Source organism: Alphaproteobacteria bacterium, assembly GCA_041396705.1.
Lineage (GTDB): Bacteria > Pseudomonadota > Alphaproteobacteria > CALKHQ01 > CALKHQ01 > CALKHQ01.
The window spans coordinates 1-113,502 of record JAWKYB010000002.1; the positions used below are offsets into that span (position 1 = coordinate 1).

Genomic DNA, 113,502 nt, shown 5'->3' on the forward strand with positions numbered 1-113,502 from the left:
CCGATGGCACGCCCTGACGTTCCTCATCCTGAGGAGCGCGCCGCAGGCGCGCGTCTCGAAGGACGCACCCGGCCCGGTCCCGGGCAGATCGCGTCGCGGATCGACCGCGCGCACCGCGGCCCGTGCGTCCTTCGAGACGGCGCCCTCCGGGCGCCTCCTCAGGATGAGGGGCGCCGGTGCGGTGGCGGACGGACATCACGGCGATGCGGGGGTTGCGTGCGGTGCGTCCGGGCGCCGGTGCAAGGGCCGCAGGCGATGCGGCGGGGCGTGGCGCGCTGTGCCGATCGACGCTGGGGGAATCCGGCTGGGCGATCCGATGCGGGACTCCATCCCAGGCCGCCGATGGCACACCCTGCCGCCCCTCATCCTGAGGAGCGCGCCGCAGGCGCGCGTCTCGAAGGCCGCTCTTCAGCCGATGTCAGACGTGGAAGCTCTCGCCGCAGCCGCAGGTGCCCTTGGCGTTGGGGTTCTTGAAGACGAAGCCGCTTTCGAAGGCGTCGTCCCTGTAGTCCATGGTCGAGCCGAGCAGGAACATCACCGCGGCCGGGTCGATGATCACCGTGACGCCCTTGTCCTCGACCACCTCGTCGTGGGGCGCGACCTCGCGGACGAAGCTCATGTCGTATTTCAGGCCGGAACAGCCGCGCGCCTTCACGCCGAGCTTGACGCCGATGACGCCGTCGTCGGCGTCGGCCAGCATCTGCTTCACCCGCGCCGCCGCCGCGTCGCTGATCTGAATTGCCGCGCCCAGTGCCATGTCTCTTGCCGCTCCGTCCTCTTGCCGCGATCGCCGCCGGCGATCACATGAAGCCCAGTTCCAGCCGCGCCGCCTCGCTCATCATGTCGGCGGTCCAGGGCGGGTCCCAGGTGATGTCGACCTGTACGGAGGTGACCTTGTCGACCTGGGCCACCGCCGCCTCCACATAGCCCGGCATTTCGACCGCAACGGGGCAGCCGGGCGAGGTCAGCGTCATCAGCACCTCGACCTTGCCGTCGTCGTGCACGGTCACGTCATAGACCAGTCCCAGTTCATAGATGTTTACCGGGATCTCCGGGTCGTAGACCGTGCACAGCGCCTGGATGACGTCGGCCTCGCTGGGCCGGGTCGCCGGTACCTCGCCGCCGTCGTCGGGCGACCATGGCCGATAGCCCGGCCGCGCCGGCTCTGCCGTGGCGTTGCTCACATCGCTTTCCATCGCGGGCGCTCCCTGCCGCTCCGTCTCGGTCTCAGGCATCGGCGGCCACCCTGCGGGCGCCGGCCAGCTTCTGCATGTGCTTCAGCATCGCCATCATCCCGACCTGGCGCTGGGTGGTCAGCGCGCCCAGGTTCAGCCGCCGGACGTGATCCAGTGAGATGCTGGCCAGTTCCGCGGCGGTCAAGCCGCTGAACGAACGGGTCATCATGTGGACCAGGCCCTCGACGATCAGCGCGTCGCTGTGGCCGTGGAACCAGTGGCGGCCGTCGCGCACCTCGTGGACGATCCACACCTTGGACATGCAGCCGTGCATCAGGTTGGCGTCCACCATCGCCGCCGCCGGAAACGGGTCCTGGCGCGCGTCCTTGGCCAGGTCGATGATGTACTGGAACCGCATATCGTCATCGAGCCGCCTCCAGCGAGGCGGCGAATTCCTCATAGGCGGCCATGCCGGCGCTCATCGCAGGCGCCCCACCGCATGGGCGACGGCGTCGGCCAGCACGTCGACCTCGGCCAGAAGGTTGTAGGCGGCGAAGGACGCGCGCACGGTCGAATCGACGCCAAGCCGGGTCATCAGCGGCTCGGCGCAGTGATGGCCGACGCGCACGGCGACGCCGGCGCGGTCCAGCATCATCGCCAGGTCCATCGAATGGACGCCGTCGACGACGAAGGAGACGATCGCCGCCTTGTCCGGGGCGGTGCCGAGGATGCGCAGCCCGTCGACGGCGGCAAGCCGGGTGGAGGCGGCCGCCAGCAGGCCCTGCTCGTGCGCCTGGATCGCGTCCCAGCCCAGCCGGCCGACGAAGTCGATGGCAAGCCCGAGGCCCACCGCCTCGACGATCGGCGGCGTGCCGGCCTCGAACTGGTGCGGCGGCGGTCGCTGGAGCCGGCGAAGCCGACCCGGTCGATCATCCGGCCGCCGCCCTGCCAAGGCGGCATCGCCTCCAGCAGCGCGCGCTGTCGTAGAGCACGCCGACCGCGGTCGGCCCGTAGAGCTTGTGGCCGGTAGCTGTAGAAATCGACGTCGAGCGCGCGCACGTCGACCGGCCCGTGCACCGCGGCCTGGGCGCCGTCGAGCAGCACCGGCACACCGCGGTCGTGCGCGATGCGCACGATCTCCGCCACCGGGCTGACGGTGCCGAGAACGCGGATACGGGTCACCGCGACCATGGGCGCGGGCCGAGCATGGCGGCCAGAGCGTCGAGCCGCAGCTCGCCCGCGTCGGTGATCGGGATCGCGCGGACCCGGGCGCCGACCTGCTCGGCCAGCAGCTGCCAGGGCACGATGTTGGCGTGGTGCTCCATCTCGGAGACCAGGATCTCGTCGCCGGCGCCGACCGTGCGGCGGCCATGGCTGAAGGCGACCAGGTTGATCGCCTCGGTCACGCTGCGGGTGATGACGATCTCGTCGTCCTCGGCGGCGTTGAGGAAGCGGGCGATGCGGCCGCGCGCCGCCTCGAAGTCGTCGGTCGCCTCCTGGCTCAGCGTGTGCACGCCGCGGTGCACGTTGGCATAGCGGGTGCGCATCATCTCAGCCATGCCGTCGATCACCGCGCGCGGCTTCTGCGCCGAGGCGCCGCTGTCGAGGAACACCAGCGGCTTGCCGTGGACCTGCCGCGACAGGATCGGGAACTCGGCGCGCAGCGCGGCGACGTCGAACGGCGGCAGGTTGTCCGCCGGCTGCAGCCTGCTGACCTCGCTCATGCCGCGCGCTCCCCGGCCAGCCAGGCATGGGCCAGGCTTGCAAGCGCGGCGCGCACCGGCTCCACCGGCACCCGCGCGACCACCTCGCCGACGAAGGCCTCGACCAGCATGGCGCGCGCGGTCGTCGCGTCGATGCCGCGGGCGCGCAGATAGAACAGTTGGTCGGCGTCCAGGGCGCCGATGGCGGCGCCATGGGCGCACTGCACGTCGTCGGCCTCGATCCGGAGTTCCGGCTTGGTGTCGACCTCGGCCTCGCGCGACAGCAGCAGCGCGCGGCCGTACTGGCGCGCCTCGGTGCGCTGGGCGTGCGGTTCGACCGCGATCGCGCCCTGGAAGATGCCGCGGGCGCGGCCGTCGACCACGCCCTTGACCAGCTGGGCGCTGGAGCCGTGCGGCGCGGCGTGGCGCACGCGGGTGGTCAGGTCGGCCTGCTGGCTGCCGCGCGCCAGATAGGCCGCGGCGAGGTCGAACGACGCCCGCTCCTCGGCCAGCACGACGTCGAGATCGACCCGCGCCGCCGCGGCGCCGAGGCCGAAACAGCTGCCGCGATAGGCCGCGCCATGGGCCAGCCGCACGTCGTTCGCGGCGATGTGCAGCGTGGCGGCGGCCTCGTCCTGCAACCGCACGTGATCGAGGATCGCGCCGCGGGCGAGAGCGACGGCGCAGCCGTGGTTGGCCAGCACCGGCGCGCCGGCCGCACCGGCGAAGCGCTCGACCACGGTCAGCCGCGCCCCGGCGTCGAGCAGCATGGCATGGCGCGCGTGATATTCGGTCGGCGCCGGCGCGGCGGTCGACCAGTGCAGGATCTCGACCGGGCGCGCGATCTGGGCGTCCTCGGCGACGGCAATGACGAGGCCGTCGGCCGCCAGCGCGGTGTTGAGCGCGATCATCGGGCCCGACCGCCCCCAGGCCGCAGGACCGAACGCCCGCTCGGCCGACGCGTCGCCACGGGCCAGCACCTCGGCCATGCCGGTCACCGCGACGCCCGGCTCCGGGCGGTCGGACAGATCGGGGCGATAGCGGCCGTCGACCGTGACCAGCCGCACCGCGTCGGCACACAGCGGCGCCGACAGATCGACGGCGCCGGCGGGCGCAGCAAGCTGCCACTCCGTCTCCGCAATGGCACGCAAGTCTATGTATTTCCAGGATTCCATGCGCCGGTTCGGCAGGCCGGTCGCGGCGAAGGCGTCCATGGCGGCGTCGCGCAGCGCGTCGAGCCAGGGCGTGCCAGCACCGGGCAATGCCGCGCGGTGCGCCGCATAGGCGCGGGCACGGCCCGCCTCGGCCGCCTCGATCGTCGCGTTCAGGTCGGTCGTGCCGCTCATGCCGCCGCCGCCGCGGTGATCTCGGCATAGCCCTTGCGCTCCAGCTCGAGCGCCAGCTCCTTGCCGCCGGACCGCACGATGCGGCCGTCGGCCAGCACGTGCACCCGGTCCGGCACGATGTAGTCGAGCAGCCGCTGGTAGTGGGTGATGACCAGCATGGCGTTGTCGGGCCCGCGCTGGGCGTTGACCCCGTCGGCCACCGTCTTTAGCGCGTCGATGTCGAGGCCGGAGTCGGTCTCGTCCAGGATCGCCAGCCGCGGCTCCAGCAGCGCCATCTGCAGCGCCTCGTTGCGCTTCTTCTCGCCGCCGGAGAAGCCGACGTTGACCGCGCGCTTCAGCATCTCGTCCGAGATGTTCAGCCTGGCCGCCTTCGCCCGGACCAGCTTGAGGAAGTCGACCGCGTTCAGCTCCGGCTCGCCGCGCATCACCCGCACCGCGTTCAGCGACGAGCGCAGGAACGTCATGGTGGTGACGCCGGGGATCTCCACCGGATACTGGAAGGCCAGGAAGATGCCGGCGCCGGCTCGCTGCTCCGGCGCCAGCGCCAGCAGGTCCCGGCCCTGGAACGCCACGGTCCCCTTTGTGACGTCGTAGCCTTCGCGGCCGGCGAGCACATAGCTGAGCGTGCTCTTGCCTGAGCCGTTCGGGCCCATGATCGCGTGCACCTCGCCGGGCGCGATCGCCAGCGACAGGCCCTTGAGGATCTCGCGGTCATCGACCGCGACGTGAAGATCGTCGATTTGCAGCATGGTCTCTCGTTCGCCGGTCAACGGTCGGCGCTCCGCGAGCGCCAGCGCCACGCGCCCCTGGTCTTGACCCGGGCGACCACGACCAGTGCGACGGTGGCGACCAGGGTGCCGGCCACGAACACCGCAACGTCGGTGCCGGTCGGCACGCCCGCGGCGAAGCAGACGATCGCCAGCACCGCGACCACGGCGATGAACACCAACAGGGCCGCCCATCCCTTCCAGTTGGCCGGTCGGGCGCCATAGCCGACCGGCTTCGGCTCGAACCAGTGGTCTCCGGACATGTCTAGCCCACGCTCCCTTCCAGGCTGATGCCGATCAGCTTCTGCGCCTCGACCGCGAATTCCATCGGCAGGTGCTTCATCACCTCCTTGCAGAAGCCGTTGACGATCAGCGACACGGCATCCTCGGGGCTCAGCCCGCGCTGCCGGCAGTAGAACAGTTGCTCGTCGCTGATCTTCGAGGTGGTCGCCTCATGCTCGACCTGGGCGGTGGCGTTGCGCGTCTCGATATAGGGCACGGTGTGGGCGCCGCAGCGGTCGCCGATCAGCAGGCTGTCGCACTGGGTGTAGTTGCGCGCGTTGTCGGCGCGGGCGGAGACCCGCACCAGGCCGCGATAGGTGTTCTGGGCGCGCCCGGCCGATATCCCTTTTGAAACAATGGTTGAGCGCGTATTCCTGCCAAGATGGATCATCTTGGTGCCGGTATCGGCCTGCTGGCGGTTGTTGGTGATCGCCACCGAGTAGAACTCGCCGACCGAGCCGTCGCCCTGCAGGATGCAACTCGGGTATTTCCAGGTGATGGCCGAGCCGGTCTCGACCTGGGTCCAGGCGATCTTGGCGTTGCGGCCGCGGCAGGCGCCGCGCTTGGTGACGAAGTTGTAGATGCCGCCCCGGCCCTCGGCATCGCCCGGGTACCAGTTCTGCACAGTGGAATACTTGATCTCGGCGTCGTCGAGCGCGACCAGCTCGACCACGGCGGCGTGCAGCTGGTTCTCGTCGCGCATCGGCGCGGTGCAGCCTTCCAGATAGCTGACATAGCTGCCGGCGTCGGCGACGATCAGGGTGCGCTCGAACTGGCCGGTCTTCTCCGCGTTGATGCGGAAATAGGTCGACAGCTCCATCGGGCAGCGCACACCCTGCGGCACGTAGACGAAGGTGCCGTCGGTGAATACGGCCGAGTTCAGGCAGGCGTGCTTGTTGTCGCCCGGCGGCACCACGCTGCCCAGATACTTGCGCACCAGGTCGGCATGGTCGCGCACCGCCTCGGAGATCGAGCAGAAGATGACGCCGGCCTTCTCCAGCTCCTTGCGGAAGGTGGTCGCCACCGACACGCTGTCGAACACGGCGTCGACCGCGACCCGGGGCGCACCCTGGACGCCGGCCAGAACCTCCTGCTCCTTCAACGAGATGCCGAGCTTCTCGTAAGTGCGCAGCAGCTCCGGGTCGACCTCGTCCAGGCTCTTCGGACCGTCCTTGGCCTTGGGTGCGGCGAAATAGTAGGAGTCCTGGTAGTCGATCGGCGGGTAGTCCAGCAGCGCCCAGTCCGGCTCCGGCATGTCGAGCCAGCGGCGATAGGCCTTCAGCCGCCATTCCAGCAGCCACGCCGGCTCCGCCTTCTTCGCCGAGATGAAGCGGATGATGTCCTCGTTCAGGCCCTTCGGCGCCCGATCCATGTCGATGTCGGTGACGAAGCCGTACTTATAGGCGTCGCCGGTCGCCTCGCGGACCTTGGCATAGGTCTCGGCGCGCGCCTTCTGCAGCTCGGCGTCCTGCAGCCCGGTCTCGCTGGTGCCGTCAGGCATGGGGATCCCGTCTCTCCGTTGCGTCTCAGGCGCTTGCGCGGGCGCGCTCGTCCGGTTGCAGGAAGGACGGCGGCGCGGTCAGCTCGGCCAGCGAGATGCCGTCGAGCGCGCCGCGGATGGCGGCGTTGACCTTGTCCCACCGCCCGCGCACCGGGCAGATCAGCTCGACATTGCACTGGCCCGCCGCCGCATCCACGCACGCGGTCAGCGCCACCGGCCCGTCGATCGCCGTGATGATCTCGGTCAGCGCGATGTCGTCCGCGGCGCGGTCGGCGACATAGCCGCCGGCGACACCGCGCTGCGAGCGGACCAGCCGCTGCCGCACCAGCGCCTTCAGCACCTTCGACGTGGTCGGCGCCGGCAGCCCGACCTGCTCGGCGAGCTCGGTCGCGGTGACAACGGTGCCGGGCACGCGCGTCAGCTGCGCCATCACCACCACCGCATAGTCGGTCATTCGGCTGAGCCTGAACACGCACGCTCCGGATAACTGCGCCTTGCGGCGAATAGCGGACTCAACTGGTCCGGTTTTGCCTTACTTAGCAGCCGCGCCCGCGGAGGCAAGCCGAATCTGACACGGAATCCATGCTTCGCTGCGGCAGAATGGCAGGCCGCAGGCGGCGGCGGCGCGCGGGGACGCGCAGGCCATTGCCTGGAGCCGGCGCGCCGCCACTATACTGCTGCGGGACCGAACGCGGGGAGCGAGGGATGAGCGACGCCAAGCATGCCGACGCCGGGGCCGCCCGCCCCGGCCACAACATCGCGCCGCCGCTGAGCGCCGAGGAACTGGAGACCCTGCGCGCGCTGGAACGCAAGATCCTGTGGCTGGCCTCGTGGACCATCCACAATGCCAACCACCTGCGGCCGAGTCCGGACGGACTCAAGGTCGGCGGGCACCAGGCGTCGAGCGCGTCGCTGGCCACGCTGATGACCGCGCTCTACCTGCACGTGCTGCGCCCGGAGGACCGGGTGGCGGTGAAGCCGCACGCCAGCCCGGTGTTCCACGCCATCCAGTATCTGCTGGGCAACCAGGACCGCGCGACGCTGGAGCGCTTCCGCGCCTATGGCGGCGCCCAGTCCTATCCGTCGCGGACCAAGGACCGCGACGACGTCGATTTCTCCACCGGCTCGGTCGGCCTCGGCGTCGCGGTCACGCTGTTCGCCGCGCTGATCCAGGACTACGTGCGGCTGAAGGGCATGGGGCTGGAGGCGGCGACCGGCGGGCGCATGGTCGCGCTGGTCGGCGACGCAGAGCTCGACGAGGGCAACGTCTACGAGGCGATGCTGGAGGGCTGGAAGCACGACGTCCGCAACGTCTGGTGGGTGATCGACTACAATCGGCAAAGCCTGGACGCCGTGGTCAGCGACCGGCTGTTCACCCAGATCGACAAGCTGTTCGAGGCGGTCGGCTGGCGGGTGGTGACGCTGAAATACGGCCGCCGGCTGGAGGCTGCGTTCACGCGGCCCGGCGGCGCCGCGCTGCGCCGCTGGATCGACGGCTGCCCGAACTCGCTCTATGCGGCGCTGTGCTACAAGGGCGGCGCCGCCTGGCGCGAGCACCTGCTGCGCGACCTGGGCGACGAGCCAGGGGTCGCCGCGCTGATCGCCGCGCACGACGATGCCGCGCTGCACGCGCTGATGACCAACCTGGCCGGCCACGACCTCGAGACGGTGCTGGAGGCGTTCTCGGCCGCCGCCGGCGACGACGTGCCGACCTGCTTCATCTGCTACACCATCAAGGGCCACGGCCTGCCGTTTGCCGGCCACAAGGACAACCACGCCGGCCTGATGAATCCGGACCAGATGGCTGCGTTCAAGCGGTCGATGGACGTGGCCGACGGCGCCGAGTGGGAGCGTTTCGCCGGCCTCACCCTCGGCGAGCAGCGGCTGCAGGCCTTCCTCGACCGCGTGCCGTTCAACGCGCGCGGCACCCGCCGGCACCCGGCGCCGCGGCTGGCGATCGAGCCGCTGCCCGCGGTCGGCCGGCCGGGCGAGACCGCCTCGACCCAGGAGGGCTTCGGCCGGGTGATGAACGAGCTCGGCCGCACGACCGCCGCCTTCGCCGACCACATCGTCTCCACCTCGCCCGACGTCACCGTGTCGACCAACCTCGGCCCGTGGGTGAACCGGCGCGGCGTGTTCAGCCGCCACGACATGAAGGACGTGTTCCGCGAGGAGAAGGTGGTGTCGGCGCAGAGCTGGGCGATGTCGCCGAAGGGCCAGCACGTCGAGCTGGGCATCGCCGAAAACAACCTGTTCCTGGCGCTGGCGGCGATGGGGCTGTCGCACAGCCTGTTCGGCGCGCGGCTGCTGCCGATCGGCACCCTGTACGACCCGTTCATCATGCGCGGGCTCGATGCCCTGAACTATGCCTGCTACCAGGACGCACGCTTCCTGCTGGTCGCGACGCCGTCCGGTGTCAGCCTGGCGCCGGAAGGCGGTGCCCACCAGTCGATCTCGACCCCGCTGATCGGCATGGCCCAGGACGGACTCGCCTATTTCGAGCCGGCCTTCATCGACGAGGTGCAGGCTGTGATGACCTGGGCGTTCGACTACATGCAGCGCGACGCCCATGACGAAACCGGGGGCGAAGGCCGGCCCGGCTGGCTGCGCGACAACGCCGGCGGCTCGGTCTATCTGCGGCTGAGCACCCGGCCGGTCGCCCAGCCCGAGCGCACGATGGACGAGGCGCTGGTCCGCCAGGTCATCGACGGCGGCTATTGGCTGCGCGAACCGGCGCCGGGGGCCGAGCTCGCCATCGTCTGCACCGGCGCGGTGACGCCGGAGGCCCTCGCCGCCTATGACCAGATCCTGGAGGACGTGCCCGGAGCCGGCCTGCTGGTGGTGACCTCGGCCGACCGGCTCAACGCCGCGTGGCATGCGGCAGAGCGCGCGCGCGAGGGCGCCGACGCCCGCGGCGCCGTGCCGTGCCACGTCGAGACCCTGCTCGCCCCGCTGGCGGCCGATGCCGCGCTGGTCACCGTGATCGACGGGCACCCGGCGACGCTGGCCTGGATCGGCGCGGTGCGCGGGCACCACGTCCAGGCGCTCGGCGTCGAGCATTTCGGTCAGTCGGGCAGCATCCCCGACCTCTACCGTCACCACCGCCTCGACGCCGACGCCATTCTCGACGCGGCGGCGCGGGCACTGCTCGACCGGTAGCCGAACGGCCAAGGCTGCGGGCGGGCGCATCGCCATCGCCCGGCGCGATGGCAGCCATGCCGAACCGGCTATACCCGCCGCGGCGCCCGCGCCCTAGGTTGCCGGCCTGAGGAAAACGGGACGGCATCCATGCGGCCAGCGCCGATCGAGACAGCCCGCCGCGGCCGCGCCGCAGGCGCGACCGTGGCGCAGGCGCACCGCGCCGCCTGGGCCGGCATGGCCGCCATGGCCGCCGCGCTGGGCATCGGCCGATTCGTCTACACACCGATCCTGCCCGAGATGATGGACCAGCTCGGCCTCTCGTCCGGCGCCGCCGGGCTGATCGCCTCGGCCAACTTCCTCGGCTACCTGGTCGGCGCACTGGCAGCCGCCCTGCCCGCCCTGCCGGGCAGCCGCCGCACCTGGCTGCTGGCGGCGCTGTGGGCCAACGCGGCGCTGCTGGCCGCCACGGCCGCCAGCGGCTGGCTGCCGACCCTGCTGGCGCTGCGCTTCGCCGGCGGCGCGGCCAGTGCCTTCGTGCTGGTCTATGCCTCGGCGGCTGTGCTCGAGATCGCCGCCGGGTCGCGGGCGGCGGTCGCCATCCATTTCGCCGGAGTCGGCACCGGCATCGTCGTGGGCGCGGCCGTGGTCGGCGTCGTCGCCGCGCTCGGTGGCGACTGGCGCGCGGCCTGGCTGGCCGCCGCCTTGCCCGCCGTCGCCGCCGCCGTCGCCGTGCCCCGCCTGCTGCCGCCGGAGCCCGCCGCCGCGCCGGGCCCGGCGCCGGCGCTGCCCCGGCGCGGCGCCACCGGATTCGGCCGCGTCGTCCTGGCCTACGGCCTGTTCGGCTTCGGCTACGTCATCACCGCGACCTTCCTGGTGGCAATGGTGCGCAGCCAGCTGCAGCAGCCGCTGCTGGAAACGCTGGCCTGGGTCGCGTTCGGCGCGGCGGCGATCCCGTCGGTGGCGCTGTGGGGGCGCGTCGCCGGCCGGTTCGGCGTGCTCGTCGCCACTGCGATCGCCTGCGTGGCCGAGGCGGCCGGGGTCGCGATCGGGGCCGTCGGCGACGGCGCCGTGGCGCTGGCCGCCAGTGCGCTGCTGCTCGGCGGCACCTTCATGGGGATCACCGCCCTCGGCCTGCAGGCCGCCCGCACCCTGGCGGGCGGCGATCCGCGCCGCGCGCTCGCCGCCATGACGGCCGCCTTCGGCGTCGGCCAGATCGTCGGGCCGACCGCCGCGGGCATGGTCCGCGACGCCGCCGGCACCCTGGCGCCGGCACTGTACGGCGCCGCGGCGGCGCTGGTCGCGGCCGCCCTGCTCGCCTGGTCGGCCGGTCGCCGCTAGCGGTTGCGCTGCTCGATCACGCTCGCCGGGTCGTGGCTGTGGGCCGAGACGGTGCGCGCCAGCGCCCGCCGGTAGGACTGCTTGCCGCGCCAGTGCAGCACGCCGACGATACCCAGCACCAGCAGCAGCATGCCGAGCATGATGTAGCCGAAGTCGATCGAGCCGAGCGCGCTGGCGGCGAAATAGCCGAGCGCGTAGCCGCCCCAGGCGAAGCTGTTCGCCCAGATGAACGCCGCGATGAAGTTCAGCGCCGCGAAGCGGGCCCAGGTCAGCTCGCTCATGCCCATGCCCAGGCTGGCGAAGTTGCGTACGCCGTACATGAAGCGGTAGGTCAGGATGAACAGCGTGTGGTGGCGATGCAGCAGGTCGATGGCCAGCTGCACGCCGCCCTGGATGCGCGGAAAGCGGTGCAGGATGCGATTGCCGTAGCGGCGGCCGAGCAGAAAGTAGACCTGGTCGCCGCAGAAGCTGCCGGTCCACGCCGCGACGATCAGCCAGTAGATGTTGACCGGCGGCGGCGCCGGCGGCTGGCCGAGGCCTGCGACCGCGAGGGCGCCGGCGAAGATCACGAAGGTCTCGCCCTCCAGGAACGTCCAGATGAAGGTGATCCCGTAGAACAGAAAGCCGTACTCGGCGATGAGCTGCGCGATCTCCTCCAAGGGCGTCTCCTCCTGGCGTCCCTTCGGTCCGGGTGCTAGATGGCGATGGAACCGCGCCTTAGTGGGGCGGAACGATTACAGTAGCGTGACCGATACGGGTTGACGAGACGTTTCGCCCCCCGAGCGGGCAGCGGCTTGCGGCACACCGATGCTTGCGATGCGGCTGGGCGATGGACCGGCCGCGCATTTGGCGCGACAGTGCGGCACGGTGCGCCGCCCGGCGCGCGCCGTGCCGACGCCACTTCCCGCGGACAGGTCCGATGCTTTCGCCGCAGGCCGCCATCATGGTCGTGTTCTTCGTCCAGGCCTTCGCCGGCGGCGGCCTGTTCCCGCGCATTCCCGACATCCAGGTGGCGCTGGACCTGACCGAGGGCGAGCTCGGCCTGGTGATGATGGGCCAGCCGATCGGCGCGCTGACCAGCTTCGTCTTCGCCAGCTTCATCATCGAGCGGATCGGCCCGAAACCGCTGCTCGCCGCCTGCATTCCGCTGATCGCTGTGGCGACCGTGCTGCTCGCGCTGAGCGACAGCGGCGCCGTCGCCTTCGTGGTGATGCTCGGCTACGGCCTCAGTTTCGCGCTGGCCAACGTCGCCATGAACGTCGAGGCCGACCGGGTCGAGGCGGCGACCGGCCGCCGCGTGATGAGCCGCTGCCACGGCATGTGGAGCCTCGGCTTTCTCGCCGCCTCGCTGCTGGGCGCGGCGGCCCGCGGCATCCCGGCGCCGCCATTGCTGCACTTCGCCCTGGTCGCACCGGCGGTGCTGGCTATCGCCGCCGCGGTGATCTGGCCGATGCGCGCCTCGCCGCCGCGCGCCCATACCGGCACGGCGCGCAAGAAGGTGTTCGTGCTGCCGCGGCGGGCGACGTTCCTGCTGGTCGGCGTCATCCTGTCCGGCATCATGGTCGACGCCACCGTGCGCACCTGGTCGGTGATCTTCATGCGCGACACCTTCGCCGCGGCCGACTGGGTCGACGCGCTCACCCTGCCCGCCTTCCTGCTGACCCTGTCGGCGGGCCGCATGGTCGGCGACCGCCTCGCCGACCGCTTCGGCCCGGTCCGGCTGGCGGCCGGCCTGCTGGCCGTCGCCCTGGCCGGGCTGGCGCTGGTGCTCGCGTCGCAGAACCTGGCCGTCGCGCTGGCCGGTTTCGCGGCGCTCGGCATCGGCGTCAGCGTGGTCTACCCGCTGACCATCTCGGCGGCGGCCCGCCTCGGCGACCGGCCGGCGTCGGAAAACGTGACCTCGATCACCATGGTCTCCAGCCTGATCATGCTCGGCGTGCCGACGCTGATGGGCTTCGTGGCAGAATCGTTCGGCATCCGCATGACCTTCGCCGTGCTGCTGCCGATCCTGCTGCTGGCCCTGGCGCTGACGCGGCAGCTGAGCCCGCGGCCGGTCTCCGCGTCCGGGGCGGCCGACACGGCCGTCGGGCGCTGACGCGAAGCGGTCAGGCCAACCGGCGCTTCAGCGCCGTCAGCTGCGCCTGCCACCATTCGCCGTGGCGCTGCAGGAAGATCGCGTCGGGAAAGCGGTGCCTGGCGACGTGCTCCTGCGGGACGCCGTCCCAGCCCAAATGCTCGACACTGACCCGGGTCTCCGCGCCGACCGCCTCGAAGCGCACCTCGACCTGCGTGTCCTGGCCCGGCCCGAAGCTCGCCTGGCGCCAGCTGAAGGCCAACCGCTCGCCCGGCTCCCACGCGGTGATCCGGCCGATCACGAATACGCTGCCGTCCGCCTTGGTCTCGATCAGCCGCCCCGTTCCGTCGGCGGATCGCTCGAACGACAGGCGGCCCGGCTCTCCCCTGGTGAAGGCGAACATGGCGTTCGGCCGCCACCACTGCCCGATCTCGTCGGTGAAGGCCGCGAACGCGCGGGCCGGCGACGCGGCGACCCGCAGCGCGACCAGGATGCGCGCACTCACGCTTCGCCCTCCACATGCGCCTTGAACGCGGCAAGCTGGTCGGCCCACATCGTCTCGGTCCGTTCCAGCCAGCGCTTGAGGTCGGCCATCGGCGCCGGCTGCAGGCTGTAGATGCGCACCCGCGCGTCGAAGGCGGGGTGGCTATCGACGATCAGCCCGCTTTCGCGCAGGGTCCGCAGGTGACGGCTCATCGCCGGGGCGGTCACGCCGACGGCGGCCGCGAGCTCGCCGGCGCGATGCGGCCGCGCGCCGAGCAGCTCGACGATGCGCCGCCGCTGCGGGTCGGCCAGCGCCGCCAGCGTGTCGTCGACCGTCCGGGTCGCGGGCTTCAAACCCAGCCTTCGATCTTCAGACCGCTCGCCCGCTCCGCGTCCTCGCGCGAGACGTAGCGCTTCGACTGGGCGAAGGTCCAGACGTGGCCCTCGCAGTCGCGTGCGCGATAGGTGCGGTCGCCGTAGAACTGGTCCCCGGGCTCCTGCAGGATCTCGGCGCCCGCGGTCCGGGCCCGCGCGCAATGGCCGTCGATGTCGTCGCGCAGATGCACGTGCACCGACTGGGTGTTGCGCCCGCCGACCGAGGCGGGGCTGGCGGTATGATCGGCCCATTCGCCGCCCAGCATCAGATAACCGTCGCCGAACCGCATCTCGGCATGCCCCAGGTTGCCGGCCTGGTCGGTGATCACCATCGTGCGCTCGAAGCCGAACGCACGTTCCAGCCAGTCCAGCGCGGCATGCGGATCGCGGTAGAACAGCGCGGACCCCATCGTCGGCCGGCCAAACGGATCGTCCATGCCTCGCTCCTTCCTCATAGCCTCAAGCGCCTGGGGATCATGCATTTAATTATCATTTTCGGCAACTATTATCTCGAATGGAAATTAAATGGCGTCGACAGGGAGCGAAAGAAGCGCCGGCGCGTTAGGCTCACGATCATATTCGCGACACATTATGCGGCCAGCTTCGGTCGGCTAGGATGCCAGGGTTGTCGGATCGCGACGAGATGCACGGATTGAGAGTTCTGGGGCGCATGACGGCGGTGGCTGCGATGGCCGCCCTGCCGCTGCTTGCCCTGCCGGGCGCGCCGGCCCGCGCGGAGGTGACGGCCAGCGAGGTGCTGACCTGGTGTGACGGCGCCAGCCAGCCGGGCCAACTGGGCGCGATCAACGCCTTCCGCTGCGTCAACTACCTGCAGGGCGCGGCCGACATGGTCCAGGCGCTCGGCCGGGCCGACCTCGGCGCCTGCCTGGGCGGCGGCCAGTCCGCCGGCGCGCAGCTGATGGCCCGCTTCGTGCCCAGTCTGCGCGGCCGGCCGGGCAACGACATCGACGCCGTGCCGGTCGCCACCCATGTGGCGGACTGGCTGGCGCAGGAATGCGGCGTGGCGCTGGCCTTTGCCGACGGTCCCGTCCCCGCGCCGGTCCCGGCCGACATCGTCGCGCGCGCCGCCACGCCGCCGGAGGGAGAGCCGCAGCCGTCCGCGGCGGCCACCGACCCGGCCACGGCCGAGGCGCTGCGCGCCGCCGAGGCGCGGATCGCCGAGCTTGAGGCCGCGCTGGCGGAAACCCAGGGCGACGCCGCCGCCGCCACCGGCCAGCTGGTCGACATGCAGGCTGCGCTCGAGCTTGCCATGACCATGCGCGCCGACGACCAGGCCGCCTGTTCCGCCGATCGCGACGCGCTCAATGCGGCCGTCGCTGCGGCCGAGGCCGAGGCGGTCGACAGCGGCATGCGCGTGTCCGAGCTTGAGCTCGAACTTGAGGCGGTCGACGCCGAGGCGATCGCCCGCCGGCAGGAGATCGCGGCGGCTGAGACCCGGGTCGCGATGCTGACCGACGAGCTGGATGCCGCCGTCGCCGAACGCGACGAAGCGCTGGCCGATCTCACCGAGGCCAAGCGCGACGCCACCGCCTTGGCAGCGATCGTCGACGAGGCGCGCACCGCCGCCGATGCGGCGCGCGAAGCCGCCGACGCCGCCGCCACCCGCGGCGACCTCGCCGACGAGCGGGCGGCGCAGGCGGAATCGCGGCTGGCCGAGCTGGAGCAGCGGGCCGCCGATGCCGAGGCGCGGGCCAATATCCTGCAGGCGACCCTGGCCAATGCGCAGGACGCGCGCGACCGGCTGCAGGCGGACCTGCAGACCCTGACCGCGACGACGGCCGACCAGAACGGGCGCATCGCCTCGCTGGCCGACGAACTGCAGAGCTGCCAGAGCACGGTCGCGAGCGTGGATATCCCGCGCGTGCAGCCGCCCGCCTTCACGCCGGCGCGGGCCGGTCCCCCGCCGGTCGTCGTCCCGACACCGCCCAGCGTGGTCACCAGCCCGCGCAACAGCACCATCGTGCAGGGGCCGCAGACCAATGCCGTGCCGCTGCCCTCGCCGAGCCAGCCGCGCCCGCTCGATGCGCTCGGCCTGCAGGCGTTGCGTCAGACCCAGCAGCAGGCGCTGCACCAGGCCGGCGTCGGCCAGCGCCGGCCCTGGACCAGCCCCGACGGACGCTACGAAGGCTATGTCGAGGTGCTGCAGGAGGGTTATGCCGGCCCGGACTACTGCCGCGAGATCTATTCGCTGGCCCGCTCCGGCGGCAGCATCGTGCACCAGAGCGCAGACCTGTACTGCCAGGCCGGCAACCTGTGGGTGTTCCGCCCCTTCGGCGGCTGATCAACCGCTCGCCAGCGGCAACGGCCATGCGCTAGTCTCGCTGCGTTGCCGCCGACTCCCCGGTTGGCGGCAAATTGCAGCTGGCGAACGCCCGGAGCCCCGCATGCGTGTGCTCATCGCGATGATGAAGCACGAAACCAACACCTTCTCGCCGGTGCCGACCGATCTGGCACGGTTCGACGACTGGGGCCTGTTCTTCGGTGCCGACGCGGTCGCCGCATATCGCGGCACCGGCATGCCGCTGTCAGCCTATCTGGACCTCGCCGAGGCGGCCGGCGCCGAGGTCGTGACGCCGGTGGCGGCGGAGGCGATGCCCTCCGGACCGGTCCATCGCGATGCCTACGAACGGCTGGCGGGCGCGATCCTCGACGCGCTCGACAACGATATCGACGTGGCGCTGCTCGACCTGCACGGCGCCATGGTCGCCGAGCACCTCGACGACGGCGAGGGCGAGCTGCTGCGGCGGATGCGGGCCCGGCGCCCAGGCCTGCCGATCGCGGTGACCTGCGACCTGCACTGCAACCTGACCGCCGCGATGGTCGACAACTGCACGGCGCTGATCGGCTACAAGACCTATCCGCACACCGACATGCATGCGGTCGCCGCGCAGGTTGGCCGCATCGTCTTGGAGTCCGTCGCCGGCCGCTGCCGGCCGGTGATGGCCTGGGGCCGGCCGCCGTTGCTGAGCCAGACCCTGATGCAGGGCACCGACGACGCGCCGATGCGCGATCTCGTCGCCCTGGCGCGCGCGCAGGAGGCGCGGCCCGGCGTTCTCGCCGCGACCGTTTTCGGCGGCTTTCCCCATGCCGACATCGCCGATGCCGGCAACTCCGCCATCGTCGTCGCCGACGGCGATCCTGCCTTGGCAGAGGCCGCGGCCGAGGAACTGGTGCAAGCCACCTGGGCGCGGCGCGCGGATTTCGTCTACCGGGCGCGCCCGCTCGCACCTGCCGTCGCCGCGGCCAAGGTGGTGGCCGACGGGCCGGTGGCGCTGCTCGACCACGCCGACAATTGCGGCTCGGGCGGCACCCAGGACGACATGACCGTGATCGGGGAAGTGCTGCGCCAGGGCCTGGAGGACGTCGCCGTCGCCGCGGTCTGGGATCCGCAGGCCGTGGAAATCCTGCGTTCGGTCGGCGAAGGCGCGCGGGTGGCGCTCGACCTGGGCGGACGGACCGACATGCCGTCGATCGGCCGTGCAGGCCGGCCGCTGCGGGTCGAGGGCGTCGTCTCGCGCATCACCGACGGCAGCTATCGGGTCGAAGGTCCGATGTACACCGGGGTGACGGTGCACATGGGTCCGACGGCGGTGCTGGACGTGGCCGCGAACGGCGGCTCGATGCGCATCGTCATCGTGTCGCGGCACCACGAGCCCTGGGATGCCGGTCTGTTCCACAGCGTCGGCATCGAGCCGTCGACGACGCGATACCTGCTGCTGAAATCGCGGATCCATTACCGGGCCGGCATGGGCCCGCTGGTGCGCCACACCTTCACCTGCGACGGCAACGGGGTGACCACCTCCGACAACGCGCAGCTGCACTATCGCAAGCTGCGCCGGCCGATCTTTCCGCTCGACCCGGATACTGCGCGCTGATGCGACCCGGCCCCACCAACGGGCTGTGCGACGTCGCCGGCATCCGGCTCGGCCACGCCCACGATGCCGCGGTGCGTACCGGCGTCACGGTGCTGCTGCCAGACCGGCCGGTGCTGGCGGCCGTCGACGTGCGCGGCGGCGGGCCCGGCACCCGCGAATCCGATGCGCTCGACCCGGTGGCGACCGTCGACCGCATCGACGCGCTGGTGCTGGCCGGCGGCTCGGTCTACGGGCTGGACGCGGCCTCGGCGGTCACGGCGGCGCTGGGCGCGCGCGGCCGCGGCTTCATGCATCGCGGCGCCTGCGTGCCGATCGTGCCCGCGGCGATCTGCTTCGACCTGCACAACGGCGGCGACAAGGCGTGGGGCGAGACGCCGCCCTATGCCCGGCTCGGGCGGGCGGCGCTGGAGAATGTGGGGGAGACCGCGGCGGTGGGCAGCGTCGGCGCCGGCCATGGCGCGCACGCCGGGCCGTTGCAGGGCGGGCTCGGCATGGCCTCGCTGGCGACCGAAGGCCTGGTCGTGGCGGCGCTGGCCGTGGTCAACGCGGCCGGTTCGGTGACCATGCCCGGCCTGCCGCAGTTCTGGGCATGGCCGTTCGAGCGCGGCAACGAATTTGGCGGTCTCGGCCCGCCGGCCGCCATGCCCGGCACCGACCTCGACCTGCCGCGGCCGGCGGAGCGGGAGAACACCACGCTGGTCGTCGTCGCCACCGACGCCCGGCTGACCAAGGCCGCCGCCAAACGGGTCGCCGTCATGGCCCAGGACGGGCTGGCGCGGGCGATCCGTCCGGTCCACACGCCGTTCGACGGCGACATGGTCTTCACGCTGGCGACCGCTGCGCGTGCCGAGCCGGCATCGGTGGCCGAAACGGCCAGGATCGGCGCGATGGCGGCCGATTGTGTGGCCCGCGCCGTCGCCCGCGGGGTCTACGCCGCGGTTTCCAACGGGCCCTGGCCCAGCTATCGTGACCGCCACCCGGGTTGAGAAGGGAGCCAGTCCGATGCCGCAACGCCCTGTTCTCGCACGTTTTTCTCTGGCTGCACTGACCATCGTCGGCAGCATCGGCGCGGCCCAGGCCCAGCGCGACGACGTCGTCGTCGGCGTCGCCCTGGAGCCGCCGATGCTCGACCCGACCGGCGGCGCCGCGGCGGCGATCGACGAGGTGGTCTACGCCAACGTGTTCGAAGGGCTGACCCGGATCGACCAGACCGGTGCCGTACAGCCGGCGCTGGCCGCCTCTTGGGAGGTCTCCGCCGACGGGTTGGTCTACACCTTCCGCCTGCACGACGGCGTCACCTTCCACGACGGCAGCGCCTTCGATGCCGACGACGTCGTCTTCTCGCTCGACCGCGCCCGTGCCGAGGACAGCACCAACGCGCAGAAGGGCCTGTTCGAGCCGATCGACAGCGTCAAGGCGGTCGACGCGCAGACGGTGGCGGTCACGCTCAAGCGTCCGACGGCGCAGTTCCCGTGGAACATGGGCTGGGGCGACGCGGTGATCGTCGCACCGGAAACGGCGGCCGGCAACGAGCACAACCCGGTCGGCACCGGGCCGTTCCGCTTCGACCGCTGGGTGCCGGGCGACCGCATCCGTGCTGACCCGCTACGACGGCTACTGGGGCGCGGCCCCGGCCCTGCGCCAGGTCACCTTCCAGGTGATCACCGACGCCGCCGCCCAGGTCCAGGCGCTGCTCGCCGGCGATGTCGACGCCTTCCCCAACATGGGCGCGCCGGAGACGCTGGCGCAGTTCGAAAGCGACCCCGCCTTCACCGTCGCGGTCGGCACCACCGAGGGCGAGACCATCCTCGCGCTCAACAACGCGCGCGCACCGTTCGACGACATCCGCGTGCGCCGGGCGCTGGCCCACGCCATCAACCGCCAGGACATCGTCGATGGCGCCATGTTCGGCTACGGCACGCCGATCGGCAGCCATTTCGCGCCGCACCAGCCGGCCTATCTCGACCTCACCGGGATGTACCCCTACGACCCGGATCTGGCCCGGTCGATGCTGGCCGAGGCCGGCTACGCCGACGGGTTCAGCGCCAGGCTCACCCTGCCGCCGCCGTCCTATGCCCGGCGCGGCGGCGAGATCATCGCCGCCCAGCTGGCCCAGGTCGGCGTCACCGTCGAGATCGAGCCGGTCGAATGGGCACAGTGGCTCGACACGGTGTTCAAGAACACCAACTACGACATGACGATCGTCTCGCACACCGAGCCGCTCGACATCGGCATCTACGGCCGCGACCAGTACTACTTCAACTACCACAGCGACGCGCTGAACGCGCTGCTGGCCGAGATCGCCGACACGCCGGACGTGGCCCAGCAGAATGCGCTCTACGGCCAGGCCCAGGAGATCATCGCGGAGGACTCGCCCAACGTGTTCCTGTTCCAGCTTGCCAAGCTCGGCGTGTGGAGCAGCAGGCTGCAGGGCATGTGGGTGAACAGCCCGATCCAGGCCAACGACATGACCGGAGTGTCTTGGGCGGAGTGACCGCGGGCGCAGCGTCCGCCGGGGGACGGCACCGGCCGGCGGCCGTGCGATGCTGAGCCAGCTGGTCCGCCGGCTGATCGGCTTGTGCGCGACCCTGTTCGCGGCCAGCGTCATCGTTTTCGTGCTGGTCGACCTGCTGCCGGGCGACGCAGCGTCGCTGATCCTCGGCGTCGACGCGCGGCCCGACACCCTGGCGGCGCTGCGGGCGGAGCTCGGCACCGACCGGCCGCCGCTCGAGCGCTACCTCGGCTGGGTCGGCGGCATCGCGGTCGGCGACTTCGGCACCTCGTACACCTACGGCCAGCCGGTCAGCGGCCTGATCGCTGAACGGCTGGAACTCAGCCTGCCGCTGGCCTGCGGCGCCATCGTGCTGTCGACGCTGCTGGCGATCCCGCTCGGCGTCGTCGCCGCCGCCAACCACCGGCGCGCCGGCGACTATGGCATCATGGCCATCACCCAGGTCGGAGTGGCGATTCCCAATTTCTGGCTCGGCCTGATGCTGATCATGCTGTTCGCCACCGGCCTCGGCCTGCTGCCGGCCGGCCGGTTTCCCGGCTGGGCCGCCGGATTCTGGCCCGGTATCGAGGCGCTGGTGCTTCCGGTAGTCGCGCTGGCCCTGCCGCAGGCGGCCATCCTGGCCCGCGTCGTACGCAGCGCGGTGCTGGAAGTTCTCGGCGAAATGTACGTGCGTACGGCGCGAGCCAAGGGCCTGCCCTGGCCGCGGGTGCTGCTCGGCCATGCGTTGCGCAACGCCATGATCCCGATCGTCACCATCATCGGGCTGCAGCTCTCGTTCCTGGTAGCCAGCGCCATCGTCATCGAGGGCGTCTTCAACCTGCCCGGCCTCGGCGGGCTGATCCTCGGCGCGATCCGCAATCGCGACCTGATCGTCGTACAGGGTGCGGTGCTGCTCCTGGCCGCGATGGTGATCCTGGTCAACTTCCTGGTCGACGCCGCCTATCTGCTGCTCGACCCGCGCATCCGTGCGGCCGGTCATGGACACTGAGCTGGCCGGCCTGCTGCGCCGCCTGCGCGGCCACCCGAATCTGCAGATCGGGGCTGCGATCACCGTGGTCGTGGTGCTGCTCGCCCTGGTGTCGCTGGTCTGGACGCCCTATCGGATCGAGGACCAGTTGATCGCCAACCGGTTCGCGACGCCCAGCTTCGCCCACCCGCTGGGCACCGACCAGTACGGCCGCGACACGCTGACCCGGATCATGCTCGGCGCCGGCAACGCGCTGATGGTCGGCATCGTCGCCGTTGCCATCGGTGCGATCGTCGGCGTCGCCGTCGGCCTGTTCGCGGCGATCGAGGGCGGCGTGGTCGAGGCCGTGCTGATGCGCTGCTCCGACTTCGTCTTCGCCTTCCCCGCCATCCTGTCGGCGATGCTGTTCACGGCGTGGCAGGGACCGGGCGCGATCAACGCCATCGTCGCCATCGGCATCTTCAACATTCCGGTGTTCGCGCGGCTCGCCCGCGGCAGCGCCAAAGCGGTGCTGGCCCGCGAGTTCGTCCGTGCCGCCCAGGCGATGGGCCAGACCATGCCGATGATCGCGATCCGCCACGTGCTGCCCAACATCGCCGGCGTGCTGGTAGTGCAGGCCACGACCCAGTTCGCCATCGCCATCCTGGCCGACGCCGGCCTCAGCTATCTCGGCCTCGGCATCCAGCCGCCGCACCCGAGCTGGGGCAAGATGCTGTTCGACATGCAGACCATGACCGGGATGGCACCGATGCAGGCGGTCTACCCCGGCCTCGCCATCGTGCTGTCCGTGCTCGGCTTCAACCTGCTCGGCGACGGCCTGCGCGACCTGCTCGACACGCGCACCGTGGGTCGACCGCAGATGCTTGCCTGAACCTCGCCGGCCGGCGATACCGTCCCGCTTGAATCCAGCAGCGCAGACATTAGCTCTAGGCGGCGCAGGCGATGCGCCGCCGCCTCTGGTCGCAGTCAGCAATTTTGGAGTTGATCATGCCGGACACGGCACCGGCGTCGCCGGGTCTGCGCGCCCGGATCGGCGCCTTCGTCGACAGCCGCGGTTTCCAGGGCTTCATCATCGGGCTGATCGTTGCCAACGCGATCACCCTCGGCCTGGAGACATCGGCCAGCGTTGTGGCCGCGGTCGGGCCCCTGCTGGCGGCGTTCGACCTGCTGGTGATCGTCGTCTTCTGCATCGAGATCGGATTGAAGCTGTTCGCCTACCGCTGGCGGTTCTTCCGGAGCGGTTGGAACCTGTTCGACACGGCGGTCGTGGCGTTCGCGCTGATGCCCGCCTCGGGCGAAATGGCCGTCCTGCGCGCACTCAGGATCGTCCGCGTGCTTCGGCTGATGTCGGTGGTGCCGCAGATCCGCCGCGTGGTGGCGGCGTTGCTGACCTCTGTGCCCGGCATGCTCGGCATCGTCCTGCTGCTCGGCCTCGTGTTCTACATGTTCGCGGTGATCGCGACCGCGCTGTTCGCACAGACCTTCCCGCAGTGGTTCGGCACAATCGGCGAGTCGATGTACTCGCTGTTCCAGATCATGACCCTGGAAAGCTGGTCGATGGGCATTGTCCGGCCGGTCATGGAGGTCCATCCGCAGGCCTGGATGTTGTTCGTGCCGTTCATCCTGCTGACCACCTTTGCGGTGCTCAACCTCGTCATCGCCCTGATCGTGAACTCGATGAACATGCTGCACGAGGCCGAGATGCGCGGCGATGCCGGCGCCTCGCGCACCGCGACCCTGGAGGAACCGGCGCTGGCCGACGAAGTCCGCGCGCTGCGCCGCGAGATCGCGGCGCTGCGGGCCTCGATTGGCGGCGACCGATCGACCTAGCCCGGCGCAGGCGGCTCAGAAGCGGAAGCGGATGCCGCGGCCGAGATAATCGGAGCCGCCGACGATGCCGTTGATCAGGCCGAAGATGCCGGAGCGGTGGTGGACGCGCTCCACCGTCTGGACCTCGGCGCCCTCCGGCATCGGGTCCAGATATTCCAGCATCAGCTGGTTGAGCACGTGGCTGATCCGCCCGCGGTCGGATTCCAGCGGCGGAATCGCGGTGGTCACGCTCGGCCCGACGCCGATCGAGAAGCCGTCGAGGATCTTCATGCCGCCGAGCCAGTCCGGCAGCTCGACGCCGTCGAAGCGGGCGACCAGGGTGGCGCCAAGTTCGCCGAAATTGCCGCGGCCATAGTGATAGACGGCCTGGGTCTCGGCCTCGATGCTCAGGCTGTCGCCGAGCCAGCCCAACGCGTGGCTGGCGGCCAGCCCGATGATCCGGTCCTCGGTCGGCGTCACTGCCGCGTCGCCCAGGGCGTATTCGGTGATGTCCTCGAGAACGCCGATGCCGTCGAACAGCGTGATGGTCGTGTCGCCCGGCTCGCCGGCTTGCGCACCGGGTGCCACCGCGAGTGCAAGCGCCAGGCAGCACGCTGCCGTGGCCGACCGGATCCCGCGCCTCGAAGTGCAGATCGGCTGAGTCCTCATGGCCGCCACCCGTCTTTTCGCGCCGACCTTGCCATCGCACGACCGGCCATCGCTGCCAGCCTGGGCGGCAATCGTGGCGGCAATGCGGCACCGGCCGCAGATCGTTGCCATGCGGTTTGACTGTTCTGATTCCGGCAACGCAACCTGCGAAAAATAGCACTTTTTTTGCTCACCCCGCGATGGGACCATCCGCTGCGAGGGGACAAGACGGCGCGATTGGGGAGGAGCCCGCAAGACGCTCGGTCCGGTCCCCGGGGTGCGGCGTTTCCGCCGCGCGATGTCCGTCCGCACGCTGCCGCCTGCGCCCGCAGCCAGCGACTCAGTACCAAGGAGACGGTGCGATGATCCCTTCGACCTGGACCAGCCTCAGCCGCAGGGCGTTCCTGCGCAGCACCGCCGCCGCCGGCGCGGCCGGTGCCTCCGCCAGCCTGATCACCGTCGGCGCCCGCGCTGCCGACGAGGCCACGGTCAACATGCAGCTCGGCTGGCTCGCCTCCAACGGCATCCTCGGTGAGGTGGTGGCCAACGCCAAGGGCTTCTACAAGGACCTCGGCATCGCCTTCGAGGTCACGCCCGGCGGCCCCGGCGTCGACGGCGTCGCCTCGGTCGCCGCCGGCCAGGCCGAGGTCGGCCAGCTGTCGTCGAGCCCGTCGCTGATGCTGGCGCGTTCCAACGCGATCCCGGTCAAGGCGATCGCTGCCGGCTACCAGAAGCACCCGTTCACCTATTTCTCGCTGGCCTCCGAGCCGATCCGCACACCCGCCGACCTGGTCGGCCGGACCGTCGCCACCCAGCCGACCGCGGTGATCCTGCTGCGCGCGCTGCTGGCCAAGAACGGCATCGCCGAGGACCAGGTCGAGGTGGTCACGATGGGCTCGGACATGAGCCAGCTGCTGACCGGCCAGGCCCAGGCCGTGACCGGCTGGCTGACCAACACCGCCGCCCTGTCGGTGCTCGGCGACGACCGCGTCGACCTGATGCTGTGGGACACCGGCATCCAGCTCTACGCCAACGTCTACTATACCACCGACGAGATGCTGGCCGATCACGCCGACGTCCTCGCCCGCTACCTCACCGGCTCGGCCCAGGGCTGGGGCTATGCCCGGCAGAATCCGGAGGAAGCGGTCGACATGCTGGTCGAGGCCTATCCGAACCTCGACCGCGATTCCGAGCTGGCCGCGGTCGGCCCGGTGCTGGACTTCAGCTTCGGCGACACCACCGCCGCCGAAGGCTGGGCGACGATGAACCGCGACAACTGGCAGGCGCAGATCGACACCTATGCCGAGCTCGACCAGTTCGAAGGTACCGTACCGACGGTCGACGAGGTCATGACCCTCGACGTGCTGGCCGCCACCGAGGCCGTCCGCAAAGAGGTCGGCTGATGCTCGAGACCGCGATTGCCGCCGACGCCGCGTCGGCCAGCGCGCCGGCGCAGGCGGCGGCGATCGCGGTCGACGACGTCACCGTGACCTTCGGCGGCGAGGCTGGCATCGTCACCGCGCTGCAGGGGGTGTCGCTGGACATCCCCGCCGGCGGGCTGGTCACCATGCTCGGCCCGTCCGGCTGCGGCAAGTCCACCCTGCTCCGCGCCATCGCCGATCTGGTCCCGGTCGCCGACGGCAGCATCGCCGTGCTGGGCAAGACCCCGCAGCAGGCGCGTGCCGGGCGCGAGTTCGCCTTCGTGTTCCAGGAGGCGACGCTGCTGCCCTGGCGCTCCGCGATCGACAATGTGCGCCTGCCGCTTCAGGTCGGCCATGGCCGCGACGCCGCCCATGCCGCCGACCCTGCAGCCCTGCTCGCGCTGGTCGGCCTCGCCGGGTGGGAGGATGCGCTGCCGCACGAGCTGTCCGGCGGCATGCGCCAGCGCGTCGCCATCGCCCGCGCCCTGGTCTGCCGCCCGCGCATCCTGCTGATGGACGAGCCGTTCGGCGCACTCGACGAGATCACCCGCGACAAGCTGAACGAGGAGCTGCTGCGCATCTGGCAGGAAACCGGCACCACCATCGTCTTCGTCACCCATTCGATCCCCGAGGCGGCCTTCCTCGGCCAGAAGGTGCTGGTCCTCGCCTCGCATCCGGGCCGGGTGCGCGAGTACATGGACGTGCCGCTGCCGTTTCCGCGGCGGCTGGCGGTCCGCGACACGGTGGAGTTCATCCGCATCACCGCCCACCTGCGCTCGCTGCTGGAGAGCTGCTGATGGCCGCCGCCACCGAAGACGTCGCCGCTCCGGCTGCGGCCGCCGCCCGGCGCCGCCGCGCGCCGCTGCCGCGCCGCGGCTGGCGCGACCGCGTCCCGGCCGTGCTCGCCGCCGTCGGCGCGCTGCTGCTCTGGCAGGCGGTGATCATGATCTTCGACGTGCCCGGCTTCATCGCCCCGTCGCCGCTGGAGGTGGTCGAGACGCTGGTGACCAAGGCGGACCTGTTCTGGCGCAACCTGATCCCGACCTTCTTCGAGGCCGTCGCCGGCTTCGTCTGCGGCAACGGCGTCGCCATCCTGCTCGCGGTCTGGTTCGTGCACAGCCGCACCGCAGAGCGCTCGCTCTATCCGATCATGGTGTTCATCAACACCATCCCGATCCTGGCGCTGGCGCCGATCCTGGTGCTGCTGTTCGGCAACGGCTACACGCCGAAGGTGATCATCGCCGCGCTGATCTGTTTCTTCCCGACCCTGGTCAACATGGTCCGCGGGCTGAAGGCGGTGAATCCGGCGACGCTGGACCTGATGCGCATCCTCTCCGCCAGCCCGACCGAGATCCTGTGGCGCGTCCGCCTGCCCTGCTCGCTGCCGTTCCTGTTCGCCGCACTGAAGATCGCCTCGACCACCTGCGTGATCGGCGCCGTCGTCGGCGAATGGGTCGGCTCCAACGAAGGCCTCGGCGCGGTCATCCTGCAGGCGATGTACGACTACCGCACGCCGACCCTCTACGCGACCGTGACGCTTGCCGCCGGCATGGCCGTCGCCTTCTTCGCTCTGTTCAGCCACCTGGAGCGCCGCCTGATCCGCTGGAAGGCCGCCGATGTGCATTGAACGCGCGAAGCCTTGCACCCGCGTCGCACCGCCGTCCGAGGCGCGTCGGGGGCCCGCCGCGGTATGGCCCAGCCCATGAGGAAACGTCATGACTGACAAGCGCACCATCGACCTCGCCGCCCGCCAGGCGCCGGTCGTCGCCGAATGCGACGTGCTGGTGGTCGGTGGCGGACCGGCCGGCATCGCCGCCGCCGTCTCGGCCGCGCGGGGCGGCGCCGACGTGGTGCTGGCTGAACGCTATCCCTATCTCGGCGGGCTCGCCTCCGGCGGCATGGTGTTGGTGCTCGACGACATGCACTGCGGCACCGAGATCACCGTGCGCGGCATAGGGCTCGAGATCATCGACCGGATGGCGAAGTGGAACCTCGCCGTCTATCCGCCCGAGGCGGACCGCGACCCTGCGGTGGCGGCCAGCTGGGAGATGTGGCGCAAGTGGTCGCGCTGGGGCCTCTACGACTTCCGCGCCCAGCAGCGGCCCAACCCGGTCTGCTTCTCCGCCGCCTTCGACCCCGATGGCTTCAAGCGCGCAGCCTACGACATGTGCGCCGAAGCCGGCGTCCGCCTGCGGCTGCAGTCCTGGTTCACCGAGGCCGTGGTAGAGGGCGATCGCATCGTCGGCGTGATCGCCGAATCCAAGGCCGGCCCCCAGGCGCTGCTCGGCCGCATCGTGGTCGACGCCAGCGGCGATCTCGACGTCGCCGCCAGCGCCGGCGCGGCCCATATCGCCGGCTCCTACATGGTCACCACCGTCTGCCGCATCGGCGGCGTCGATACCGAGGCCGCGATCCGCTTCCAGTTCGAGGAGCCCGACGCCTTCGCCACGGCCGACGCCGGCGCGCGCAAGATCATCGGCAGCTGCTGGGAGCACTGGTGGCTGAAGACGCCGCTGCCCGGCGTGGTCTGGTGCAACTGCCCGCACATGACCGGCTTCGACGCGCTGACGCCGGAAGGCCTGACCGGCGCCGAGCTGGAAGGCCGCCGCCGCATTTACGACCTCGTCGACTATGCCCGCGCCCACATGCCCGGCTTCGGGCAGTGCTACGTCGTCGACGTGGCGCCGCAGACCGGCGTGCGCCAGACCCGCCTGCTGGAGGGCGAGTACGTCGTCACCAAGGACGACGTCGGCAAGCGGCGCCACTTCGCCGACACCGTCTGCCGCGGGCGCGACTACTACACGCCCTATCGCGCGCTGCTGCCCAAGCGCATCGACCAGCTGCTGGTCGCCGGCCGCCACTATTCGGCGACGCCGTCGGCACAGAAGGCCAGCCGCGAGATCCCGCCCTGCATGGCCATGGGCGAGGCCGCCGGCGTCGCCGCCCTGGTCGCGCTCGATGCCGGCGTCGCCGTGCGCGACGCCGCGGTGCCGGAGATCCAGCGCCGCATGCGCGCCCAGGGCGCCGACCCGGGCGACCGCCCGTCCGCCAACGCCCAGTTCCCGGAGGCCGCCGAATGACCGCGCCCGTTGCCCCCCTGCCGCTCGACGGCATCCGCGTCGTCGATTTCACCCAGGTCATGCTGGGTCCGTGCTGCACCCAGATGCTGGGCGACTACGGCGCCGAGGTGATCAAGATCGAGAAGGGCGGCAGCGGCGACCTGTCGCGCTGGAGCGTCGGCGAGGACCCGGACGGCCTGCGCAACCCTGTGTTCTGCAGCCTCAACCGCAACAAGCGCAGCGTGACGGTTGACGTGCGCGCGCCCGAAGGCCGCGACGCCGTGCTGCGCCTGATCGACACCGCCGACGTGGTGGTCAACAACTTCCGCCCGGGCGTGATGGACCGGCTCGGCTTCGGCTATGACGCGCTCAGCCAGCGCAACCCGCGGCTGGTCTACGCCGTCGGCACCGGTTTCGGCCTGCAGGGGCCGAACGTCCACAAGGGCGGCCAGGACATCCTCGCCCAGGCGGTCACCGGCGTCATGCAGCGCAAGGCCGACCCGGCGCTGCCGCTGTCGATCTACCCGACCGCGCTGGCCGACTATTCCGCCGGCATGCACCTGGTCCAGGGGATCCTGCTCGCGCTGATGCAGCGGGCGAAGACCGGCAAGGGCCAGCAGGTCAGCGTCTCGCTCTACGATTCGATGCTGGCCATGCAGATGCAGGAGGCCGCGATGTGGATGATGCGCGGCCGCGACCTGAACTGGGCGGCGATGCCGCTGACCGGCGTGTTCGAGACCACCGACGGCGCCATCGTGCTGGTCGGCGCCTTCAAGCAGAACCCGCTGCGCGACATCTGCGCCGCGCTGGGCTTCGACGACCTGTCGCTGGAGCAGCGCTTTGCCACGCTGGAGCGGCAGAAGGAGAACCGGGCCGAGATCCAGGCCCGCCTGCGCGCCCGCTTCGCCGAGAACAGCACCGCCCACTGGCTGGCCAGGCTCGAGGAGCAGGACCTGCTCTGCGCCGAGGTCAAGACCCTGGCCGCCGCGCTCGACGACCCGCAGACCGCCGCCAATGCCATGGTGATCGAGGCGCCGGCCACCGCCGCCGGCCCGACCCGGCTGGTCGGCTCGCCGATCACGATGTCGGCGGCGCCGGTCGGCGTACGCATTCCGCCGCCCGCGCTCGGCGCCGACACCGCGGATGTCTTCGCCGCCCTCGGTCTCGACCCGGAAACGCTGGCGCCGCGCCAGCCGGCGGACGCCGTCGCGTGAGCGTCCGCTTCGAGGTCGCCGACCGCATCGCCCGGGTCACCCTCGACCGGCCGGAGCGGATGAACGCGGTCGATGCCGCCACCGACCGCCGCCTCAACGCGATCTGGAGCGAGATCGAGGCCGACCGCGACATCCGCTGCGTCGTGCTGACCGGCGCCGGCGACCGCGCCTTTTGCGCCGGCGCCGACATGAAGGCCGCGGTCGAGGACGGCACCGAGAAGTCGGGGCTGGAATACTGGGCCGAGCACCGCCCGAACGGCTTCGGCGGCATCTCGCTGCGCAGCTCGCTCGACGTCCCGGTGATCGCCCGGGTCAACGGCGTCGCGCTCGGCGGCGGTTTCGAGATGGTGCTCGGCTGCGACATCGTCGTCGCCGCCGATCATGCCCGGCTCGGCCTGCCCGAGGCGGCGGTCGGCCGGCTGCCGCTCGACGGCGGCATGGTGCTGCTGCCGCGCCTGATCCCGCGTGCCAAGGCGATGGGGATGATGCTGACCGCGGCCCGGATCACGGCCGCCGAGGCAGAGCGCTATGGCCTGGTCAACGAGGTGGTGCCGCTGGCCGAGCTCGACGCCGCCGTCGGGCGATGGACCGAGGCCATTCTCGCCTGCGCGCCGCTATCGTTGAAGGCGATCAAGCAGTCGGTGCGCCGCACCGCCCACCTGACCCCGCAGGAGGCCCACGCCACCCGCCTGCCCGCCCTCATCGCCGCCCTGACCAGCCCCGACGCCGACGAAGGCGTCCGCGCCTTCGTCGAGAAACGCAAACCGGTCTGGCAGGGGCGGTAGCAACCGCACTTGCATCGCAGGATCCCCCCCCCCGGTGCGCCTGGGGACGTCCATTGCGAGCCGCCGCAGGCGGCGGCAATCCGGACGGCACCACGCGTGTTACCAGACTCTCACGGAACCGCAGAGACGCATGTCACCCGCGGTCCCCACGGGATGATGGCCAGCCGCCGCCGATGTGCGATGCTGGCGCCAGCAGCGCCACCGCCGAGACAACCCGCGTCCCATGCACGCCGCCGTCCTCCGCTATCTCGACGCCGTCGCCCGGCACGGGTCGATCCGCCGCGCGTCCGAGCACCTCAACATCGCGGCGTCGGCGGTCAACCGGCAGATCCTGAAGCTGGAGCAGGAACTCGGTACGCCGCTGTTCGAGCGGTTGCCCGGCGGGCTGCGCCTCACCGAGGCCGGCACCATCGCGCTGCGCCATGCCCGCGCCACCCTGTTCGACTACGAGCGGCTGCGCGGCGAGATCGGCACGCTGCAGGGCGTCTACCGCGGCCTGGTCCGCATCGCCTCGCTCGACAGCCTGCTGGTCCACCTGCTGCCCGGCGTGGTCGAGGCGGTGCATGCCGCCCACCCCGGCGTCCGCTTCCAGGTCGAGGCGCGCGGGCCGGGCGAGATCGTCGACCTGGTCGCCGACGGCGACGTCGACATCGGGCTGTCGTTCAACCTCGAGCTGCGCAAGAACGTGGTGCAGGCGCACGACATCCCGGTACCGATCATGGCGATCGTCGCCGCCGGCCATCCTTTGGCCGGGCGCGCCCGCGTCACGCTGGCCGACTGCTCCGCCTATCCGTTCATCTTCCAGCAGGACAACAGGCCGCTGCATCGGCTGACCCAGGCGCAGATGATCGCGGAGCGCATCACCGCGCGGCCCTTCGTCACCTCCAACAGCCAACCGTTCAACAAGCGGCTGATCGTGCGCGGGCTGGGCGTCGGCTTCTACACCAAGATCGGCTTTCTGCAGGAGCTGGCCGCCGGCGAGGTGGTGGCGATCCCGCTGTCCAACGACGCCTATGCCGAGCTGCGCCTCGGCCTGGTGCTGCCACAGCGCCAGCCGAAGCCCGCCGTCACCGTGGTGATCAGGGCGCTCACCGACGCGCTCGACGCACTGCTGGTCCAGACGGCCTGACCGATGGCCGGTGCAGGGCGGCAAATGGTTGAAGAGGGACTGAGCGGGCCCGGAGATGGGTGAAGAACGTACCGGACACATGGGTGACATGTTTCCCCAGGCGCGCCTGGGGAGAGATGTCGATGCCGTGGAAGGAGTGTTCGGTTGTGGAAGAACGCCTGAGGTTCGTCGCTCGTCTGCTCGAGGGGAGTCGATGAGCGATGTCTGCCGGGAGTTCGGCATCTCGCGGAAGACCGGCTACAAGTCTACGATCGCTATAGGGAACATGGCCCTGGAGGCGCTGAGCGACCGCTCGCGCCGGCGTGCGCTACGCCAACCAACTGCCGGCGCCGATCGAGGCGATGATTGTCGCCTTCAAGCAGGAGAAGCCCCACTGGGGGCGCGCAAGATCCGCGAGCTGGCTGGTCCGGCGGCTGGCGGGCGACGTCCGCGTCCCCGCCAGGAGCACGATCCACGCCGTCCTGCACCGGCACGGGCCTGGTCAAGGTCCCCGGACGGCCCCGCCACAGGGCAAAGGGCACGCCGCTGTCCGCCGGCGCCGAACCCAACGACCTCTGGTGCGCCGACTTCAAGGGCGAGTTCAAGCTGGGGAACAGCCGATACTGCTACCCGCTGACCGTAACCGATCAGGCGTCGCGCTACCTGCTGATGTGCGAACGCGCTGGAGTCCACCCGCGAGGACCTGGCCATCACCGCCTTCGAGCAGCTGTTCCACGAGCGCGGCCTGCCCGGCGCGATCCGGTCCGACAACGGCGTTCCTTCGCCAGTCCCAACGGGCTACGGCCTCTCCAGGCTCGCCGTCTGGTGGCTGAGGTTGGGGATCGCGATCGAACGCATCAAGCCCGGCCGCCCCCAGCAGAACGGGCGCCACGAGCGCATGCATCTCACCCTGAAGAAGGAGGCGACCCGGCCGGCCGGCATGAACAGCCTCCAGCAACAAGCTCGATCGACGCCTTCGTCCGCGAGTTCAACACCGAGCGACCTTTGCACGAAGCCTTGCAGATGAAGACGCCGAGGCCTACGCCCTCCACCAGGCCCTATCGCGGTCTGCCCGACATCAGTTATCCCAATGCACGACCGCGACATCGGGTCACCGCCTGCGGACGCATCTGCATGCACGCAAGAAGATCAACATTTCAACCGTGCTCGCCGGACAGCGTCTCGGCATCAAGGAAGTCGACCAGGCCATCTGGCTGGTCAGCTTCATGCACTACGACCCTGGGATACGTCGACCTGGAACAGAAGACCCTGGACTCTCGACAACCCGTTCGGCCCGTGGTTGTCACCCATGTCTTAGGTACAATCCGTTACCCATCTCTCCGGGCCGGACAGACAAGAAATGGTCGGAGCGGCGGGATTTGAACCCACGACCCCTTGACCCCCAGTCAAGTGCGCTACCGGACTGCGCTACGCTCCGACGCCCGGTTTTCTAGGGGCATTTGCGTCTCCGGGCAAGCCTCGAAGGCGCCATGAACCCGGCGAACGACCGCAGGGCGCGCGCCGCCTTGCGGCTGGGCCGTCACCAGCAGCCCAGCGCGCGCCCCTTGTCGTCATGGGCGACCAGCTGCCGCGCCAGCTCGATGCTGATCGCGTCGGCGTCGGCCGGCGTCGGGTGGATCGGTCCGAACGCGTCACAGGCGCCCGTCGCGGTCTCGACGGGCGAGCGCGCGCAGCCGGTCGCGAACTTCAGCGTCAGACAGACCAGCAGCACGATGCTCCACTTCACGGGCGGCCTCCATGGTCTCGATCCGGCGGGCCTGCGTTGCCGCCGCGATCCGGTTGCGCTCGTCGCTGCGGGCGTCGCGGCGGATCAGCACGATCGCCGCCAGCACGGCGCCGACCGCGGCTGCCGCGCCGGCCAGCTTCGCCCACAGGCCCGACAGCCAGCTCACGCCTCGATTCTCCGCCGCGCGATCACACCGCGCAGGACCGCCGCGCCGAGCGCAAGCAGCAGCACGCCGCCTGCGATCCACGGCCAGGTCGGATACAGCGACGCCGCCACCGGCTGCGCCTCCTTCACCGCGGCGACGATCTCCGGTCCGGCCAGCGCGATGCCGCCCAGCGCGGTGCCGACGGCGCCGATCACGCCGCCGTCCTTCACCGCCGCCGGTTGCGGTGGCAGCACGCCGGCCATGCGCAGCCCCTCGTCCACCTCCGCGTCGGCCCAGGGAAACGCGCCGCCGCTCTCCACCCGGGCGATCGCCTCGACCAGCGGCCGCATCACGCGATACTGGTGCACGTCAACGGGGCCGTCGGCCGTGGTGCCCAGCTTCTCGGCCACGCGGGCGATGTAGCCGGCGGTGTCGTTGTTGTCCTCGGGCGGCGCCCAGCGGTCGATCATGCCGCGGATCGTGTGCAGGCTGTGCCGGTCCTGATAGGCGATCAGCACGATCGCCATGGCGCGGAAGCCCCACTTCGGCGCCTGGAACACGCAGAACGCCGTCTCGCCGCGCTGCGCCGCCGTCCTCTGCGCCGCGTCGGCCAGGCCCTGCCACGGGTCGCCGACACGGATGTTGCCCGGGTTGTTGTTGCGCACGCTGCGCGGTTCGCGATCGGACATGTCTGCCTCGCGTTGCTGTGGTCGGATTGTCGGAAACGGTTGGAAAGCACGGGCGCCGTGGCCCGGGGGGCGCTCAGCCCTGCGACAGCAATGCGCCCAGCATGACGATCAACACGGAACCGAAGCCGCCGGCCACGGTCCACAACAGCTGGCTCAACGTCCGCTCGACTGTCACCAGCCTGCGCTCCAGCGCCTCATAGCGCTGCTGACACAGGATGACATGGGTCTCCAGGTCCGATGCCTCTTTTGCAGCCGTTACAGAAGCAAGTTGACCCATTGCCGTTCCCCTCGGGCATATGCACCTGGACAGATTGTGCATCAGGCTCGCTAGCCGATCAGTTGCAACCTCGCTCAACCTCGGCTTGAAGGATGGCCGCCTGAATTTTGTCAATCTGATCGTGAATATCCGCGTTGGCGGATTGACTATCTTCTGAGGTCCAATTCGCTACGTTTCTGAGTTGCCAGCGAAGCCATTCATTATCCATTTCAATCAGCCAGTCATTAACATTAGCTCTGCTATTTTCGCACCGAATTCGCTAGAAATTTCGGGCTGGTTCTGCCCTGCTAGGGAACTAACCATGAGAGACCCGAATTTTGGGCTGAAGTGACCCGTATTGATCCAAATATCAGTCATTTGGCAGATATCTGGCCAAGCCAAACTTGGGTAATTCGAAAAATCTCGCACTTCGGCAATATTAGCCGTTGCAATTCGAATTTCCTTCTCCATTTCAAGCCTATTCATCGCTTGAATTAAAATTAGCTCAAACGGATGCGTCGGCACTGAATAAAATATACACTCCACGTGTACCATCGAACAACGCTTCACGATTCCCTCGACTGGGGACATCAATGTACTAATGTCTTGCGGATAATTCAGTTCGGCAGAGAAAAAGCCGGCGCTTGCCGCTCCATTTACCAACCCATTGAACGCCGCTACGTCATTCATCATAGGAGCAGATGCGTCACGCACCCGCCACATACCATCCTGGGAAAAATAGCTTATTCGCCTCGACCCAGTTTCCTCAAGATAGTCATTCTCACGCAGCGTTGCCAGGGCGTCGCGGATTGCAGAAAAGGAAAGAAAGTAGCGAGATACTAACGATCCGACACTCTGAGGCGTCATGCGCACCCCAGAACCAAGCAAGTGTCTAGGAAACAGTTCTATGTAGATCTTTTGTATCCTTCGGTCATTTTTCAAAATATAATCAACTATGTATTCGTATTCGGACATACGTCCGTCATCAATTCCTGCGTTATAGACCGTCAATCCAAATACGATCGACGCAAACTCTGGATCAATTGCCTGATTGGTTTTTGACGAACCTATGAATACAACCTCAGGCTGCTGACGCAATATGTCAATTTGCTTAAATGCACGCATATCCGCATTTTGGCGCGCCACCCGATCGATATTTATTCCTCTCATGTTTATTGCCAAAGGGGAGATGCCATACGGGTCGACAAACGCAACCACTCCCCCCAGACTCAAGAGCGACAGCAATACCATTGCCAAAGTTGTAGCAACGTACCGATGGAATCGCCGGCATCGCCGTACGAGCGCGCCGTCTCGCGGACAGACGACTAATGAAAGATCCGGCCTGTCGCTTTTGCTTTCTTTTCGCAATACTAATTACAGTCGTGCATCAACATTGATGTGCGTTGCGGCCGACAATCCACTGCTTAGAAAACATGCGTCACCAGCGGTCAACCCGGCTGCGACAGTGATTGCCATCTGGGTCCGATCGAAATCGTTCAAAGCAAACGACACGTTGGTGGAATTGGTGTTTGTAACCCCGCGATGACGCACGAGAAAACCTGACGCGCTACTCACACTCAAACTCGGAACCGTCCTCTTGCGCTGGAACGGCAGGACGCCCAGTGCGACCGTGCTGGAGTCGCAGAATCCGGCGCAGTAGCGGCCCGAAGCGACCGCGCCGATCCGCTCGAAATGGCGCTGGCACAGGCGCAGTTGCGTGTCGTAGGGGCGCGGCACGAACGGGCGCGCGGTGGGGCTGGCGACCAGGTTCACGGCGGAAAGATACAGCAAATCGTCGAGGGCGGCATCGCCGTTCTCGATCATCAGCAGCACGGCGATGTTGCTGGCCCCGACGGCATCGATGGCGACGTCCTCCAGGGCGCAGGCGGCGAACGCGTCGCTCAGCGCGAAGGTGGCGGTGCCCTCCAGCGTCCAGCCGGCGGCCAGGGTCGGCGCGCCGCCCTCGCCGTTCCACGCCGCCACGATGTCGCGGGTCACGCTGTCGGCGGTGCCGGTCCAGCTGGCGATCACGGCGCGCAGCGTGTCGACCGCGACGTTGGCCGCCTTCTTGCGGGCAAGGAACGACAGGCTGACGCGCGCGCCCAGCGCCGGCGCAGCCTCGCGCGCCTCGACGATCTGGCACACGCCCGCGCGCCGCGCCGCGGTGGTCAAATCGATGAGGAGGCCGGTAGCGACGCCGGCCAGGCCGTCCGCCGCAGTGGCCCGGCCGAGTTCGACCGCGCCGTCGCCGTCGCTGAGCAGGATCCACTGGTCGAAGCCATAGGTGGCGTCGGCATTGGCCGGGGTCGTCGCGGCGGTGAATGCGGTGCCCTGCTGGGCCACCGCGAAGTCGCCGTTCAACAACAGGTTGGGCGGGTTGTCGGTGACGATCCCGCTCAGCTGCGAGCCGTCGCCGTCCGGCGCCAGCACGTCCGACCCCGGCACCAGGCCCAGGGTCGCCTGTGCCGCCGTCCGGTCGACGTCGTCGAGCAGCGTGGCGGCGAAGGCGGTCACCGGAACCAGCCCGACGTCGGCGGCGAGCACGTTGTGCAGCCCGTCGCCGGCCCCGTTCCAGCCGATCAGCGCGCCCGCGGCCGGACCCGGCAGCTCCAGCGCGGCCAGCGGCGACGAGACCGGCAGCGTCGCCGCCCGGCCCATCGCCTCGTCCAGCTCCTGCGCGATCATGGTCAGCCGGTCGAGCGCGCGCTCGTGCGATTCGGCCGGGAACGGATCGTTGGCGGTGTAGTCGGTCTCCTGGCTGCGGGCGGTGCGGCGATGGATCACCCAGTCCACCCCGGCCGCCGGCGCCGCCAGCGCATGCACCGTGCCGGGCGCGCCCTGTCCGCCGTCGACCGTGTAGTCGGTGGCCAGCGACAGCGCCGTCGCAGTCCCGTCGGCCGCATGGGCGCTCACCGCCAGGTCGGTCGCATCCAGGAAGGCGAACGGCACGGCGAAGTCGGTGGTGACGCCGTCGCCGGCATAGATCACCCGCGACAGCGTGGTGCTGACGGTCATGGCCATCTCCGCGATTGGTGGTATGTCGGTGGGCGCGGTGCCCCGGCGCGCGGTCGGCCCGAGCCGGGCGCACGCGCAGGCGCCAGCGCGAGTCTCGGCCCGCGACGGCCCATTCGTTCGGATCTCGGGCGTTCGGCGCTGCGGCCTTCGCCGCGCCGCAGCCGGGCGGCTCAGCCCCGGTTCGGCGGTCCCAGCTCCGCCAGCAGGCGGCGCAGCTCGTCCTCGCCATAGAGCCGGCGCAGCGCCGCGGCGGCGGCGGCCGGGTCGCGCGGCAGCACCACGTCGAAGCTCGACGCCGGGCGCGGCGGCGGCGGTGCCGGTTGCGCCGGCTGCGCCTGCGGGCGCAGCCCGACCGGCAGCGGCGGCACGCCGTCCTCGTCGACGCCGGGCTGCAGCCGCGGCTCCATCCGCTCGCTGCGCCGGGCCGCCGGTGCCGCCGGGGCCGCCATCGCCGGCTCCACCCGCAGCTGGCCGCTGGAGCGCGTGGTGCCGACCTCGGGCTCGTCCACCGGTCGGGTCTCGCGGCGCCGCTCGCGTTTGCGCGACGGCCGGAAGCTGCCGATGATCAGGCTCATGCACACCCACGAGGCGAAGCTGATCGCCACCGCGATGCCGGCCCGCAACGGCGCATCCGCCTTCACCTGTTCCCAGTCCACCGCCTGCGGCAGCTCCTGGAACGGCACGCCGAGCTGGTCCTGGAGGTGGATGGCATAGGCCACGGCGGCCCAGATCAGCGCCAGCAGCAGCACCAGCCACAGGCGCCGCGACAGCAGGCCGATGACGATGAAGCCCAGGGATGACAGCAGGTCGCCGAAGGTAACGATGACCTGCGCCAGGAATTCTTGCACGATTGCCGCACTCCGTTCCGCCTGCCGGGCTGCCGCACCTGCCGCGTCGGGCCGGCCGGCCGCTGGCGCGGCCGACCTCGGACGGGCCCGCTCCGGTGCCGGGGGCCGCAGTTGCCCGCCGGAACATGGCCAAAATCGTGTCACCGTCAAGCATAACCTCGGTCAGCCGGCGATAGGCCGGGTGGCCGGCCAGGCCGCGGGTGCCGGTCATGAAATCCAGCATGCCGTCCAGATAGAAGCAGAAGCGGTCGCGGAAGCGGTTGAGCTCGGCCAGCACCGGCCCCGGCGCCAGCCCCTCGCTGACCATCGTGTCCTGGACCGCGACCATGCGCCGGCACAGCGCGGCAAGCACCGCGACCTGCTGCTCGATCTCCGTTGCGATCACGTTTCGTTCCGCACACAACGCGGCCAGCCGGCGCGCCCGGCCGTCGGCGGGCACCGCTTCCGGCCGCGCCGCCGGCGCGGTGTGGCGGTGGCGCGGACGCAGGCCGGCCAGGTCGCAGGCCACATCCAGGTCGGCGGCGAGCACGGTCTGGCCGGTCAGCTGCCGGCGCAGGCCGGCCAGCTCGCGCCGCGCCCCGGCGTCGCCGTCGCGGGCCAGCGGCGCCAGCGCGCGCGACTGCGCCTCCAGCGCCACCAGCCTGGCGAACGCCTCGTCCCGGGCCGCCACCGGCGGCGCGGACGGGCGCGCGACGGTCCGTCCCCCGCTCATTGCCAGCCATGCCGCCGCGCGGCCCCCGCCAGCGTCCGCAGCACGAACGGGTCGAATCGCAGCCCGCTTTCCTTCAGGAACAGGTCCAGTTCGGCGCCGCCCAGCCGCTCGATCGCGCTGTCGGCCTGGGCCATGTTGCGGTCGAAATCGCCGCCCCACCGCGCCCGCAGATAGGATTCGCCGGCGCCGGACAGCGTGTCCTGCGCGGCCAGCGGCGGCGCATAGGGGTCGACCACCTCGTTGAACCGGTCGACCAGCAGCTTGGCCTCGGCCGCGTCCAGGCCGGCCGCCCGGAACCAGGACTGCACCACGGCCAGCGCCTGCCGGTGGTCCTCCAGCGGCACCTCCGGGTCGAGATAGGCTGCCGAGAGGTCGTAGGTGTCTTCGCGGAAATAGTCCGGCGTCGCGCCCGCCGACCGGTCGACCGGCGCGACGGCGTGCACTTGGTTTGCCTGTGCCTGCATGGGTGCCTCCCCTGCTCCCGCTGCGCGGGCCCGCGGCCCGCGGATGCGTTTCCAGTCCCGTCCGTCGCGGCCGGCCGGCCGCGGCGTCTATCGCTACTCCGCCGTGCGCAGCGCGCGATTGGCCTGCGCCAGGTCGCCGACAAGGCCGTCGACGCCCTGCAACAGCGCATGGCCGGCCTGGCTTCGCGCCTGCCCGGCGCGGTGCAGATGGCCCCGCGCTGCCGCCGCGCCTTCGCTCTCGATGCGCCGCGCCTCCAGTTCGCCCTCGGCCGCCAGGTCGGTCAGCACCTCCACCGGCGAGCCCTCGATCGTGACGCCGGCCGCTCCGAGCCGCGCCCGGGCCCGGCCCAGGTCGCGCCGGATTGCCCGCCGCTTCTCGAAGGCGTCCGCCGCCGCCTGCGCAACCGCCGCATCGGCCTGCTGCCGGCTGGCGGCGGCATCGTCGCGGCTGGCCGCCACCGACTGGATCGCCTGCAGCGCGCCCAACCCGGCGGAAATCAGGAATTCGGTACCCCCCATGGCCTCAGTCCCTCGTCCGTGCATAAAGGTGCGCATCGCGGCCGTCCGGCCCGTAGGCCCGCATCAGGCCCTCGCATTCGAACCCCAGCATCCGGGCCCAGCGGTGTCCCGCCGCGAACTCGGCGTCGACAGCAGTCTCGATCCGGCGCATTCGTTGGTGTGCGAGGAATCCCACAACGGCACGGTGAATCGCCGTCAGGCTGTGTCCGGCGTCACAGGCCAGCAGCGCCCAGGCGTGGCCGCGCTGCGCCGTCAGCCGCACCACGCCGGCGCAGCCCACCACCCGATCGCCGCACAGGCCGGCGAAGGCCGGGCCCGCCTCGGCCAGCATCGCGCCATAGCCCGGCTCGGCCACCAGCGGCGCCAGCACCGCCTGCGCCGGCTGCAGCCGCAGCCGCGTCAGGTGGCCGGCCGTCATCGGCACCACGACCATCGGCGCCGCCTTCGTCGGTCCGACGCTCATCGGTCCTGCGTCACCAGCTGCGGCATGATCGCGACGATGGTCGCCGGCAGCGGGTCGCGGCAGGCGACGACGACGCGCCCGCCGGTCTCGTAGCCGCCCGGCCAGGCGATGTCGGCGTCGCCGCTGAACAGTGCCGGCGGCGCCCCCATCGGTGCCGACGGCGGCCGGAACCGGGCCTGCGGCACCGGGTCGAGCGCGTCGTCGGCGGCGCCGGCTTCCAGCCCCAGCGTGCGATGGCAGTGGATGACGCAGCGGTGCAGGCGCTTGATCTTGCCCTGGGCGGTGCCGGTGGCGGAGCCGGCCTCCAGGTTCAGCGTCTCCAGCAGCGAGACGAAGCCGAGGCCGACATGCACGGTCGAGGCCGCCCGCTCCAGCGCGATCGCGCCGCCGACGACGATCCGGTCCGGGTGGGTCGCGCCGTCGGCCAGCACCGCCACGGTCTCGCCCTCCAGATGATCGAGGCCGGCGATCGCCGTCGCCGGCGCGCCCTGGTAGCTCAGCCCGGCATCGACGTAGTAGGCGTCGGCGGCCTCGGCGCCGTCGCCCAGCGTCGCCTCCATCCGCTCGATCGTCCGCACCGTGGCGCCGTCGATCCGGCGGCGGACCGCCAGCCACAGCTCGTCGCGCGCACCGTCGGGTGCCGGAATGCAGGCGACGCTTTCCACCGCCGCCGGTTGCGTGCGCGCCGCGTCCGACCAGCCGCCCAGCGTATGCAGGTGCCAGGCCACCACGTCCTGCTCGCGGGCATAGCTCAGGCCCAGCAGCCGCCCGTCGTCGCGAACCAGCCACAGCACGCTGTCGGGCTCCTGCTGGAACGCCATCTCGACGATGCCGGGCTCGGCCAGGTGGGTCGCCAGCAGGCTGACGTCCGGCGAGCGGAAGCCGTCGTCCTCGAACACGAAGGCATGCTCGCGCAGCCGTCGCCGTGCCCGCTGCACGTAGAGGATGGCCTTGCCGATCCGCTCCGGCGCCACGTCGGCGCTGCCGAAGTTGGTCGAGCGGCTGGCCTGCACATTGGCCGGCGTCAGCGCCTCGCCCAGCGACGACGGCCGGATCAGCCACTCGCCGCCGACCGTGCCGGCGATCAGCCCCTTCTCGTCGTCGGCCAGCCAGCGCACCACGTTGACGTCGTTGGCGTTCAGCGTGATCGCAACCGCGTGGTCGTCCACCACGGTGCCGTCGGGCTCCGACGGCGTGAAGCTCTCGTAGTCGCCGCTGCGCGACATGTCGATGCGCTGCGGCGTGCCGGTCGCCCCGGCGAAGCACAGCCGGTCCTGGAAGAAGGTGCACACCGCCGGCCAGCCGGTGGTCGCCGACCACGCGCCCAGCCGCCAGTGGGTGGAGGCCGCGGCACCGCCGCCGGCGGCCTGCTGCCAGTCGACGCTGACCTGGGTCGCGCCGGCGTAGGCCGCGATGCGCGCCCAGCCCCAGTTCGCCGATGCCGACCCGCGCCAGCGCAGCAGCCGGCCGACATCGCTGGCCGCGAACAGCGCGGCGCTGGCGGTCAGCGTCACGCCGGCGCCGGAAGCCGCCGCCGGGGTCAGCGTCACCGCGCCGATGTTCTGCGGCAGATAGGGGCCGTCCTTGAACGCATAGTCGGCCAGCGTCCAGTCGACGTGGCTGGTCCGGCTCAGCGTGCGCGGCGGGTGCGCCGGATGCACCAGGTACAGCACGTCGGCGGACTGGGCGAAGCGCAACCGCGCCAGATCGGCCGCGCCATAGGGCGTCGCCACCTCCACCGGCACGCCGGGGCTGGCCTCGACCTGGCCGTGGTCGCGATAGACCCGCAGCGATCCGTCGCCGAACTCCAGCACATAGGCCTGGGCCACCGAGAATTCGAACGGGATCAGCCGGCACGGCATCGCCGCGGACTTCGCCGCCGCCACGTGCCGGGTGCCGCCGCGCCGGACCGCCGGACCGTGCAGCAGCGGGAACATGTTGCGCATCCGGCGGCAGGCGTTGGCGTATTTGGCGATATCGACCCGCCCTTCCAGCGTCGGCGCGAATTCGCCGGCCGTGAAATTGGTCTGGATCGGCGAGGCTTTCGGCATCGGCGCGGTCCTTCGGCAATGGCTTGTTTCGGGCACGCCGACCGCCCGGCGCCCCATCGGGGCGGGGCAAGGCCTGCGGCGCGTCGGGTGGTGGAAGGGTGAGAGACAGTGCGCTAGCGTCGCGCCAGCACCCAGGGCGATTCCGCCGGAGCCGGCGGCACGCCTTCCTGGCCGTCGGCCGCACGGGCGCGGGCCAGCACGGCGTCATTGTCGTCCGCCAGCAACTGGCGCTTGGTGTTGGACTGGGTCAGCGCCTCGCACAGCTCCAGCGCCAGCCGCGCCGCCAGCGCCTCGGCCAGCAGCGGGTCGAACAGGTTGGGGTCGGCGATGCGGCGGAGATAGCGGATCGCCAGCGGCGCCGGCGCGTCGGTCAGCACGGCGCGCCCCTCGACCGTCCAGCGCGGTTCCGGCCCACCGTCGTCCGGCGCCACCGCCAGCACGCGCAGGCAGTCGACCGGCAGCGGGAACGCGCGGGCGAAGCCCCAGGCCGGCGCCTGCGCCTCCGCCGGCAGCAGCGCGCGGGCGATGGCGCAGTTCCAAGGGTGGTCGCGCAGCACCGCGTCGCGCACCGCCGCGAACAGGCGCGCACAGGCCCGGCTCGCCTTGACGTCGTCGTCCAGCGAGACGATGGGCGGCTCGCCCAGCTTGTCGAGCGCGCGGTTGCAGATCTCGACCACGGATGCCATGGCGACGCCTCCCGTCCGGTGGGTTCGGCCATGCGCCGGCACCCGGCGCCCCGCCGCGCGGCGGGTGCGCCCGGCCGCCGTCCGGCCCCGGTTGAACAGAAAGTGGTTGAATGGAAACTGCCGGCCGACCCGCGCAAAGCCGCCGCGCCGGCTTCACCCGCACCCGTGCGCGCCCGACCACCCGTTGCCAAAGCAACTCCCGGCCGCAGCCGCCGGCCGCGGATGCCCCCACCCGTCGCGCCGAAGGGCTGGAAAGGTACCCGCTTCCCTATGCCGTCATTGCGAGCCGCCGCAGGCACCGTCTGGCGGCGGAACGGTCGCGTCTCGGATGCCGCGCGCCGCCACAGGGACTGCCAGGCCAGCGCTGGAACGGCCCGCGTTCGGATGCCGTCATTGCGCGCCGCCACAGGCGGCGCGGCAGTCCGGGCCACCCGCCAGCCAGCCTGGCCCCGGGGGCCAGCTCCGAGCCCACCACCGTGCCACGCGTCTGCATATCCATTTCGCGCAATCGATTTCCGGCCGCAGCCGCCGACCGCGAATGCAGCCGACCGTCAGGCCGACGGCTGAAGGCCCACTTTCCATGCCGTCATTGCGAGCCGCGCGGCGGCGGCAGTCCAGGCCAGCCGCCAGCCAACTTGGCCGGACCACCTCTGAGACCACACCGCGTCGCGCGTCCGCATTGCCATTTCGCGCAATCGATTGCGCAGCCGCCGACCGCGGATGCAGCCAACCGTCAGGCCGACGGCTGGAAGGCCCACTTTCCCATGCCGTCATTGCGAGCCGCCGCAGGCGGCGCGGCAGTCCCGGCCACCCGCCAGCCAGCCTGGCCCCGGGGAAAAGCTCCGGAGCCCACCACCGTGCCACGGGTCTGTATCGCCATTTCGCGCAATCGATTTCCGGCCGCAGCCGCCGACCGCGAATGCAGCCGACCGTCAGGCCGACACTGCAAGGCGCGCCTTCTCATGCCGTCATTGCGAGCCGCCGCAGGCGGCGCGGCAATCCAGAACGGCTGCACGGGGCGCCACCACCGTCCTGCTCTCCCGATCTGCCACGCTGCACAGCCAAAGCCCGGGCCGGTCCATACCCGCCCATGCGTGCCGCGCCAGGGCCCGGCGCGATTGATCCATCCGCTGCGGACAAGCGAAATCGCCTCGTCGCCGATCGGACACCGTAGCCTAGCGGTGCTCGGGCTCGGTCTCTGCCTGCTCCGAGCCGCAGCAAGTCCGGTCTCGAATGCGAATGGATGCCCGCCTGTGTCTCGCGCGTCGAATTCACGCAGCCTGCGGAACCGGTCGGCTCAGGCGCCCGCCCCGGTCGTCCCGGCCGGCAGGTCCGCGCCGAAGGCAAGCAGGTGTCCGTCCGGGTCGCGCACGTCGAAGTCGCGGAGCCCGTAGAACATGTCTTCCGGTCCGCGCACGATCTCGACGCCGGCGTCGCGGTACCGCGCGCACAGCGCATCGACGTCGTCGTCGACGTACAGATAGGCGGCCCAATACTGGTTCACCGGCACCCCGCCTTCGCGCGACCGGTCGAGCGCGATCGTCACCCGCCCGCAGCGCACGATTGCGAAGTCCGGCCCGTCGCCCCACAGCCCCTCCTCGGCGAAGCCGAGGCGGTCCCGATAGAAGGCGACGCTGCGCGCCACATCGGCGACCTGCAGCACCGGCATCGCGCGCGTCAACGCAGGACCATTCGTCCGGTCGCCAGTTCCGATCATGCCGGAGTTGTACCAGACAACCCGGGGGCAGTCAAGAAGATATTCCTGTTTTGTTCACGCTTCGGCGCACGCCGCCGGCCCCGCGCATGGAGGGGCCGGCGGACGTGCGTGACCGGTCAGTCCACGACGTAGACGAACCAGCCGTTCAGCGTCGCCCCGTCGGGGACGGTGCCGCCGCCGATCCGCGCGGTCAGCGTCAGCCCGGCCTGGGCCCCGAACAGCACGGTCTCGCCGGCACCGACGGTGCCGGACGGGTTGACCGCGCCGGCCGACGACACCGCCACCGCCGCGTCGAGGCCGTCCGGGTCGGCCGCCACCGGCGTGCCGTCATGGCCGGCATGGGCCGCCCAGCCCACGTCCATGGTCCGCGACGCGCCCATCGCCGAGAAGGCGATGCGCGACAGCGGCAGGATCAGGCGGACGTGGCCGGCCGGCAGCTTCACCAGCTCGGCCAGCGAGCCGGCGTCGCCGACGCCCGCTTGGGCGAAGTCGAACAGCGCGATCCGCATGCGGCCGCCCCAGTCGTGCACCGGGTTCGGCCGGGCCGGTTCGCCGGCCAGCAGCGCCAGCTGCGCACTCTGTTGGGTCGTGATAGCCATCGCTGCCCTCCTAGCTCTCGTCGCACTTGATCTCGACGACCTTGCCTTCCTCGGTGCGGGTCGCGCCGAAGGTGCCGCGCACATAGACCTGCGTGGCGTAGGACTTGTCGTCGCGCTCGGTCACCTTGCCCTCGATCTCGTCCCACAGGCCCAGGTGCATGCCCGACTTCGCCCACACCGGCACCCGCCGCAGGGCGGACCCGTCGACGCCGATGCGCTCGATGTGGATGAAGTTGAAGCCCATGAAGGCGGTGATCTTGCCGTCGACCAGCACCGGCCTGGTGTTGAAGTCCAGGCTCACCGCCTGGGTTTCGCTCAGCAGGTCGTCGTGCTGGCGTGCGGTGATGGCGCAGAACAGCGGGTCGTAGTCGACGTCGACCTCGTTGGCCATCAGGATGCGCTTGGCCGCCCGCAGCTTGGCCACGTTCAGCCCGGTCGACCCGCCTGCGCCGACATCCGCCGCCACCGTCTGGCCGGCGGCGTCGAACGGCGTGCTCTCGTCGCCGTTCTCGCCGGTCCGGGCCGGACCGAAGAAGGCGGCGATCACCTCGTCGTCGATCGCCCGGCCCAGCGCGTTCGAGCCGTTCTCGACATAGGCGTTGGTCGGCTCGGCGATGGTCCGCAGCTTGTCCTGGTGGTCGATCAGGTCCGCCCATTCGTAGTCGGTGGGATAGATCCACCGCGCCGAATGCGGGGTCGAGATCAGCGGGGTGTCGGCATGCCGGCTGGTGCGCTTCTGCGCCGTCACCGGCCCGACCTGGTCGACCGCCTTGGCCGCCTTGCCCTGGAACTTGGATTCCATCACCGCCCGGCGCAGCTTCGAGCCCCGCTGCTGCAGGCGCATCGAAACCACACCGGCGAAGTCGATGGTGTAGTTGGCAGACACGTCGAATGACACGCGTCTCTCCTTTCACGCGAACGCGGCCGCACGCGGCCGCCCTCGCCCTTGCGGGGCGCGGGCGGTCGCCGCTTGCGGCCTCAGGTGGAAGAACGCGGACGCGGTTGTCCGGGCCGGCCGGTTTCCCGGTGCGGCCAGGGCCATGCCCTCGGCGGCAAACGCCCGCCGTCGCGGCGGTCTTTCCCGCCGTCAGCCGGGACCGCGGCCAGCGCACATGCACCGCCGGCGGCTTGTCCGAAAAAGCGCGGCGCACGGGAGATGCGCCCAAAACTGTGCCGATGGCTGGAAGACTGCCCCCCGTAGCCGTCATTGCGAGCCGCCATAGGCGGCGTGGCAATCCAGACCTCCCGTATTGCTCAAGAGAGACAGGCAACCTTGCTGCCCAGGTACCTCCGCGCGACCTCTTAGGCACCCGTGAACCGACTTTTCCGGCAATGCGGTGCGACGCGCACCTGCGTTGCAATTCGTCGGCTCAGATCGAGAAGCCGCTATCCGGCAGCCTTGAGCGAAAATCAATTGTCGCCGTCGTTGCCGTTTTGTAATGTCAAGCAATGATTCCTGCGCCCTCAACTCCAGGCCAACGAAGAAATCGAACAACAGCATGTCATTGCGATGCCCCCTGTAGTAGTCTACGATAGCGTCGGCAATCATCTGTTTGTCGCGGCTCGTGATGGCTGCGCGTATCTGGGATTGTCGAGAAACCGCATGGCCGACTGTATGCAATTTGCGGATCGATATTCCAAACCTGCTCCGCAGATAGTGTGCTCCATCAACGATATTCTCCCTAATAAGAATGTTGTCGACTTTGGCCTGGCGGTCGTTGAACTGCCGTTCACCTTCATTTCAACAATTGTGCCCAATGGTGTCTGTGGCGGCAGGCCGCGGCCAAACACGATGTTCATCAAATCTCCCGACAGGGTGATCAATGCATCAGGTCGGCGAGGCGGTGTGACAACGCCAGACGGCGCAACCGTTCCCGGTATGTTTGGTTGCGCGATGATGATTCCATTCGGAAGATCTGCAGATTCGGAAGATCGGCAGCATTGACAACGGTGAACCCAATATCTTCAAAGACTTTTTCTAGGTGCAGTTCGCCTGCGTGACCCAAGAATGGCCGGTATATTCCGCGCAAGATGGCCTGCACGTCGGAGTTGAACATGGGCCAGTAGTCTCCGAAGTACACTTCAATCGGAACGGACTGGCCACTGTGCCTACCCCTGCTCCTGCATGAACCGCACAGAGCTTCTGCCCTGGTGTCTGCGGAATGCCGCCGAGCGCCGCGCGGCGCGGAGGAAGACGTTCTTGATCGGGCGGAAGATGAACCCCAGCCCTGGGATGGCGCCGGCGAGGTCGAGCGCCGCCAGCAGTGAGAAGCCGGCGGCGCCCCACCAGTCTTCGTCATCGATCGCGAGGCCGACGGCTTCGATGTCGTCGACAGCCTCCGCACTGCGGATGTTGCCGATGATCGGCAGCGTATCGAGGACGAGGTCCTCGACGAATTCGACCGGCAGGTCGGCGCCGGGGTACAGTGCCGGGAGCAACAGCGTCGCCGCCTGACTGCGTTCGATCGATCCGTCTGCGATTGCCTGCTCGAGCGCAAAGATAGCGCTTTCGATCTCTGCCGCAGCGTCCGGATCGGCGGTCTCGTCACCCGATGGCAGGGCGCCTCAGCCGCTCGCAGCGCACCGATCTCGCCCAGCCTGCCACGCGGCCAGCGTCGCGAATACTGCGCACCCCGCGGGTCGACCATGATTTCCGCCACAAGACTAGGCGGCATGTGAACGACAGTATTGCCGTCGCCATCTTGGACGATGAGCGAGCCCCCATCTTCGCCAGACCGGACCAGCGAATATCCCGTCGCGGATTCGAACCGGGCTGTCAGTGTCGCGAAATCGAGTGTGCCGCGGGCCAGTTGGGCGACGACCGTGAACTCGACGAGTTCGGGGTCAAGGAGCAGGCCCAGCCCTGCTCCGAGCCGCAGCGCCTGTTCGTCGCGACCGTCGCCGTCTACACCCGACGCGGCAGGGTCGATTAGGCCGAAATAGTCGGTGATGAATCGGCGTACCGGCTCACCGAGATGGTGAAATGCATGGTTCTCATCTTCCATCTCGGCCAGCATCGCCTTCACGGCTTCGAGCGCCTGTGAGCGTTGCTTGTTTGTTCCGGAAGCGCCATGGCGAAAACATTTGCGGCCAGGCGATGTGCGAAGTCGATGTCGGCATCAGGGTCCCAGCCGGCCGCGGCTGCCCCGCTCGGACTCCGTCGGATCGGTCACGAACGCGCCGCTTAGCATGTCGAAGATTGCCGTCGCGCCAGTCTCGGAGTCGGTAACGACGGCATAGCGACCGCCATCGTCCCAAACGCGACCGATCAGCGAACCGCCTGTGCCGCTGCGCCCCAGCTCGTCGTTGGTGTCATCCCAAGGATGAAGCTGCCATCGTCCTGGCGGCGATAGCCGACAGTTGGCATAAGGTTGCCGAAGATGTGTCGCCGATGATCGGGCTCTCGCTACGAACCACTTCCTCCGACGTGGAGTACAGGCGCCCCAGCCCCGCCGGCCGCCCTGCCGCACCACCGTCGCTCCGCGGGTCCGCCCGGCTGCGGTCCGGCGTGGGTGCCGGCCGCGCGCCCCATGCGGACTGCGCCGCCTGCGGGTCGTGCAGCGTGTTGCCCAGCACGCCTGCGACCTGCGTCGCCAGGTCGGTCGCATCGCGGCGGTTCTGCCGGTTCGACCAGTAGGCCCCCGAGTAGGCCCGCTTCCAGATCTCCGGCAGCGAGCGGTCGAGCAGCGGCAGGAACGGGTGCAGCGGGTGCTTCGGGTCCTTGCCGTCGCCGAGCAGCGCCTGCGCCGCCGCGCGCGTGCCGTCGGCCGCCTCCAGCGGCATGCCGGCGAGCGCGCCGAGCTCGACCATCGCCGCCAGCACGCTGGCGACGTTGCCGGGCTCGAGCGTGCCGTGCGCCAGCAGCGCCGGGTCGACCGGCACCGGCGCGCCGTCGCGGTCGGGCCAGTAGGCGCCGTCCTCGACCGCCCACAGCACGTGGTCGCCGGTCGCACGGTCGCGCGCGATGCCGGCCCGCCCGAACACCGGGTCGACCGCCACCACATCGTGACCGGCCGGTACCGCGGTCGCCGGTCGCACTGCAACGGGCTCGCCGGCGGCCTCACGTCCCGGCAGGCCCGGCCGGTACGGCGTTTGCGGTCGGCGCAGGCCTGGCACGCGCGGTGTCTCGGCGGCCGGGACCGGTGCGCCCCGGGCGGGCGCCGCCGCTTCCTCCCGCGCTTCCCTTCGGTCGGCACCGCCGGCCGCGTCGACCGACCGGTCGTCCGGGGGGCGACGGTTCTGCAGGGCGGTCGGCGCGGTCCGTTCCGGAATACCGGGCGCGTCCGTCGCCGCGCGTCGGGAGTCGGGGCGGTTCAGCGGCGTCGCGGTGCCGGGGCGGCTACGTCGAAGCACTTTCATCTGCAAAACTCCGGAACAGGGGATCGGGTATGGGCAAGCCGCCGCGATGCGGCCGGCGCGCATGGAAAGCAGTGCATTTGCCGTTGCCAAATGGATCGGACTGATCGATTGATTGCGCCTGATCGATAGAAGATTGGCGCTCATGACCCTGCGCGAGCTGCAGTATCTCGTCGCCGTCGCCGACCTCGGTCATTTCGGCCGGGCGGCGGAGGCGTGCCACGTCAGCCAGCCGACGCTCAGCGCCCAGCTGCGCAAGCTGGAGGAGACGCTGGGCTTCGCGCTGGTCGAGCGCACCAGCCGCGCGGTCCATGTCACGCCGCTCGGCGCCCAGGTGGTGGCGCGCGCCCGGCGCATGCTGGCCGAGGCCGAGGCGATCCGCGGGCTCGCCCGCCGCGCCGCCGCGCCGCTCAGCCAGCCGCTCACCCTCGGCGTGATCCCGACCCTCGGCCCCTATCTGCTGCCCTGGCTGACCGCCGCGGTCGCGGCCGCCTACCCCGACCTGCGTCTGGTCGTGCACGAGGATCAGACCGACCGGCTGCTGCGGGCGCTGGCCGACTATCGCATCGACGTCGGGCTGATGGCGCTGCCGGTGGCAGCGCCGGCCGGCGGCGGCGACGGCCTCGCCACCCTGCCGCTGTTCGACGAGCCGTTCCTTGTCGCCGCCCCGCCCGGCCATCCCTTTGCCCGCCTGCGCCGGGTCGAGCCCGAGCGGCTCGCCGCCGAACGCCTGCTGCTGCTCACCGACGGCCATTGCCTGCGCGACCAGGCGCTGGCGGTCTGCCGTCTCGCCGCCGAACCGCAGGCATCCGCCGACTTCCGCGCCGCCGGGCTGGAAACGCTGCGCCAGATGGTGGCCGCCGGCATGGGTTGCACGCTGTTGCCGGCGATGGCGGCCGACGCCGCGGGGCCGTCGAGCGTCGTCGTGCGCCCGCTCGCCGGCGACGCCGGCCGGCGCATCGGCATGGTCTGGCGCAACGGCTACGACCGCGCCGGCGACCTGCACCTGCTCGCCGCGTTGATCCGTGCCAGCGCGCCGCCGACGGTCACGCCGGTCGCCGCCTGACACATCAGATAGATTCTCTCTATCCGATCCATCGAAACAATCGATTTCCTATTTAGATTGATTCCAATCAAGGTGACGCACGTCGCCGGGACGACGATAGCCTTGCCAAGTCGCCGCCCGTTGCCGACGCCCGGATCGCCGACCGCGCACCCCTTGACCAAGGAGCCAGCAATGAACGCACCAGTGACCGGCAAGTGTCCCGTGATGCACGGGGGCAACACGTCCCTCGGCCGCAACGTCATGGCGTGGTGGCCGAACGCCCTCAACCTCGACATCCTGCACCAGCACGACACCAAGACCGATCCGCTCGGCCCCGGCTTCGACTATCGCGCGGAACTGAGGAAGCTCGACGTCGCCGCGCTGAAGCGCGACCTGCATGCGCTGATGACCGACAGCCAGGACTGGTGGCCGGCCGACTGGGGCAACTACGCCGGCCTGATGATCCGCATGGCCTGGCACGCCGCCGGCTCCTACCGCATCGCCGACGGCCGCGGCGGCGGCGGCACCGGCAACCAGCGCTTCGCGCCGCTGAACTCATGGCCCGACAATGTCAGCCTCGACAAGGCGCGCCGCCTGCTGTGGCCGATCAAGCGGAAGTACGGCAACGCGGTCAGCTGGGCCGACCTGATCATCCTCGCCGGCACCGTCGCCTACGAGGCGGCCGGGCTGAAGACCTTCGGCTTCGGCTTCGGCCGCCAGGACATCTGGCACCCCGAGACCGACACCTACTGGGGCTCGGAGAAGGAATGGCTGGCTCGCGGCCGCTATGACAGCGACGACGATCCGAGGTCGCTGGAGAACCCGCTGGCGGCGGTGCAGATGGGCCTGATCTACGTCAACCCCGAGGGCGTCGGCGGCAAGCCCGACCCGCAGAAGACTGCGCTGGAGATCCGCGAGACCTTCGCCCGCATGGCAATGAACGACGAGGAGACGGCGGCGCTCACTGCCGGCGGCCACACCATCGGCAAGTGCCACGGCAACGGCGACGCCAGCCTGCTCGGGCCCGACCCCGAGGCGGCGGACGTCGACGGCCAGGGTCTGGGCTGGCGCAACCCGACCGGCAAGGGCATGGGCCGCGACACCGTCACCAGCGGCATCGAGGGCGCCTGGACCACCCATCCGACGCGGTGGGACATGGGCTGGTTCGAGATGCTGTTCAACCATGAATGGGCGCTGCAGAAGAGCCCGGCCGGCGCCTGGCAATGGCAGCCCGTCTCCATCGACGAGGCCGACATGCCGGCGGACGTCGAGGATCCGTCGCTCCGCCGCATGCCGATCATGACCGACGCCGACATGGCGATGAAGGTCGACCCGATCTACAACGCAATCTGCCGCAAATTCATGGCCGACCCGGCCTATTTCGCCGATACCTTCGCCCGTGCGTGGTTCAAGCTCACCCACCGCGACATGGGCCCGAAGGCGCGCTATTTCGGTCCCGACGTGCCGGCCGAGGACCTGATCTGGCAGGACCCGGTGCCCGCCGGCCGCACCGACTACGACGTCGATGCCGTCAAGGCGAAGATCGCCGCGACCGGCCTGTCCACCGGCGAGCTGGTCGCCACCGCCTGGGACAGCGCCCGCACCTTCCGCCGTTCCGACATGCGCGGCGGCGCCAACGGCGCACGCATCCGGCTGGCCCCGCAGAAGGACTGGGCGGGCAACGAGCCGGCGCGGCTGGCCCGGGTGCTGGCGGTGCTCGAGCCGATCGCGGCCGCGACCGGCGCCAGCGTCGCCGACGTCATCGTGCTGGCCGGCAATGTCGGCATCGAGCGCGCGGTCAAGGCCGCCGGCTTCGACATCGCGGTGCCGTTTGCGCCGGGCCGCGGCGACGCCACCGATGCGATGACCGACGCGGATTCCTTCGCGCCGCTGGAGCCGCTGGCCGACGGCTACCGCAACTGGCTGAAGCAGGACTACGCGGTCAGCGCCGAGGAGCTGATGCTCGACCGCACCCAGCTGATGGGCCTGACCGCGCCGGAGATGACCGTGCTGGTCGGCGGCATGCGCATGCTCGGCACCAACCACGGCGGCACCGGCCACGGCGTGTTCACCGACCGTGCGGGCGTGCTGACCAACGACTTCTTCGTCGCCCTCACCGACATGCGCTACGTATGGGCGCCGGCCGGGCCGAACCTCTACGAGCTGCGCGACCGCAAGACCGGCGCGGTCCGCTGGACCGCCACCCGGATGGACCTGGTGTTCGGCTCCAACTCGGTGCTCCGCGCCTATGCCGAGTTCTACGCCCAGGACGACAACCGCGAACGCTTCGTCCGCGATTTCGTCAAGGCTTGGACCAAGGTCATGAACGCCGACCGCTTCGACCGCGACTGACCGCGCAAGACGCGCCGGGGTCGGGCCGTTCTAACGGTCCGGCCCCGTTCGTTGCATCCGCTCAGTGCCGGCCCGGCTTCACTGCCGCCAGCACCGCCGCACGCAGGTCGCCGTCGACCGCCTTGTCGTTCAGGATCCGGGCCACCGCGGCATTGCCCGACCACTTGATCTTGGTGGCGTGCGCCGGGTCGTCGTTGTCGAACGACAGGGTCAGCGACCGGCCGTCGCCGGCCTCCGCCGGCCGGCGCAACGACCGGAACTCGAACGAGCCGGTGACCGGGCAGCTCGAGCCCGAGATCTTGACGGTGCCCTTGAACGTCTTGTCGCGCAGGTTGAGGTCGCCGTTGACGACGATGGTGCACCCGCCCGGTGTCGTGAGTGTGAAATTCTCCAGCTTCATGGCGAGACGGTCCCCTGGGGTTGAAGAGCCTCGATCCGCAGTCGTCGATGCGCGCCCGACGCGGGGTGGCGCCTTTGCCGGCTACTGCGGCGCCGCGTCGATCACCTCCACCACGTCGCCGCCGTCGCACGCGGTCAGGGTCGCATGCCAGCGCGACGGGAAGGCGCGGTCGAGGAAGGTGATCTTCAGCCGCCCCCACGACTGGCTGTCGATGCCGTAGGCGTCGGTCAGCGGCTGGTCGCACGCCAGTGTGCCGCCGCCCTGGTCGGTCCAGGTGCCGGCATAGGTGCCGCGGTCGTCGTAGTTGCCGCCCAGCCCGTCAATCAGCAGCAGGCGGGGGCCCGCCTGCAGCACGGCGGTCGCGCCCAGGTCGTCCCTGTAGACCACCTCGCCGACGTTGCTGGTCCACACCTCGTCGGCCGCGGCCGGTCCGGCCAGGCCGGCGGCAAGCACGGCAGCCAACGGCCACGCACGCGGTCCGGCGCACGAAGCGATCATGCCTCTCACTCCCTCGAAGGCCCGCGCCCGTCGCCGGGTCCGTGCCCAATGCCGGACCGGGGCAACCGCGGGCGCGTCGACGATAGCACGGCACCTCGACACCGGTCGCGTGGCGCGTGCGGAAGGCGCCTGTCACATCGGCCGGCGCTGTCCCGTCTTGTCGTCGGAAGCGGCCGCGCACACGCCGCCGCAACTGCAACCGGAGCCATCGCCATGCGCAAATACCTCGCCCGCCGTGCCATCCGCGCCTTCGGCGCCCGCTACGGCTATGATGTCGCCTACATGCACCACATGCTCGAAACCGCCCCGGCCGCCTTCTTCCGCTTCGCCCAGGCCGCCCGGCTGGCCCGCCATCGCGACGCCGCGTCGCGCGACGCCGCCTTCGCCGCCAAGCTGGTCGGCGCGCTGGCCGAGGATTGCGGCCCCTGCGTCCAGCTCGTCGTCGACATGGCGCGCGAGGCCGGCATGGCGCCCGACCAGGTCCAGGCGGTGCTGACCCGCGACATCGCCCGGATGGGTATCGACACCGCCCTCGGTTTCCGCTTCGCCGACGCGGTCGCCCGGCGCGACCCCGCCGCCGACGCCGCCCGCGACGCGGTCCGCGCCCGCTGGGGCGAGGCCGGGGTGCTCGACCTCACCCTGTCGGTGCAGATCGGCCGCCTGTTCCCGATGGTGAAGATGGGCCTCGGCTATGCCCATTCCTGCCAGCGCGTCCGGGTCGACGACCGTCCGGTCGACGTGATCGGCGCCGCAGCGGTCCCGCAGGCGGCATGACCGCCGACGCCGCAGCCTTCGCCGCGCTGCGGCCGCGCCTGCACGGGCTGGCCTATCGCATGCTCGGCAGCGCCAGCGACGCCGACGACGTGCTGCAGGACGCCTGGCTGCGACTCGGCCGCGCCGACCCGGCCGAGGTCCGCAGCCTCGAGGCCTACCTCGTCACCGTCGTCACCCGGCTCTGTCTCGACCACCTGCGCAGCGCGCGCGCCCGGCGCGAGACCTATGTCGGGCCGTGGCTGCCGGAGCCGCTGCTCGGGCCCGACCCGGCGGCGTCGCCCGAGGCCGCGCGGGCGCTGGCCGACGACCTCTCCTTCGCCCTGCTGCTGACGCTGCAGCGGCTCAGCGGGCCGGAGCGTGCCGCCTTCCTGCTGCACGACGTGTTCGACGCCTCCTTCGCCGAGATCGCCGCCGTGCTCGGCCGCAGCGAGGCGGCCTGCCGCCAGCTTGCCACCCGCGCCCGGCGGGCGGTGCGTGCCGCGCGCCCGGCCCCGCCGCCGCCGCCCGAGGCGCACCGCGCCCTGCTCGCCCGCTTCGTCGACGCCGTCGCCTCCGGCGATATCGCGCGGCTGCAGGCGCTGCTCGCCGCCGATGCCGTCGCCTATTCCGACGGCGGCGGCGTGCGCATCGCCGCGCTGCGGCCGATCCGCGGCGCCGCGCGCGTCGCCCGTTTCTTCCTCGGCCTCGCCCGCAAGGCCCGCCGCCGCGGCCAGGACGTCGCCTTCCGCCCGGTCACGCTCAACGGCGCGCCGGGCCTCGTCGCCTTTGTCGACGGCGCCCTCGACCAGACCTTCGCCATCGACGTCGCCGACGGCCGCATCGCCGCCGTCTACGTGGTCCGCAATCCCGACAAGCTGGCCGCCGTCACCGCCGGCCTCGCCCGCGCCGCCGCGCGGCCTTGACCCCGGCCGCCGCGCCCCTAGGCTGGGCCGCCGCGGCAGTCCGCCGCCGGATCCTGGGGAGGGGAACGCGATGCGCAAGATCGAACGGGTCGGCTATATCGGCGTCGGCCTGATGGGCCACGGCGCCGCCGCCAACATCCTGGCCAAGAGCGGCTGCCGGCTCACCGTGATGGGCCATCGCAACCGCGCCCCGGTCGACGACCTCGTCGCCCGCGGCGCCGCCGAGGCGAAGACGCCGGCCGAGGTCGCCCGCGCCAGCGACGCCGTCTTCCTCTGCGTGCCCTCGGCGGTGGAGGTCGAGGCCACCGTCTACGGCCCCGACGGCATCCTCGCCGGCTGCAGCGACGGCATGGTCCTGGTCGATTCCACCACCAGCGATCCGGTGATGACCCGCCGGGTCGGCGCCGATCTCGCCGCGCGCGGCTGCGCCATGGTCGACGCGGCACTCGGCCGCAGCCCGAAGGAGGCCGAGGCCGGCACGCTCAGCACCTATGTCGGCGGCGACCCGGCGGCCGTCGCCCATGTGCGCCCGCTGCTCGAATGCTATGCCGACACCATCGTCGTCTGCGGGCCGCTCGGCGCCGGCACCACCGCCAAGCTGATCAACAACTGCATCTCCATCGGCACCTGCGCCATCGTCGCCGAGGCCTTCGCCACTGCCGCCAAGATGGGCGTCGACCTGGAACGGCAGTGCGAGGTGATCGAGGCCGGCGGCGCCAACGGCCGCATGTTCCAGGTGATGAAGCCCTGGCTGCTGCACGGCGACGACAGCGCGCTGAAGGGCCCGCTGCGCATCGCCTGGAAGGACATGCGCACCTACAACGCCATGGCCGAGGCCGCCCCCGCCACTGCCGTGGTCGCCGCCGCGATCAGCCAGCTCTACCGCCTGGTCAACATGGCCGGCCACGGCGAACGCTTCATGCCGGTCCTCCCCGGCATCCTCGCCGAGATGGCCGGCGCCAAGATCGGCGACGGCATCTGACTTCGCCGCCCACCCCACTCGCGTCATGCCCGGGCTCGACCCGGGCATCACCCGCTGCCCGCTCCGATCTCGAAAGACGGCCGGGACAAGCCCGGCCATGACGCAAGGGCGAGCGACTGCCCAAGGACCGGCACCGCGGGCCGCCCGTTCAGGCCGCCTCGCCCGCGATCGTCTGCGCCGCCGCCTCGCCGAACAGATAGGCCGTCAGGTTCAGGTTGTGCATGATCGTGTCCGGGAAGGCGCTGGCGTCGGCCACCATCAGGCCGTCGATCCCGTGCACCTTCAGGTCCGGCCCGACCACGCTGGTCGCCGGGTCGCGGCCCATGCGGCAGGTGCCGCTCTGGTGATGGGCGGTGCCGATCGTCGCCGGCACATGGTCGCGGATGGCGCCGGCCGGCTCGATCCATCGGGCGTTGTGGCGGGCGAACGGCGCGCTGGCCAGCAGCGCCCGGTTCGCCTCCCAGGCGTCGGCGAACTTGTCGACGTCGCCCGTGTCCGACAGCAGGCCCAGGTCGATGACCGGCGCCTGCGCCGGGTCGGTGCCGGCGATCTCCACCGTGCCGCGCGAGCCCTGCCGGCACAGATAGGTCCACAGCCCGCACACCCCCTCGTCCTCGTCGACCGGGAACGGGTGGGTCTGCCACCACGGCTCCGGCCCGTCCATCGCCGCGCCGCGCCAGTTGGCGGCGAAGAAGCGCCCGGTGGTGCCCGCCGCCCGCTCGATGCGGAACAGGAACGGCACGCCGGGATGGTCGGTCAGGTTGCGCCCCACCGGCAGGTCGGCCGCCACCGCGATGCCGTGGCGGGCCAGCAGCGCCGCCGGCCCGATGCCGGAGCGCTGCAGGATCGCCGGGCTCATGAACACGCCGGCCGCGATCAGCACGGTCGCCGCACGTGCCAGCCCGCGCGAGCCGTCGGCGCCGGCCCAGTGCACGCCCACCGCCCGCCCGCGCTCGATCGCCACCCGGTCGGCCAGGCAGTTGGCGCGGATGGTCAGGTTGGGCCGGCCGCGCGCCGCGCGCAGATAGGTCACCAGCGTGCCCTGGCGCACCTCCTTCCAGCGGTTGTGCGGCATCGGGCCGAACACGCCGGCCGAGGCGTCGGGCGCGTTCAGGTCGGCCGCCTCGCGGATGCCGAGCGCGGCGCAGCCCTCGGCGAATACCCGGTTGACCGGCGCCCAGCTTTCCGGCCGGTAGCGCTGGATGGTGATCGGCCCGTCGCTGCCGTGATAGGGCGCGTCGGAAGTCCAGGTCGCGCTCGATCCGCATCAGATCCGGCAGCCGGCGCTCCCAGCCCCAGGCCGGCCCGGCCACGTCGGCGAAGCGGTCGAGGTCGAACGGTGCCGGCCGCGCGGCAATGGTCGAGTTGACCATCGACGTGCCGCCGACCAGCCGGCCGCGCGGCAGCCACAGCCGGCGCCCGCCGCGCCGCCCGCCGATGTCGTTGTCGTAGAGGCGCCAGTCGAACTCCGGCACCGCCGGCACCCGCCAGTGGTTCTCGCCGCTGACCGCGAACAGCGGCAGCTGCTCGGCCTCGTCCGGGAAGTCCGGCCCCGCCTCGATCAGCAGCACCCGCCGCCCGGCATCCGCGCTCAGCCGCGCCGCCGCCACCCCGCCGGCCGAGCCGGCCCCGACGACGACGACATCGAATTCATCCGCCATCCGCCCCTCCACCATGCCGGGTCCCGCGATCGCCTTGCCGACGATGGGGTTTCGCGACCACGGCCCATGATGATGCACAGCCGGGCCGGTGGCCGGGCAAGCGGAATCGTCCGAGGCCAGCCGGGACCGCGGAAACGGCCGGGCCCCAACGCCGTTTGATCAAATCAGAATACCTGATACACAGGCGCGACGGCCATGCCGGCCGTCGTTCCGCCGCGCAAGGACTGCCATGAGCCGCAACTTTCTGGTCATCGACCCCGAGGACAACCCGCAGGTGCTGAAGGGCCTGGCGTCGAGCGCCCGGGTCCGGATGCTGAAGATCCTGCACGACAACGGCGGCCTCAACGTCAACGAGATCGCCGAGCGGCTCGACCTGCCGCAGTCCACGGTCTCGTCGAACGTCCAGATCCTCGAGGATGCCGGCCTGGTCCGGACCGAGATCCGCAAGGCGCGCAAGGGCAACCAGAAGATCTGCTATTCGACCTTCGACGAGGTCCTCGTCGTCTTCAAGGACAACGTCAAGGCGCTGAGCGCCAGCGCGATCGAGGTGGCGATGCCGCTCGGGCTCTACACCGGCTTCGAGGTGACCGCCCCCTGCGGCCTGTGCTCGCCCGAAGGCATCATCGGCCTGCTCGACGTGCCCGACACCTTCCTCGAGCCCGACCGCATGAAGGCGGCGCTGGTCTGGTTCACCCGCGGCTACGTCGAATACCAGTTCCCCAACAACGCGCGGAAGGTCAACGCCGCCATCGAGGCGATCGAGTTCGTGATGGAGCTGAGCTCGGAGGTGCCCGGCACCAATGCCAACTGGCCGTCCGACATCTCGCTCGCCGTCAACGGCGCCCCGGTCGGCACCTGGCTGTCGCCCGGCGATTTCGGCGACAAGCGCGGCGCCTACACCCCGGACTGGTGGAAGCTGAAAGGCTCGCAATACGGCAAGCTGAAGAGCTGGCGCATCGCCGCCGACGGCAGCTATGTCGACGGCGTCCGCATCTCCGACGTCGCGCTCGGCGATCTCGACATCGACCGCCATCATTCCATCCGCATGCGCATCGGCGTGCGCGACGACGCCGCCCATCCCGGCGGCATCAACCTGTTCGGGCGCGGTTTCGGCAACTACGACCAGGACATCCTGATGCGGCTGCACACCCGCCGCCGCCCGGCCGACCCGGCGAGCTGAGCGCATCGACGCCCTGCGCGGCGCCTCCGGAGGCGAGTTGTGCCTTGACGGCCCGCCCCCTGTTCCGGTCCAATGAACCGTGATATTCGATATAAATCAAAAAACCGGGAAAGTTGACGGGGAGGCTGACCATGAAGGCGACGGTGACCGCGCACAGCGACTATGCGATCGCGCGGATCGACGATCGGGTCTACGGCGCCTTCCTGGAGCATCTCGGGCGCGCGGTCTACAGCGGCATCTATGAGCCCGGCCATCCCACCGCCGATGCCGACGGCATGCGCGGCGACGTCGCCGAGCTGGTCCGCGCGCTCAGGATCCCGATGGTGCGCTACCCCGGCGGCAATTTCGTCTCGGCCTACAACTGGGAGGACGGCATCGGGCCGAAGGACCAGCGCCCGACCCGGCTCGACCTCGCCTGGCACACCGCGGAATCCAACCACGTCGGCATCCACGAGTTCGCGTCGTGGTGCGACACCGTCGGCACCGACATGATGCTGGCGGTCAACCTCGGCTCGCGCGGGCTCGACGCGGCGCGCGCCTTCGTCGAATACGTCAATCATCCCGGCGGCAGCTACTGGAGCGACCTCCGCCGCAAGAACGGTCGGGCCGCGCCCTGGAACTGCCGGCTGTGGTGCCTGGGCAACGAGATGGACGGCCCCTGGCAGATCGGCCACAAGACCGCCGACGAATACGGCCACCTCGCCAACGAGACCGCCAAGGCGCTGCGCGCCTTCGACCGGTCGCTGGAGCTGGTCGTGTGCGGGTCGTCGCACTCGCAGATGCCGACCTACCCGCAGTGGGAGGCGACCGTGCTCGAGCACACCTACGAGACGGTCGACCACATCTCGCTGCACATGTATTTCACCAACTACGAGAAGAACACGGCCAACTATCTGGCGCTGAGCCACGTGCTCGACGACTATATCGGTACGGTCGCCGGCATCATCGACTTCATCAAGGCGAAGAAGCGGTCCAAGAAGCGGGTGACGATCTCCTTCGACGAATGGAACGTCTGGTATCACACCCGCAAGCAGGACCGCGCGTTCCTCGAGGGCCGCGACTGGCCGCATGCGCCGGCCCTGCTCGAGGACATCTACAACTTCGAGGACGTCCTCCAGGTCGGCTGCATCCTCAACACCTTCATCCGCCGGGCCGACGTGGTGAAGATCGCCTGCATCGCCCAGCTGGTGAACGTCATCGCGCCGATCATGACCGAGACCGGCGGCCGGGCCTGGCGGCAGACGATCTACTATCCCTACCTGTTCGCCTCGCTGTACGGGCGCGGCACCGCCCTCAACCTCGCCGTCGACTGCCCGGCCTACGATGCCGACACCGCCGACAAGGTGCGCTTCGTCGACATCGCCGGCGTGCAGAACGACGACGGCATGCTGACCTTCTTCGCGGTCAACCGCCATGGCAGCGAATCCGCGACGCTCGACATCGGCCTGCATGGGTTCGCCACGCCGCGGCTCGCCCTGCACAAGACCATCCGCCACGACGACCTCGAGGCGGTGAACACGGCGGACGCACCCGACAATGTCGCGCCGGTCGATGCCGCCGGCGCCGCGGTCGAGGACGGCCGCGTCAAGGCCGTGCTGGCGCCGCACTCCTACCACGTGATCCGGGTCGCGTTCGGCCGGCCGTAGCGGCGAACGCCCCGCCTTCCATCGCTCTCTCTCCCTGACTTGTCATCCCCGGGGCCCGACCCGGGGATTCTTTCTTCGCGTCCCGTCCGCGGTCAGCCCTTGATCCCGGCGCTCAGCGTGATCGCCTGAGTGACCCGGCGCTGGAAGATCAGGTAGATGATCGCCACCGGCAGTGCCGCCATCACCGCCGCGGCAAGGTCGCGGGCGTAGTACACGCCGAAGGCATCGTTGACCTGGGTGATGCCGACCGTGATCGTCATCTGGTCCTCGTGGTTGACGGCAAGGAACGGCCACAGGAAGGCGTTCCACGCCCCGATGAAGGTGATCACCGCCAGCGCCGTCGTCACACCCCAGTTCATCGGCAGGAAGATGCGGAACAGCATCTGGAAGTGGCTGGCGCCGTCGATGACGGCGGCCTCGCGGTATTCGGGCGGCACGGAATCGAAGAACTGCTTGTAGACGATCACCACCACCGGGTGGATCAGCTGCGGCACGACGATGCCGGCCCAGCTGTCGAGGAAGCCCGCGTCGGCCATCAGGATGTAGTGGTTCACGATCAGCGCCGGGATCGGCACCATGAAGCTGGCCAGGATCATCCACCACAGCAGCCGCCGGCCGGGGAAGCGCAGCTGGGAGATCGCATAGCCCGCCATCACCCCCATCAGGATCACGCCCAGGGTGACCGCCGCCGACGTCACCAGCGAGTTCAGGTACCAGATGCCCATGTTGGTCTGGGTGATGACGTGGACATAGGCTTCCAGCGTGAAGGTGTCGGGCCACAGCTCCACATAGGGCCGCACCACCTCCTGCTCCGGCTTCAGCGTCGTCACCGCCGACCAGTAGAGCGGGAACGCCCAGATCACCGCGCAGACCATCGTCAGCAGGGTCAGCGCCAGGCCGGCCTTGTCGAAATAGCGCACGCGCCGCGCCTGGATCTCGGTCATCGCGCCGGCGGCGCCGGAGGGGGCGTGCGCCGTCATCGCCCGCCCCGCGCCCGCAGCGATTGGTACTGCAGCACCGACACCACGACGATCAGCACGAACAGCGCCAGCGCGACCGTGGCGGCATAGCCGCCGCGGTTGTGCACGAACGCCTGCTCGTAGATGTACTGCACCAGCACCATCGTGGTGTTGGTCCGGCCGCCCTGGGCGAACAGATAGACCTGGTCGAAGATCTTCAGCTGCAGGATCAGCTGGATGGTCATCACCAGCGCCGTCACCGGCCAGATCAGCGGCCAGGTGATGCGGCGGAAGTTGACCCAGCGGTCGGCACCGTCCAGCGACGCCGCCTCGTACAGCTCCTTCGGGATGTTCCGCAGCCCGGCCAGGAACAGCAGGATCGAGAAGCCGCAGGTCCACCAGATCGTGACCAGGCCGACCGCGGGCATGAACCATTCGTAGCGCCGCCACACCGCCACCGGCTCGCCGACGATGGGCTCCAGCACATACTGCGCGATCCCGAACTGCAGGTCGAACACCCATTGCCAGATGCGGTAGACCACCGAGACCGGCAGGATGTAGGGCAGGAAGAACGCGGCCAGGATGCCGCTCTGCAGCCAGCCCTTGAGCCGGCTGACCATCAGCGCGATACCCAGCGCGGTCAGCGTGCCGGGGATGACCGTCAGCAGCACGAAATACAGCGTGTTCCAGATCGCCGTGCCGAAGGTGCGGTCGCCGGTCAGCCGGTCGTAGTTCTTGAAGTCGTTCCACTCGCCGGCGCCGATCAGCGGCGCGTCGGTGAAGCTCAGCCAGGCCATCTGCAGCGACGGATAGATGAACATCCAGCCGTACACGCACACGAACGGCCCGACCAGCAGCAGGGCCACCCAGCCCTCGCTTCGCCGCGTATTCGCCATACCTCGTCCCGGCGCCATCGCGGATACCGGGCCGGCCCCGTGTCGCAGGGCCGGCCCGGACGGTCCCGTCCTGCCTATTCGAGGAAGTCCAGCTCGTCCTTCATCAGGCCGACCGCTTCCTCGGCGTCCATCTCACCGTTGACGCTGGCGGTGAAACTGTTGCCCGCGGCGTCGAACATCGGCGAGGCGACGCCGGCATAGATCGACTTCGGGTCGTAGATCAGGTTCTGGGTCACCACGGCATAGGTCGCGTTCGGCTCCATCGCCTGGTACTCGGCCGAGTCCGTCACCGCCTTCAGCGCCGGGATGTGGCCGGCGGTCGCCCAGAACAGACCGTGGTTCAGCATCCACGAGATCACCGTCAGCACGGCCTCGCGCTTCTCCGGCGCCATCTCCTTGCCCTGGTTGTGCGGAATGGCGAAGGCATGGGAGTCGGCGTAGGTCGACGGGTGGTCGAAGAACACCGGCAGCTCGATCGCGCCCCACTCGAACAGCTCGCCCTTGTCGTACAGGTCGGCCATCGTCGGCACTTCCCAGACGCCGTTGATGTGCATCGCCGCCTCGCCCGAGGTGAACAGCGCGATCGCCGCCGGATATTCGGTATAGGCCGGCACATAGCCGTCGCCGCACCAGTCGGAGACGACGCGCAGCGCGTCCACCAGCTTCTCGTAGTTGTCGCCGGCCAGCCACTCGCCGTCGGTCAGCATCTCGCCGTCCTGCTGGCCCAGCAGCGAATAGATCGTGCGGAACTGGAAGTTGCCGCCGGCGGTGAAGGTCGACATGCCCCAGGTGGTGCCGCCGTCCTGCAGCGCCTTCAGCGCCGCGGTGAAATTCTCGATGCCGTCCAGGCCCTGCGGCAGGCCGTCGTCGCCGATCAGCCCGGCCGCCGCCAGCTTCTCCCGGTTGTAGTACAGCACGATCGGGTGCGTATCGAACGGCACGGCATACTGCTTGCCGTCCAAGTGCACGGCGTCCCAGGTTGCCGCGGCGAAGTCGCCCTCGCCGAGGCCCATCGCCGCCATGTCCTCGGGGGTGATCTCCTCGAGAATGTCGTTCGACACCGCCAGCGGGATGCGCGAGGTGTGATAGGTCATCATGTCGGGGCCTTCGCCCACCGCGGTCGCGGTCTGTACCTTCGAATAGTACGGCACGCCCCATTCCAGCGTGGTCGCCTCGATGGTGATCTCGCCGGCATGTTCCTGGTTGAACTGGTCGATCAGCGTCTTCATCCGTACGCCGTCGCCGCCGCCCAGGAAGTCCCACCAGATCACCGTCTGCTCGGCATTGGCATAGGCCGTCCCGGCAAGCAGCGTCGCAGCCGCCAATGCCGTCGTCTTCAAGAGACCGCTCATCATGATCCTCCCGTCGAGTTTGCATCCGCCAGCTTGCGCCGGTCTGCGCGTTGAACGCCCAGCAGCCGCGGCAACGGCCGCGATGCAGCGCCGTCGAAACCTAGCGCGGAACTCGGAAAGGGATCAATCCCTGCGATCTATATCGACTTTCTTGGTATTGAAGAAGGCGCGGGCGCCGCTGCGGCACCAGCCTCAGTCCGGCTCCAGTCCCGCCGCCAGCCGGTTCAGCCGACGGGCGCGCTGCACCTGGCGCGCATGGTCGGGATGGTTGGCGTCCAGGAACGCGGCCATGAACCCCTTGTCGCGCTGCAGCGTCTCCAGCTCGCGCCGCGCCTCGTCGGCCGACATCGCGAAGCCGCCGTCGTGGCCGCCGCCGGCGAAGCCGTCCTCGCCCAGCGCGGCCCCGACGTCGGCCATCATCGCCAGTGCCGCCGGCCGCCCGGCCAGTCCCTCCAGCTCCGCCATCCCGTCCGCGCCCTCCAACCCGCGGGCGAAGCGGGCCAGCGCGCGCGCCGCGTCGGCCCGTCGCCGGTCATAGTCGCCGCCCCAGCGCGCCCGCAGCGCCGTCTCCGCGTCGCGGTCGGCCGTCTGCCGCGCGCCGGCATGGGCGGCCAGCGCCGCGTCCAGCCGCCCCCGCCACCAGCCGGTCAGCCGCTGCGCCTGCGCCTGGCTCAGCCCGGCGTCGTGCGCCAGCGCCCGGAACTCCGCCACCGCGTCGTCCGTCCCCATGTCGTCGGGCATGTCCAGCGCATAGCCGTCCGGGCTCTCCGGACAGCCGAGCCGCGCATGCACCGCCCGCCAGCCGTCGGCATCGTCGTCGCGCGCCGGCAGCACCAGCGCGCGGCCGGCCCGGTCTGCACCCATCAGCCGCTCGAGCTGGCGATAGCTCTCCAGCGCCGCCGCCGGCCCGTCCCAGCGCTTCGCCGCCGCCAGTGCGCGCAGCTCCTCCGGCAGCCCGTCCAGCCAGCCGTTCTCGGTCATGTCGTCCTCCAGCTTTTCCGTCGGGTCCGCCTCACCCGCCCGCGCCCACGCGGTGCAAGGGCGAGGGCCGCCCTATTCCTCCTCGCGCAGCAGGCGCGCCATCAGCCGGGCATAGCCGTCCTCGTCCAGCGCGATCAGCGCGGCGATGCGGTTGAACACCTCGCGCCGGCCCTCGCCCAGCGCGCTCGCATGCGGGTCGCCGCGCACGAAGGTGGTGGCGAAGGCGCGGCAGAAGCGGGCGAGGTCGGCCAGCACCGCCTCGCCGTCGGGCCCGTCGAACACCCGGCGATACAGCGCCTGGCGCCGTTTCAGCTCACTTCGGGTCAGCCACATGCGTCCCTCCCGTCATCGCCGACTGCACCTGCCGCGCCACGGCCGCGGTCGCGGCCGGCACCGGCGGCGGCGCCGCGCCCGGCATCGCCGCGCCCGCCAGCGCCTGGCCCAGCGCCTGCCCCAGGGCGGTGCCCTGCGCCGCGGCGGTGCCCTGCGCCGCGGCCGGCGCCGCCGGCACCTGCGGGTCCGGCACGACGCCGGCGGCCTGCGCCGCCGCCCGCGCCTCTGGCCGTTTCAGCACGCGCTGCGGCACGCCGTGCGCCTCCAGCGCCAGCTCGGCGACCGCGTCCACGTCGAACGCCTCGATCAGTTCCGGCCGCGCCCGCAGGAACGGCGCGATCGTCTCCATCGCCCGCGCCAGCCCGGTCATGTCCTCGGCCCGCTGCGCCCGCATCAGCGGGCTGTCGTAGACGATGGCGATCTCCGCCTCCGCTACCGCCGGCGGCGCCGGCGGCAGCGCGCCGCGGCGGCTCAGGATGTCGATCTCGCGGGCGATCATCGGGCCCAGCAGCTCGGTCTGCTGCCGGCCCACCGCCGGCGCGATCATCTGGCCCTTCTCCTGCAGCCGGATCAGCGCCTCGGTCGCCGTCATGTTCGGCGCCTCGGTCAGCACCTGGAACAGCGTCACCAGGAAGGCGTCGTTGATGGTGCCGCGCCAGCGCTCCAGCATGTCCAGCCCGATGTCGACCCGGGCGCCGGCGTTGAACGGGATCGCCAGCGGCCGGCCGTCCTTCGACACCGCGCCGACGTTGATCGCGTTGGGCAGCACGCTGAACCGGCCGAGCGCGCCGTCGTCGTGCACCAGGATCGGCGGGTCGACCTGGCGGTGCGCGGCGCGGATGATGGTCTTCGCCGCCTCGTTCAGCATCTTGATGTCCGGCAGCACCGCCATCGCCGGCGACCGGCCGTAGACCTCGCCCGGCGCGGTGACGTAGCGGCCGACCAGATAGGGCATGGTGCGGAAGCCGCCCTCGCGCAGGATGTGGTCGCCCTCCAGCGTCATCGTCACCGCGGCATAGGGCATGTGGCGCCAGCCCTCGCGCGCCGGGTCGCGGTCGCGCCGCGGGAACACCGCGTGCAGCAGGTCCACCTTCGCGCCCGCCTCGTCGTCGGCCCGCCGGCGCATCGCCTCGGGCAGCGCCGCCCGGCCATAGGCCTGCACCGCCTGGCGCGGGCTCAGCGCGAACTTGCGGAACACGGTGTCGATGCGGCCGAAGGCATCCTCGGCAACATAGAGCTCGCCCAGGTGGATGGCGCGGTAGCGCAGGCCCCCGCCGCCCTCCGCGGTGGCCGGATCCTCGCCGACGAACAGGGCGCCTGTGCCGAACGCGCCCAGCGCCATGTAGACCTCGTGCTGCTGGCTGGCATAGTTGGCGCGCGGCAGGTAGCGGGCGGCGAACAGCGCGCGCTCCACCGCTTCCAGCCAGGTGCGTACCGCCGGCCGGCGGTCGAGCTCCTCGTCGGCCACGCGCAGCCGGTGCCAGCGCTGGCCGCGCGGCGTCAGCATCGATTCCATCGCGGCGGCGAAGCGCTCCAGCGCCAGCGGCGCGGTCGAATCGAAGATCTTGTCGCTGCGCTTGGCGCCCGGCGTGCGGCTGCCGACGAAATCGGCCTGGCGCGGCAGCACCCGCTCGGCGATTTCCTGCCAGTGCGCCTCCCAGCCGCGCCGCGCCGCCGCCAGCGCCTCGAACCGCCGCCGGATATCCTTCGGATCCATCGGTTCCGCCTTTCGCTGCATGGTGAACGACCGGGCATCGCGCCGCCGCCGCGCGCGGCCCGGCCAGCCGGGCTTCTCCCGCCGGCGCCGCGCTTGCGGTCTCATTTGTTCTGGACAGCCGCGACGAGACCACTTACGATTACTCGTATCGTCCAAACTTCTACTTATACGTGTATTTCATTACAGGGAGGCCAGGATGGTGTTCGGGCTGTTCAAATCGAAACAGAAGCGCCGCGAACCGCCGGTGCAGGACGCGATCAAAGCGGCAACCGACGCGCTGCGCCGCCTCGATGAGCGCCAGCTGGCCGCCGTCGCGCTGCAAATCGCGGCCACCCGCCTCGCCCAATTGGAGCTCATGCACAATGCCGTTGCCGAGCATCCGGACCTCGCCGGGATCGAAGCCGCGATCGCCGGCTCCGATGCGCACGTGCGCGCCGTCTGGTACGCACCGCTGACCGCACCGGTGGAAAGCGTGGCGATTGCGGCCGCGCGCTACGCCAACATCGCCCAGGATGCCGAGATCGCACTTGCGACCGCGCCGGCGGCCGACCCGCAGGGCGTGGCCGACGTCACCGCCTTGATTGCTGCATACCGGTTGCTTGCCGCGACCTGGCTGGCCGCCCTGTTCCCGGAGCATCACAGGGAGGCGCTGGACCTCTGGCGCATGCTCTCCAGCGGCTTCCCGCATGTCGAGCCACTGGTCGACGAGTTGCTGGCCCGCACCGACCGGCCGCCGCGACCCGAATGGTGCGAACGCTACCGGCAAACGACCGCCGACGGCCCGGACGGCCCCGAATACCGGCGCATCCCGGACGGCTTCAAACCGTCGCTGTTCTGACTCCGCCGGCGCACGCCCGCCGACGCAAGCTGCCACCCGCCTTTGTGCTGTCACGCCCGGCCCCGACCCGGGCAACGCCCGCCGCACGACGCCGCTGCCCGACAGGATGGCCGGGACAAGTCCAGCATGACTGCACGGTGAACAGGCGCGGTGTGGTCCCCTACTCCCCCAGCAGCGCCTTCTTCTTCACCGGTGCCGGCGCGGTCACGCCCTCGGCGCCGGTGCGGATGGTCGAGGCGCGGCCGGCGGCGAGCCGGCGCCGCTGCCGTTCCTCATAGGCCGCCTGCCGCACCGCCGCATCGTCCCGCGTCGGCGGCGGCGGCAGCGGCGCCGGCGTCTTCGGTCCCAGAAATGCCCCCATGGTCGGTCTCCCTAAGCTCTGAACGTCCTCGTAGCCCGGATGGAGCGCAGCGCAATCCGGGTCGTTCCCGCCGGCCGCGGCCCGGCTGCAACCGGCACGCCCGCCGGCCCGCCGCGCTCACCCGAAGATGTCGTACCCCGCCTCGGCCGTGCGCGCCGGCGCCCGTTCGCCCTCGACCCGGGCGAAGCGCAGGCACATCAGTGCGTAGCGGCTGGCGCTCATCAGGTCGTCCTGCTCCTTGACCACCCGGCCGTCCCTGCGGTGGTAGAGCCGGAACTCGGCGAACCAGTCGGCCAGGTGGTCGAACACCTTCAGCCGCCCGGTCTGCATCCGCTCCAGCATCGCCATCAGCCCGGCCTCCAGCCCGGCGGAGCCGTCGGCGAAGCGGGCATGGTCGTCGAGCATGGCCAGCCCCTGCGTCCGATAGGCCTCGGCCAGCGCTGTGCCCGACTGCATGTCGTGCTGCAGCCCGTCATGCGGCCAGGCCCAGGCCAGGCCGCGGCCCCAGGCGCGCAGCGCGGCGGCATGGATCACCGGCGTCTCGCGCCGCACCCGATAGCAGTGGGTCACCCAGGCGCAGTCGGCGTCGCGGTCCCAGGCGATGCGCACCGCCGCGGTCGGGTGGTCCCAGCCGAAATCGAGCCCGCCGATCGCCGGCCAGTGCCGCGGGCAGGCGAAGGCCGGCGCCGCCAGCGCTTCCTCCGCCACCGGAAACACCCGGCCGGAGCCGAGCTGCGGAATGCCCTGCGTGCGCGCCTCGCGCTCGTGCGGCGGATAGCCGGCGACGATCGCCGCGCGCTGGGCAGCCGACAGGTGGGCCGCGTCGGCGATGGTCATCCGGGTGACGTGGCGGCTCATCGGCACGGGTTCCCTTCCCGGCCGACGCGTACCCCCGCCCGTCGCGGTGGCCGCCCCGAGCCCGGCCATGCCGCCGGCGCGGGAGCGGCCGAAGACGAGACTGTCATGCCGGGGCTCGCCCCGGTCCGCCGCCGCCGTCCGGCAGCGTGCCAACCGTATGCCCGGCCGCGCCCTCCTCGGCCAGGAACATCCGCACCACCGCGCTCATGCCCAGCAGCGGCGTGAAGGTCACCAGCGTCATCCCGCCGGTGGCGTTGGTGCGGGTCAGGCCCTCGACATAGATGTCCATCGGCGGCTCCTCGTCGAACCAGACCAGGTCCAGGGTCTCGCCCTGCCATTTCTCGCGGCCCTTCTCGTAGGACTTGAACGCCAGCACCGACTGGCCGCCACTGGCGTGCGCCACCACCACGTGGTCCAGCGCATCGGCCGGCGCGCGGGCCAGCGCGGTGGCGGCGATCGCCGCGCCGGGAATGGCGCCGCTGCCCCAGTCCGCGCGCAGCTGCGGCGGGCCGACCAGCACGCGCTGCGGGTTGTCGCGGGTCGATTCCGCCGTCACCCCCGCCGCCCAGGCGCGGATCGGCCGGTCGAACCGCCGACCCGGCCACCCGTCGGGATAGCGTCCGGTCAGGTGCATCGCCGTCTCGAACGCGCCGGCCCAGGTCTTGCCCAGCTGGTTGCCGGCCATGAACAGCCGCTCGCGGTGGTCGCGGCCGGCGGCGTGGAATTCCAGTTGCTTCGGGTAGGGCCGATAGGCCGCCAGCCGGTTCGCCCCGGCCCGCCGGCGCAGCTCCGCCCGCGCCGCCACCAGCGCGGCGCCGAGCTGGCCGCGCAGCGCGGACGGCGCCGGTTCCGACGCCGGCAGGCCTTCGCGGTCCTCGCTCATCCTGTCCCCTTGCTGCAGGGCGCTGCCGGCTGCGGCACCGGGGCGCGGCGCCTGTGCTCTCAGAGGTCGGCTGCACCGTCATCGTCCGGCCCGTCCGCCTGCGCCGCGTCCGCACGCGGTGCCCCGCCCAACAGCGCCCGCGCCTCGCACTCCAGCGCGGCCAGGTGCTGCGCCAGCTCGGCGTCGGTCATTTCCGCCAGCGGCTTGGCATCCGCCGGCCGCCGTTCGGCCAGCAGGCCGTTGATACGGGCGATGGCGACCGTGGCCGAGATCGCTGCCGCGGCCGAGCCCTTGCGATAGGCCAGACGCCGGTCGGCATCCAGCATCCGGGTCAGGGCCGCGCGCCGCGCGGCGGCGTCGTCCTGCGCGGCGATCGCCGCACCGGCGCAGGCCGTCTCGGCATCCGCGCCGCCACCCTCGCCGGCAGCGCCGGCCGCCTCGCCCGCCTCCAGGCCGGCCACACCGTCAATCCGCGCGTCAGCGTCCGTGCCAGTCGCCTTGACGCCTCCCGCGCCACCGGCCTTGCGGATCGCCTTGCCGGCCGGCGCAACAAGGGCCGCGCCAGACGCCTCGGCATCGTCCGCGTCGACTGCCCCGACGCCCGCCTCGCCGGCCGCCACGCCGACGCCCGGGTCAGACGCCGCATCGCCCGGCTGCGCGACCGCCACGCCGGCGCGCAGCAGCGCGATCAGCCCCAGCATGCGCGGGTTCGCCAGGTTGGCCGCCGTCCGCCGCCGCGCCTGTTCCGGCCGGTAGCCCGCGGCCACTGCCGCCGCGGCCGGCGTCGCGCCCTTCGCCAGCGCCGCGGCGAACAGATGCTGCTTGTCGCTCAGAGCGGCCATGGCGGTTCCGTCGGCATGCGGGATTGCGAACTGGCGATCGAAGGCCGCCCGCCGGCCCGCCGAAACCAGGCCACGTCAGGCCAGGCTAAGCCAGGTCAGGCCACGTCAGGCTAGGCCAGGTCAGGCCAGGTCAGGCCAGGTCAGGCTCGGCTAGGCCAGGTCAGGCTAGGCCAGGTCAGGCCAGGCCGGCTGTCCGGGAGGCTCGAGCCTTCACGCCGCCGCGGCCAGGGCTCTCCAAGGCAGCAAAAACCAAGAGCCCAAGAGCCCAAGAGCCCAAGAGCCCAAGAGCCCAAGAGCCCAAGAGCCCAAGAGCCCAAGAGCCCAAGAGCCCAAGAGCCCGCATGGAGAGCGGGGCGGCCGACAAGGCGCAGCGTCGCGGCGGCGCATGTCCGATCCTGGCAAACTCTACCGGATCAAGGCGCGGCTGTCAAGAACAAAAAGCGAACTCACAGCCCATCCCCGACGCCCGGTCGGCAGCGGGCCTACAGCCCGTAGTGGTCCGCCAGCACGCCGAGCCCGCGCCGCAGGATCTCCAGCCGGGTCTTGTCGCCGACCGCCTGGCCCAGGCAGCAGGCGTCGATCACCTCGCTTGACGCGATCGGCCCGACGGCGCGGATCGCGGCCTGCCAGGCGCGATAGGCGTCGATCCGGCCCGGCGCCGGCTCGGCGGCGGCGCCGAAACGGCGGCCGCCGCGCACCGCGCTGTCATAGGCCCGGGTCACCCGCGGCTCCAGCCCGGCCCGCGTCCAGGTCTCGCGCAGCCGGCAGCCGGCGTCGTAGCGCCGGGCGTTCTCCGCCGGCGTGCCCGGCGCCAGTTCGCCGCGGGCGTGATAGCGGTCCAGCGCGAACGGCGTGCGCACCTGGTGCGCGACGACGCCGGCCTGCTCGGTCGGCACCGCAATCACCGCATCGTGGCGCATCCGCTCCGGCGTCGGGCAGACGCTGGTCAGCATGGCAACGGTCTTGCGCCGGGCTCGCGGCATGGCTGGCTCCTGTGATGCGAGAATTCGGGATCGGAACGGCGCTGCGCGTCGGGCGCCGCCTCGGCGACGGCTTCCGGCGCGTCCGCATAGCGGCGCCCGGCGTATAGCCGCGCCCACCGGCGCGGGTCGTCTCCGGCGATCGGCGCCGACTGGGGCACGTGGATCCCGCAGGCATTGCGTCTCCGCATCGGCAACCCCCATCCGAAGCGCCTCGGCCTGTGCCGGGCGATTGCAAGAGTTCTTCTTTTGTTCTATTCTGGCAGCGCCGCCGGCCCGGCGGGAACCGCAGCCGTCGGACTTGCCGGGAGACCGGCGGCGCGACCTGCGGACGCAACCGACGGTAGCGCAACCATAGCCGTTCGGGCCTTGCCTTGTCAATGCGATTTTCGCAATATCGATGCATGAGCACGGTCGATCCGGAGTCGCCGCCCGGCCCCGCCGACGGGCCCGCAGCCGCATCGGCAGCGTCCGACCCGGATGGCTGGTCGGCCTGGATGCGGCGCGGACTGGCGCGCCCCGGCCGCACCCAGCGCGGACTGGCGCTGGCGCTCGGCGTCGATGCCTCGGCGGTGTCGCGGCTGCTGCACGGCCAGCGCCGGTTGCGGGCGCACGAGATCGCGGTGGCGGCCCGCTATCTCGGCCTCGACCCGGTCGGTGCGCTGGCTGCCCCGCCGCCAGCCGACGCGCCGGCCGCACCGGCGCCGGGCTGGCTGCCGCTGCTCGGGGTCACCGCCGGCAGCGCGCCCGCCGTCGACCCCGACCTGTTCCTGCTCAACGAGGCTGCCCCGGTCGACCGGGTGCGCCGGCCCGACGGGCTGATCGCCCGCCCGCGCGCCTTCGCGCTGCAGGTGATCGGCGGCTCGATGGCGCCGCGCTACGAGCCCGGCGACCTGGTCGCGGTCGATCCCGACCAGCGCGCGGAGATCGGCAGCGACGTGGTCGTGGTGCTGGCCGATGCGGCTGCTGATGGCGCCGGGGAAGGTAGGCGCCGGCTGCTGCTGAAGCGGCTGGTCCGCCGCGGCCGCGCCACGGTGGTGCTCGCCCAGTTCAGCCCGGCCCGCGACGACATCCGCCTGCCGGCCGAGTCCGTCGCTGCGCTGTGGCCGGTGCTGCCGCTCCGGGCCGTGCTCGGGCTCTGACGCGCGGCCGGGCCGGCCGGTACCGGCCGCGCCATTGCCGGCGGCGGCGGCGAGGGGCTATTGCTGCCCGTCATGGCCATGCGCTCCAGCGACATCGCCGCGAGTCCCGGCCGGCCGGCCGGCCGCGCCGTCATACGCCATGCCGCCGCCGCCGCGCCCTGTGCCCTGCTGGCGCTGCTGGCGGTCTATGCCGCGATCCGGCTGGCGATCGCGCCGGCGCCGACGCCGCTCGACCTGCCGTTCTGGGCGCTCGCGCCCGGCCTCGCCGCCGCCGCGCTGGCCCGCCCGGCCGCGCTGCGCCCGCTGGCTCGCGGGCTGTGGCTCGGCGGCGTGCTGTCGCCGCCGCTGGTCGCCGCCGCCCTGCTCGTCGCCGTCTGGGGCCTCGGCCTCGACCTGCCGCGGACCCTGGCCTGGGGCCACGCCCTCGCGCTGGCCGGCCTCGGCGCCGGCGCCGCCCGGCTCGCCCTGGCCGGCACCCGGCCGGCGTCCGCGGCGGCCGCGCACCGCTTCGGCCTCGGCACCGCCGCCGCCGTCCTCGTCTTCGCGGCGCTGATCGCCGTCGCCTATCTCGAACCGTCGAACCGGCTCAGCGTGCACGGCGTCTTCCACGGCAACCACATCGGCCAGATCGCCGCCGGGCTGGTGCCGCCGGACAACCCGGCCTTCGCCGGCCGCCCGGCGCTGAACTACTGGGCCTACCACCTGCTCTATGCCTTCCTGGCCGAGGCGTCGGGCCGGCCCTACACCACCGTCAGCGCCTTCTGCCAGGTGGTCTGCTTCGCGCTGTTCGTCGCCGGCATGCGCCTCTCCGTCGCCGCCTTCGTCGAGCGCCAGCGGACCGCGGCGACCCTGCTCGCCGGCTTCGGCCTCAACCTCCTCGGCCCGGTCACGCTGGCGCTCGCCGCCGCGGGCCACCTCGGCGACGGCGCCTGGTGGACGCTCGGCAACGTGCTCGGCGGGCTCGGCGGGCCGCTGCTGTCGCCGCAGGTCCACGCCGGCATCTTCGTCAAGTTCCTGTCGTTCAACGGCTTCGTCTTCGGGCTCGCCGGCTATGCCGCCCTGCTCGCCTTCGCCGCCCGCGGCCAGCCCGGCCGCGCCGCCGCGGCCCTGCTCGCCATGGTCCTGCTGCACCCGCAGACCGCGCTGTTCGCGGCCGCCACCGTCGGCGCCGGCTGGCTGTGGCGCCTGCTCGCCTGGGACCCGCGTGCCGGCAGCCTCGGCGCCGCCGTCCGCGCCATGCCGGTCCGCCGGACCGTGACGGTCGTCGCCGCCTTGGTGCTGCCGTTCGTCGCCGCCCTGCCCTACATCCTCAGCTTCGCCGGGTCCGGCGCCGAGGCCGGCATCGTCGCGATCGCGCCCAACGCCTTCTCCGCCGTCAACTTCCCGCTGCTCTACCTCGTGCCGCTGCCGTTGGCGCTGATCGGCTTCGTGCGCGGCTGGCGCCGGCCGACCCAGGCGCTGCGCTTCCTGCAGGCCGGCTTCGTTGTGGCGCTGCTGCTGGCGCTGCTGGTGGCGATGCCATGGAACGCCCAGTACAAGTATCTCTACCTCGCCTGCCCGTTCGTCTGGCTACTGGCGATCCATGGCCTGCGCGGTCTGTTGCCGCCGCGCTGGTCGGACCGCGCCGTCGCGCTGTGTGCTGCCGCCACCCTGGCGACCATGGCCGCCATCGGTCTGGCCTGGGCGGCGCTGCCGTCCTGGTTCGCCGGCCGCGCCGCGACCGCGGCCGACGACCGGCTGGTCTTCGTCCAGGCCCAGGCCCAGTCCGCCGCGCTGGCCGTCGGCCGTGCGACGCTGCCGACGGACACGGTGGTGGTCGAGGACGCCGGCTACTGCGAGAACAGCTATGTCGGCGCCGTCGCCGGGCTGCGCAGCTATTTCGTGCCCTGCTACGTCTTCACCGCGTTCTATGCCGACAGGCCCGCGCGCGAGCAGCGGATCGCCGCCATCTTCGCCGACCCGCCGCGGCTCGACCTGCTCGCCGCGGTGGCGGCGGAGCTCCACGCCCCGGTCGCGCTGCTGGTCGCCCGCGACCAGCTCGGCGACCGCTTCGCCGCGGTGCGCGATGCCGCCCTTGCCGGCCCCGACCTGATGCCGGTCTACGAATCCGATGACGCGGCGCTGTTCCGCCTGCTTCCCGCGGACGCCGACACCCGGCCCTGAGCCGGCCACAGCCGCGGCGCCAGCGCGCACAGCGCGGCGCCGAGGCCGGTCGCCGCCAGCGGCGCCAGCCACGCTAAGATCCCCGCCCCGTCCAGCACCAGCCCGGCCGCGACCGCCGGCAGCGCCACCAGCACCGGGCCCAGCGCGCTGCCGAACAGCGAGCCGATCGCGACCAGTGCCGCGCCGCCGGCCAACGCCGCGACCGCGACGATTCCGTCGCCGGGCACGCCGCGGATCTGGCTCGCCGACCAGGCGGCGGCGGCCAGGGCGAGCACGACCCGCGCCGGGCGCAGTCGCGGGTCGGGGTCCAGTACCGTCGCCGCGGCCAGGCCCAGTCCGCCGAGCAGTCCGGTGAACGGCATCACCGCCAGCAACGGCACCAGCAGCGTCGCCCCCGCCGCGGCCAGCCCGCCCCAGGGTCGCCATACGCCGGCCGCCGCCCACAGCGCCAGCATCGCCGCCAACGGCCAGAACACTGCCGCAGCCGTCACCAGCAGCCACAGCGCCACGCCCAGGCAGGGCAGCGCGGCCGCCAGGTCCGCCGCGGCCCAGCGCGCGCCCGCCCGCGCCGCCGGCGGTGCCGACTGCTCCGGCAGGCCCAGCGCCAGGGCGGCGAAGCGCGCGCCGAGCGCGGCGTTGATGCGGTCGCCGCCGGCGGCGCCGCCCGCCCCGTATTCGTCGCCGCGGCGATAGAGCGCCACCTCGGACGCCGCGATCTCCAGCCGCCGTTGCTGCGCGCCGTCGCGCCACTGCGCGACGAAACCGTCGCCGGCCCGCGTCACCGTCAGCGACCGCGCCACCGCCCGCTGCCGCGCCGGGCCGGCTTCGTGCCGCCGCAGCCACAGGTGGCGCAACAGCAGGAAGCGCAGCGCCTTTTCCCGGTGCATCGCCGCCGGCCGCTCAGCCGGCGAGCCCGTGCTCTTCGAGCACCGTCGCCGCCAGTGCGGTCATCTCCGCCGCGCTCAGCCGGGCCAGCCGCGGGCGGCCGCCGCCGAAATAGGCGAAGCGGGCCAGCATCGGCCGCAGGAAGCGGGCGGAGATCGAGATCTCCGGATAGCTGCCGTACATGCAGCCGTCGCAGGCCGCGGTCACCGGTCGCACCGCCTCGGCGACCACGCCGGCGTGGAAAAGATCAGGGAAATCAGCTTCATGAACGCCGAAGCTGCGGGTTGCCTCGAAGTCGCAGCAGGTCTTCAGCGTGCCGTTCGGCGCCACCGCGAAATACAGATTGGGCGAATCGCACAGCCCGCCGTTGCGCCGCCGCCAGCGCACCGGCTCGCCGGCGACGAAGCGGGCGATGTCGTCCAGATATTCCTGCGAATCATAGACCGGATAGCCCGCGCGCTTCATCGCCGCTACCCGGTCGAGCAGCGTGCGCACCGCGGCCACCTGCTCCGGCGCGAAGGTGACGGCGCCGTCGTCGTCGAGGGTGCGGAAGCCGCGCGGCGCCTCCGGCCGCGCCGTGTGCACCGGCACCAGCGACACGCCCCAGCCGATCCGCGAGGCGAAATCGATCACCGGCGGGATATCGGTCAGGTTGCGCGGCATCAGCACCGTGCCGAAGAACGCGGTGCCGGTCTCGGGGAACAGTTCGTTGACCAGCGCGACGGTGTCGATCGCCCGCTGCCACGACCGCGCGAAGCCGCCGTTGATGCGGTCCTGCAGCGCCGGCCGCAGCGAATCGAGCGAGATGCTGATGTCGTGCGCGCCGGCTTCGACGCAGGCCTCGATCGCCTGCCGGCGGGCCAGCCCGTTGGTCTGCAGCCGCACGTGGATGCCCGCCTCGGCGAAGGCGCGCACGATCTCCGGCAGGTCGCGGCGGACGAACGGCTCGCCGCCGATCAGCAGCACGATGCAGACCCCGATCCGCGCCATGTTCGCCGCCATCGCCCGGATCTGGGTGATGTTCAGCTCGTCGCAGGCGCCGTCGGCATAGATGATGTTGCACTGTTCGCAGGCCAGGTTGCAGCGCGCGGTGACGTAATACTGGACATAGAGCGGGCTCTTCTTCAGCGCGATCGACCGCGCCAGCGCCACCTTCTGCTGCAGCGAGAAATAGCTCACCCTGCCTCCTCCGCCGCGCCGCCGACCCGCACCGCCGCCATCGCCGAGGTGCCGAGCGGCGGCGCCGCGCGGCAGGCGGTTTCCGCCCGCATCATAAGCCGCAGCGCCGCCTCGACGAACCGGTTCGGCGCACTCACGCCCTGCCGCACCAGCCGGGCGCGGTCCGCGGCGTCGGCCGGCCGCCGGCCCAGCACCAGCCGCCGCGCCGCCAGCGCCGGCAGCATCGCCGCGCCCCAGTAGCGCAGCACCGGCACCTCCGCCGGCCCCAGCGCCTCGGCGATCGCCGCGCGCAGGCTCGCGCGGGTATAGCGCCGGTGATGGCCGATCGCCGCGTCGAAGGCACTGTACAGCCCCGGCAGCGCCGGGACGTTCACCAACAGCAGCCCGGCCGGGCGCAGATGGGCCGCCGCCGCGGCCAGCAGCGCGGCCGGCCGCTCGACATGCTCGATCACGTCGAACAGCAGCACCGCGTCATAGGCACCGAGCAGGTCGGCGCGCCGTTCGGTCGCGTCATACAGCAGCGTCCGCCCGCGCCCCGGCACACAGGCCGCCAGCGCCGCCGCATTGACGTCGGCGATATCCACCGCGCACGGCAGCGCCGCCTCCAGCTGGGCGCGCAGCACCCCGTGGCCGCCGCCGACGTCCAGCACCCGCGCCGGCCGCGCGCCCAGCCGGTCCAGCACCTGCCGCAGCACCCGGAACCGCCACTGCATCCAGAAATGCCCAGGATCGACCGCCGCATACCAGCTGTCGTCGAACGACACCGCCCGTGCCGGCGAGAGGCGCTCGATGCCGGCTTCCTGCGCCACCGCGGACGGCCCGCTCAATCTTCGCTGCGCGCCGGGAACAGCCCCGGCATCCAGTATTCGGCCAGGCGCGCCGGGAATGCGAGCCGCAACGGTGCCCGCGACGAGTCGGCGGTCAGCACGCCGGCCCCGGTCAGCGCGGCGACCACACGCCGCGCATGCCGCTCGCCCGTGCCGACGATGCCGGGCACGTCGGCACGCGCCAGCGCGCCGCGGAACAGCACGCTCTCGACCACTGCCGGCGCTTGCGACGGCAAGCTGCCGGCCCGCACCTCCTGCTGTGCCCATGCCAGGATGCGGCCATGCAGGCGGCCGGGCTGCATCAGGTTCTCCATGAAGTCGATCTGGTCCACGCATGTGCCGAGGAAATAGCCGGTGAAGGCCGCCAGCGCCGCCTCGCTCAGGGTGCCGCGGCCGTCCAGATCGTTGCGGCGCGGCAGGTCGCAGGCGGCCAGATGCCCTTTGTAACGCTCGACGCTGCACGCCAGTCCGCGCGCCACCGACCACACCGCGCCGGTATCCAGCGTGTCCAGCAGCATCGCGTGCGACAGCAGCCGCGCGACGCGGCCGTTCCCGTCCATGAACGGGTGGATCCACAGCAGGCGGTGATGGGCCGCCGCGATGGCCAGGATCGAATCCGCCCGCCCCAGCCGCGCATAGGCCTGCTCGAACCTTTCCAGGAAACGCGGCACCGCACCGGGACTGACCGCGACATGGCGCCCGACCGCGACGTCGCGGCTGCGCAGTTCGCCGCCCGAAACCCGCACGCGCTCGGCGCTGGCTTCGTCGGCGACCCACAGCAGATCGTCGGGCAGTTGCACGCAGAACCGCTCGTGGATCGCGCGGATCGCCGCGACGCCGACCGGCGGGCAGTCCAGTCCGCCATCGTCGATCCAGCGCTGAACGGCGATGTGCGCCCTGGCTTCCAGCTGCAGGTCGCGCTGCTCCGGATCGGCGCTGTAGTCGCCGGCGAGCGCAAGCTCGATCTCCACCGGGTGGGTGCGATGCCCCTCGATCAGGTTGCTGTAGTAGCAGTTCATCGCGCGGACGAGGTCGGCGAGCGCCCCGACCAGGCCCGGGGGAAGGCTGCGCCGGAAGCCGGCGGAGCGGTGCACCAGTTCGACGACCAGATCATTCAGCGGTCCCCGATGTCGCGATGACTCGTCGATCGTCATCGGCTCCATCGTCGCGACCGTCTCGCCGCGATCGACGCCCGCCACCACGTCCGCTTTAATGACCGCTTGCATTCTACGACAAAACAATATTTCTCAATGAATTGCAGTAGAAATCTGCAACAATCTCACCGCTCGGATGTCCGCTTCCGAGTCCGGAACGCTTGCCTCCTTGCGCGCGCTCAGTCGCCGCCGATCCGCTCCATCACCACATAGGCCGGGCGGCGCTTGGCCTCGATGTAGCCGCGGCCGACATAGGCACTGAGTACGTAGAGGCACAGGAACAGCAGGAAGAACGACACGCTGCAGAACACGGTCAGCAGCAGCACCGCCGCCAGCGTCGCGTCGAGCCCGTCGGCGGTCAGCAGGTAGACCAGGCTGCCGGCGCCGATCGCCAGCGACAGCGCGAAGAACAGGATCGACAGCAGCTGGGCGATCCGCAGCGGCCGGATCGAGCTGGTGGCGATACCGTCGGTGGCCAGCTTGTAGAGCGCGCGCCAGCCGTATTTCGGCCGGCCGGCGGCCCGCGCCGCCCGTTCGTAGGGATGCGGCTCCTGCCGGAAGCCGACCCAGGCGCGGATGCCGCGTACGAAGCGCAGCGTTTCCGGCAGCGCGTTGATCGCGTCGACCGCGCGCCGGTCCATCACGCAGAAATCGCCGGCATCGGCCGGCACCAGCCCCTCGGTCAGATAGCGGATCAGGCCGTAGAACAGGCGGTAGCCGGCCCGCTTGACCAGGTTCTCCTTGCGCTGCCGGCGCACGCCGTAGACCACGTCGGCGCCGGCGCGCCAGCGCGCCAGCATGGCCGGCAGCTCCGCCGGCGGGTCCTGCAGGTCGGCATCGATCACGCCGACCACGTCGGCGCGCGCATGGGCCAGGCCGGCGGTCACCGCGGCCTGGTGGCCGAAATTGCGGCTGAACCGGATCAGTTCGCCGGGGAAGCCGGCGCCGATCGCCTCGGCCAGCAGCCGTGCGGTCGCATCGGTGCTGCCGTCGTCGACGAACAGCACATGCAGCCGCGCCACCCCGGCCGCGGCCAACGCCGCCGGCGTCAGCGTCGCCCGCAGCGCGTCCAGCAGCGCCGGCAGCGCCGCCTGCTCGTTGAACACCGGGATCACCAGCGCGAAGACCGCCTGGTCGGGGCGGACCGGGGCGCCGCCGGCCGTCGCTGCGGTCGTTGTCACCGCCGCCCTCAGAACGGCCCGGTGAACGACGGGTCGGGCACGTCGCGCCGGTCCTCGGGTGCGATCCCGTCCCACGGATCGGCGCCGCACAGCCCCAGCGTCGTCCGCACCGCGGCGGCGATGTGCTCGGGTCCCGGATAATAGTAGTTGGCGAGCGCCCGGCTGGTCGGCGCCGGCAGGTCGGGCAGCGTCACCCGTTCCGGCGGGCTTTTCAGCGCGCCCCAGCGCCGCTCGCACACCCGCGCGACGATCTCGCCGGCAAAGCCGGCATGGCGGCTGGCGTGGTCGCAGACCACCAGCCGCCCGGTCTTCGCCACCGAATCCAGCACCGGGCGGTCGTCGAGCGGGTTCAGCGTGCGCAGGTCGACGATCTCCGCCTCGATGCCCTCGGCCGCCAGCCGGTCCGCCGCCTTCCTCGCCTCCAGCGTCATGTAGGAGGCGGCGACGACGGTGACGTCGCGGCCGGGCCGCAGCACCGCCGACCGGCCCAGCGGCACGCGATAGGGCCCCTCCGGCACCGGCCCGGTGATGCCGTGCAGCCAGCGATGCTCGATGAACAGCACCGGCGCATCGTCCTCGACGGCGGCGATCAGCAGGCCCTTGGCATCGTGCGGCGTCGCCGGCATCGCCACCTTCAGCCCCGGCACGTGGGCGAACCAGGCGTGCAGGCTCTGCGAATGCTGCGGCCCCTGGCCCCAGCCGCGGCCGACGATCAGCCGCACCACCAGCGGCACGGTCGCCTGGCCGCCGAACATGTAGTGCCACTTGGCGGCCTGGTTGACGATCTGGTCGATCGCCAGCATGGCGAATTCCAGCCGCATGTGGGTCATCACCGGCCGCATGCCGGTCAGCGCCGTTCCGATCGCCACGCCGGTCATCGCGTTCTCGGAGATCGGCATGTCGCGGACCCGCTCGGCGCCATGGCGTTCGGCCAGCCCGCGGGTGGTGCCGAAGATGCCGACCGGGTCCGGCACGCCCAGCCCCATGACATAGACGCGCGGATCGGCGGCGAGGCACAGGTCCAGCGCCTCGCGGATCGCGCCGCCGTAGCTCAGTTGCCGCGCCGCGGTCATGCGCGGCGCGCCAGCGGCGTCGATGCCGGCTCGGGTGCCGGCGGGTAGAGGTCGCGATGCAGCGCAGCCCGCTCCGGGAACGGGCTCGCCTTGGCGAAGGCGACGGCGGCCTCGATCTCGGCCGCGAGCGTGTCCCGGAGGGCGCCCAGCGCCGCCGCGGTCAGCCGGCCGTCCGCCATCAGCCGCTGCTGCTGGATCGCGACCGGGTCGCGCGCCGCCCAGGCCTCGTACTCGCCGGCGGGGCGGAAGCCGAGCCGGGTGTCGGCCAGCGGCCCGCAATGCTCCAGCATGCGGTAGGTGGCGAAGCGCAGGAATGCCGGGCCGTTGCCGGCCCGCGCATGGGCGATCGCCGGCGCGGTCAGCGCGTGCACCGCCTCGACGTCCTGGCCGTCGCCCTCCGCCGCATAGGCACCGTGCGCGCGGGCGAGGCCGGCCAGCGTGCGGCCCGCCGGCTGCCGCGCCGCCAGCCCGGTGTTGACCGAATAGAGGTTGTCCTCGCAGACGAACAGCACCGCCAGCCGGTGCAGCACGGCATAGTTCAGGCTCTCATGGAACACGCCGGTCTCCGCCGCGCCCTCGCCGAAGAACACCGTCGCCAGCCTGGCGACGCCCTGCATGCGGGTGCCCAGCGCGGCGCCGACGGCGATCGGGATGGTCGCGCCGACGATCGGCACGCAGCCGAGGAAGCCGGCGGCGCGGTCGATCAGGTGCATCGACCCGCCCTTGCCGCCGGCGCACCCGGTCGCCTTGCCATGGAGCTCGGCCAGCATCGCCTTCAGGTCGCCGCCCTTGCCGAGATAATGGGCGTGGCTGCGATGCGCGCTCATCGCCAGCTCGTCGCGCGCCACGTGCGCCAGCACCCCGGCGGCCACCGCCTCCTGGCCGATGCTGAAATGGGTCGGGCAGCGCATGTCCTGCTCGGGATAGAGCGCGGCGATCCGTTCCTCGACCATGCGCATGCGCAGCAGGGACCGGAACAGGGTGAGCCCGATGTCGTCGGTGGTCATGCCCGGATTCCGCCTCCCCGGTCGCGCGCCGCCGGTTGCAGGTAACAGATCGCTCCCGCCGCTGGCAATGGCGCGGCCCGGCGGCGCAAAGTGGGTTCCCGCCGCGCCGCCGATGCTGGTACCAACGCGGCCAGGATGACCATGGCGAACAGCAACCGGCCGCCGCCCGCGGCCGCCGCCCGGCCGGCCGGGCGGCTGGGCCGTGCCCGCCGCTGCCTGGCCGATTCGCGGCGCCGGCTGCGCGACCTCGACGCCATCGGCGACGGCACCTTCCTCGCCTTCTACGACTTCAGCTACGCGCCCTACGCGCTGGGCGACGCCATGACCTTCCAGGCTAAGGCGATGTGCGGCGCGATCGACGCCGGCTGCGATTCGATCCGGCTCTGCCTGGTCGCCGACCCGAACCGGCCGGCCTGCCCGCTGCAGCCGCACATCACCGCCGGCAACTACCTCGACCATCTCAACCGGCTCTACCCGGCCTTCCTGTGCACCCCGCCGGCCGACCGGGTGCACGTGTTCCGCAGCCGCCAGGCCTTCGACCTGTTCGTGCTGCATGCGCGGCGCCGCGGCACGCCGTCCTGGCCCGCGCTCGGCAGCCATTTCGAGCGCCGGCTCGACTTCATCTCCCATGCCGAGATCGACGCCTTTTTCGCCCGTCACGGCCACGTGCCTAGGCTGGCAGCGCCGCGCGGCCATGGCACCGAGGCCCTGCTGGCCGCGGCGGGGTGCGGCCGCTATGTGGTCGCCGTCAACGTCCGCCAGAGCCGGATGACCGCCCGCCCGGCCGACTTCCACCGCGATTCGCCGGCGGCGCCGTGGCACCGTCTGTTCGCCCATGCCGCGGCGCGCCACCCCGAGGTCCTGTTCGCCTGCCTCGGCGGCTTCGGCGAATGGGACCGCGCCCTCGCCGCCCACACAAACGTCGTCGTCCCGCGGGCCATGGGCCTGCAGTTGGCCGACGAGCTGGCGCTGCTGTTCGGCGCCGACCTGTTCATGGGCTCGTCCAGCGGCTTCGCCGCCGCGGCCACCTTCAGCGACGTGCCCTATGCCATCACCAACATGGAACACCGCTTCGCCGCCTATAACGGCCTGGCGGTCGGCGCGCCGCGCTATGCCTTCGGCCTGCCCGGCCAGCGGATCGGCTGGGAGGTCGAGACCGACGACCTGCTGATCGGGCTGTTCGAGGAGGCCCATGCGCGCGGCCCGCGACCACGGGCGGATGTCGCCCCGACGGCAGCGTCCGGCCGCGGCGCGCCCGCGCTGGCCGCGGTGGCGCCATGAGCCGGCCGGCCGGAAAGGCGGCGGCGCGCCGCCTGCTGCGCCCGCTGGCCGTCGCCGGGCGGTCCGCCCTCGGCCTGGTCCGGATCGGCCAGGCCGGCCTGTCCGGCCTGCTGCTGGCCCTGCTGCACCCGATGCGCACCGTGCGCTGGCTCCGTCCGAGGCTGGCCCGGGCCGGCGGCGGCGGCGTCGCCCGCGGGGCCGTGCGCATGGTACGGCGGATCGACCGCTTCCCGTTCACCCTGCTCGACACCGCGATCAACGCCCACCGCCGCGCCTGGCGGCTGCAGACCGGCAACCAGGCGGGCGCGGTGGCGGTCGCGCGCACCGCGGGCGGGCCGGACGCGCCCCGCGACTTCCTGATCGCCCAGGCGCGGCAGTGCGCCGCCGCCCGCAGCGCCGGCCGCTCCGCGGTCGACCAGATCCTGCTGCTGGACGGCGACGCCGCGCCGGCCGCCGATTTCCTCACCCTGTTCGCCCTCAACCCGCTCGGCCGCGACTTCGCCACCTATCGCGACCGCGACCGGCTGCAGGCAGAGCTGCCCTTCGCCGCGACCGGCGCGGTGCCGGTCGAGGACATCGACGCCACCGGCGCGGCCGCCGCGGTCGCGCATTTCGTCGACGGCGGCGGCGCCGCGCTGGAGCTGCCTTCCGGCATCGCCCAGGCCCACGCCACCGTTCAGCTGCTCGGCGTCGACGCCACGCTGGTCGCCTGCAGCCTGCCGCCGCCCGCCGACGGCCCGGACGCCTTCGCCAGGGACTGGGCGCCGTTCTTCGCCGCCCTGCAGCGGCTCGTTCCGGACGCACAGTGCGTGCTGCTCGGCGACTGGCCATGGCCGCAGCCGCCTGATTTCGGCCTCGCCGTCCCGCCGCGGCTCGCGGTGCGCTACGGGCTCGACCGCCTCGGCCGGATGGCGCTGGCCCGCCAGGCCGACCTGTTCGTCGGCCGCTACGACGCCTATGCCGCCGCGGTCGCCGGCATCGCGACTCCGGCGCTGGTGCTATACGACGGCGATCCGGCGCAGGCCGGCGCGACGCTCAGGCCGCGCCCGCACCAGTGGCTGGTCGGCGCGCCGTGCACGCCCGACGCGCTGGTCGCGGCGCTGGCCGCGTTCCGGGCCGGCGACGCGCCGGGGGCGCGGCAACGGGTGGGAGGGACTGCACAGTGACCGACGCGCCGTCCTCGCACGCCCGCACCTTCCTCGACGAGGCCGCCCGCATTGCCGCCGCACTCGACGCCGGCAGGATCGAGGCGCTGGCCGCCCGGCTGGCGCACCTGCGCCAGGCCGGCGGACGCCTGTTCGTGCTCGGCGTCGGCGGCAGCGCCGCCAATTGCGGCCATGCGGTCAACGACTTCCGCAAGCTGTGCGCGATCGAGGCCTATGCGCCGACCGACAATGTCGCCGAGCTGACCGCCCGGACCAACGACGAGGGCTGGGACACGGTGTTCGCGGCGTGGCTCCGGGTCAGCCGGCTGGCCGCGCGCGACGCGCTGCTGGTGCTGTCGGTCGGCGGCGGCGACCGCGAACGCAACGTCAGCGCCAACCTGATCGCGGCCATCGAGCTGGCGCGCGAGCGCGGCGCGGCGGTGTTCGGCATCGTCGGCCGCGCCGACGGCTACCGCCCGCACCGCCGACGTCGCCGTGGTGATCCCGGCACCGGTACCGGCCAGGGTCACGCCCCATTCCGAGGCGTTCCAGGCCGTGGTCTGGCACTGCCTGGTCTCGCATCCGGCGCTGCAGGTCCAGGCCACCACCTGGGAAGGGCTCACCGCCGGCACCGTCGTGCCCGCCGGCCGATGAGGCGGGCGGTCTTCCTCGACCGCGACGGCACCATCAACCGCGCCATCGTCCGCGACGGCCGGCCCTATCCCCCGCCCGACCTCGCCGCACTGGAGATCCTGCCCGGCGCCGCCGACGCGGTGCGGCGGCTGCACACCGCCGGCTTCCTCACCGTCATCGTCACCAACCAGCCCGACGTGGCCCGCGGCCTGCAGTCGCGCGCAACCGTGGCGGCGATCCACGCCGCGATCCGTGCCGCGATGCCGATCACCGCGATCCGCGCCTGCTATGCCGAGGAGGGCAAGGACGGCGGCCGCTACAAGCCGGCGCCGGGCATGCTGCTGGAGGCTGCGGCCAGCTTCGGCATCGCGCTGGCCGACAGCTTCATGGTCGGCGACCGCTGGCGCGATGTCGGCGCGGGAGCGGCGGCCGGATGCTTTACGATCCTGATCGAATCGGACTACACAGAACCCGTGCGCTGCCGCCCGGATGCGGTGGTCGCGTCGCTGGCCGCGGCGGCCGACCTGATCCTGGCGGGCCGTCCGCCGGACCGATCGGCACAGGGAAGCTAATGCAGTCGAGCCCCCCCGAACTGCGCATAAGGATCTTCGCCGACGGCGCCGACCTTGCCGGCATCGCGGATCTCGCCCGCGACCCGCGGATCGCCGGCTTCACCACCAATCCGACGCTGATGCGCCAGGCCGGCGTGCGCGACTATGCCCGCTTCGCCCGCGACGTGCTGGCGCTGGTGCCCGACCGGCCGGTGTCGTTCGAGGTGATCGCCGACGACCTCGACGGCATCGAGCGGCAGGCGCTGACCATCGCCGGCTGGGGCGCCAACGCCTGGGTCAAGGTGCCGGTCACCACCACCGCCGGCACGCCCTGCGCGCCGGTCGTGCGCCGGCTGGCGCTGCGCGGCGTGCGCGTCAACGTCACCGCCATCCTGACGCTGGCCCAGGTCCGCGCGCTGACCGAGGCGATGCCGGAGGACGCGCCCGCGATCTTCTCGGTGTTCGCCGGGCGCATCGCCGACACCGGTCGCGACCCGGTGCCGCTGATGCGCGCGGCGCTGGCCGTGATGGCGGCCCGGCCGCGGACCGAGTTGTTGTGGGCGAGCCCGCGCGAGGTGCTGAACGTCTATCAGGCCGACGCCGCCGGCTGCCACATCATCACCTGCACCGCCGACCTGCTGCGCAAGCTGGCGCTGCGCGGGCGCGACCTCGCCGCCTATTCGCTGGAGACGGTCGCCATGTTCCGCCGCGACGCGCTGGCCGCCGGCTATGCGGTGCCGGCGGACGCGGCGTTCGCGGTGGCCCACGCCACTGCGGCGGAATAGGGCTGCGGCGGAGCCGGCACGGATGGGCGACAAGGGGCGCGTCTTCGTCACCGGCGGCGCCGGCTATGTCGGCAACGCGCTGGTGCCGCGGCTGCTGGCCGAGGGCTACCGGGTCACGGTCTACGACCTGATGCTGTTCGGCGCGCAGACCCTGCCGCACGCCGACCCCAACCTCGCCGTCGTCGCCGGCGACATCCGCGACACCGCCCATGTCGGCGCGGCGATGGCCGGCCACGACGCCGTGCTGCACCTCGCCTGCATCTCCAACGACGCCAGTTTCGAGCTCGACGAGCGCCTGTCGACCACCATCAACTACGACTGCTTCGAGCCGCTGGTGCTGGCGGCGAAGACGGCCGGCGTGCGCCGCTTCGTCTATGCCTCGTCCAGCTCGGTCTACGGCGTTTCCGACGCGCCGCAGGTGACCGAGGACCATCCGCTGGTCCCGCTGACGCTCTACAATAAATTCAAAGGATTATGCGAACCTCTTCTGTTCAAATATCAAGGTAAAGGCTTCGACTGCGTCACCATCCGCCCGGCCACGGTGTGCGGCTACAGCCCGCGCTGCCGGCTCGACCTCACCGTCAACATCCTGACCAACCACGCCGTCAACGCCGGCCGGATCACGGTGTTCGGCGGCGCCCAGAAGCGGCCCAACCTGCACATCGCCGACATGGTCGACGCCTATCTGTTGATGCTGGCGGCCCCGGCCGAGCGTATCCGCGGCCAGATCTTCAACATCGGCCAGCAGAACCTGACCGTGAGCCGGATCGCCGAGGTGGTTCGCGACGCGGTGGGCGCGGCGTTCCCGGACCGCCCGCCGCTGGCGATCGCGCGCACCGAAAGCAGCGACAACCGCTCCTACCACATCAACTCCGACAAGATCACCAACGTTCTGGGATTCAAGCCGAAACGCGGCATCGAGGACGCGGTCCGCGACCTCTGCCACGCCTTCCGCGCCGGCCTGCTGCCCGACAGCATGACCAACGACTGGTACTACAACGTGCGCTACCTCAGGCGCGCAATGCCGCCTGACCGGGGCGGCGTCATGTGGCGGCGGCGCGGCCCGCGATCGTGCGTCCTTCGAGACGGCGTCCTCCGGACGCCTCCTCAGGATGAGGAGCGCCGGTGCGGCCGCTCGGATCGGGACTCGAAAACAGGACATTGCCCGCTGAAACCAGAATCGAATCTTCCGCCGCCGATGCCACCCTTCCCCCATCCTCATCCTGAGGAGGCGCGCCATGCGCGCCGTCTCGAAGGACGCACCGCGCCCATGCGCCCGCCCGGGATCAGAGCGCGGTGAGCGCCGCCGCACCGGTCGCGGTGGTCACCGGCGGCGCCGGCTTCATCGGCAGCCACATGGTCGACCTGCTGCTGGCCGAGGGCTTCGCCGTCCGGGTGATCGACAACCTGTCGGGCGGGCGCGAGGCCAACCTGGCCGCCCATGCCGGCAACCCCGCGCTGGCCGCCGAGTGGCGCGACGTCCTCGACCTCGCCGCCGACGACCCGCTGTTCCGCGGCGCCGGCGCCGTGTTCCACTTCGCCGGCATCGGCGACATCGTGCCGTCGATCGAGCGGCCGGCCGACTACATGGCGGTCAACGTCCAGGGCACCGTGCGGGTGCTGGAGGCGGCGCGCGCCGCCGGCGTCGCCCGGCTGGTCTACGCCGCCTCGTCCTCCTGCTACGGGCTGGCCGACACGCCGACCGGCGAGGACCACCCGATCCGGCCGCAATATCCCTATGCGCTGAGCAAGTACCAGGGCGAGCAGGCCGCGCTGCACTGGCACCGCGTCTACGGCCTGCCGGTCAACGCGATCCGCATCTTCAACGCCTACGGCACCCGCGCGCGCACCTCCGGCGCCTATGGCGCGGTGTTCGGGGTGTTCCTGCGCCAGAAGCTGGCCGGCCGCCCGTTCACCGTGGTCGGCGACGGCAGCCAGCGCCGCGACTTCCTCTACGTCACCGACGTCGCCCGCGCCTTTCTCGCCGCTGCGCGCACCGAACGCGTCGGCCGGGTCTGGAACCTCGGCGCCGGCAACCCGCAGTCGGTCAACCGGCTGGTCGCGCTGCTCGGCGGCGATGTCGTCCACATCCCGAAGCGGCCGGGCGAGCCCGACGTGACCTGGGCCGACATCGGCCGCATCACCGCCGAGCTGGGCTGGCGGCCGCAGGTCGGCTTCGAGGAGGGCGTCGCCCGCATCCTCGCCGACATCGACTATTGGCGCGAGGCGCCGCTGTGGGACCCGGACAGCATCGCCGGCGCCACCGCCACCTGGTTCCGCCATCTCGGCGACGGGGCCGCCGCGTCGTGATCGACGAGCGCTACCGCCACAAGATCAAGACGCTCGACGAGCTGCGGGCGATCATCGGGTCGCGGCCGCGCGCGCGCCGGGTGGTGATGTGCCACGGCACCTTCGACCTGGTGCATCCCGGCCACATCCGCCACCTGCTCTACGCCCGCTCCAAGGGCGACGTGCTGGTCGCCAGCCTGACCTGCGACGCCCACGTCACCAAGGCCGACCACCGCCCCTATGTTCCGGAGGACCTGCGCGCGCTGAACCTGGCGGCGCTGGAGGCGGTGGACTATGTCATCGTCGACCCCAACCAGACCCCGCTGGCCAACCTGGCCGTGCTGCAGCCCGACCTGTTCGTCAAAGGCTTCGAGTACAACAAGGACGGCCTGCACCCGAAGACGGCCGAGGAGGTGCGGGTGGTCGAGGGCTATGGCGGCAGCGTGCTGTTCAGCCCCGGCGACATCGTCTTCTCGTCGTCGGCGATCATCGACCGGGCGCCGCCGAACCTGGCCTACGACAAGCTGGCGATGCTGCTGCGCGCCGAGGGCCTGGGCCTTGCCGACCTGCGCACGGCGCTGGACCGCCTAGGCGGCTGCCGCGTGCACGTGGTCGGCGACACCATCGTCGACGTGCTGACCCACACCTCGATGATCGGCGCCAACGCCAAGACGCCGACCATGAGCGTGCGCTACGAGGGCGAAAGCCGCTATGTCGGCGGCGCCGGCATCGTCGCCAAGCACCTGCGCGCCGCCGGCGCCGCGGTGCTGTTCTCCACCGTGCTCGGCGCCGACGAGCTGCAGGGCTTCGTGCTCGACGATCTCGAAGCGGCCGGGGTCGAGGTCGACGCGGTCGTCGACGACACCCGGCCGACGACGTCGAAGACCGCCATCGTCGCCGGCGGCTATCGCCTGCTCAAGATCGACCGGCTCGACAACCGCGCCATCTCGGCCGCCATCGTCGACCGGCTGGCCGGGCGCATCGCCGCTGCCGGCGCCGACGTGGTGGTGTTCTCCGACTTCCGCCACGGCCTGTTCAGCCCGCAGACCATCCCGGCGCTCAACGCCGCGATCCCCGCAGGCGCCTACAAGGTGGCCGACAGCCAGGTCGCCAGCCGCTGGGGCAACATCCTCGACTTCAAGGGCTTCGACCTGATCACGCCGAACGAGAAGGAGGCGCGCTTCGCCCTCGGCGACCAGGACACGGTGGTGCGCCCGCTCGGTTCGCGGCTCTACGACGCCGCCGGCTGCCGCACGCTGATCCTCAAGCTCGGCGCGCGCGGGCTGATCACCTTCCGCCGCCCGCTCGGCGAGGACGACGACCGCCGCACCTTCTTCGCCCTCGACAGCTTCGCCGCCAGCGCGGCCGACCCGGTCGGCGCCGGCGACGCGCTGCTGGCTATGCCGCGCTCGCCCTGCGCAGCGGCGCCGGCGAGGTCGCCGCGTCCGTGCTCGGCGCGCTCGCCGCCGCGGTCGAGTGCGAGCGCGAGGGCAACATCCCCGTCACCCCCGCCGACGTCGCCGCCAAGCTCGACGCCCTCGAAGCCGTTGCCTCTCCGCCATGACCACGCCGCCGCATCTCGCCGCCGCCTCAGCCGGCCCGGTCCCAGGCACGTCGCGTCGCGGATCGACCGCGCGCACCGCGGCCCGTGCGTCCTTCGAGACGGCGCCCTCCGGGCGCCTCCTCAGGATGAGGGGCGCCGGTGCGGTGGCGGACGGACATCACGGCGATGCGGGGTTGCGTGCGGTGCGTCCGGGCGCCGGTGCGGTGGCGGACGGACATCACGGCGATGCGGGGGTTGCGTGCGTGCGTCCGGGCGCCGGTGCCGGGCCGCAGGCGATGCGGCGGGCGTGGCGCGCTGTGCCGATCGACGCTGGGGGAATCCGGCTGGGCGATCCGATGCGGGACTCCATCCCAGGCCGCCGATGGCACCCCGCCGCCCCTCATCCTGAGGAGCGCGCCGCAGGCGCGCGTCTCGAAGGACGCACCCGGCCCGGTCCCGGGCAGATCGCGTCGCGGATCGACCGCGCGCACCGCGGCCGTGCGTCCTTCGAGACGGCGCCCTCCGGGCGCCTCCTCAGGATGACCGTACGGTGGCGGACGGACATCACGGCGATGCGGGAGGCTGCGGAGCGTCCGGGCGCCGGTGCGGCGGCGGACGGACATCACGGCGATGCGGGGGCTGCGTGCGGTGCGTCCGGGCGCCGGTGCAAGGGCCGCAGGCGATGCGTCCGGGTGCCGGTGCCGGGCCGCAGGCGATGCGGCGGGGCGTGGCGCGCTGTGCCGATCGACGCTGGGGGAATCCGGCTGGGCGATCCGATGCGGGACTCCATCCGGAGCCGCCGATGGCACGCCCTGCCGTTCCTCATCCTGAGGAGCGCGCCGCAGGCGCGCGTCTCGAAGGACGCACCCGGCCCGGTCCCGGGCACGTCGCGTCGCGGATCGACCGCACGCACCGCGGCCGGTGCGTCCTTCGAGACGGCGCCCTGCGGGCGCCTCCTCAGGATGAGGGCGCCGGTGCGGTGGCGGACGGACATCACGGCGATGCGGGGGTTGCGTGCGGTGCGTCCGGGCGCCGGTGCCGGGCCGCAGGCGATGCGGCGGGGCTCCGGTGCTGGGGCCGCAGGCGATGCGGCGGTGCAATGGCCAGCGGACGATGCGGTGGGGGCGGCGGGGCGGCGGCCGGACTTTGCAGAGACTTGTGCAGAATATGGTATAACGCATTGCCATATATTAAGAAAGTGCGCTTGCAGAAGCCAAATCCCTACCCCGTTCCGCATCCGGAAGCGCGTGCCGCAGGCGCACGTCGCGAAGGACGCACCACATTGACCGCCTCGCCGCCCCGGAGCGACTGATGCGCGTGGTGGTCGCCGGGCTGGGGGTACAGGGGCGCAAACGGATGGCGGCGGCGGCGGGCGACGTGGTCGCCACGGTCGACCCGGCCGGCAACGGCGCCGGCCACGACCGCCTCGACGCCGTCCCGCCGGAGACCTACGACGCGGTGCTGGCCTGTGTGCCCGATGCGGCCAAGCCGGCGCTGCTGGCACACGCGCTGTCCCGCGGCAAGCATGTGCTGGTCGAGAAGCCGCTGCTGGCGCCGCCGGCGGACCTCGCGCGGCTGCAGCGGCTGGCTGCCGACACCGGCGCGGTCTGCTACACCGCCTACAACCACCGCTTCGAACCGCATTTCGTGCGCATGGCCGAGACGATCCGCGCAGGCGCGCTCGGCCGGCTCTATGCGATCCGGCTGTTCTACGGCAACGGCACCGCGCGGCCGGTGCGCCAATCCGCCTGGCGCGACACCGGCAACGGGGTGATCGCCGACCTCGGCAGCCACCTGGTCGACACGCTGCTGTTCTGGCTCGGCGACGTCGACCTCGCGTTCCGGCCGGTGTTCGTCGGCCGGCACGAGAACCGCGCCCCCGACCACGCCATCCTGTTCAGCCCCGGCCCGCCGGCGATCACGCTGGAAATGTCGCTGGTCAGCTGGCGCAACCGCTTCTCCGCCGACGTCGACGGCGCGGACGGCAGCGCCCACATCGAGTCGCTGTGCAAGTGGGGGCCGGCGACCTTCACCCGTCGCAGCCGGGTGCTGCCCAGCGGCCGCCCGCCGGAGGAGGCAGTGACCCTGGTCGTCGACGACCCGACCTGGGCGGCGGAATACGCGCATTTCAAGGCGCTGTGCGCGGCCGGCGGCCCCGGCAACACCGGCAACGACATCCGCATCGCGCGCACGCTGGCGGCGGTGGCGACCGCGGCGGGCCTGGCCTGATGGCCGACCTCGCCTTTTGCGGCCTCAGCCACCTCGGCCTGGTCTCCGCCGTCGCCGCGGCCGCCAAGGGCGCCACGGTGCTGGCCTTCGATCCGGACGCTGCGCTGGTCGCGGCGATCGCCGCCGGCCGGCTGCCGGTGCACGAGCCCGGGCTCGACGCCGCCCTCGCCGCCCATCGCGGCCGCCTCGCCTTCACCGCCGACCCGGCCGCCCTCGCCGGCTGCCCGCTGGTCACCATCGCCGCCGACGTGCCGACCGACGCCGCCGGCGACAGCGACCTCGGGCCGATCGCGGCGCTGGTCGCGACGGTCGCGCCGCAGCTTGACGCCGCCGCGACGCTGGTGGTGCTCAGCCAGGTGCCGCCCGGCTATACCCGCGCGCTGCCGGCCCGCCCCGGCGGCCTGTTCTGCCAGGTCGAGACGCTGGTGTTCGGCCAGGCGCTGCAGCGGGCGCTGGCACCGGAGCGCATCGTCGTCGGCTGCGCCGACCCCGCCGCGCCGCTGCCCGACGCCTATCGCCGCTTCCTCGACCGCTTCGGCTGCCCGGTGCTGCCGATGGGCTACGAGAGCGCGGAGCTGGCCAAGATCGCGATCAACTGCCTGCTGGTCGCCCAGCTTTCCGCCGCCAACACCCTGGCCGGCCTGTGCGAGACCGTCGGCGCCGACTGGGGGGAGATCGCGCCGGCGCTGCGGCTCGACCGCCGCATCGGTCCGCACGCCTATCTCGCCCCCGGCCTCGGCATCGCCGGCGGCAACCTGGAACGCGACCTCGCCACCGTCCGCCGGCTGGCCGCGGCCGCCGGCAGCCACGACCGCGTGGTCGCCGCCTGGCAGGACGACAGCCGCCATCGCCGCGACTGGGCGCTGCGCCGGTTGCACGCGACGGTGCTGGCCGGCCGGCCGGACGCGCGCATCGGCATCTGGGGCCTCGCCTACAAGCCGGACACCCGCTCGACCAGGAATTCCGCCGCGCTGGCGCTGATCGTGGCGCTGGGCGCGACGCCGATGCGCTGCTTCGACCCGGTCGTCGCCCTGCCGCCGGGGCTGGCGTCCGGCGCGGCGCAGGCCGCCGATCCGCTCGACGCGGCCCGTGCGGCCGACGCCCTGGCGATCATGACGGCCTGGCCGCAGTTCGCCGGGGTCGACCTCGCGGCGCTGGCCGCTATCATGTCCGGGCGGGTGCTGATCGACCCCTACCGCATCGTCGACCACGCCGCCGCCGTCGCCGCCGGTTTCGAGCACCACCGCCTCGGTGCCGGCCAGCCGAGGACCCGAGACCGCCGATGACCGTCCGCATTCGCATCGCCGTCCACCGGCGCCATGCTTGAGCACCGACAGGCCGCACCGCGGCCGCCGCAGCGGGTCGTCGTGCTCGGCGGCAACGGCTTCCTCGGCAGCCGGCTGGTCGCCAGGCTGCGCGACGCCGGAGTCGAGACGCTGGCGCTCGGCACCGCCGATCTCGACCTGACCGCGGCCGACGCCGCGGCGCGGCTGTCGGCGCTGCTGCGCGAGGGCGACTCCGTCGCCATGCTGGCGGCACTGACCCCCGACCGCGGCCGCGACGCCGCCACCCTGGTCCGCAACGTGGCGATGGCCGAGACGCTGTGCCGCGCCGCTGCCGTCGTGCCGCCGGCGCACTTGGTCTATCTCAGCTCCGACGCCGTCTACCCGTTCGGCGAGGCGCTGGTCGACGAAACCAGCTGCGCGGCGGCGGCCGACATGTACGGCGCCATGCACCGGGCGCGCGAACTGATGCTGCAGGCCAGCATCGCGGCGCCGGTGGCGGTGCTGCGCGCGACCCTGCTCTACGGCGCCGGCGACCCGCACAACTCCTACGGCCCCAACCGCTTCCGGCGGATGGCGGCCGAGCAGGGCCGGATCACCCTGTTCGGCGCCGGCGAGGAGACCCGCGACCACGTCCATGTCGCCGACGCGGCGGCACTGGTCGCGCGCGTGCTGCACCACCGCAGCGCCGGCTTGCTCAACCTTGCCAGCGGCGTCTCGGTCAGCTTCGACGCCGCCGCCCGCGCGGTTGCCGCCACCGTCGACCCGCCGGTGCCGGTGGTGCACACGCCGCGGCAGGCGCCGGTCACCCACCGCCACTTCGACACCGCCGCCCTGCTCAAGGCCTTTCCCGGCTGCCGCTTCGCCGGACTGGCCGAGGGCCTGGCCCGGCCCGACTGAGCGGACGGACGCCGGCGATGGCCGAGGTCGACCTCCTGCGCCGCTATCCCAGGGCGCGCCGCAACATCGCCGCACGCAAGGCGGCGCAGGCGGCCAGCCGCGCCCGCGCCCGCCAGTTCGGCTTCGAATATTTCGACGGCAGTCGCGAGGAGGGCTATGGCGGCTACCGCTACGACGGCCGCTGGGTGCCGATTGCCGCCGACATCGTCGCCCATTTCGGGCTGAAGCCGGGCGACAGGGTGCTCGACGTCGGCTGCGCCAAGGCCTTCCTGGTCGCCGACCTTGCCGCCGCCTGCCCGGGGCTCGATGTCTACGGCCTCGACATCTCGCACTATGCGCTCAGCCACGCCCATCCCGGCACCGAGGGCCGGCTGGTGCGGGGCAGCGCCGCGCGGCTGCCCTTCGCCGACGGCGCCTTCGCCGCCGTGCTGGCGATCAACGTCATCCACAACCTGCCGCACGACGCCTGCGTTGCCGCGGTGCGCGAGATCGAGCGGCTGGCGCCGGGCCGCGGCTTCATCCAGGTCGACGCCTATCGCAGCGCGGCCGAGCGCGCGGTGTTCCTGGACTGGGTGCTGACCGCCGAAACCCACGGCACCCCCGAATTCTGGCGCGACCTGTTCGCGCAGGCCGGCTACACCGGCGACTATCACTGGACCATCCTGGACACCGACCCCGCCTGGTCGGTCACCGGCGACGCGGGCTGAACGGGGGAGCGGGAACATGGGCAGGCGCTATGTGGTGCTGGGCGGCGGCGGCTCGTTCGGGCTGCACTGCGCGCAGTACCTGCTCGACCACGCCGCGCCGGAGCGGGTGGTCGGCATCGGCCGCAACCCGCCGAAGCCGGAATGCTTCTCGCTCAACGTCGGCCGCGACGACCCGCGCTATGCCTATCGCGCCTACCATGTCTATTACGAGCAGGACCTGCTGCTGGAAGAGCTGGACCGGATCCGGCCGCAGGTGATCGTCAACTTCGCCGCCCAGGGCGAGGGCGCGGCCTCGTGGACGCACAGCTGGCGCTACTTCGAGACCAACGCGGTGGCGCTGGCCAAGCTGGTCGAGGCGCTGCAGGCCCGCGACTGGCTGGAGCGCTTCATCCACATCGGCACGTCCGAGCTCTACGGCTCGGTCGCCCACGCGGCGAAGGAGGACGATCCGATCCGGCCGACCAGCCCCTATGCGGCGTCGAAGGCGGCGTTCGACCTGCACCTGATCTCTGTCCAGCGCTTCGCCGGCTTTCCGATGAACATCCTGCGCCCGTCCAACGCCTACGGCCCCGGCCAGCAGCTGCACCGGGTGATCCCGAAGGCGATCCTGTTCGGGCTGACCGGACGCAAGCTGCCGCTGCATGGCGGCGGCCGGGCGGAGAAGTCGTACATCCACAGCCGCGACCTCGCCCGCGCCATCCACATGGTGGCGGAGCGGGCGCCGTTCGGCACGGTCTACAACGTCGGGCCCGAGCAGCCGACGTCGATCCGCCGCGTGGTCGAGCTGTGCGCCGAGGCGCTGGACATGCCGTTCGACGACCTGTGCGAGGTGACCGGCGACCGGCTCGGCCAGGATTCGCGCTACTGGCTGGACAGCGCCGCGATCCGGCGCGACGTCGGCTGGACGCCGCAGATCGGCTGGCAGGCGGGCCTGGCCGACACGGTGGCCTGGGTGCGCACCTATCGCGACGCGCTCGCCCGCCTGCCGACCGACTTCGCCATGCGGGCCTGAGCGGGCCGGCGCATGCAGGGTCCCGCCGTCACCGTCGTCATCCCGGTCTTCAACGGCGCTGCCACGCTCGGCGCCGCGCTCGACAGCGTGCTTGCGCAGAGCTTCGCCGACTTCGAGGCGATCGTGGTCGACGATGCCTCCACCGACGACCTCGCCGCGGTGCTGGCCGCCCGCCCCGACCCGCGGCTGCGGCTGCTGCGGCTGGAGGCCAACCGCGGCGCCGGCGGGGCGCGCAACGCCGGCATCGCCGAGGCACGCGGCCGGCTAGTCGCCTTCCTCGACGCCGACGATTTCTGGCACCCGGACAAGCTGGCCCGGCAGGTCCCGTTCCTCGACGGCCTGCCCGCCGACGCCGCCGTCGCCTGCACCGCCTTCGTCCTGCGCCGCGCCGCCACCGGCGTCGAGCGGATCCACCGCCCGGCCTACCGCGCCGACCAGCCGGCCCTGCCGATGCTGGCGTTCGGCTGCGACCTCAGCCCCGGCACCACCCTGCTCGCCCGGCGCGAGGCGTTCCCGGCCGTCGGCCCGTTCGACGAGCGGCTGCGCCGGCTGGAGGACTGGGACTGGCTGCTGCGCTATGCCGCCCGCGGCGCCATCGGCACCCTCGACGCGCCGCTCGCCACCGTCAACGTCACCGGCCCGCCGGACGGCGACCTCACCCTGGCCGCGCTCGACCTGCTGGAGCGCAAGTGGACCCACCACAGCCACAACCTGCTCGGCCCGCATGTGCGCCGGGTGCAGTCGTCGATCTGGGTCGAGCGCGCCGCCGTGCATTTCCGCCGCGGCGAACTGATCGCGCCGATCCGCTGCGTCGCGCGCTCGTTCCGGTATTACCCGCGGCGCAACTGGCGCTTCTTCCTGCGCATGGCCGGCCACCTACTGCGGCCGGGCCGGCGCTGACCGGCCGCGCGGCCTATGCCGTCTGGCGCGACGGGCTGAGCGCCTGCAGCCGGATCGCCCGGCCGGGACGCGCGCCGGTGGCGGTGCCGTCGCGCCATACCGCCCGGCCCGCCACCATCACCAGCGCGATGCCGGCGGCGGGCGAAACCGGCTGCTCCCAGGTGGCGGTGTCGGCGACGGTCGCCGGGTCGAACAGCACCAGGTCGGCGACCGCGCCGGGGCGCAGCACGCCGCGGTCGGTCAGTCCGAAGCGGGAGGCCGGCAGGCCGGTCATCTTGTGCACCGCCTGCTCCAGCGGGAACAGGCCGACGTCGCGGACATAGTGGCCGAGCACCCGCGGGAAGCAGCCCCACAGGCGCGGATGCGGGTGCACGTCGTGCGGCAGCCCGTCGGAGCCGATCATGGTCAGCGGGTGCGCCAGGATGCGGCGCACGTCGTCCTCGTCCATCATGAAGAAGATGCCGCCGGCCGGCAGCAGCGCCGCCACCGCCGCGTCGCGGTCGACCCCCATCTCGGCGGCGATGTCGTCGAGGTCGCGGCCGGCGCAGTCGGGCCGCGCCTCCGACCAGGTCACGATCACCCGCGCCGCGCCCATCACCCGGCCGGAGGCGAGCATGCTGGACCCGGCGACATAGGGGTACGCGTCCATTGCGATCGGCTGTGCCTTCGCCGCCCGCGCGATGGCGGCCAGCGTCTCGGTCGAGCGGCCGAAATTGGCCGGGCCGGCGCATTTGTGATGCGAGATCACCACCGGCACGTCCGCCGCCCGGCCGATACGGAAGGTCTCGTCGAGCGAATCGAGGATATGGTCGGACTCGTCGCGCATATGGGTGGTGTGGATGGCGCCCGCCGCCTTCAGCGCCCCGGCCAGGGCAATCACCTCCTCGGTCGGCGCAGCCGCGGCCGGCGGATAGAACAGGCCGGTGCTCAGCCCGATGGCGCCGGCAGCGAGCGAAGCCTCCAGCCGGCCGCGCATCACCGCGATCTCGCTTGCGCTGGCCGGCCGCTCCAGGCTGTCCATCGCGCCCACCCGCAACGAGGAATGACCGACCTGGGCCAGCACGTTGACTGCCGGCGGCGCCGCGTCGAGCGCGGCGAGATAGTCGGCGAACGCCGCGAAATAGCCGTCGGGCCGCGGGCAGACCAGGTCCATCGGCGCCGGCGGCCGGCGGTCGGTGGCCAGCGGCGCCAGGCTGACGCCGCAGTTGCCGACCACGACCGTGGTGACGCCCTGGCTGACCTTGCAGGCCATGCCCGGGTCGGCCAGCACCGCGCGGTCGTCGTGGGTGTGCACGTCGATGAAGCCGGGCGCCACCGCCATGCCGGCGGCGGCGATCTCGCTGCCGCCGCGCCACTGCGACAGGTCGCCGAGCGCCGCGATGCGGTCGTCGCGGACCGCGATGTCGCCGATCGCCGCCGGCGCAGCGGTGCCGTCGATCAGCCGCACGCCGCGGATCACCAGGTCGGCATGCCCGCTGTCGGGGCCGGGCGTCATTGCACGATCCCTTCCGTTCGCATCGCCGCGCCCCCTATTCCGCCGCCGGCTCGGTCTCGCGGAACGGCTGCGACTCCAGCACGCGGGCGCGCACCCATTCCGCCGCCGTGATCGGCGCATAGAGCGCCGGGTGCGCGCCGTCCTTGCAGGTCGGTATGCATTCGACCACCGCGTCGGGATTGGCGTTGACGAAGAACGGCACGCTCAGCCGGCCGCCGCCGCTGCGGTTGATCGCGCGGTGCGGGTTCGAGCGATAGATGTCGTTGGTCCAGCGCTGCATCAGGTTGGCGATGTTGATGACATAGGTGCCGGGGATCGGCGGCGCCGCCACCCAGGTGCCGTCCAGCGTGCGCACCTCCAGCCCGCCGGAGGCGTCCTGCCACAGGATGGTGAAGGCGTCGAAGTCGGTGTGCTCGCCGATGCCGATGCCCGACAGCGTGTCGGCCGGGTCGAAATCCGGCTGCGGCGGATAGTGCGACAGCCGCAGCCAGGCGGCGCAGCGGTCGAACTTGGGCAGGAAGTAGCGCTCCGGCAGCGCCAGCGCCAGGGCGAAGCCGCGCAGCATCACGTTGGTCAGGTCGAGCATGGCGGCGTAGTAGCGCTCGATGATCGGCCGCAGATCCGGCATGGCCGGCGGCCACTGGTTGGGACCGTAGAAGCCGGTGGCCAGCTCGGCCGCCGTCGCGCCGCGCCGCGGCTCGCGGCCGAAGTCGAGCGACCGTGCAGGTCGCGGCCGCGGCCGGGATTGTGCGCCTCGGACTGCAGCGGCACGTAGCCGCGGAAATGCTCCGACCGCTCGCTGGCGATCGCCATCTTGTCGTCCAGCGGCAGCGCGAAGAAGCGGCGCGCCGTCGCCTCCAGGTCGCCGACCAGCCGGTCCGGCACGCCGTGGTTGGTGACATAGAGGAAGCCGATCCCGCGGCAGGCGCGGTCGATCTCGCGCGCCACCGCCTGCCGGTCGGCTGGGTCCTCCGACCGCAGGCCGGCGATGTCGACCACCGGCACCTCGCGGGTGGACGCGCCGTCGACCGCGCCGGCCACCGCCGTCTGTGAGACCATCCGTCCCTCCCCTGTCTGCCGCGCCGCCGCGCGGGCGGCGCGCGTCACTCTATCGCCAGAACCCGTCGTGCGCCGCCTTGGCCTCGTCCTGCAGCATCGGCCCGACCACCGCGATCGCCCGCTGGCCGGAGCCGAGCACCACCCGGCACGGCAGCGTCGAGGTCGTGTTCTCCGGATGGTTGCCGGTGATCGCCAGCAGCTCCTCCTCGGTCATCGCATACACGACGCGGCCGACGCCCGCCCAATAGGCACTGCCCGCGCACATCGCGCAGGGCTCGCAGCTGGTGTACATCGTGGCACCGGCCAGCAGCTCGCGCGGCAGCCGGCGCGATGCCTCGCTCATCAGCACCAGCTCGGCATGGCGGGTGGCATCGCCCTCGCTGACCACCCGGTTCTCCGCCTCCGCGGCACCGAACCGGACGCGTCGGCCAGGATGGCGCCGAACGGGTGGTTGCCGTTGGCCCGCGACCGTCGCGACACCGCGATCGCCCGGCGCAGCAACGTCTCGTCCAGATGCGTCGGCCAACCGGTCATCACCGCCCCCGCCATTGTCTGCACCGCATGTTCTGCAATGCGCGGGCCGGACGCAACGGACACATGACCGCGCCCCGCGCCCGTCGGCGGTTGCATCGCCCCGGGCACTGGCATATCCGTTGCTTCGAGGGTCGCACGACGCACGGACGAAAGCAGGGGGAGACGACGATGGCGAAGTTCCTGACAACGGCCGGCCTGGCGACCGGCGCCATGCTGGCGGCGGGCGCCGCCGGCGCCCAGGTCACGCTGGACGGCGAGCCGAAGATCGCCTTCCTCTACTACTCGGCCACCAACGACGGCGGCTGGACCGAGGCGCTGGACCGCGGCCGGCTGAAGATGCAGGAGGCCCTGGGCCTCGAGGCCGCCTATATCGAGAATGTCGAGGAGACCACCGAGGCGGTGCGGCAGGCGGTCGATATCTACCTCAGCCGCGGCTACAACATCATCATCGGCACCAGTTACGGCTTCGGCGACGGGCTGAAGGAGGCGGCGGAGGCCAATCCCGGCGTCGCCTTCCTCAACGTCGCCGGCGAGACCGACGCGCCGAACCTGGAAACCTTCTACGCCCGCACCTACCAGCCCTGGTACCTGGCCGGCATGGCCGCCGGCGCGATGAGCGAGAGCGGCACCATCGGCATCGTCGCCGGCTTCCCGGTCTCGGTGGTCAACTGGGACGTCAACGCCTTTGCCCGCGGTGCGCAGGCGATGAACCCGGACGTCGCGGTCATCGTCACCTTCCTCAACAGCTGGTACGACCCGGTCAAGGAAGGCCAGGCGGCGGAGGCGATCCTGGAGCAGGGCGCCGACGTGATCGCGACCAACATGTCGTCGACCGCTGCGGTGGTGAAGGCGGAAGAGGCCGGCGCCGGGTCGATCGGCTTCCAGAACGACATGAGCGCGGCGGCGCCGACGAAGCACCTGACCTCGGTCGTGTTCAACTGGGAGACCTACTTCGTGCCGGTGGTCCAGCACATCACGGCGGGCAACTGGGTCAGCGGCGGCCTGCCGCTGGTCGGCCTGGAATACGGCACCGCCGACATCACCCCGCTGAATGACGCGGTGCCGGCCGAGGTGGCGGAGCGGATCATGGCGACGCGCGCCGCCTTCGCCGACGGCAGCGCCACCCCCTATGACGGCCCGGTGGTGGCCCAGGACGGCACCGAGATCGTGCCGGCCGGCCAGGCCCTGGACGACGACGGGCTCTGGGGCATGACCTACCTGGTGCAGGGCATCACCGGCTCGATCCCGGAATAGCCCGCACCGCCATGGCCGGCGCCCAGCCGATGGCCGCGGCAGCCGCGCCGGCCGCCAGCCCCACGGGCGCCGCGATCGCCATCGTCGACGCCTGGAAGGCCTTCGACGGCCGGCCGGCGCTGGCCGGCGCCGCCTTCGAGGCCGGCTATGGCGAGGTGCATGCGCTGCTCGGCGAGAACGGCGCCGGCAAGTCGACGCTGATGAACCTGGTCTGCGGCCTGTATGCGCCGGACGAGGGCCGGATCGAGATCGGCGGCCGGCCGTTCGCCGAGCCCGATCCGCGGGCGGCGGCGCGGCGCGGCGTCGGCATGGTCCACCAGCATTTCAAGCTGATCCCCCGCTTCACAGCGGCGGAGAACATCCTGGTCGCCTGCGGGCCGGCGCTGGGCCTGCGCAACCGGCGCGAGGCGGCGGCGCGGCTGACCGAGACCGCCGCCACGCTCGGCTTCGCCGTCGACGTCGCCACGCCGGTGGCCGCGCTGTCCACCGCCGAGCGCCAGCGGATCGAAATCCTGCGCCTGCTGCTGCTCGACGCCCGCATCCCGATCCTCGACGAGCCGACCGCGGTGCTGACCGACGACGAGGCCGAGGCGGTGCTGCGGCTGATGCGCCGGCTGGCCGCCGACGGCCGCGCCGTCGTGCTGATCACCCACCGGCTGCGCGAGGTGCAGGGCCATGCCGACCGCGTGACCGTGATGCGGGCCGGCCGCACGGTGCTGGCCGGCGCCCCCTGTTCCGCCCACGACCGGGCCAGCCTGGCCGCGCTGATGGTCGGCGGCGGCGCCGCGCCGGCCGATGTGCTCGACGTCGCGGCCGAGGACGACCGTGCCGGCGCCGCCGTGGCCGAGGCGCCGGCACGGGCCGTGCGGCTGGCGGCCCGCGGCCTGCGCGTGCTGCGCCACGATGGCGGCGTCGCCGTCGACGGCATCGACATCGACCTGCGCGCCGGCGAGATCGTCGGCATCGCCGGAGTGGGCGGCAACGGCCAGGACGCGCTGGTCGAGGCGCTGTACGGCCTGCGCCCGGTCGCCGGCGGCACGCTGGATCTCGACGGCCGGCCGCTGGCCCATGCGCCGATCGCCGCCCGCCGCGCGATGGGCCTCCGGATCGTGCCGGCCGACCGCAACGACTTCGCACTGATCCCCGGCTTCCGCGCCTATGAGAACCTGGCGCTGACCGAGGTGCCGGCCGGCGGCTACGGCTTCTGGACCGGCCTGCGCCGCGGCCGGATGGCCGCCGAGGCGGCGCGCGCGATGGCGGCGCGGGCCATCGTCGGCGGCGGGCCGCGCACGCCGTCGCGCCTGCTGTCCGGCGGCAATGCGCAGAAGCTGCTGCTGGCCCGCGAGCTTGCCGCCCACGGCGCCATCGCACCCAACGTGCTGATCGCCCATTCGCCGACCCGCGGGCTCGACGTCGCCGCCTGCGCCGCCGTGCACCAGGCGCTGTTCGACCTGTGCGCGGCCGGCGGCGCCTGCCTGCTGGTCAGCGAGGACCTGGACGAGGTGATGGCGATCGCCGACCGCATCGGCGTGCTGTCGCGCGGGCGGCTGGCCGGCCCCTATCCGCGAGCGGAGATCGGCCGCGGCCGGATCGGCGACCTGATGCTGGGCCACGCCTGACCATGTTCGACCGGCTGACGCTGACCGCTCGCCAGCGGATATCGCCCCTGCGCCAGGGCGCGGTGCTGGCCGCCGGCATCCTGCTCGGCCTCGCCATCGCCGCCGCCGTGCTGGCGCTCAACGGCGTCGGCCCTTCGGCCATCGTCGACGAGTTCGTGCTCTACGTCTTCACCACAGAAAGCGGGCTGGCCCAGGCGCTGACCCGCGCGGTGGCGCTGTGCCTGGTCGGCCTCGGCGCGGTGTTCGCGCTGAAGCTGCGCTTCTGGAACATCGGCGTCGACGGCCAGGCCTGGGTCGGCGCCATCGCCGCCAGCTGGATCGCCATCGACGACATCGGGCCGCCGGGCATAAGGCTGGCGCTGATGCTGGCGGCCGGCGCGCTGGCCGGCGCGCTGTGGATCGGCCTGCCCGCGCTGCTCAAGCTCAGGCTCGGCGTCAGCGAGGTGGTGTCGACCCTGATGCTGACCTATGTCGCCTTCCAGGCGGCGGAGCAGCTGCTCTACGGCCCCTGGCGCGACCCCGATACCGGCTTCCCGGTCTCGCCCGCCTTCGACGAGGGGATCGAACGGCTGGGCCAGGTCGGGCTCGGCCACCTGCACGCCGGCGTCTGGATCGCGCTCGCCGCCGCCGTCGCCGCGGTCGCGCTGCTGCAGGGCAGCCGGTTCGGCTTCTATGCCGCCGCGGTCGGCCACAACCCGCGCGCCGCCCGCGCCGCCGGGATGCCGCTGACCTGGACGCTGGCGATCGGCGTCGGCTGCTCCGGGCTGCTCGCCGGGCTGGCCGGCGCCACCGTCGTCGCCGGCCAGGAATACCACCTGACCCGCTACATCGCCGGCGACTTCACCTTCAGCGCGATCCTGATCGCGCTGCTGGCCCGGCTGAGCCCGCTGGCGGTGCTGCCGGTCGGGCTGGTGCTGGCCGGCATCTACGTCTCCGGCGACGCGCTGAAGGCGTTCTACCAGCTGCCGCTCGCCGTCATCCAGGTGATCGAGGCGGTGATCCTGCTCAGCGTCGTGCTGCTCGACTTCTTCGCCCGCTACCAGCTGCACCTGGCGCCGCGTCCGGCCGCCGCCGCATTCGCCGCACCGGCGACGCCCGCAGCGTCCTCCCCCGCTACGGCGGAAGACTGAGGAGGGAGCATGGCTGAAACGGCTGCAACCGCACGCACTGCCGGCAAGCGGCCACTTGCACGCAGATCATGGCGGGGGCCGGGACCGTCGCGCCGGCGGGCGTCATGGGTTGCGGGCAACGGTCGGTTCGACTTGGCGGTGCCGCACCGCCCGGTCATGGCGAAGATAGGCTGACGCCATGGAGTTCGTCGTCAACTGGCTGGCCGCCACACCGGGGCATGCGACGCCGCTGCTGCTGGCCGCGCTCGGCCTGATCCTCAACGAGCGCGCCGGCGTGCTCAACCTCGGCGCCGAGGGCATGATGCTGTGCGGCGCCATGGCCGGGGCGATCGCGGCGTTGGGCGGCGGCGGCGCCTGGGCCGGACTGGCGGCCGCCGCCGGCGGCGGGATGCTGCTGGCGTTGGCGTTCGGCGTCGCGGTCGTCGTGTTCCGCACCGAGCAGGTGGTGACCGGGCTGATCATGGTGGCGCTCGGCGCCGGCCTGACCGGGCTGATCGGCCGCGACTTCACCAACCAGACCCTGCCCGGCCTGCCGGCGCTGGCGCTGCGCCAGGACGCGATGGTCTGGCTGACCCTGGCGCTGACCGCCGCGCTGTGGTGGTGGTTCGCGCGGTCGCGCGCCGGCCTCCGGCTCACCGCCGTCGGCGAGGACCCGGCGGCGGCCGACGCCATGGGCATCGGCGTGCAGGGCACCCGCCTCGCCGCCATTCTCGGCGGCGGCGCGCTGTGCGGGCTGGCCGGCGGCTATCTCGCCATCGTCAGCAGCCAGGTGTGGACCGAGGGTATGACCCAGGGCCGCGGCTGGATCGCGGTCGGGCTGGTCATCTTCGCGCGCTGGCGTCCGCCGCTGGCGCTGGCCGGCGCGCTGCTGTTCGGCGCCATCGAGGCGGCGATTCCGCGCATGCAGGCGGTCGGCGGCGACGTGCCGGTGTATCTGATGACCATGCTGCCCTATCTCGCCACGCTGGCGGTGCTGGTGCTGGCCGGGCTGCGCCGCCGCCGCAGCGACGAGCCCGCCGCGCTCGGCCGCCCCTATCTGCGCCAGGACCGCCATGACTGACCCAGACATCGACATCGACATCGAAGCGCTGCGCGGCTGGATCGGCCGCAGCATCGTCGCTTCGGACACCATCGACCCCTGGCACGCCGCGGCGATGCACGCCGCACTCGACCGCGACGGGCCGGCGCCGGCGCCGGGCCGCCCGCTGCCGGCGGGCTGGCACTGGCTGTTCTTCCGCGAGGCGGCACCGGCGCGCAGCCTCGACCGCGACGGCCACGCCGCACGCGGCGACTTCCTGCCGCCGGTGCCGCTGCCGCGGCGGATGTGGGCCGGCGGCCGCATCGCCTGGCATGCGCCGCTGCCGGTCGGCGCCGCCGCGACCCGGCGCACAGCGATCCAGGACGTCGCGCTGAAGCGGGGCACCAGCGGGCCGCTGGTGTTCGTCACCGTCGCGCACGAGATCGCGGTCGACGGCGCGCCGGTGCTGCGCGAGGAGCACGACATCGTCTATCGCGGCCGCGGCGAGGCGCCGCCGGCCGCACCCGCGCCGGCCGCGCCGGCCGCACCGTGGCAGCGCACGCTGGCGCCGGACCCGGTGCTGCTGTTCCGCTATTCGGCGCTGACCTTCAACGGCCACCGCATCCACTACGACATCGACTATTGCCGCGACGTCGAGGGCTATCCGGGGCTGGTGGTGCACGGGCCGCTGACCGCCACGCTGCTGATGGCGATCGCCGCCGACAACGCCGGCGGCCGCCCGCTCGCCGCCTTCGCCTTCCGTGCCCGCGCGCCGCTGTTCTGCGGCGAGACGCTGGCATTGTCGGGCGGGCTCGACGATGATCGCGCCGGCGCCTTCAGGGTCGCGGCGCACGGGCCGGCCGGCCGGCTGGTGATGACCGCCGAGGGACGGCTTGCAGAGCAGTGAGGGGGAACGGATGAGCGGCATCGAGGGTCTGGAGCGGCGGACGGCCGCCGATGTGGGGCGGGCGATCGCGGGCGGGCTCGACCCGGTGGCGGTGGCCGAGTTCTTCCTGGAGCGGATCGCGGCCTCGCCGGACCAGGCCGTGTTCCTGCACGTCGCCGCTGCGCGGGCCCGGCGCGAGGCAGAGGCCAGCCGCCGCCGCCACGCCGAGGGCCGCCCGCTCGGCCCGCTCGACGGCGTGCCGATCTCGTGGAAGGACCTGGTCGACGTCGCCGGCACGCCGACCACCGCCGCGTCCGCCCTGCGCCGCGACATCGCCCCGGCAACGGCCGACGCCGCCGCCGTTGCCAACGCCACGGCGGCCGGCATGGTCAACCTGGGCAAGGTCAACCTGACCGAGTTCGCCTACTCCGGCCTCGGCCTCAACCCGCATTACGGCACGCCGATCAACCCGCACGACCCGGAGACGCCGCGCGCGCCCGGCGGCTCGTCCTCCGGTTCCGCGGTCAGCGTCGCGCGCGGGCTGGTGCCGATCTCGGTCGGCTCCGACACCGGCGGCTCGGTGCGCATCCCGGCCGCGTTCAACGGGCTGGTCGGCTGCAAGTCGTCGGAAGGCCGCATTCCCAAGACCGGCGTGGTCGCGCTGTCGCCGACGCTGGACACGCTCGGCCTGCTCGCCCGCTCGGTCGAGGACTGCATCCTGGCGGACGCCGCGCTGCGCGGCGTGACGCCGCCGTCGCTGCCGGTTCCCGACGTCGCGGCCCTGCGCTTCGTGCTGGCGCCGAACGTGGTCATGGACGGGGTCGAAGACGCGGTCGCCGACAACCTGGAAAAGGCGGTGTCGCGGCTGTCGGCCGCCGGGGCCAGGATCGAGCGGCGCACGCTGCCGATGTTCGACGCCATGGTGGCGACCACCGCGGCGCACGGCTCGCTGACCGCGGCCGAGGCCTACTGGGTGCACCGCGACCTGGTCGACGGCCCGGACGTCGGGCGCATCGACCGCCGCGTGGTCGCCCGCATCATGGGCGGCAAGAAGATGTCGGCGCACGACCTCGTCGCCGTCCAGCAGGCGCGCATCGCGCAGATCGCCGCGCTGGAGGCCGCCCTCGACGGGGCGTTGCTGGTGGTGCCGACCACGCCGCACGTGGCGCCGGAGATCGCCCCGCTGGAGGCCGACGACGACCTGTTCCACAAGGTCAACCTGAAGACCCTGCGCAACACCATGCTGGGCAATTTCCTCGCCACGCCGGGGCTGGCGCTGCCGACCGGCACCGACGGCCACGGCATGCCGACCAGCATGCTGGTGTCCGCAACCGCCGGCCAGGACGAACGCCTGCTCGCCGCCGGCATCGCGATCGAGCGCTGCCTGGCCGGCTGACCGGCGCCGCGCGGGCACACCGGTTTGCGCGACGCCGATCGGGGCTGCGTTTGAACGACGGCAGCTCCGCGGGTAGGTACGGGCGGCGGCGGCAAATCCTGCGGCGCACCGGGTAAGAAACCACATCGGCCGGCGGTGGCGCGTCGGCCGTAAATTCGCCGCCTTTGCCGGCCAGGCTGTGCAATGAACGACGGCGGCTCCGGTCCCAGCAACGGACTTGGAGCCAAGACGATGATCTACGATCTTCCGGCGACCACCCTGGTCGTCGCCGCCCTTTCGGTTCTGGCCGCCGGGTGCCAGGCGCACCGCGACCACGACAACAACCCGCCGGGCCCACTCGGCGGTGTCGGCACCAACTGGGAGAACCCGCCCGGCCCCGCCGGCGGCCCCGGCACCTCGCCCGACCGCTGACACGGGCCGGCAACTGTGCGGGACCGCGCCGGACGCGGGGGTCCGGCCCGGGCCGGGCGGGGGCCGTCGGCTCAGCCGGCCTTGACCTCGATCTTCTTCTCGGGCTTCCGCGCCTCGGGCTTCTTCGGCAGCATCACGGTCAGCACGCCCTTGTCGAAGCGGGCCGCGATCTTGTCGGCGTCGACGCCCTCAGGCACCCGGAAGCTGCGCTCGAACGAACCGTAGCGCCGCTCCTTGAGATAGAAGTTCTTGTCCTTCTGCTCGGACTCCTCCTTCTTCTCGCCCCTGATGGTCAGGCTGCCGTTGGACAGCTTCACCTCGATGTCCTTCTCGGCCATGCCCGGCAGCTCGGCATTGACCTCGTAGCCGTCGTCCTTCTCGACCACGTCGACCGCGGGCGCCGCGCCGAGGCCCGCGCCGGTGCGGCGGAACGGCTCGATGTCGAAGAAGGAGCGCGGAAAGCGCCAGCCGCCGCTGCCGAAGTCCTCGAACAGCCGGTCGACCTCGCGGCGCAGGCTCTCGAACGGGTGCCGGCCTTCCGGCACCGGCTCGGCGGCCTTGGATTCGCTCGCGACGGGAACGTTCTTTGATTTCTCAGCCATCGTGCACATCCCCCATAGCTGGAAAAAGGGCGACGGCCGCACCCTATGGCGTTGGCGCACGGGGCGGGTTGACGCCGATCAACGGTCGCCCGGGTCCCCGGACACGCCCTTCGCCCGCCGACCATGTCCGTTGACCGCCGCCGCGCCCATTGCCAAGCTTCGGTCGCGCGATCCCGTCCGGGCGGTTCATGGCTGTGCAAGACAGTCCGACCGGGCGGGACGCTGGCGATGGCCGCGTCCCGTCGCGGCCGGTTCTCGGGTCGGGGCAATGCAGCAGGCCCATGGAAGCGAACGCCGCAGGGCGCCGTCGACCGCCGCCGCCGCATCGCGGCCGGACGGCCTGAACCGGGGCGAGTTGCTGGCGCTGCTCGCCTTCATCGAGGAAACGCGCGCGTCGGCGGAGAGCTGCCTGCACGTTCCCGCGCCGGACCCGGTCTGGCGCGTGGTGCTGCATCTGGTCCGGCGCCACCTTGACGGCAAGCTGGTTACGATCACCAGCCTGGCCGCAATCGCAGGCGTTCCTTACACCACGGCGCTGCGCACGATCCGGCGGCTGGTGGCCGCCGGGCTGATCGTCCAGCAGCCCCGCTCGCGCAGCGGGCGCAGCTTTGCGCTGCACCCCAGCAAGGCCTTGCTGGACCATGTCGAATCCTTCGCGCGCCGTATCAAGGGGCTGGTGGGCGAAGCCATCGGGATCGACACGGGGGCGCCCGACGAGAACGGGTTCTACTTCGGCCGGGCCTATTCCGCGGCCGGCATCATTCCGCCGCCGACGGCGAATGCGGCGGCGGCCGTCAAGACGGGCATTCTGCGATTCTCGGTCTATCCGGATCCGGTGTTCCTGATCATCGACGAGATGCAGGACCGGTTGCGCGGCCTGACCGGTGTGGCGTGGGAGATCGAGAAGTTCAAGATCGACCGGCTGCGCGAATGCACGCTGGCGAACGCCGTCCTCCCGGTGTCGGAAATCGACGTGCTTGCGGTCGATTTTCCGTGGATGGGCGAGTATGTCGGCGCCGGCGTCCTGCTGCCGCTCGACGACCTGATCGCGCGCAGCCGCCTCAACCGGCTCGACTTCCATCCCGCGGCCTGGGAAGCCGGCTCCTATGGCGGCCGGCAATACGGCATCCCCATCCAGCCGACCGCGGAACTGCTCTGGTACCGCAGAGACCTGCTCGAACGGCGCGGACTGCCGTCGCCGACGGACGTCGACGGCGTGCTGCGCGCCGCCCGCGCCCTGCACCGCCCGGCGATCGGGCTCAACGGCATCGTCTTCAGTGCGGCGCGGGCCACGCCTCTGGCCAACACGTTCATCCACCTGATGGGCGCATTCGGCCGGCCGCCGTTCAACCTGCGCCGGATCGGCACCTATTTCGACGTCACCCACATCGAGGGCGAGGATCTGCGGCCAACCTTCGACAGCGAGGAAGGACGCAATGCCGCCACCTATCTGAAGGAGCTGTCGGCCTATTCGCCGCCCGGCCTGCTGGCCATGGATTGGGACGACTGCGCGACGGCCTTCGCCGAGGGCCAAGTCGCTATGTGCTACAACTGGTCGTGCCGCGCCAGCGCGATCGGCCGGGTTGCCGGCTCGCCAGCGGCGGGCAACACGTCCTTCTTGCCCCATCCCGCCGGCCGGCCGGGGCTGTCGCGCTCGCCCATCGGCGGGTCGGTGCTGGCGATTCCGGCCAACATCGATCCGGCCCGGATCGATGCCGCCTGGACGGTGATCGAGAAACTGACCGCGCCGGCGACGATGAAGCTCTATGTCCAGCACGGCTGCACGGTCAGTGCCCGTTTCAGCGTCAGCGCCGATCCCGAGGTCGTGGCCGCCAGCCCGGTGATCGCGGTGGTCGACCGGCTGGCGCAGACCGGCCAGCTGCAGATCTGGCAGCGCCCGCCGGTGCCGGAATTCTCCGACACTATCCGGGTGGTCGGAACGGAGATGCACGCCATGCTGCGCGGCGATCAGAGCCCGCAGGACAGCATCCGGCGGGTCCAGCATCAGGTCGACAGTCTTATGCGACAGCACGGACATTATTGAAATAGAATGGAAAGTTCATTTCGGATATCTGCACTGTTCTGCCACCGCGCAAGTTTTGCGAGCCTGTCACGCACAATCTGAACCGGGCCGACTTCGAGCCCGGACACGGTGATGCCGCGCGCCGAATGGCGCCCGGCGCCGGGCGTGCCCTGGGGCATTGCCGCGGTCGTTCCCAACTGGGGAGGAGACGACATCATGACGGCGAACAAGACGGTGACGGGCCTGCGGGCGCTGATGGTCGGCGCGGCGTCGGCCGCCGTGCTGTGCGCATTCGGCGCAACGGCACAGGCCGAAGGCGTGCTGAACGGCCAGACCATCCGCATCATCGGCATCAGCGATCCCGTGTTCCAGGTGATGCAGAAGATCCACGGCCAGCTGGAGGAGATGGCCGGCGGCACGATCGAGCTCGACGTGCGGCCGTTCGACGTGCTGCGCCAGCAGATCCTGCTGAACGCCGACAACTCGGAATCGGCCTATGACATCGTTGCCATCGACCTGCCGCAGTTCGGCGAATACAAGGGCTTTCTCCGCGACCTCAGCCCGATGATCGAAGCCAGCGGCATGGACATGTCCGACTTCTATCCGGCCGCGGCCGAGGGCGCCGTCCACGACGGCCGGACGCTCGGCATCTCGATCCAGCCGCATCCGGAGATCCTGGCATACCGGACCGACCTGTTCGAGGCCGCGGGATTGGCGCCGCCGGAGACCACCGCCGACGTCCTCGCCGCCGCCAAGGCGCTGCACGGCTCGCGCGACGGCCTGGCCGGCATCTGCTGGAACGCAGCGCGCGGAACCGCGCTGGGCCAGACCTTCATCCAGGTGCTCGGCGCGCACGGCCACCCGCCGATCCATCTGACCGAGACCAGCCCGCAGCACTTCGACATCGGCGCCATCACGGCCGAGAACATGCATCCGTGGCTCGACGACGCGGCGGCGCAGGAGACCGCACAGTACCTGGTCGACCTGATGCCCTACTCGCCGCCGGGCATCCTTAACATGGCATGGGACGAGCGGGTGCGCGTCTTCGCCCAGGGCGGCTGCGCGATGACCTATATCTGGTCGGGCCGGTCGGCGATCTACGAGCTCGACCCCGAGGCCGAGGCCCGCGGCAATGTCGCCTACCTGCCCCACCCGCGCGGCGCCAGCGGTCGCAACGTCTCGACGCTGGGCGGCTGGTACGTCGGCATTCCGACCAACGTGCCGGAGGACCGGGTCGAGCTGGCCTGGAAGGTCATCGAGTGGCTGACCAGCCCGGAGATGATGACGCTGTACACCGAGAACGGCGACTGCGTGTCGCCGCGGTTCAGCGTGGCCGCGGACCCGGAGGTCGTCGCCCGTTGTCCGTCGATCGCCGCCGTCGACCAGATGGCGCGCAACGACCAGATCGCCGCCTGGCAGCGCCCGCCAGTGCCGGAACTGCAGGCGATCGTCGACGTGCTCGGCTCGGAGATGCACGAAATGATCTCCGGCGACAAGACGCCGGCCGAGGCGATCGAGGAATCGCAGAGCCAGGTCGACCGCATCATGATGCGGGCCGGCTACTACTGAGCCGCTGACCCGCTCGGCCCAACCGTTGAGCGACGCCGGTCCGGCTCTCGTGGCCGGGCCGGCGCGCGTGCGACCGGATCCCCGATGAAGCTGACCTCCGACGCGCGGCGCACGGCTTGGATGCTGATCAGCCCGGCCGTTGTCGTCCTGCTGCTGATCAACCTGTTCCCGATCGTCTTCGCCGTCTACATCAGCCTGCACCAGTGGCAACTCGGCGGCGGCAAGGCGCCGCGCTACGACGGCTTGTTCAACTACGAGGACCTGCTGTTCTACGACGACCGCTTCTGGAACAGCATCGTCGTCTCGCTGGTCTTCGTCACCGTCGC

104 protein-coding genes, 1 tRNA gene and 8 pseudogenes (1 of these 113 only partly in view) are annotated in these 113,502 nt (G+C 71.7%); 54 read left to right on the plus strand and 59 right to left on the minus strand.

Annotation, left to right across the window (positions count from 1 at the left end; all coding sequences use genetic code 11):
- Window positions 1–418 precede the first annotated feature (418 nt).
- The 10 genes and pseudogenes from R3F55_00025 to R3F55_00070 all read right to left on the minus strand — a co-directional run bounded on the left by R3F55_00025 (window position 419) and on the right by R3F55_00070 (window position 7,246).
- Window positions 419–757, minus strand: a complete 339-nt coding sequence (locus tag R3F55_00025; protein ID MEZ5665837.1) for an iron-sulfur cluster assembly accessory protein — start codon at window positions 755–757, stop codon at window positions 419–421.
- 43 nt (window positions 758–800) lie between these two features.
- The gene (locus R3F55_00030; protein MEZ5665838.1) at window positions 801–1,196 is read right to left on the minus strand and encodes an SUF system Fe-S cluster assembly protein; all 396 of its coding nucleotides are present in this window, start codon (window positions 1,194–1,196) and stop codon (window positions 801–803) included.
- A gap of 31 nt (window positions 1,197–1,227) precedes the next feature.
- Window positions 1,228–1,593 carry a SufE family protein gene (locus R3F55_00035; GenBank protein MEZ5665839.1) on the minus strand — a complete coding sequence of 122 codons (366 nt, stop codon included), beginning with the start codon at window positions 1,591–1,593 and terminating at the stop codon, window positions 1,228–1,230.
- A gap of 60 nt (window positions 1,594–1,653) precedes the next feature.
- Window positions 1,654–2,366: pseudogene (locus R3F55_00040) on the minus strand (aminotransferase class V-fold PLP-dependent enzyme).
- Window positions 2,354–2,899: an aminotransferase class V-fold PLP-dependent enzyme gene (locus tag R3F55_00045; protein ID MEZ5665840.1), complete on the minus strand. Its 546-nt coding sequence runs from the start codon at window positions 2,897–2,899 to the stop codon at window positions 2,354–2,356. The pseudogene R3F55_00040 and the gene R3F55_00045 overlap by 13 nt, the downstream one beginning before the upstream one ends.
- On the minus strand, window positions 2,896–4,224 hold the full coding sequence (gene sufD / locus R3F55_00050; protein MEZ5665841.1) for a Fe-S cluster assembly protein SufD: 1,329 nt from the start codon (window positions 4,222–4,224) through the stop codon (window positions 2,896–2,898). Before sufD ends, R3F55_00045 begins: the two co-directional genes overlap by 4 nt.
- Window positions 4,221–4,973 carry a Fe-S cluster assembly ATPase SufC gene (gene sufC / locus R3F55_00055; GenBank protein MEZ5665842.1) on the minus strand — a complete coding sequence of 251 codons (753 nt, stop codon included), beginning with the start codon at window positions 4,971–4,973 and terminating at the stop codon, window positions 4,221–4,223. The genes sufD and sufC overlap by 4 nt, the downstream gene beginning before the upstream one ends.
- 17 nt (window positions 4,974–4,990) lie before the next feature.
- A complete protein-coding gene (locus tag R3F55_00060; protein ID MEZ5665843.1) occupies window positions 4,991–5,254 on the minus strand; it encodes a hypothetical protein in 264 nt (87 codons plus the stop codon).
- A gap of 2 nt (window positions 5,255–5,256) precedes the next feature.
- Entirely contained in the window at window positions 5,257–6,774 is a 1,518-nt protein-coding gene (gene sufB, locus R3F55_00065; protein ID MEZ5665844.1) for a Fe-S cluster assembly protein SufB, read from the minus strand.
- A 25-nt stretch (window positions 6,775–6,799) separates the two neighbouring features.
- Window positions 6,800–7,246: an SUF system Fe-S cluster assembly regulator gene (locus R3F55_00070; GenBank protein MEZ5665845.1), complete on the minus strand. Its 447-nt coding sequence runs from the start codon at window positions 7,244–7,246 to the stop codon at window positions 6,800–6,802.
- A 233-nt stretch (window positions 7,247–7,479) separates the two neighbouring features.
- Between R3F55_00070 and R3F55_00075 the strand changes: the two genes are divergently transcribed.
- Window positions 7,480–9,933, plus strand: coding sequence for a transketolase (locus R3F55_00075; GenBank protein MEZ5665846.1), 2,454 nt, complete (start codon window positions 7,480–7,482; stop codon window positions 9,931–9,933).
- 129 nt (window positions 9,934–10,062) lie between these two features.
- Window positions 10,063–11,253 (plus strand): YbfB/YjiJ family MFS transporter, encoded by a 1,191-nt coding sequence (locus tag R3F55_00080; GenBank protein MEZ5665847.1) that lies wholly within the window; start codon window positions 10,063–10,065, stop codon window positions 11,251–11,253.
- Here R3F55_00080 and R3F55_00085 read toward each other — a convergent pair.
- A complete protein-coding gene (locus tag R3F55_00085; protein MEZ5665848.1) occupies window positions 11,250–11,912 on the minus strand; it encodes a DedA family protein in 663 nt (220 codons plus the stop codon). The genes R3F55_00080 and R3F55_00085 overlap by 4 nt on opposite strands.
- A 260-nt stretch (window positions 11,913–12,172) precedes the next feature.
- Between R3F55_00085 and R3F55_00090 the strand changes: the two genes are divergently transcribed.
- Window positions 12,173–13,348, plus strand: a complete 1,176-nt coding sequence (locus tag R3F55_00090; GenBank protein ID MEZ5665849.1) for an MFS transporter — start codon at window positions 12,173–12,175, stop codon at window positions 13,346–13,348.
- 10 nt (window positions 13,349–13,358) lie between these two features.
- On the opposite strand, the gene R3F55_00095 is transcribed toward R3F55_00090, so the two are convergent.
- Genes R3F55_00095 through R3F55_00105 form a run of 3 tightly spaced genes read right to left on the minus strand, consistent with a single transcriptional unit; the run spans window position 13,359 to window position 14,622 of the window.
- On the minus strand, window positions 13,359–13,832 hold the full coding sequence (locus tag R3F55_00095) for an SRPBCC domain-containing protein (GenBank protein ID MEZ5665850.1): 474 nt from the start codon (window positions 13,830–13,832) through the stop codon (window positions 13,359–13,361).
- Window positions 13,829–14,170, minus strand: a complete 342-nt coding sequence (locus R3F55_00100; protein MEZ5665851.1) for a metalloregulator ArsR/SmtB family transcription factor — start codon at window positions 14,168–14,170, stop codon at window positions 13,829–13,831. The genes R3F55_00095 and R3F55_00100 overlap by 4 nt, the downstream gene beginning before the upstream one ends.
- Window positions 14,161–14,622: a VOC family protein gene (locus R3F55_00105; GenBank protein MEZ5665852.1), complete on the minus strand. Its 462-nt coding sequence runs from the start codon at window positions 14,620–14,622 to the stop codon at window positions 14,161–14,163. The genes R3F55_00100 and R3F55_00105 overlap by 10 nt, the downstream gene beginning before the upstream one ends.
- Window positions 14,623–14,855: 233 nt before the next feature.
- Here R3F55_00105 and R3F55_00110 point away from each other — a divergent pair, with 233 nt between their 5' ends.
- The 7 genes and pseudogenes from R3F55_00110 (at window position 14,856) to R3F55_00140 (ending at window position 23,390) form a co-directional block, all read left to right on the plus strand.
- A complete protein-coding gene (locus R3F55_00110) occupies window positions 14,856–16,487 on the plus strand; it encodes a hypothetical protein (protein MEZ5665853.1) in 1,632 nt (543 codons plus the stop codon).
- A 103-nt stretch (window positions 16,488–16,590) separates the two neighbouring features.
- Window positions 16,591–18,081: a M81 family metallopeptidase gene (locus R3F55_00115; protein MEZ5665854.1), complete on the plus strand. Its 1,491-nt coding sequence runs from the start codon at window positions 16,591–16,593 to the stop codon at window positions 18,079–18,081.
- Complete coding sequence (locus R3F55_00120) at window positions 18,081–19,067, plus strand: P1 family peptidase (protein ID MEZ5665855.1); 987 nt, start codon at window positions 18,081–18,083, stop codon at window positions 19,065–19,067. Before R3F55_00115 ends, R3F55_00120 begins: the two co-directional genes overlap by 1 nt.
- Before the next feature lie 16 nt (window positions 19,068–19,083).
- Window positions 19,084–20,575 (plus strand): annotated as a pseudogene (locus R3F55_00125) (ABC transporter substrate-binding protein).
- Between the two features lie 49 nt (window positions 20,576–20,624).
- The gene (locus R3F55_00130) at window positions 20,625–21,581 is read left to right on the plus strand and encodes an ABC transporter permease (GenBank protein ID MEZ5665856.1); all 957 of its coding nucleotides are present in this window, start codon (window positions 20,625–20,627) and stop codon (window positions 21,579–21,581) included.
- Window positions 21,571–22,431, plus strand: coding sequence for an ABC transporter permease (locus tag R3F55_00135; protein MEZ5665857.1), 861 nt, complete (start codon window positions 21,571–21,573; stop codon window positions 22,429–22,431). Before R3F55_00130 ends, R3F55_00135 begins: the two co-directional genes overlap by 11 nt.
- Window positions 22,432–22,547: 116 nt before the next feature.
- Window positions 22,548–23,390 (plus strand): ion transporter, encoded by an 843-nt coding sequence (locus tag R3F55_00140; protein MEZ5665858.1) that lies wholly within the window; start codon window positions 22,548–22,550, stop codon window positions 23,388–23,390.
- A 15-nt stretch (window positions 23,391–23,405) separates the two neighbouring features.
- Here R3F55_00140 and R3F55_00145 read toward each other — a convergent pair whose 3' ends face one another.
- Window positions 23,406–23,957: a hypothetical protein gene (locus tag R3F55_00145; GenBank protein MEZ5665859.1), complete on the minus strand. Its 552-nt coding sequence runs from the start codon at window positions 23,955–23,957 to the stop codon at window positions 23,406–23,408.
- A gap of 422 nt (window positions 23,958–24,379) precedes the next feature.
- Between R3F55_00145 and R3F55_00150 the strand changes: the two genes are divergently transcribed.
- The 8 genes and pseudogenes from R3F55_00150 (at window position 24,380) to R3F55_00185 (ending at window position 32,922) form a co-directional block, all read left to right on the plus strand.
- On the plus strand, window positions 24,380–25,420 hold the full coding sequence (locus R3F55_00150) for an ABC transporter substrate-binding protein (protein ID MEZ5665860.1): 1,041 nt from the start codon (window positions 24,380–24,382) through the stop codon (window positions 25,418–25,420).
- Entirely contained in the window at window positions 25,420–26,235 is an 816-nt protein-coding gene (locus R3F55_00155) for an ABC transporter ATP-binding protein (GenBank protein ID MEZ5665861.1), read from the plus strand. Before R3F55_00150 ends, R3F55_00155 begins: the two co-directional genes overlap by 1 nt.
- A complete protein-coding gene (locus R3F55_00160) occupies window positions 26,235–27,065 on the plus strand; it encodes an ABC transporter permease (protein MEZ5665862.1) in 831 nt (276 codons plus the stop codon). Before R3F55_00155 ends, R3F55_00160 begins: the two co-directional genes overlap by 1 nt.
- Window positions 27,066–27,153: 88 nt before the next feature.
- A complete protein-coding gene (locus tag R3F55_00165) occupies window positions 27,154–28,518 on the plus strand; it encodes an FAD-dependent oxidoreductase (protein ID MEZ5665863.1) in 1,365 nt (454 codons plus the stop codon).
- Window positions 28,515–29,711 (plus strand): CoA transferase, encoded by a 1,197-nt coding sequence (locus R3F55_00170; protein MEZ5665864.1) that lies wholly within the window; start codon window positions 28,515–28,517, stop codon window positions 29,709–29,711. Before R3F55_00165 ends, R3F55_00170 begins: the two co-directional genes overlap by 4 nt.
- Entirely contained in the window at window positions 29,708–30,496 is a 789-nt protein-coding gene (locus tag R3F55_00175) for an enoyl-CoA hydratase-related protein (protein MEZ5665865.1), read from the plus strand. The genes R3F55_00170 and R3F55_00175 overlap by 4 nt, the downstream gene beginning before the upstream one ends.
- 223 nt (window positions 30,497–30,719) lie before the next feature.
- On the plus strand, window positions 30,720–31,625 hold the full coding sequence (locus R3F55_00180; GenBank protein ID MEZ5665866.1) for a LysR family transcriptional regulator: 906 nt from the start codon (window positions 30,720–30,722) through the stop codon (window positions 31,623–31,625).
- A gap of 122 nt (window positions 31,626–31,747) precedes the next feature.
- Window positions 31,748–32,922 (plus strand): annotated as a pseudogene (locus R3F55_00185) (integrase core domain-containing protein).
- A 43-nt stretch (window positions 32,923–32,965) separates the two neighbouring features.
- Here the strand turns inward: R3F55_00185 and R3F55_00190 are convergent.
- From R3F55_00190 to R3F55_00260, 15 genes are all read right to left on the minus strand, one after another.
- A tRNA-Pro gene (locus tag R3F55_00190) sits at window positions 32,966–33,042 on the minus strand.
- A 102-nt stretch (window positions 33,043–33,144) separates the two neighbouring features.
- Window positions 33,145–33,351: a hypothetical protein gene (locus R3F55_00195; GenBank protein MEZ5665867.1), complete on the minus strand. Its 207-nt coding sequence runs from the start codon at window positions 33,349–33,351 to the stop codon at window positions 33,145–33,147.
- Between the two features lie 162 nt (window positions 33,352–33,513).
- Window positions 33,514–34,185, minus strand: coding sequence for a structural protein P5 (locus R3F55_00200; GenBank protein MEZ5665868.1), 672 nt, complete (start codon window positions 34,183–34,185; stop codon window positions 33,514–33,516).
- Window positions 34,186–34,258: 73 nt separating this feature from the next.
- Window positions 34,259–34,462 carry a hypothetical protein gene (locus R3F55_00205; GenBank protein ID MEZ5665869.1) on the minus strand — a complete coding sequence of 68 codons (204 nt, stop codon included), beginning with the start codon at window positions 34,460–34,462 and terminating at the stop codon, window positions 34,259–34,261.
- A 213-nt stretch (window positions 34,463–34,675) separates the two neighbouring features.
- Window positions 34,676–35,692, minus strand: a complete 1,017-nt coding sequence (locus R3F55_00210) for a hypothetical protein (GenBank protein ID MEZ5665870.1) — start codon at window positions 35,690–35,692, stop codon at window positions 34,676–34,678.
- Between the two features lie 123 nt (window positions 35,693–35,815).
- Window positions 35,816–37,456 (minus strand): hypothetical protein, encoded by a 1,641-nt coding sequence (locus tag R3F55_00215; protein MEZ5665871.1) that lies wholly within the window; start codon window positions 37,454–37,456, stop codon window positions 35,816–35,818.
- Window positions 37,457–37,626: 170 nt separating this feature from the next.
- A complete protein-coding gene (locus R3F55_00220) occupies window positions 37,627–38,304 on the minus strand; it encodes a hypothetical protein (protein MEZ5665872.1) in 678 nt (225 codons plus the stop codon).
- Window positions 38,305–39,012: 708 nt separating this feature from the next.
- Window positions 39,013–39,480 (minus strand): hypothetical protein, encoded by a 468-nt coding sequence (locus R3F55_00225; GenBank protein MEZ5665873.1) that lies wholly within the window; start codon window positions 39,478–39,480, stop codon window positions 39,013–39,015.
- Window positions 39,481–39,573: 93 nt separating this feature from the next.
- Entirely contained in the window at window positions 39,574–39,999 is a 426-nt protein-coding gene (locus R3F55_00230; protein ID MEZ5665874.1) for a hypothetical protein, read from the minus strand.
- 4 nt (window positions 40,000–40,003) lie between these two features.
- Entirely contained in the window at window positions 40,004–40,462 is a 459-nt protein-coding gene (locus tag R3F55_00235) for a hypothetical protein (GenBank protein ID MEZ5665875.1), read from the minus strand.
- Window positions 40,459–42,513, minus strand: a complete 2,055-nt coding sequence (locus R3F55_00240) for a hypothetical protein (protein MEZ5665876.1) — start codon at window positions 42,511–42,513, stop codon at window positions 40,459–40,461. The genes R3F55_00235 and R3F55_00240 overlap by 4 nt, the downstream gene beginning before the upstream one ends.
- 113 nt (window positions 42,514–42,626) lie before the next feature.
- Window positions 42,627–43,199 (minus strand): hypothetical protein, encoded by a 573-nt coding sequence (locus R3F55_00245; protein MEZ5665877.1) that lies wholly within the window; start codon window positions 43,197–43,199, stop codon window positions 42,627–42,629.
- A 1,297-nt stretch (window positions 43,200–44,496) separates the two neighbouring features.
- A complete protein-coding gene (locus R3F55_00250; GenBank protein MEZ5665878.1) occupies window positions 44,497–44,880 on the minus strand; it encodes a VOC family protein in 384 nt (127 codons plus the stop codon).
- A 152-nt stretch (window positions 44,881–45,032) separates the two neighbouring features.
- On the minus strand, window positions 45,033–45,515 hold the full coding sequence (locus R3F55_00255) for a hypothetical protein (GenBank protein ID MEZ5665879.1): 483 nt from the start codon (window positions 45,513–45,515) through the stop codon (window positions 45,033–45,035).
- A 10-nt stretch (window positions 45,516–45,525) separates the two neighbouring features.
- Window positions 45,526–46,413: a phage capsid protein gene (locus R3F55_00260; GenBank protein MEZ5665880.1), complete on the minus strand. Its 888-nt coding sequence runs from the start codon at window positions 46,411–46,413 to the stop codon at window positions 45,526–45,528.
- 705 nt (window positions 46,414–47,118) lie between these two features.
- Here R3F55_00260 and R3F55_00265 point away from each other — a divergent pair.
- Window positions 47,119–47,460, plus strand: coding sequence for a hypothetical protein (locus R3F55_00265; GenBank protein ID MEZ5665881.1), 342 nt, complete (start codon window positions 47,119–47,121; stop codon window positions 47,458–47,460).
- Between the two features lie 164 nt (window positions 47,461–47,624).
- Here R3F55_00265 and R3F55_00270 read toward each other — a convergent pair whose 3' ends face one another.
- The gene (locus R3F55_00270) at window positions 47,625–47,954 is read right to left on the minus strand and encodes a hypothetical protein (protein ID MEZ5665882.1); all 330 of its coding nucleotides are present in this window, start codon (window positions 47,952–47,954) and stop codon (window positions 47,625–47,627) included.
- A gap of 371 nt (window positions 47,955–48,325) precedes the next feature.
- On the opposite strand from R3F55_00270, the gene R3F55_00275 reads away from it, so the two are divergent.
- Window positions 48,326–48,448 (plus strand): hypothetical protein, encoded by a 123-nt coding sequence (locus R3F55_00275; protein MEZ5665883.1) that lies wholly within the window; start codon window positions 48,326–48,328, stop codon window positions 48,446–48,448.
- A 379-nt stretch (window positions 48,449–48,827) separates the two neighbouring features.
- Here R3F55_00275 and R3F55_00280 read toward each other — a convergent pair whose 3' ends face one another.
- Complete coding sequence (locus tag R3F55_00280; protein MEZ5665884.1) at window positions 48,828–49,553, minus strand: hypothetical protein; 726 nt, start codon at window positions 49,551–49,553, stop codon at window positions 48,828–48,830.
- Between the two features lie 463 nt (window positions 49,554–50,016).
- Between R3F55_00280 and R3F55_00285 the strand changes: the two genes are divergently transcribed.
- Together R3F55_00285 and katG are read left to right on the plus strand one after the other, a co-directional pair.
- Entirely contained in the window at window positions 50,017–50,937 is a 921-nt protein-coding gene (locus tag R3F55_00285) for a LysR substrate-binding domain-containing protein (protein ID MEZ5665885.1), read from the plus strand.
- 171 nt (window positions 50,938–51,108) lie between these two features.
- Window positions 51,109–53,268, plus strand: a complete 2,160-nt coding sequence (gene katG, locus R3F55_00290) for a catalase/peroxidase HPI (GenBank protein MEZ5665886.1) — start codon at window positions 51,109–51,111, stop codon at window positions 53,266–53,268.
- 61 nt (window positions 53,269–53,329) lie between these two features.
- Here katG and R3F55_00295 read toward each other — a convergent pair whose 3' ends face one another.
- Window positions 53,330–53,668 (minus strand): hypothetical protein, encoded by a 339-nt coding sequence (locus R3F55_00295; protein ID MEZ5665887.1) that lies wholly within the window; start codon window positions 53,666–53,668, stop codon window positions 53,330–53,332.
- A gap of 81 nt (window positions 53,669–53,749) precedes the next feature.
- Window positions 53,750–54,166, minus strand: coding sequence for a hypothetical protein (locus R3F55_00300; protein ID MEZ5665888.1), 417 nt, complete (start codon window positions 54,164–54,166; stop codon window positions 53,750–53,752).
- Between the two features lie 213 nt (window positions 54,167–54,379).
- On the opposite strand from R3F55_00300, the gene R3F55_00305 reads away from it, so the two are divergent.
- The 3 genes from R3F55_00305 (at window position 54,380) to R3F55_00315 (ending at window position 56,824) form a co-directional block, all read left to right on the plus strand.
- Complete coding sequence (locus R3F55_00305) at window positions 54,380–54,940, plus strand: hypothetical protein (GenBank protein MEZ5665889.1); 561 nt, start codon at window positions 54,380–54,382, stop codon at window positions 54,938–54,940.
- Window positions 54,937–55,842: an RNA polymerase sigma factor SigJ gene (gene sigJ / locus R3F55_00310; protein ID MEZ5665890.1), complete on the plus strand. Its 906-nt coding sequence runs from the start codon at window positions 54,937–54,939 to the stop codon at window positions 55,840–55,842. Before R3F55_00305 ends, sigJ begins: the two co-directional genes overlap by 4 nt.
- A 70-nt stretch (window positions 55,843–55,912) precedes the next feature.
- Window positions 55,913–56,824 carry an NAD(P)-dependent oxidoreductase gene (locus R3F55_00315; GenBank protein ID MEZ5665891.1) on the plus strand — a complete coding sequence of 304 codons (912 nt, stop codon included), beginning with the start codon at window positions 55,913–55,915 and terminating at the stop codon, window positions 56,822–56,824.
- A 148-nt stretch (window positions 56,825–56,972) separates the two neighbouring features.
- Here the strand turns inward: R3F55_00315 and R3F55_00320 are convergent, their stop codons facing one another.
- Together R3F55_00320 and R3F55_00325 are read right to left on the minus strand one after the other, a co-directional pair.
- Window positions 56,973–57,488 (minus strand): GMC family oxidoreductase, encoded by a 516-nt coding sequence (locus R3F55_00320; protein MEZ5665892.1) that lies wholly within the window; start codon window positions 57,486–57,488, stop codon window positions 56,973–56,975.
- Between the two features lie 93 nt (window positions 57,489–57,581).
- Window positions 57,582–58,049, minus strand: a pseudogene (locus tag R3F55_00325) (GMC family oxidoreductase N-terminal domain-containing protein).
- 665 nt (window positions 58,050–58,714) lie between these two features.
- On the opposite strand from R3F55_00325, the gene R3F55_00330 reads away from it, so the two are divergent.
- A complete protein-coding gene (locus R3F55_00330; protein ID MEZ5665893.1) occupies window positions 58,715–59,665 on the plus strand; it encodes a helix-turn-helix domain-containing protein in 951 nt (316 codons plus the stop codon).
- 131 nt (window positions 59,666–59,796) lie between these two features.
- Window positions 59,797–61,311 carry an alpha-N-arabinofuranosidase gene (locus R3F55_00335; GenBank protein ID MEZ5665894.1) on the plus strand — a complete coding sequence of 505 codons (1,515 nt, stop codon included), beginning with the start codon at window positions 59,797–59,799 and terminating at the stop codon, window positions 61,309–61,311.
- Between the two features lie 92 nt (window positions 61,312–61,403).
- Here the strand turns inward: R3F55_00335 and R3F55_00340 are convergent, their stop codons facing one another.
- From R3F55_00340 to R3F55_00365, 6 genes are all read right to left on the minus strand, one after another.
- Window positions 61,404–62,255, minus strand: coding sequence for a carbohydrate ABC transporter permease (locus R3F55_00340; protein ID MEZ5665895.1), 852 nt, complete (start codon window positions 62,253–62,255; stop codon window positions 61,404–61,406).
- Between the two features lie 32 nt (window positions 62,256–62,287).
- Complete coding sequence (locus tag R3F55_00345; GenBank protein MEZ5665896.1) at window positions 62,288–63,166, minus strand: sugar ABC transporter permease; 879 nt, start codon at window positions 63,164–63,166, stop codon at window positions 62,288–62,290.
- A 74-nt stretch (window positions 63,167–63,240) separates the two neighbouring features.
- Window positions 63,241–64,518, minus strand: a complete 1,278-nt coding sequence (locus tag R3F55_00350; protein MEZ5665897.1) for an extracellular solute-binding protein — start codon at window positions 64,516–64,518, stop codon at window positions 63,241–63,243.
- Between the two features lie 192 nt (window positions 64,519–64,710).
- A complete protein-coding gene (locus R3F55_00355) occupies window positions 64,711–65,499 on the minus strand; it encodes a hypothetical protein (protein ID MEZ5665898.1) in 789 nt (262 codons plus the stop codon).
- Window positions 65,500–65,571: 72 nt separating this feature from the next.
- On the minus strand, window positions 65,572–65,832 hold the full coding sequence (locus tag R3F55_00360) for a hypothetical protein (protein ID MEZ5665899.1): 261 nt from the start codon (window positions 65,830–65,832) through the stop codon (window positions 65,572–65,574).
- Window positions 65,813–67,549, minus strand: a complete 1,737-nt coding sequence (locus R3F55_00365) for a portal protein (protein MEZ5665900.1) — start codon at window positions 67,547–67,549, stop codon at window positions 65,813–65,815. Before R3F55_00365 ends, R3F55_00360 begins: the two co-directional genes overlap by 20 nt.
- 196 nt (window positions 67,550–67,745) lie before the next feature.
- Here R3F55_00365 and R3F55_00370 point away from each other — a divergent pair, with 196 nt between their 5' ends.
- A complete protein-coding gene (locus tag R3F55_00370; GenBank protein MEZ5665901.1) occupies window positions 67,746–68,387 on the plus strand; it encodes a hypothetical protein in 642 nt (213 codons plus the stop codon).
- Window positions 68,388–68,547: 160 nt separating this feature from the next.
- On the opposite strand, the gene R3F55_00375 is transcribed toward R3F55_00370, so the two are convergent.
- The 5 genes and pseudogenes from R3F55_00375 to R3F55_00395 all read right to left on the minus strand — a co-directional run bounded on the left by R3F55_00375 (window position 68,548) and on the right by R3F55_00395 (window position 72,314).
- On the minus strand, window positions 68,548–68,748 hold the full coding sequence (locus R3F55_00375; GenBank protein ID MEZ5665902.1) for a hypothetical protein: 201 nt from the start codon (window positions 68,746–68,748) through the stop codon (window positions 68,548–68,550).
- A gap of 117 nt (window positions 68,749–68,865) precedes the next feature.
- Window positions 68,866–69,675, minus strand: coding sequence for a terminase family protein (locus R3F55_00380; protein MEZ5665903.1), 810 nt, complete (start codon window positions 69,673–69,675; stop codon window positions 68,866–68,868).
- 103 nt (window positions 69,676–69,778) lie between these two features.
- Window positions 69,779–70,489: pseudogene (locus R3F55_00385) on the minus strand (terminase family protein).
- Window positions 70,490–70,548: 59 nt separating this feature from the next.
- Window positions 70,549–71,331, minus strand: a complete 783-nt coding sequence (locus tag R3F55_00390; protein ID MEZ5665904.1) for a hypothetical protein — start codon at window positions 71,329–71,331, stop codon at window positions 70,549–70,551.
- Between the two features lie 482 nt (window positions 71,332–71,813).
- Window positions 71,814–72,314 (minus strand): DUF6456 domain-containing protein, encoded by a 501-nt coding sequence (locus R3F55_00395; GenBank protein MEZ5665905.1) that lies wholly within the window; start codon window positions 72,312–72,314, stop codon window positions 71,814–71,816.
- A 494-nt stretch (window positions 72,315–72,808) separates the two neighbouring features.
- Here R3F55_00395 and R3F55_00400 point away from each other — a divergent pair, with 494 nt between their 5' ends.
- Complete coding sequence (locus tag R3F55_00400; protein ID MEZ5665906.1) at window positions 72,809–73,453, plus strand: S24 family peptidase; 645 nt, start codon at window positions 72,809–72,811, stop codon at window positions 73,451–73,453.
- A 72-nt stretch (window positions 73,454–73,525) separates the two neighbouring features.
- Window positions 73,526–75,616 carry a hypothetical protein gene (locus tag R3F55_00405; protein ID MEZ5665907.1) on the plus strand — a complete coding sequence of 697 codons (2,091 nt, stop codon included), beginning with the start codon at window positions 73,526–73,528 and terminating at the stop codon, window positions 75,614–75,616.
- Here R3F55_00405 and R3F55_00410 read toward each other — a convergent pair.
- The 7 genes from R3F55_00410 to R3F55_00440 form a co-directional block, all read right to left on the minus strand.
- Window positions 75,553–76,503, minus strand: coding sequence for a hypothetical protein (locus R3F55_00410; GenBank protein ID MEZ5665908.1), 951 nt, complete (start codon window positions 76,501–76,503; stop codon window positions 75,553–75,555). The two genes, R3F55_00405 and R3F55_00410, sit on opposite strands and share 64 nt — an antisense overlap.
- Window positions 76,504–76,516: 13 nt before the next feature.
- Entirely contained in the window at window positions 76,517–77,680 is a 1,164-nt protein-coding gene (locus R3F55_00415) for a radical SAM protein (protein MEZ5665909.1), read from the minus strand.
- Window positions 77,677–78,507: a methyltransferase domain-containing protein gene (locus R3F55_00420; protein ID MEZ5665910.1), complete on the minus strand. Its 831-nt coding sequence runs from the start codon at window positions 78,505–78,507 to the stop codon at window positions 77,677–77,679. Before R3F55_00420 ends, R3F55_00415 begins: the two co-directional genes overlap by 4 nt.
- The gene (locus tag R3F55_00425; protein ID MEZ5665911.1) at window positions 78,504–79,670 is read right to left on the minus strand and encodes a Fic family protein; all 1,167 of its coding nucleotides are present in this window, start codon (window positions 79,668–79,670) and stop codon (window positions 78,504–78,506) included. Before R3F55_00425 ends, R3F55_00420 begins: the two co-directional genes overlap by 4 nt.
- Window positions 79,671–79,840: 170 nt before the next feature.
- A complete protein-coding gene (locus R3F55_00430; GenBank protein MEZ5665912.1) occupies window positions 79,841–80,842 on the minus strand; it encodes a glycosyltransferase in 1,002 nt (333 codons plus the stop codon).
- Between the two features lie 8 nt (window positions 80,843–80,850).
- Window positions 80,851–81,915, minus strand: a complete 1,065-nt coding sequence (locus R3F55_00435) for a transketolase C-terminal domain-containing protein (GenBank protein MEZ5665913.1) — start codon at window positions 81,913–81,915, stop codon at window positions 80,851–80,853.
- Entirely contained in the window at window positions 81,912–82,922 is a 1,011-nt protein-coding gene (locus R3F55_00440; GenBank protein MEZ5665914.1) for a thiamine pyrophosphate-dependent dehydrogenase E1 component subunit alpha, read from the minus strand. Before R3F55_00440 ends, R3F55_00435 begins: the two co-directional genes overlap by 4 nt.
- 141 nt (window positions 82,923–83,063) lie before the next feature.
- Here R3F55_00440 and R3F55_00445 point away from each other — a divergent pair, with 141 nt between their 5' ends.
- From R3F55_00445 to R3F55_00510, 14 genes and pseudogenes are all read left to right on the plus strand, one after another.
- Window positions 83,064–84,203 carry a hypothetical protein gene (locus tag R3F55_00445; GenBank protein ID MEZ5665915.1) on the plus strand — a complete coding sequence of 380 codons (1,140 nt, stop codon included), beginning with the start codon at window positions 83,064–83,066 and terminating at the stop codon, window positions 84,201–84,203.
- A complete protein-coding gene (locus R3F55_00450; protein MEZ5665916.1) occupies window positions 84,200–85,369 on the plus strand; it encodes a hypothetical protein in 1,170 nt (389 codons plus the stop codon). Before R3F55_00445 ends, R3F55_00450 begins: the two co-directional genes overlap by 4 nt.
- Before the next feature lie 50 nt (window positions 85,370–85,419).
- Window positions 85,420–86,002 (plus strand): annotated as a pseudogene (locus R3F55_00455) (SIS domain-containing protein).
- Window positions 85,999–86,553 (plus strand): HAD-IIIA family hydrolase, encoded by a 555-nt coding sequence (locus R3F55_00460; GenBank protein ID MEZ5665917.1) that lies wholly within the window; start codon window positions 85,999–86,001, stop codon window positions 86,551–86,553. The pseudogene R3F55_00455 and the gene R3F55_00460 overlap by 4 nt, the downstream one beginning before the upstream one ends.
- The gene (locus tag R3F55_00465) at window positions 86,553–87,317 is read left to right on the plus strand and encodes a transaldolase (protein MEZ5665918.1); all 765 of its coding nucleotides are present in this window, start codon (window positions 86,553–86,555) and stop codon (window positions 87,315–87,317) included. The genes R3F55_00460 and R3F55_00465 overlap by 1 nt, the downstream gene beginning before the upstream one ends.
- Before the next feature lie 22 nt (window positions 87,318–87,339).
- Window positions 87,340–88,332: pseudogene (locus tag R3F55_00470) on the plus strand (SDR family oxidoreductase).
- A gap of 281 nt (window positions 88,333–88,613) precedes the next feature.
- A complete protein-coding gene (locus tag R3F55_00475; GenBank protein ID MEZ5665919.1) occupies window positions 88,614–89,627 on the plus strand; it encodes an NAD-dependent epimerase/dehydratase family protein in 1,014 nt (337 codons plus the stop codon).
- On the plus strand, window positions 89,624–91,558 hold the full coding sequence (locus tag R3F55_00480) for a PfkB family carbohydrate kinase (GenBank protein MEZ5665920.1): 1,935 nt from the start codon (window positions 89,624–89,626) through the stop codon (window positions 91,556–91,558). Before R3F55_00475 ends, R3F55_00480 begins: the two co-directional genes overlap by 4 nt.
- 902 nt (window positions 91,559–92,460) lie before the next feature.
- Entirely contained in the window at window positions 92,461–93,378 is a 918-nt protein-coding gene (locus R3F55_00485) for a Gfo/Idh/MocA family oxidoreductase (GenBank protein ID MEZ5665921.1), read from the plus strand.
- Window positions 93,378–94,664, plus strand: coding sequence for a UDP binding domain-containing protein (locus tag R3F55_00490; protein ID MEZ5665922.1), 1,287 nt, complete (start codon window positions 93,378–93,380; stop codon window positions 94,662–94,664). Before R3F55_00485 ends, R3F55_00490 begins: the two co-directional genes overlap by 1 nt.
- Window positions 94,665–94,697: 33 nt before the next feature.
- Complete coding sequence (locus tag R3F55_00495) at window positions 94,698–95,561, plus strand: NAD(P)-dependent oxidoreductase (GenBank protein ID MEZ5665923.1); 864 nt, start codon at window positions 94,698–94,700, stop codon at window positions 95,559–95,561.
- Between the two features lie 17 nt (window positions 95,562–95,578).
- Window positions 95,579–96,268 (plus strand): class I SAM-dependent methyltransferase, encoded by a 690-nt coding sequence (locus tag R3F55_00500; protein MEZ5665924.1) that lies wholly within the window; start codon window positions 95,579–95,581, stop codon window positions 96,266–96,268.
- 16 nt (window positions 96,269–96,284) lie between these two features.
- Window positions 96,285–97,280, plus strand: coding sequence for an NAD-dependent epimerase/dehydratase family protein (locus R3F55_00505; GenBank protein MEZ5665925.1), 996 nt, complete (start codon window positions 96,285–96,287; stop codon window positions 97,278–97,280).
- 12 nt (window positions 97,281–97,292) lie between these two features.
- The gene (locus R3F55_00510) at window positions 97,293–98,180 is read left to right on the plus strand and encodes a glycosyltransferase family 2 protein (protein MEZ5665926.1); all 888 of its coding nucleotides are present in this window, start codon (window positions 97,293–97,295) and stop codon (window positions 98,178–98,180) included.
- Between the two features lie 13 nt (window positions 98,181–98,193).
- On the opposite strand, the gene R3F55_00515 is transcribed toward R3F55_00510, so the two are convergent.
- From R3F55_00515 to R3F55_00530, 4 genes are read right to left on the minus strand one after another with little or no spacing between them, the layout of a single operon-like run.
- Window positions 98,194–99,675: a D-aminoacylase gene (locus R3F55_00515; GenBank protein ID MEZ5665927.1), complete on the minus strand. Its 1,482-nt coding sequence runs from the start codon at window positions 99,673–99,675 to the stop codon at window positions 98,194–98,196.
- Window positions 99,676–99,709: 34 nt separating this feature from the next.
- The gene (locus R3F55_00520; protein ID MEZ5665928.1) at window positions 99,710–100,303 is read right to left on the minus strand and encodes a 2OG-Fe(II) oxygenase family protein; all 594 of its coding nucleotides are present in this window, start codon (window positions 100,301–100,303) and stop codon (window positions 99,710–99,712) included.
- Window positions 100,249–100,734, minus strand: a complete 486-nt coding sequence (locus R3F55_00525) for a 2-oxoglutarate and iron-dependent oxygenase domain-containing protein (protein MEZ5665929.1) — start codon at window positions 100,732–100,734, stop codon at window positions 100,249–100,251. The genes R3F55_00520 and R3F55_00525 overlap by 55 nt, the downstream gene beginning before the upstream one ends.
- Window positions 100,735–100,783: 49 nt before the next feature.
- Window positions 100,784–101,122: a nucleoside deaminase gene (locus R3F55_00530; GenBank protein ID MEZ5665930.1), complete on the minus strand. Its 339-nt coding sequence runs from the start codon at window positions 101,120–101,122 to the stop codon at window positions 100,784–100,786.
- A 314-nt stretch (window positions 101,123–101,436) separates the two neighbouring features.
- On the opposite strand from R3F55_00530, the gene R3F55_00535 reads away from it, so the two are divergent.
- The 7 genes and pseudogenes from R3F55_00535 to R3F55_00565 all read left to right on the plus strand — a co-directional run bounded on the left by R3F55_00535 (window position 101,437) and on the right by R3F55_00565 (window position 108,979).
- Entirely contained in the window at window positions 101,437–102,522 is a 1,086-nt protein-coding gene (locus R3F55_00535) for a BMP family ABC transporter substrate-binding protein (protein MEZ5665931.1), read from the plus strand.
- Between the two features lie 29 nt (window positions 102,523–102,551).
- Complete coding sequence (locus R3F55_00540; GenBank protein MEZ5665932.1) at window positions 102,552–104,141, plus strand: ATP-binding cassette domain-containing protein; 1,590 nt, start codon at window positions 102,552–102,554, stop codon at window positions 104,139–104,141.
- Between the two features lie 2 nt (window positions 104,142–104,143).
- Window positions 104,144–105,271 carry an ABC transporter permease gene (locus tag R3F55_00545; protein ID MEZ5665933.1) on the plus strand — a complete coding sequence of 376 codons (1,128 nt, stop codon included), beginning with the start codon at window positions 104,144–104,146 and terminating at the stop codon, window positions 105,269–105,271.
- Window positions 105,272–105,449: 178 nt separating this feature from the next.
- Complete coding sequence (locus tag R3F55_00550) at window positions 105,450–106,331, plus strand: ABC transporter permease (GenBank protein MEZ5665934.1); 882 nt, start codon at window positions 105,450–105,452, stop codon at window positions 106,329–106,331.
- Complete coding sequence (locus R3F55_00555; GenBank protein ID MEZ5665935.1) at window positions 106,324–107,196, plus strand: MaoC family dehydratase N-terminal domain-containing protein; 873 nt, start codon at window positions 106,324–106,326, stop codon at window positions 107,194–107,196. The genes R3F55_00550 and R3F55_00555 overlap by 8 nt, the downstream gene beginning before the upstream one ends.
- A 10-nt stretch (window positions 107,197–107,206) precedes the next feature.
- Window positions 107,207–108,571 carry an amidase gene (locus R3F55_00560; protein MEZ5665936.1) on the plus strand — a complete coding sequence of 455 codons (1,365 nt, stop codon included), beginning with the start codon at window positions 107,207–107,209 and terminating at the stop codon, window positions 108,569–108,571.
- A 231-nt stretch (window positions 108,572–108,802) separates the two neighbouring features.
- Window positions 108,803–108,979 (plus strand): annotated as a pseudogene (locus tag R3F55_00565) (hypothetical protein).
- A gap of 74 nt (window positions 108,980–109,053) precedes the next feature.
- Here the strand turns inward: R3F55_00565 and R3F55_00570 are convergent.
- Window positions 109,054–109,584: an Hsp20/alpha crystallin family protein gene (locus tag R3F55_00570; protein ID MEZ5665937.1), complete on the minus strand. Its 531-nt coding sequence runs from the start codon at window positions 109,582–109,584 to the stop codon at window positions 109,054–109,056.
- Here R3F55_00570 and R3F55_00575 point away from each other — a divergent pair.
- From R3F55_00575 to R3F55_00585, 3 genes are all read left to right on the plus strand, one after another.
- Window positions 109,541–111,628: an extracellular solute-binding protein gene (locus R3F55_00575; GenBank protein MEZ5665938.1), complete on the plus strand. Its 2,088-nt coding sequence runs from the start codon at window positions 109,541–109,543 to the stop codon at window positions 111,626–111,628. The genes R3F55_00570 and R3F55_00575 overlap by 44 nt on opposite strands.
- Window positions 111,629–111,823: 195 nt before the next feature.
- Complete coding sequence (locus R3F55_00580) at window positions 111,824–113,176, plus strand: sugar ABC transporter substrate-binding protein (GenBank protein ID MEZ5665939.1); 1,353 nt, start codon at window positions 111,824–111,826, stop codon at window positions 113,174–113,176.
- Between the two features lie 84 nt (window positions 113,177–113,260).
- Window positions 113,261–113,502, plus strand: the beginning of a protein-coding gene (locus tag R3F55_00585) for a sugar ABC transporter permease (protein ID MEZ5665940.1). 637 nt of this gene lie beyond the right edge of the window; only the first 242 of its 879 coding nucleotides appear in the window; its start codon is at window positions 113,261–113,263; its stop codon lies beyond the right edge, outside the window.

Bases quoted from the DNA above. Each gene is read 5' to 3' on its own strand.
- R3F55_00395 (MEZ5665905.1), bottom strand. From the start codon at position 72,314: ATGCCGCGAGCCCGGCGCAAGACCGTTGCCATGCTGACCAGCGTCTGC.
- R3F55_00405 (MEZ5665907.1), top strand. From the start codon at position 73,526: ATGGCCATGCGCTCCAGCGACATCGCCGCGAGTCCCGGCCGGCCGGCC.
- R3F55_00120 (MEZ5665855.1), top strand. From the start codon at position 18,081: ATGCGACCCGGCCCCACCAACGGGCTGTGCGACGTCGCCGGCATCCGG.
- R3F55_00445 (MEZ5665915.1), top strand. From the start codon at position 83,064: ATGGCGAACAGCAACCGGCCGCCGCCCGCGGCCGCCGCCCGGCCGGCC.
- R3F55_00580 (MEZ5665939.1), top strand. From the start codon at position 111,824: ATGACGGCGAACAAGACGGTGACGGGCCTGCGGGCGCTGATGGTCGGC.
- R3F55_00305 (MEZ5665889.1), top strand. From the start codon at position 54,380: ATGCGCAAATACCTCGCCCGCCGTGCCATCCGCGCCTTCGGCGCCCGC.
- R3F55_00150 (MEZ5665860.1), top strand. From the start codon at position 24,380: ATGATCCCTTCGACCTGGACCAGCCTCAGCCGCAGGGCGTTCCTGCGC.
- R3F55_00460 (MEZ5665917.1), top strand. From the start codon at position 85,999: ATGAGGCGGGCGGTCTTCCTCGACCGCGACGGCACCATCAACCGCGCC.
- R3F55_00370 (MEZ5665901.1), top strand. From the start codon at position 67,746: ATGGTGTTCGGGCTGTTCAAATCGAAACAGAAGCGCCGCGAACCGCCG.
- R3F55_00560 (MEZ5665936.1), top strand. From the start codon at position 107,207: ATGAGCGGCATCGAGGGTCTGGAGCGGCGGACGGCCGCCGATGTGGGG.
- katG (MEZ5665886.1), top strand. From the start codon at position 51,109: ATGAACGCACCAGTGACCGGCAAGTGTCCCGTGATGCACGGGGGCAAC.
- R3F55_00225 (MEZ5665873.1), bottom strand. From the start codon at position 39,480: ATGCAGGCACAGGCAAACCAAGTGCACGCCGTCGCGCCGGTCGACCGG.
- R3F55_00525 (MEZ5665929.1), bottom strand. From the start codon at position 100,734: ATGGTCTCACAGACGGCGGTGGCCGGCGCGGTCGACGGCGCGTCCACC.
- R3F55_00080 (MEZ5665847.1), top strand. From the start codon at position 10,063: ATGCGGCCAGCGCCGATCGAGACAGCCCGCCGCGGCCGCGCCGCAGGC.
- R3F55_00155 (MEZ5665861.1), top strand. From the start codon at position 25,420: ATGCTCGAGACCGCGATTGCCGCCGACGCCGCGTCGGCCAGCGCGCCG.
- R3F55_00425 (MEZ5665911.1), bottom strand. From the start codon at position 79,670: ATGGAGCCGATGACGATCGACGAGTCATCGCGACATCGGGGACCGCTG.
- R3F55_00570 (MEZ5665937.1), bottom strand. From the start codon at position 109,584: ATGGCTGAGAAATCAAAGAACGTTCCCGTCGCGAGCGAATCCAAGGCC.
- R3F55_00380 (MEZ5665903.1), bottom strand. From the start codon at position 69,675: ATGGCCGGGCTCGGGGCGGCCACCGCGACGGGCGGGGGTACGCGTCGG.
- R3F55_00540 (MEZ5665932.1), top strand. From the start codon at position 102,552: ATGGCCGCGGCAGCCGCGCCGGCCGCCAGCCCCACGGGCGCCGCGATC.
- R3F55_00115 (MEZ5665854.1), top strand. From the start codon at position 16,591: ATGCGTGTGCTCATCGCGATGATGAAGCACGAAACCAACACCTTCTCG.
- R3F55_00035 (MEZ5665839.1), bottom strand. From the start codon at position 1,593: ATGCGGTTCCAGTACATCATCGACCTGGCCAAGGACGCGCGCCAGGAC.
- R3F55_00555 (MEZ5665935.1), top strand. From the start codon at position 106,324: ATGACTGACCCAGACATCGACATCGACATCGAAGCGCTGCGCGGCTGG.
- R3F55_00130 (MEZ5665856.1), top strand. From the start codon at position 20,625: ATGCTGAGCCAGCTGGTCCGCCGGCTGATCGGCTTGTGCGCGACCCTG.
- R3F55_00025 (MEZ5665837.1), bottom strand. From the start codon at position 757: ATGGCACTGGGCGCGGCAATTCAGATCAGCGACGCGGCGGCGGCGCGG.
- R3F55_00390 (MEZ5665904.1), bottom strand. From the start codon at position 71,331: ATGGCCGCTCTGAGCGACAAGCAGCATCTGTTCGCCGCGGCGCTGGCG.
- R3F55_00490 (MEZ5665922.1), top strand. From the start codon at position 93,378: ATGGCCGACCTCGCCTTTTGCGGCCTCAGCCACCTCGGCCTGGTCTCC.
- R3F55_00200 (MEZ5665868.1), bottom strand. From the start codon at position 34,185: ATGTCCGATCGCGAACCGCGCAGCGTGCGCAACAACAACCCGGGCAAC.
- R3F55_00030 (MEZ5665838.1), bottom strand. From the start codon at position 1,196: ATGGAAAGCGATGTGAGCAACGCCACGGCAGAGCCGGCGCGGCCGGGC.
- R3F55_00505 (MEZ5665925.1), top strand. From the start codon at position 96,285: ATGGGCAGGCGCTATGTGGTGCTGGGCGGCGGCGGCTCGTTCGGGCTG.
- sigJ (MEZ5665890.1), top strand. From the start codon at position 54,937: ATGACCGCCGACGCCGCAGCCTTCGCCGCGCTGCGGCCGCGCCTGCAC.
- R3F55_00090 (MEZ5665849.1), top strand. From the start codon at position 12,173: ATGCTTTCGCCGCAGGCCGCCATCATGGTCGTGTTCTTCGTCCAGGCC.
- R3F55_00450 (MEZ5665916.1), top strand. From the start codon at position 84,200: ATGAGCCGGCCGGCCGGAAAGGCGGCGGCGCGCCGCCTGCTGCGCCCG.
- R3F55_00465 (MEZ5665918.1), top strand. From the start codon at position 86,553: ATGCAGTCGAGCCCCCCCGAACTGCGCATAAGGATCTTCGCCGACGGC.
- R3F55_00375 (MEZ5665902.1), bottom strand. From the start codon at position 68,748: ATGGGGGCATTTCTGGGACCGAAGACGCCGGCGCCGCTGCCGCCGCCG.
- R3F55_00410 (MEZ5665908.1), bottom strand. From the start codon at position 76,503: ATGCACCGGGAAAAGGCGCTGCGCTTCCTGCTGTTGCGCCACCTGTGG.
- R3F55_00105 (MEZ5665852.1), bottom strand. From the start codon at position 14,622: ATGGACGATCCGTTTGGCCGGCCGACGATGGGGTCCGCGCTGTTCTAC.
- R3F55_00400 (MEZ5665906.1), top strand. From the start codon at position 72,809: ATGCGGCGCGGACTGGCGCGCCCCGGCCGCACCCAGCGCGGACTGGCG.
- R3F55_00495 (MEZ5665923.1), top strand. From the start codon at position 94,698: ATGCTTGAGCACCGACAGGCCGCACCGCGGCCGCCGCAGCGGGTCGTC.
- R3F55_00110 (MEZ5665853.1), top strand. From the start codon at position 14,856: ATGACGGCGGTGGCTGCGATGGCCGCCCTGCCGCTGCTTGCCCTGCCG.
- R3F55_00485 (MEZ5665921.1), top strand. From the start codon at position 92,461: ATGCGCGTGGTGGTCGCCGGGCTGGGGGTACAGGGGCGCAAACGGATG.
- R3F55_00060 (MEZ5665843.1), bottom strand. From the start codon at position 5,254: ATGTCCGGAGACCACTGGTTCGAGCCGAAGCCGGTCGGCTATGGCGCC.
- R3F55_00350 (MEZ5665897.1), bottom strand. From the start codon at position 64,518: ATGAGCGGTCTCTTGAAGACGACGGCATTGGCGGCTGCGACGCTGCTT.
- R3F55_00340 (MEZ5665895.1), bottom strand. From the start codon at position 62,255: ATGACCGAGATCCAGGCGCGGCGCGTGCGCTATTTCGACAAGGCCGGC.
- sufC (MEZ5665842.1), bottom strand. From the start codon at position 4,973: ATGCTGCAAATCGACGATCTTCACGTCGCGGTCGATGACCGCGAGATC.
- R3F55_00345 (MEZ5665896.1), bottom strand. From the start codon at position 63,166: ATGGCGAATACGCGGCGAAGCGAGGGCTGGGTGGCCCTGCTGCTGGTC.
- R3F55_00330 (MEZ5665893.1), top strand. From the start codon at position 58,715: ATGAGCCGCAACTTTCTGGTCATCGACCCCGAGGACAACCCGCAGGTG.
- R3F55_00165 (MEZ5665863.1), top strand. From the start codon at position 27,154: ATGACTGACAAGCGCACCATCGACCTCGCCGCCCGCCAGGCGCCGGTC.
- R3F55_00435 (MEZ5665913.1), bottom strand. From the start codon at position 81,915: ATGACCGCGGCGCGGCAACTGAGCTACGGCGGCGCGATCCGCGAGGCG.
- sufB (MEZ5665844.1), bottom strand. From the start codon at position 6,774: ATGCCTGACGGCACCAGCGAGACCGGGCTGCAGGACGCCGAGCTGCAG.
- R3F55_00235 (MEZ5665875.1), bottom strand. From the start codon at position 40,462: ATGAGCGTCGGACCGACGAAGGCGGCGCCGATGGTCGTGGTGCCGATG.
- R3F55_00285 (MEZ5665885.1), top strand. From the start codon at position 50,017: ATGACCCTGCGCGAGCTGCAGTATCTCGTCGCCGTCGCCGACCTCGGT.
- R3F55_00550 (MEZ5665934.1), top strand. From the start codon at position 105,450: ATGGAGTTCGTCGTCAACTGGCTGGCCGCCACACCGGGGCATGCGACG.
- R3F55_00295 (MEZ5665887.1), bottom strand. From the start codon at position 53,668: ATGAAGCTGGAGAATTTCACACTCACGACACCGGGCGGGTGCACCATC.
- R3F55_00335 (MEZ5665894.1), top strand. From the start codon at position 59,797: ATGAAGGCGACGGTGACCGCGCACAGCGACTATGCGATCGCGCGGATC.
- R3F55_00240 (MEZ5665876.1), bottom strand. From the start codon at position 42,513: ATGCCGAAAGCCTCGCCGATCCAGACCAATTTCACGGCCGGCGAATTC.
- R3F55_00315 (MEZ5665891.1), top strand. From the start codon at position 55,913: ATGCGCAAGATCGAACGGGTCGGCTATATCGGCGTCGGCCTGATGGGC.
- R3F55_00245 (MEZ5665877.1), bottom strand. From the start codon at position 43,199: ATGGCATCCGTGGTCGAGATCTGCAACCGCGCGCTCGACAAGCTGGGC.
- R3F55_00180 (MEZ5665866.1), top strand. From the start codon at position 30,720: ATGCACGCCGCCGTCCTCCGCTATCTCGACGCCGTCGCCCGGCACGGG.
- R3F55_00520 (MEZ5665928.1), bottom strand. From the start codon at position 100,303: ATGCCGGATCTGCGGCCGATCATCGAGCGCTACTACGCCGCCATGCTC.
- R3F55_00365 (MEZ5665900.1), bottom strand. From the start codon at position 67,549: ATGGATCCGAAGGATATCCGGCGGCGGTTCGAGGCGCTGGCGGCGGCG.
- R3F55_00440 (MEZ5665914.1), bottom strand. From the start codon at position 82,922: ATGACCACCGACGACATCGGGCTCACCCTGTTCCGGTCCCTGCTGCGC.
- R3F55_00355 (MEZ5665898.1), bottom strand. From the start codon at position 65,499: ATGACCGAGAACGGCTGGCTGGACGGGCTGCCGGAGGAGCTGCGCGCA.
- R3F55_00215 (MEZ5665871.1), bottom strand. From the start codon at position 37,456: ATGACCGTCAGCACCACGCTGTCGCGGGTGATCTATGCCGGCGACGGC.
- R3F55_00535 (MEZ5665931.1), top strand. From the start codon at position 101,437: ATGGCGAAGTTCCTGACAACGGCCGGCCTGGCGACCGGCGCCATGCTG.
- R3F55_00500 (MEZ5665924.1), top strand. From the start codon at position 95,579: ATGGCCGAGGTCGACCTCCTGCGCCGCTATCCCAGGGCGCGCCGCAAC.
- R3F55_00140 (MEZ5665858.1), top strand. From the start codon at position 22,548: ATGCCGGACACGGCACCGGCGTCGCCGGGTCTGCGCGCCCGGATCGGC.
- R3F55_00510 (MEZ5665926.1), top strand. From the start codon at position 97,293: ATGCAGGGTCCCGCCGTCACCGTCGTCATCCCGGTCTTCAACGGCGCT.
- R3F55_00265 (MEZ5665881.1), top strand. From the start codon at position 47,119: ATGGCCGACTGTATGCAATTTGCGGATCGATATTCCAAACCTGCTCCG.
- R3F55_00045 (MEZ5665840.1), bottom strand. From the start codon at position 2,899: ATGAGCGAGGTCAGCAGGCTGCAGCCGGCGGACAACCTGCCGCCGTTC.
- R3F55_00300 (MEZ5665888.1), bottom strand. From the start codon at position 54,166: ATGATCGCTTCGTGCGCCGGACCGCGTGCGTGGCCGTTGGCTGCCGTG.
- R3F55_00205 (MEZ5665869.1), bottom strand. From the start codon at position 34,462: ATGGGTCAACTTGCTTCTGTAACGGCTGCAAAAGAGGCATCGGACCTG.
- R3F55_00515 (MEZ5665927.1), bottom strand. From the start codon at position 99,675: ATGACGCCCGGCCCCGACAGCGGGCATGCCGACCTGGTGATCCGCGGC.
- R3F55_00320 (MEZ5665892.1), bottom strand. From the start codon at position 57,488: ATGGACGGGCCGGAGCCGTGGTGGCAGACCCACCCGTTCCCGGTCGAC.
- R3F55_00545 (MEZ5665933.1), top strand. From the start codon at position 104,144: ATGTTCGACCGGCTGACGCTGACCGCTCGCCAGCGGATATCGCCCCTG.
- R3F55_00160 (MEZ5665862.1), top strand. From the start codon at position 26,235: ATGGCCGCCGCCACCGAAGACGTCGCCGCTCCGGCTGCGGCCGCCGCC.
- R3F55_00255 (MEZ5665879.1), bottom strand. From the start codon at position 45,515: ATGGCTATCACGACCCAACAGAGTGCGCAGCTGGCGCTGCTGGCCGGC.
- R3F55_00170 (MEZ5665864.1), top strand. From the start codon at position 28,515: ATGACCGCGCCCGTTGCCCCCCTGCCGCTCGACGGCATCCGCGTCGTC.
- R3F55_00230 (MEZ5665874.1), bottom strand. From the start codon at position 39,999: ATGGGGGGTACCGAATTCCTGATTTCCGCCGGGTTGGGCGCGCTGCAG.
- R3F55_00075 (MEZ5665846.1), top strand. From the start codon at position 7,480: ATGAGCGACGCCAAGCATGCCGACGCCGGGGCCGCCCGCCCCGGCCAC.
- sufD (MEZ5665841.1), bottom strand. From the start codon at position 4,224: ATGAGCGGCACGACCGACCTGAACGCGACGATCGAGGCGGCCGAGGCG.
- R3F55_00135 (MEZ5665857.1), top strand. From the start codon at position 21,571: ATGGACACTGAGCTGGCCGGCCTGCTGCGCCGCCTGCGCGGCCACCCG.
- R3F55_00360 (MEZ5665899.1), bottom strand. From the start codon at position 65,832: ATGTGGCTGACCCGAAGTGAGCTGAAACGGCGCCAGGCGCTGTATCGC.
- R3F55_00210 (MEZ5665870.1), bottom strand. From the start codon at position 35,692: ATGGTATTGCTGTCGCTCTTGAGTCTGGGGGGAGTGGTTGCGTTTGTC.